Raw genomic sequence first — 114,439 nt, 5'->3', positions numbered from 1 at the left:
GCAGCCCGAACGCGCCGATGCTGAACGCCCAGCCCATCTGCGCGACCGCGAGATGAAATTCGCGCGCCATGCGCGGTGCCGCGAGGCCGGTCGATTGCAGGTCCACGCCTTCGAGCAGCGCGACGATCAGGCAGAGCCCGATCGTCAGCGCGCCGCCGGCAAGAGGTTTCGTCGACTGTGTTGTTTGCGTTGCTTGCGTTGACTGCCGCATAAAAGTCTCCAATGTTGAGTCAGCGTCGCTCTTGCGGCGACCTTGCTGGATGAAATGAACGCTGCGCGCGCGGCATGCGGCGCCGTCGCGCAGCGTCCGGGTCATGAAGCCACTGCGTCGGTTGCGTGCGCGCGCTTCAGATCCAGTGCGACGTCGACGATCATGTCTTCCTGGCCGCCGACCATGCGGCGTTTGCCCAGCTCGACGAGAATGTCCACGGTCTTCAGGCCGTATTTCTTCGCGGCCACTTCCGAGTGGCGCAGGAAGCTCGAATACACCCCCGCATAGCCGAGCGCGAGCGTTTCGCGATCGACGCGCACCGGCCGGTCCTGCAGCGGACGCACGATGTCGTCGGCGGCGTCCATCAGCGTGTAGAGGTCGGTGCCGTGATTCCAGCCCATGCGCTCGGCCGCCGCGACGAACACCTCGAGCGGCGCATTGCCCGCGCCGGCGCCCATGCCCGCGAGCGATGCATCGATACGGTCGCAGCCCTCTTCGACCGCGACCATCGAGTTGGCCACGCCGAGCGACAGGTTGTGGTGCGCGTGCATGCCCGTCTGCGTTTCGGGTTTCAGCACCGCCTTCACCGCGCGGAAGCGGTCGCGCACGTCGTTCATCGTCAGCGCGCCGCCCGAGTCGACCACATAGATGCAGGTCGCGCCGTAGCTCTCCATCTTCTTCGCTTCGATGGCGAGGCTCTCCGGCGTGGTCATGTGGCTCATCATCAGGAAGCCGACGGTGTCCATGCCGAGTTCGCGGGCGTATTCGATGTGTTGCTTCGAGATGTCCGCTTCCGTGCAATGCGTGGCGATACGCACCACGCGCGCGCCCGCGTTGTAGGCGGCCTTCAGGTCGTGGATCGTGCCGATGCCGGGCAGCAGCAGGGTCGCGATCTGAGCGTGCTCGACCACGTCAGCCACCGCTTCGATCCATTCGAGGTCGCTGTGCGCGCCGAAGCCGTAGTTGAAGCTCGAACCCTGCAGGCCATCGCCGTGGGCTACCTCGATGCTGTCCACCTTTGCGCGGTCCAATGCGCGTGCGATGTCCTGCACGTTCTGGATCGAGTACTGGTGACGAATGGCGTGGCTGCCGTCGCGCAGCGTCACGTCGGAGATATACAGTTTCTTGTCCATGCGGGAAGTCTCCTTAAGCCTCTGATGCCTGCACGAGCGCCTGCGCCATGCGCTCCGCGGTCGCGAGCGCGGCCGAAGTCATGATGTCGAGATTGCCCGCATACGCAGGCAGATAGTGCGCGGCGCCTCCCACCTCGATGAAGACCGAGGTCTTCAGACCGCTGAACTTGCCGAGGCCCGGAATGTTCAGCGGCGCGCTCGCGCTGATTTCGTCGAACTGCACCTTCTGCTTCAGGCGATAGCCCGGCACGTACGCCTGCACCGCGGCGGCCATCTGCTCGATCGACTGCTCGACCTTGTCGAGGTCGGCCAGCTCCGACAGCGTATAGACCGTGTCGCGCATCATCACCGGCGGCTCGGCCGGGTTGAGTACGATGATCGCCTTGCCCTTCGCGGCGGCGCCGACCACTTCGATCGCCTTCGACGTGGTCTCGGTGAATTCATCGATGTTCGCGCGCGTGCCTGGGCCCGCTGACTTGCTGCTGATCGACGCGACGATCTCCGCGTAATGCACCTTCGCGACGCGCGACACGGCCGCGACCATCGGAATGGTCGCCTGTCCGCCGCACGTGACCATGTTCACGTTCGGCGCGTCGAGATGCGTGTCCAGATTGACGACCGGCACGCAGTACGGGCCGATCGCCGCCGGCGTCAGATCGATCACGCGAATCGAGGGCTTCAGCTTTCGCAACAGCGCATCGTTCTTGACGTGAGCGCCGGCCGAGGTCGCGTCGAACACGAAGTCGATGTCGTTGAACACGGGTAGACGAGTCAGACCTTCGACACCATCATGCGTGGTCGCGACGCCAAGCCGCGCGGCGCGCGCGAGGCCGTCGGAGTTCGGATCGATGCCGACCATCGCCGCGACTTCGAGATGCTTGCCGTGGCGCAGGATCTTGATCATCAGATCGGTGCCGATGTTGCCGGAGCCGATGATCGCGGCCTTCAGTTTTTCGCTTGCCATATGAGTTCCCAATCGAGTGCTTGCGAGTGCATGCTTTATGCGGAAAAAGTCGCGCGGACGCTGCCGAGACCTTCGATCTGCGCGCAGTAGGTGCCCGCCTCCTTGACGGCGACCATCGGCCCCAAAGCGCCCGTCATCAGCACGTCGCCGGCACGCAGCGGCGTGCCGAGCCGGACCATGCGATCCGCGAGCCAGGCGGCGGCATTCAGCGGATTGCCGAGACACGCGGCGCCATTGCCGCGCGACAGGACTTCCGCATCCTTCGATAGCGTCATTGCGCAGGCCGCGAGATCGATATCGCGCAGCAGGACCGGGCGGCTGCCGAGCACGAAGCGCGCGCTCGACGCGTTGTCCGCGACCGTATCGACGAAACGGATGTTCCAGCCTTCGATGCGGCTGTCCACCACTTCGATCGCCGCGACCGCATACGCGGTTGCGCGCATCAAATCGGCGTACGTGTGGCGCTCGTGCAGCAGATCGTGTTCGAGCACGAGCGCGATCTCCGCCTCGACCTTCGGCTGGATCAACTGCTCGAGAGGAATCGGCTGGCCGTCGCCATACGCCATCGATGCGAACAGCGCGCCGAAGTCAGGCTGGTCGACACCGAGTTGACGCTGCACCGCCGGCGACGTGAGTCCGATCTTGCGGCCGACGACGCGCTCGCCCGCCGCGCTGCGCGCGGCCACGTTGGCCTGCTGCACCGCGTACGCGAGTTCCTCGGCGTCGGCCGGGTTCGACAGGTCGACGAAATGCGGGTCGTCGCGCAACGGCGCGATGGTCGCGCGCGTACGTTCCGATTCGCGCAGGCGCAGGGCGAGCGCGTCTATATTGCTTTGAGTGGTCATAGCGGGTTCCTGATTCGGTTAGACGTGGGCCGTCACGGGTCGCGCGTGCATCGCGCCAAAGCCCGCGATCCATTCGGGGATCGGACGGTAGTAATCGAGCGACGCGCGATACGGGCCGCTCGCGTTCAGTGCGCCGAACGCGGCGATCCACGTGCGGATTTCGTGCGCGGACTTGCCGGCCTCGCGCGTGATCGCGCGGTTGGTCAGACCGTCGAGCGCGGTGAGTTCGCCGTCTTCGAGCAGCTTCAGGAACGCGCGATCCCATTCCGGATTGAGCGGATGCAGACGGCTGTCGCCCGCGGCGAACGCGCGCGCCGCCGCGATCGTGCGCGCCTCACGCGCCGCACGCGATTCGGCCGACGGATTGCGGCCCGCGATCAGACGCTCGGCGACTTCCTCGCTCGCGCCCGCGAGTTCCGGCACCGGCGGCTCGTGCGAGATGCCGCCCGAGCCGATCACGAGCACGCGTTGCTCCGAGCGTGCGAGCGCTCGACCCAACGCATCGCCGAGTAGACGCGCGCGGCGGCATGAAGCCATCGGCGCGGCCACCGCATTGATGAATACCGGCACGACCGGATATCGATCGAGGCCGCCCGTCAGAACCTCCAGCGCTTGCGCGCAACCGTGATCGACCTGCATGCGGTACGAGACGGCGACGTCGACGTCGCTCGCGAGCACCGCTTCGGCAAGGTCGAGCGCGGTATCGGCGGGCACCTCCAGCGGACCGGCGAGACTCTTGAAGTCGCCGATCGCGCTCGCCGATGCGCCGATGCAAAACGGCGGCATCACGTCATAGAAGAAACCGTTGTAATGATCGGGCGCGAACACGACGACCAGTTCGGGATCGAACTCGACGACGCGCGCACGCGCCGCCGCATGCACGCGCTCGACTTCCGCGACGACTTCGGGCGCGGGATCGTAATAGCCGTGCAACGGCGTGTGCGAAAGGCATTCGAGCAGCATCGGCATATCAGGCTCCGGCGGTTGCAGCGGTGGCGAAAGTGGCGCCGGCATCGGGCGCGAACGCTGCTTCGTTGCCAGAACCGGCCACATCGGCCCGCCCCGCCAGGTCGAGATGCAGCTGCTGCGCGAGTTCGACGACGAGTTGCGACACCTGCTGCGGCGAGCCCATGCCCGCGACGAAACGGTCGGGACGCAACAGCACGACCGATTCCGGCACTCGCGTGAACCAGTCCTTCAGCCGCGTGTTCACATCGCCGATCGCGATGACGTCTTCTGGCACGTCGTCATGGAAAGACAGCTGCGTGTCCGGCTTCGCGACCACGAAGCAGCCGCCGAGCCGCTGCCAGATCGCACGCGCCTGCTCCGACAAACCGAAGGTCGGTTCCGCGCCCCAGCCGACGATCGCGAAGCGGTTGCCGAGCACATCGTCGAGTCGCACGACCTCGCCGCTCTCCGTGCGCACGCGCGGTTGAATGAACATGCGGCCGACCGGCGAATGACAATGCGGGTCGCGTCCATACACGAGACGGCCGAGCCGCGACTCGCGCTTCTCGCTCATCAGACCGAGCAGGCGGCCCGGTGCCGAATGCCCCGAGCGTTCGAGCACGCGCGCGAGCCAGCCACGCTTGCGCGGCGTGCGCGCCAGCAATACGACGCCGCATTCATAGCGTGGCATCGGCTTGAAACGCATTTCGACGAAGTAGCGCTTGACCGCCGGGAACCAGTTGAACGTACGCACGAACGCGTCGCGAAACTTGATGCCGAAGCGGCTCGTCGGCGCGAAGATGTCGCCCGCGACTTCGGAGAGGTGGATCATCGAGCGCGCATGCGAACGGCGCTCGGCGGTGTAGCTATCGAGCAGCGCATCGCCGGCGACGCCCTTGACCACCATCGCGAGTTTCCAGCCGAGGTTGCTCGCGTCGCGAATACCGCTGTTGTAGCCCTGTCCCTGCCACACCGGCATGATGTGCGCGGCGTCGCCGGCGAGCAGCACGCGCTTCACGCGGAAGCTGCTCGCGAGGCGCGCGTTGTGCGTATAGACGCGCTTGCGGATGTAGTCGACCTTCTCCGGCTCGGCGACGACCTTGCGGATCAGCGCGGCCATGTTCTCCGGCTTCGACAGCTCTTCCTCGGTCTCGCCGGGCATCACCATGAATTCGAAGCGGCGAATCCCGTGCGGCAGCGCGGCCGACACATACGGGCGCCGCGGATCGCAATGCATGTACACGTGCGGCGAGCCGATCGGGTCATTGCGCACGTCGACGACGATCCACTGATTCGGTTTCGTGCGGCCCTCGAACGGCACGTCGAGGGTGCGGCGCACGAAGCTGTTGCCGCCGTCCGCACCGACCATGTACGACGCTCGGATCGTGCGGCGGCCGCTCTGCGCGTGTTCCGCTTCGATCGTGACGCCGCTGCCGTCCTGCGTGAACGAGTCGACCGTGTGGCCGAACAGCACCTCGACATGCGGGAAGCGTTGCAGGCCGTCGTACAACACGCGATCGGCCAGCGGCTGAATGAACGCGTTGCGGCGCGACCAGCCGAATTCGTCGGTGCGCGGCTCGATCGATGCGAAGCAGTGACCGTTGCTCGTGACGAAGCGCATCCAGTGATCGGGGGTCGTGTGCGGCAGCAATGCATCGGCGAGGCCGACGGACTGAAACACGCGCAGCGCTTCGTCATCGAGGCCGATTGCGCGCGGATAGTCGATGATCCCATCGAGCTTTTCGATCAGCACGACGCGCACGCCCTGCAGGCCGAGATAGTTGGCGATCATCAAACCGACCGGGCCGGCGCCGATGATCGCGACGTCGGTGGTGACGGGTCCACTGTGGCTTTGCGCGGCCACCGGGTCGAGCGGTTGGGGCATGTTGTCTCCGTATGTCGACCAGCGTGACCGGGTCGAGATATTCACGGAGCGCGGCGGCGGGAACCGGCTGTCGCCATGGCGAAAAATCGCCTGCGGGCAACAGCTTGCGTCTCCATGAAATCGTTGATTTGTTGGCAGTCTAGGACCGGCCACCTGCCCGCTCAACAAAATCTGGAAATTGTGCATAGAATGCACATAGTTGATTTGATTGAGGCTTCAAGTGACCAAATACACGAATGTGCGAGGTCTGTCGCGCGGCTTGCAGGTGCTGCAGGCGCTCAACTCGATGGACAGCGGCCGCGCGACGAGCCAGCAGATCAGCGAGCTGACCGGCCTGCATCGCACCACCGCGCGGCGGCTGCTCGAAACGTTGATGGAGGAAGGCTTCGTGCGGCGCAGCGCGTCGGACGACAGCTTCCGGCTCACGCTGAAGGTGCGCGCGCTGAGCGAAGGCTTCACCGACGACGAACGTATCGCGACGATCGCGCCGCCGGTGATGGGGCGTCTGCTGCAACGCGTCGCTTGGCCGTCCGATCTGACCACGCCCGACGGCGACGCGATGATCGTCCGTGAGACCACGCACCGCTTCAGTCCGCTATCGTTTCATCGCGCGATGGTCGGCCGCCGTTTGCCGATCCTGCTGACCGCGGCGGGTCGCGCGTACTTCGCGATGTGCCCCGACGAGGAGCGCGAGGACATTCTCGATCTGCTGCGCGCGGGCGCGGGCGGCGAGGAGCAGAAGGCGCTCGCGTCGAACGACGCGTTGATTCGCAGTCTCGTGCGACGCGTGCGCGCGGATGGGTTCGGCTCGAATCACGGCGACTGGGCGGATCAGGGAAAGATTGGCGCGGTTGCCGTCGCGATCGTGTTCGAGGAACGCGTGCTCGCGAGCTTGAACGTAGTGTTTCTGTCGCGCGCGGTGTCGCTCGCGGAAGCGAAGCGGCGCTATGTGCCCGAGTTGCAGACGGCCGCGCGGGAGATGGTCGAGGAACTCGCGGCGCAGACCCGCGCGAGGAGTGGAGCGGGCAAGACGCGTGCGGGACGCGAGCGCAAGTCGTGAGGTGGCTTTCGCAGCGATTCGCACGGAGCCGTTGTCCCAGTCGATATCCTCGCCGATGATCCGCATCGACGACAGCAGCGCATTGTCCTGAACCAGGAGCGACCCCCGCGGTCAGCGCGCTTTCAAGGCTTCACGTCATCGACAAACTGATTGGTAAACGTGCGCGACAGATCGATATACCGCCCCTTCACCGCCGGATTGAAGCTCGACAGTACCCTCAGCACCGTCTGCGGACCGTCGGCTGGCATCTTGCCGTCGACGGTGTACATCGGCAGCGAGGCCTGCAATGCGCTGATATACAGCGCCCTGTCGTTGCCGATGTCTTCTTTTGGCATCTGCGCGGCGATTTGTTCCGCGCTGTGGGTGCGCATATAGCGCAGCGTCTTGACGAATGCGCGCGCGAGTTTCGCGGCTTCGTCGGCATGCGCGTCGAGCCACGTGCTTTGCACGTAGAGGCTCGACGCCGGATACATGCCTCCGAGCGCGGCGCGCGTGCCATCGACATTGCGCATGTCGACGAGTACTTTGGCGTCGCCCGCTTTCAATAGTTGAGTGACGGTCGGCTCGGTCGTCATGCCCGCGTGAATGCGTCCTTGCCGCATCGCCGCGATGAAACTGCTGTCCGCGCCGACCGGCAGCAGCGTGTATTGCGTGGACGGCACGCCCGCGCGCTGTGCGAGGTACTGCGTGAGAAAACTCGTCGAGGAGCCGAGCCCCGTCACGCCGAGTGTTTTTCCGCGCACGTCGGCCATGCTCCGGATCGAATCGGCCGATTTCGCGGCGACCAGTTGCACTTCGCCGGGCACCTGGCTGAACACGACGATCGTCTTCACTTCCTTGCCGCGTGTCTGCAGATCGATCGTGTGATCGTAGAAGCCGACCACGCCCTGCACCGCGCCCGCGAGCATTTCGTTTTCGCCGTCTATTCCAGTCGGCTGCGACAGCAGTTCGACGTCGAGCCCTTCGGCCTTGAAATAGCCGAGCCGTTCGGCAAGACGCGCCGGCAGATAGATGAGCTTGTTGGTACCGCCCACCATGATCGCGAGTTTCTCCGGCGCGGCGGCTTGCGCAGGCGTCGCGAGTCTCGCGAGCGCGCACAGCGCGAGCGACGCCGCGACGGCGGCATAGGCCGCGCGCGAGAAACGCGTCAAGGAAAGCTTCATTGGGGGTGTCTCCATTATCTTGTGTCTGGGCGCCGCGCGGGTCGCCTGCCCGTGATTTTGAAGGTGCGAACCCTTCTCGATGCTTTTCACGGCTGTGCATGTTGCGCGAACCTCGGGTTTATCCCGATCACCTCGGCGTTGCGCGCGGAAACGTCACGGCGATATGCACACCCTTGCCGCCCTCGCCCGCCTTCAGCGTGATCTCGCCGTGATGGGCGTCCGCGATTTCGCGCACGATCGCAAGACCGAGGCCCGTGCCCTCGGTATCCGTCGACGCACGAAAGAACGGCTCGAACACGCGGCTGCGCGATTCGGCCGGAATGCCGGGGCCGTTGTCGGTCACGCTGACCGTCACCGCATTGGCCGCGGTATCAGCGTTCACGGCGACCGTCACGTGACCACCGCTGCCCGTGTAGCGAATCGCGTTCTCGGCGAGATTCGCGATCAGTGCCTGCAACAAGCCGCGATGTCCGAGCACCGGTGCCGCGCCGTGCAATTCCGCGCCCAGATCGATTTCACGTGCCTGCGCGAGCAGGCCGAGATCTTCGACGACCTCCATCGCGAGCGGCACCAGATCGACGCGTTCCATTGCGAGCTGCGAGTTGTCGGCGGCCTCGGCCTGCGCGAGCAAAAGCAGCTTGTTGGTGAGCCCGACCATCGAACGGTTGCTGCGATGCATCGCGGCAAGCGCTTCGTCGAGCGCGGGATTGAGGCCTTCCTGCTGCCGCGCGAATTGCAGTTGCGTGCCGAGCAGCGTGAGCGGCGTGCGCAACTGATGCGCGGCGTCGGCGATAAAGCGCCGCTGCGCCGCCACCTGCACGCCGAGCCGCGCGATGCACTGATTGATCGCATCGACGATGGGCCGCAGTTCCGTATGCAGACGCTCGACGCGAATCGGTTCGAGCTGCATCGGATCGCGGTCGGCCACCTCGTCTTTCACCTTCATCAACGGCCGCAACTCGAACGTGAGCCCGATGCAAACGAGCGCCACCGCCAGCGCGATCATTTCGAGCTGGCGCACGAGTTGCGGCCGCCACAGCTGTTGCGTCATCGCATCGCGCGAGCGCACGGTCTTGCCGACCGTCACGCGCACGGGACGCGTCGCGCCGTTGTCGTACATGAGCCGCACGATGTCGACAGCGCGCACCTGCTGGCCGTGCAACTGCGTGTAGTACGAATCCGGCACGTCGGGCGCCCGCAGCGGACGCGGAGGGAAATCAGGCGTACCCGCGAGCAGCCGCCCATCGTCGACACGCACGCTATAGAACACCTGGTCGTGATATGGCGATGCGAAGATCTCGAGCGCGGCGGGCGGCACATCGACACGCAGAAAGCCGTCGCTCCATTCGACCTCGCCCGCGATCATCCGCGCCGACGCGACCAGCTGATTGTCCTGCACCAGATTCGCGGTGTGCCGCGCGTTGTCGTACTCGGTCTTGCCGGTCACGAACACATAAAGCGCGAGCGGTACGAGCAGCCACCACAGCAGGCGTATGCGTAGGCTATTGGCCATCGTTACTGGTCGTCTTCCCGCTTGCGCAGCAGATAGCCGAGCCCGCGCAGCGTGACGATCGCGGCCGAGCTGCCATCGAGCTTCTTGCGCAGACGCGAAATGTAGATTTCGACCGCATCCTCGCTCGGCTCGTCGGCGAGCGTGAAGATCGCATCGACGAGCGCCGGCTTCGTCACCGTCTTGCCGAGGCGCAGGATCAGCGCTTCGAGCACCGAACGCTCGCGCGGCGTCACATTCAGCGACGCGCCCTTCAGCGTGAACTGGCGCGTGTCGATGTCGAACGACAGATCGCCGCACACCACCTCGCCCGCTTTCGACGGCGACTGCCGCCGAATCGCCACCTTGATGCGCGCGATCAGCTCGCGCACTTCGAACGGCTTCACCAGATAGTCGTCGGCGCCGGCGCCGAGCAGCTCCACCTTCTCGTCGATCGAGCCGCTCGCGGTGAGGATCAGCACCGGCGTCGCGTCGCCACGCTGACGCAGCCGGCGCAGCACGTTCTTGCCCGACAGCTTCGGCAGGTTCAGGTCGAGCAGGATCACGTCGTAATGATTGGTGCGCAGCAGGCGGTCGGCTTCATCGCCGTCCTGCACGGCGTCGAGCGCGAAGGCCTCCTGCTCCAGCATTTTCGCGAGCCAGTGCGCAAGCGTGGGGTTGTCTTCGATCAGCAGCAGCTTCATGGCGGCAACGGCAAAAGTCAGGTCGTCGATTGTGCCTTAAAACAAGGGGGCTGCGCGCATACCGTGTGGTTTGCCGCATAGGTTCAAGCGCAGTGCCGATCCGCGCGCAATTTCGGCGCATTTTCGGCGCATTTTCGGGTTAACACCCATGGTTTGCGCCAAACCCCGAAAGCTGCCAGAAGGTTTCGCGTTTCTATAATCGCCCCCATTGACCCAGAAAAGCGCCGCGCACCACGCTCGCGGCGACCCACCTAAGGAGACTGCTTCATGCGTACCTTGCGCCAGATTGCCGCTGTATCAGGAGTTGCGTTCGCCCTTGCCGCCGCATCGGCCGCCGCTCACGCCGAGAAGATCACGATCATGGTCGGCGGCGCCACCAAGATCATCTATCTGCCGGCCAAGCTCACCGAGCAGCTCGGTTACTTCAAGGACGAAGGCCTCGACGTCGAGATCCTGTCGCAGCCGGCCGGCGTCGATGCGGAGAACGAACTGCTCGCGGGCGCGGTGCAAGGCGTGGTCGGCTTCTACGATCATACGATCGACCTGCAGAGCAAGGGCAAGGAAGTGCAGGCGCTCGTCGTCTTCGGCCAGGTGCCGGGCGAAGTAGAAATGGTCTCGACGAAGGCGGCCGATTCGCTGAAGAGCATGGCCGACGTCAAAGGCAAGACGCTCGGCGTGACCGGCCTCGGTTCGTCGACCAGCTTCCTCACGCAGTACCTCGCGCAGCGCGCGGGCGTGCCGTCGACGCAATACACGATGTTGCCGGTCGGCGCGGACAACAGCTTCATCGCCGCCGTCAAGCAAGGCCGCATCGACGCCGGCATGACCACCGAGCCGACCGTCTCGCAACTGCTCAAGACCGGCGACGCGAAGGTGCTGGTCGACATGCGCAACGTGGACGGCACGCGCGCCGCGCTCGGCGGCACCTACCCCGCTTCGAGCTTCTACGTGCAGCGCGCGTGGGCCGAAGCGCACAAGGACGAGGCCGCGAAGCTCTCGCATGCGTTCGTGAAGACGCTGAACTACATCGCGACGCATAGCGCCGAGGACATCGCCGCGCAGATGCCGAAAGACTACTACGGCAACAACAAGGACCTGTACGTGAACGCGCTGAAGGCGTCGCTGCCGATGTTCACGAAGGACGGCAAGATGCCCGCCGACGGCCCGGATACGGTGCTGAAGGTGCTGTCCGCATTCAATCCGTCGGTGAAGGGCAAGCATATCGATCTCGCCAAGACCTACACCAACGACTACGTGTCGGCGCCGGTCAAGACCGCGTCGAAGTAACGCTTCATTCATATTCACAGAACTGCGAGGCACCCGCCGATGAATCAACCTATGTCACGCGAGACGCCAGCGATCGAAATGCGCAACGTGTCGTGCCGTTTCATTTCCCCGGACGGCAAGGCCACGATCGCGCTGCGCGACTTCAGCATGTCGGTGGCACGCGGCGAATTCGTCGCGGTGGTCGGCCCGACCGGCTGCGGCAAGTCCACCACGCTCAGCATGATCACCGGCTTGCTGAAGCCGACCACCGGCGAAGTGCGCGTGATGGGCGCGCCGGTGGACGGCATCGATCCGCGCATCGGTTTCGTGTTTCAGGCCGATGCGGTGTTTCCGTGGCGCTCGGTGCTCGACAACGTCGCGGCGGGTCCGCTGTATCGCGGCCGCTCGAAATCGGCCGCTTACGATGAAGCGAACGAATGGCTGCGCCGCGTGGGCCTCGACAAGTTCGGCAAGCACTATCCGCATCAACTGTCCGGCGGCATGCGCAAGCGCGTCGCGCTTGCGCAGACCTTCATCAACAAGCCGGAAATCCTGCTGATGGACGAGCCGTTCTCGGCGCTCGACATGCAGACGCGCACCTTGATGCAGGACGAGTTGCTGCAATTGTGGGGCGGCGCCGGCTCGGTCGTGTTCGTCACGCACGACCTCGAAGAAGCGATTGCGCTCGCCGACCGCGTGTTCGTGCTAACTGCCCGCCCCGCCACGCTGAAGAAAGTCTACGAAATCGATCTGCCGCGACCGCGCGTCACATCGGAGATCCGCTACGACTCACGCTTCATCGAAATTTCGCGCGATATCTGGCATGACCTGCGCGAAGAAGTGCAGATCGGTTAATCAAGGAACGGCAAACATGTCTACACCCTCTCAACAGATGATGCCCTCGGGCATCGACGCCGCGTCGCTCTCACACGTCGAGCGTATTGCGCAGAAGAAGATCCGCCAGCGCCAGGTTCTGGTGATTTCGCTGCGCATTCTCCTGCTCGTGGTCGTGCTCGGCGGCTGGGAACTGTCCGCGCGCCTGAAGTGGATCGACCCTTTCTTCTTCTCGATGCCGACCGAGATCTTCGCGCAGATCGTCGACTGGTTCGTGAACGGTACCTCGCAAGGGCCGCTGCTCACGCAGGTGTGGGTCACGCTCGAGGAAACGGGGCTCGGCTTCATCATCGGTTCGATCGGGGGCGTCTTCTGCGGCATCGTGCTCGGCCGCAACAAGCTGCTCTCCGACGTGTTCAGCCTCTACATCAAGATCGCCAACTCGATCCCGCGCGTCGTGCTCGGCTCGGTGTTCGTGATCGCGCTCGGACTCGGCATGGCATCGAAAGTCGCGCTCGCGGTCGTGATGGTGTTTTTCGTCGTGTTCGCCAACGCGTTCCAGGGCGTGCGCGAAGCGGATCGCTACATGATCGCGAATGCGCAGATTCTCGGCGCGTCGCGCCGTCAGGTGACGACCTCGGTCGTGATTCCGTCGGCGCTGAGCTGGATTCTCGCGAGCCTGCACGTGAGCTTCGGCTTTGCGCTGGTCGGCGCGGTGGTCGGCGAGTTTCTCGGCTCGAAGCAGGGCATCGGCTTGCTGATCTCCACCGCCCAGGGCGCGTTCAATGCGGCCGGCGTGTTCGCGGCGATGATCGTGCTGGCGGTGGTCGCGCTTGCCGCCGACTACCTGCTGACCGCGGTGGAGAGTCGATTGTTGAAGTGGCGGCCGAGTTCTGTTTAAGCCACGGTAGCGCAGAGTCCACAAACAGTAGTTCGCTGCACCGATGCCGCTCAGTCTTCTGGACTGAGCGGCATTTTTATTTGCTAACGCACATCCTGTCTCCCGCCAGCAAACTGTTTTTCGCAATACGTTGGCCACCTCGCAACACTTTTCTCTTTCAATCCCCCCACCAGAAGCCAACATCCGGCTGCGAGCCCGTTCCATGCGCTATGGCACGCTCGATGCATACCCACCGCGCAAGTCAGGCGATTGCCAACATCGATCGCGGATCGAAGCGAGGTGAGTCATGTCGAGTGCACAGAGTCAACGCCGGTCAACCAACGGGTACGGCGGCCCGTTCATGCGCGCCAACACCGCGAATCGCCGCGATCGTCATCATTCGAGCGGATTCGTGCTGTTCGGCTTGCACACCGCCGGTGTGATCGGCCGCGGACCGAAACGCCTCTGGCCGTATGTCTTGCCCTGGTTGTTCATCCTACTGACGATCGGTTCCATCTGCCTCGTCGTGCGCGGCGTGCTCACGCGTCAATTGCTGGTACCGCCGGTGGAGACACCGCAAACGCTGACCGAGCGCGGCTATACGGCGAACTTTCTCGCCGAGCGGATCATGTCGGCGATGAAGGAAATCGGCCAGGATGCCGATTCGATTCCGCACGACACGATGACCAGCAACGACGCTCAGCAGGACATCCAGATTCCGGGTCAGGAAATGTCGTATGCGACGACGGTGCGCTTCATCAAAGGCGTGCTCCAACGCGACGATGTCGCCGTGCACATCGGCATCACGAAGACAAATAGCAGCGCGGATTCATACGTCGCGCACGTGCAGATAGAACACGGACCGTTCAACGGCCGCGAAAGCACGGTGCCGTTCGAAGGGCGCGACCTCGAAAAGCTCGTGCACGACATCGCAGTCACGGCGATGCGCCTCGCCGAACCTAACATCCTCGCCAGTCATCTGTACACGCAGGTGCAAAAGACCAAATGCTCGCTCGCGCAATGCGACTATCGCGAGATCGTCGGGATCTATGACGAAGTCCTCGCGTTGCCCTCATCCGAGCAAGCCCAATGGGCAATCGCGGGCAAGGCGTGGTTGCTCGACAGTCAGCAGCGCTCGACAGAAGCCGAGCAGCAGATCCGTGAAGCATTGACCCAATACAAGCACTCGGCGGTGCTGCGCGCGGGTCTCGGCATTGCGCTCGAACAGCAGAACCGCATCGACGATGCGCTAAAGGAACTGCGGGCCGGCGCGAAGGAAAAGTCGCGTACCGCTGAAAACCTGCGACTGCTCGGCGACGTGCTGTTGCATTCGAACAAGCACGATCGCGAAGCACTCGAAGCATTCAGGCAGGCCGCCGAGATGAACCCCGACTCCGTCGACACGCTGCACGACTGGGCCGAGGCGCTCGTCAAAACCGGCCACGACGACGAAGCGATCGACAAGCTGTCGCACGCCGTCGCGTTGCGTCCCGATCTCGCGCCGTCCTATGTGGAATGGGGCCACGCGCTGGAACACAAAGGCGCGCTGCGCGAGGCCGCGCGCAAGTATGCACAGGCATTGCAGCTCGACGCTGGCACGTTGTCGGCGCGCGAACGCGAGCTGGCGCTCTCGACGGACGCATCGCCCGACGAAGCCGACACCCGGACATCGAGGCCTGACCTGCGCGTCAAGCCCGTTTCGAATCCCATGACGTCGTACCCGCTTCGGGCATCGCTCGATACGGTACGCGACGCCGTAGGACGGGCGATGCGAGCGGCCTGAGCCGCGCGCATTCGCCATTTGAGTTGGCAACACAGCCGAACAGGAGACAGTTCGATGGACAGTTTCGAAGATGCATTCAAAGCCTTGATCGGAAACGAAGGCGGGTACAGCTTCAATCCGGCCGATCCAGGCGGCGAAACGATGTGGGGTGTGACGGCGCGCGTCGCGCGCAGTGAGGGCTATAACGGCGCGATGAAAGACCTGCCGCTCGATACCGCCCATCAGATCGCCAAGCGCAGGTACTGGGACCCGTTGCATCTCGACGAACTCGATCCGCGCGTGGCTTTCCAGATTTTCGATGCGAACTACAACGGCGGCCTCGTCGTGCTGTGGATGCAGAAAGCGTCCGGCGCCAAGGAAGACGGCAAGTTCGGCCCCGACACGCTCGATGCGGTCAAGAACGCCGATCCGATGAAGTTCGTGATGCGCTTCGCCGCGTATCGTCTGCGGTACCTGCGGAACCTGCATTCGTGGCCAAATTTCAGCCGCGGCTGGACCGAACGCATGGCAGCCAATCTTCTCCTGGGAGCAGCATGATGGACTGGTCTAAAGTAGCGAAGAATATCAACAGCACCGCCCCGCTTCTCGCCGGGCTCGTGGGTGGTCCGGTCGGCCTCGGCGTGACCGCTGCCGCTGCGATCATCTCGCACGCGCTCGGCACGCCGAGCGACCCGGCCTTCGTGGAACCCGCGTTGAACGACCCCGGCGCACTCGAAAAACTCCGCCAGGCCGAAAGCGCGAATTCGCTGCAATTGCAGCAGTTGATGGTGACGGCCGCGCAGTCGAGCCTCGCGCACGACGCCGACATGGCCCGCATCGCCACGAGCGACACCGCGAATGCACGCGCGATGGGTGTCGCCAATCGCGACTGGGTCCCGAAGGTGCTCGCGATGGCCGTCACCACCGGCTTCTTCGGCATTTTGCTGCTGATGGCGTTCCAGCCTTTGCCGGGTAGCAACAAGGATCTCGTCAACGTGATCGTCGGCGCGTTGGGAACCGCGTGGATCAGCATCATCGGCTATTACTTCGGCACGTCGGTCGGCTCGATGCGCAAGACCGAGCTGCTCGCGAAGCCGAGCGTGCCGATCACGGCCGATAGCGCGTTGACGTTGCGCGAACCGGCGTCGCAGTCGGGAGCGCACGCACCGGCGGCGGCCGCGCCGTCCGGCGACCACTTCCCATCGTTCGCGCCGGGCGGGCAAGGTCCGATCTTCTCGGGCGGCAGTTGAGTCGATGCTACGCTAAGCGAATCATGCACGCGACGAAGTACATTGACCGTCGCGTGCATGTCGGCCTCAAAGCAGGGCTCTTTCGCCAGCGCGCGTTTTGCGCTAAGTTGGCAACGCGAAGTCCATCCCGTCCCGAGTGGAGCGATAAAAGATGAGTGACGTCGAGCAGAACGCGCAGAACGATCCGATCGAACACGTCGTGCTACTGTTGATGGAGAATCACTCGTTCGACCAGATGCTCGGCTGCCTCGACGCCGTGCACGACGAACTGGACGGCGTGCGCAACGCGGCCGGCAAATCGAACGCCGACGGTCAAGGCCACACCTTCTATCCGCGTGAAACGCGCGAGCGGCAGGTGAAGCAAGATCCGAATCACGAGCACAAGGCCGTGATGGAACAGATCGCCGCCGACAACAGCGGTTTCGTGCGTACGTTCGTGAACGACTACCCGAAGAGCAGCCTCGCCGCGCGGCAAGACGTGATGGGCTATTACCCGCTCGGCTTTCTGCCCGCGCTGCACACGCTCGGTTCGCAATTCACCGTGTGCGACCGGTGGTTCTCGTCATTGCCGGGGCCGACGTGGCCCAACCGTTTTTTCGCGCTGACGGGTACGTCGAAAGGCGAGATCGGAATGCCTTCGGGACTCGACGGGCTCAATCCGCGCTGGTACACCGAGCAGGATCAGGACACGATTTTCGATCGGCTGAACGCCGCGCGCAAAACATGGAGCGTCTATTTCTACGACTTCCCCGCCTCGTTGCTGCTGAAGAACCAGCGACGCGCGGAAAACCTCGCGAATTACCGCTCTTTCGACAAATTCTTCGAGGACGCAGCGGGAGCCGCCAGTCAGTTTCCGCAATTCGTACTGATCGAGCCGAAGTACTTCGGCGAAGCGCAGAACGACGATCATCCGCCGCACAACATCATGAAGGCAGAGAAGCTGATCGCGGATACCTACAATGCGCTGCGCTCGAATCAGGCGCTGTGGGAGCGCACGTTACTGGTGGTCCTCTACGATGAGCACGGCGGTTTCTACGACCACGTATCGCCGCCGGCCGACGCGGTCGCACCCGACGACCACACCGCGAGTTTCGATTTCAAACGACTCGGCGTGCGTGTTCCCGCCATCCTGGTGTCACCGTGGTGCGAAGCCGGCGTGTGCAACGAACGATTCGATCATTGCAGCCTGCTGAAGTACCTGTGCGACAAGTGGCAAATGCCACCGCTCGGCAAGCGCACCGAGGCGTCCGCGAACCTCGGTGTGGCGATTCGCCGTGGCGGCGGCGCGCGCACCGATACGCCGCCGTTTATTCGCGTGCCCAATCAATCGCTGATTGCGCAGCACGTCGAACTGGAGCGCAAATCGTCGAATGGCAATCAGCATGGCCTGCATCATTTCGCCGACTATCTGCACGCGGAACTGGACCGGCTCGCCGCCGAGGCGGTCGAGGCGGCCGCGCAACTGGCGCGCACCGGCAACGCATGGGTGCGCTTCAAGAGCGCGTTGGGCTCGCTGATGATGAGTCTCGGCCAGTGGCTCAGCAAGGACTTCTACGACGCACGCGACCAACGCGATGCACGCACGAGCCAGGCGTTCACGCGCTTGCGGCAATCGGTCCGTGAGGCGACGCCGGGCATCGCGCGAGACGATGCGGAAGAAACGGCCTCGTCCGTCAATCCGGTCTCGGAGAAATAGCACGCCGCAAAGCGGTGGTAGTGCGGAACGTTGCCGGATGCCAGAGTTCGTGAAATCGGGGACCTTGGATTTCTTCGACTATTTCAATAGTCTTGACGCAGTGGCCGGTTGGCAGTGACGGTATCAGTGAAGCCGACGGTGAATCGTGCCACAGAAACCGGGAATTTCGGTTCGGGACCGCCGCAGCGCAGCGCCGCCGGCTATTTTCCCGGCGACAAGCGCTATCGGCGGACAATGGCCATGAAGCGACGGTCAATGGGTTTTTGCGAACGGCCGATGATTGTTCAGTTAGCTGCCGTTCGATAATTCGGTGACGGAGCTGTCGACCGGCGCAGATGTTCCGATCAATTTCCGCAAACTGCCGAATCACGGCAATGCTAGCTCTACCCGCGGAGTGTCAACGTGATCGAGTTGCGGATCCCGTTTTCCGAGGCGACCCCACGGGCGTGCTGCTTTGACTGATGAAGCGGTTCTAATCGGCACGATAATCTTGTGTCCGACCGGCTTCGGAGCGGAGCGGCCGGGGCTGTGTCATTTTCCTACCGGTGCGATGTCAGCGGATTTGACGTTGTTCGCGGCGCTACTCGCCATACAGCGTTACCGACGTCGTCAGCCACGAGCAAGGCTCCGTGCGCGTCCAGTGCGACGCCAACCGGGCGACCGACGGCGTAGCCGTCTGCGGTCAGAAAGCCGCTCAGGAAATCCTCAGGTACGCCAGCAGGTTTTCCATCGACAAATGGCACGAACACCACTTTGTACCCGGTCCGCGGTTTACGGTTCCATGAACCATGCTGGCCGACAAATGCGCCTCCACGATAATGAGGCGGGAACAGCGTCCGGTCGTAAAACACCAGGCCTAGCGACGCCGTGTGATTGCCGAGCGCATAGTCAGGCGCGATGGCCTTTGCAACCATATCGGGGCGTTGCGGTTTGACGCGGGTGTCGATGTGCTGACCGTAATAGCTGTATGGAAAGCCGTAGAACGCTCCGTCTTTTACCGCTGTCATGTAATCTGGGACAAGATTGTTTCCGAGATCGTCCCGCTCGTTGACTGCTGTCCACAACGCGCCGCTGTCCGGTTGCCACGAGAGCCCATTGGGGTTACGCAACCCTGTCGCGTACGACCGCAAGCTCTTATTGTCCACGTCGAACTCAAGGATTCGCGCTCGGCCTTCTTCGGCATCGACTCCATTTTCCCCTGCGTTGCTGTTCGATCCCACCGTGATGTACAGATGCTTGCCGGAGCGATCGGCCAGGATATTTTTGGTCCAGTGATGGTTGATCGGGCCCGACGGCAAGTCGGCAACCTTGACGCCGGGGCTTGTAATCTGGGTGGCGCCCGTCACATAGTCGAAACGCAGCAGAGCGTCCGTATCGGCAACGTAGAGTTGATTGCCAATGAGCGCCATCCCGAACGGAGAGTGCAGGCGGCGCAGAAACACGGTCTGCGTTCTCGCGACGCCGCTGCCGTCCACGTCGCGCAACAGCACAATGCGATCGGGGCTCGGCACACCGGCGCCTGCGCGCTTCATGACCTGCTTTCTGAGCCAGCCGAACAGGCCGCTGCCTTCATCATGTTCTTTTGGCGCGTCGCTTTCCGCTACCAGTACGTCACCGTTGGGTAGCGTGTAAAGCCAGCGCGGGTGCGCGAGGCCACCGGCAAACTCGGTGACGAAAAAGCCGGCGGGAGCGGTGGGCATGAAACCGTCGGGGCGCGCCTGAACGGGCGCGATGTTGACCATCGGAATCAACGACGATTCCGGAGCCGGCATGGCGGGCGACGCGCCGAAGCCCGCATCGCCTGAACCTGATGGTCCGATCGCGCAGGAGGCCAGCGGCAAGACCATTGAAACAGCCAGACGATTTAGCAGGCGCATGTGGGTTCCGACCGATGAGCGTTGATTGGTGATGCATGGGAGGAATAGCAAGAAGCCGGCCCGTGACGTTGCTTGCTAAGGCGCAAACTGCTCCGTGATTCAAGCGGAAGACCTCAGCCTCCCGGCTTCCCGGTCTTGCTGACGCAACGTTGGCGGCTATGCGGAAACAGCAGTGGAGTCGAGCATCCGGATCGTCCCTGCCGAGCGTCAGGTTTCCTTAAGGTAAGGTCGCTAGCATCGGTCGGATTTTTGCAGTGCTTTTTCGGGCTGAATTCGCAGGATGCCCGCCTCATCAATTCATCAACTCGCGACAACTTGAGGAGCAGGAATGGCTAACGCTTACGGAATGACGCGTCCGGCATACGATGCAGTCGCGCGCACGCTGCACTGGCTGACCGTCCTGTTGGTCGGTATGCAGTTTGTGATCGGCTGGACAATGCCGGATGTCCACAAGGACACGCAGCCCGTTAATCTGATCGCCTGGCATCTTGGCGTGGGCGCGACGCTCGTCGCCGTGATGGCAATCCGGGTGATCTGGCGATTGACGCATTGGCCCACGCCGGGCCAGCTGCCGCCGCTACTCAGCGTCGTCTCGCGCATAACGCATGTTCTGCTCTACGCCGCCCTGGTGCTGGTGCCGCTGCTCGGCTGGATCAACGCATCCTCACGCGGCTGGTCGGTCCGCTTGCTGGGCGTCGTGCCTTATCCGGCACTGAGCGAACCGGGCTCGGCCTTCGGCCACGAGATGGGGGATGTGCATGGCATACTCGCATGGGTGCTCTTCACATTGATTGGTCTGCATGTCGTCGCAGCGTTGTTCCACCACCTTGTTCTGAAAGACCACGTGTTGCAGCGGATGCTGCCCCACGCAGGGCCGTCGCGCGATCAGGTTCGAGACCGCTAAGGTCTGCCAATGCCCAAGGTTCACAAAGAACCGCATCGCACTAGGCGATTGGCTGGCTGCGCGCCGCGGTGCCTGGCGCAAACGACGGCATCATTTAGACGGCAAGTCTGATAATCGGCGTCGCGTCCGCGCGCGCCGAGCACGGCCAACTGGCGCTGACCGGCCTGGCGGGATTGGTAGCCGGCGCGATGTCGATGGCGACAGGCGAGTACGTATCCGTCTCGTCGCAGGCGGATCCCTAAACAGCAGCGCTCGCCGAAGAACAGGCGGAGCTCGATGCGGATGGCGCGCGCGAGCATCGAGAGTTGGCGGCGATTTACGTGCGGCGCGGTCTCGATATGGCGCTTGCCCCACGACGCACTTGGCGCACATGCCCGCTACGAATTGGGTATTTCGGAGACGACCGCGGCAAATCCATTGCAGACCGCGCTGGCGTCGGCCAGCAGTTTTTCGGTGGGAGCCGCTTTGTCGCTCATCGTCACGGCGCTTGCCCCGCACAGGGGCAGCTTCGATATCGCCAGCTTGATGCACATCAACCCATCAAAGCAAAAAAGCGAGAGAATGAATCTCGGCGCTGCCGGAAATCTGAGCAGCCGGGAGATCAGATCATGACCGGGTCCAGTACAGATGTCGTTGCACACGGCGCTGTCAAACGCCTCCTCATCGCGATCGACTCGTCTGCGTCGTCGACACGAGCAGCGCAGTACGTGCGCTTCATGGCTGTATCCGGGGCGGAAGTTCGCCTCGTCTGCGTGGCAGAGAACCCGCGAAACATTGTGCCGCTCGGTGCACTGACCGACGCAGAACTCCAGAACGCGAGAGATGAGATCCATCGAGACGCCGCTGACGCGCTCCAGAGCGCGAAAAGCGTTTTCGCCGGCAGCAAAATTGCCGTCCAGTCCGACGTAATCGACCTTTCCCGCCATGGTGGCTCTACGGGGAATGCACTGGTCGACGCTGCAGACGAATGGCGTGCGGATCTGCTCGTAGTCGGGGCACGTCAGCACCACGGCCTATTGCGTTGGATCGAAGGAACCGTGTCCGAGTTTGCAACTACAAACGCTCCCTGCTCAATCCTTGTCGTACCCGCGAGTTACGAAGTCGAGATACCGGAGTCACCGCAGCGCATTCTGTTCGCTCTCGACGGAAGCCCGACGTCGCTCGATGCGATGCGATTCGGGTTGCAGTTTGCTTCACCCGGTACCCATCTACGGGCGATCTATGTCATTGATCGCGCTGTACGTCTGACTGATCTTTTTCCCATCCGTGTTCTTGAAGACGCCTTCGTTGAAGAGGGCAAGGCAGTGCTGGCCAACGCCGCTGGAGTACTCGTCGACCTGTCGAACCCGGTCGAAACAGGAGTTGTCAGTACTGAGCCGACAAGCGATGACGTGTCACATACGATTGTTCGCGAGGCCTTGCGCTGGCGCGCCGATTTGGTAGTCGTGGGCACTCATGGCCGCCACGGTCCCACCCGCTGGATACTCGGCAGTGTCGCGGCCCGAGCAGCGCGCATCACCCGTACCCCGTTACTGCTTGCTCGCCCATGATCGCAGCCGACCGTGTGAGACCGTGGGGCGTCAAGATGGGAACACGGATGGCTCCCATCTTGACGACGTACGGACGAAAAGGCGGAATTCGGAGAACTGGTTCAATACCTGCAGCGGGCACCACTGTGCGCCACATTTACGCTCGCGAGTCGGTTCCTCGCAGCGATCGCCTGAAACGAAAAGTATGCCCGTTCAATGCCAGCTTCCAGTCGATCCGCGTCAGCACGAATACGAGACCCAGCAACACCAACTGAGTGACAATGAAGTAGGCACCCAGGTATCCGCCCTCCAGATCCAGTTCGGGGTCGAGGTACGAGTGCGCTAACCGCGCGACGTGGGTCCAGACCGCATAGCTCGCGAGACGCCCAAAGAAGAATGGCACCCCGATGAGCCATAGTCGCAATCGGGTCAGCCCATACGCAATGAAAAGGTAGTTTGATGGAAATGGACTGAACGCATAAAGCAGCAGAACACCCACCGTCACCGCCTTCCTTTTCTCAAGCCAGGTCTTCACCTCGTCGATATTTTCCCGGCCTGCCTCGCCCATCAGATGTCCGCGCACTAGCCATCCAGAGCATCGCGCGAGAATCAGGCGCCCCATCGTCGCAGCACTTGCTGCAACCACGGCGAGCAGGAAGACGTTCTGTTCCGGCTGCCTGAAGCCAATCCAGGACATCGCCATCCAGGTAGGAGGCGCAAAGGCTGGAATGAGGTTGAGCACCAGAACGGCCATGAAGAGCACTGCCATCGTCATCACAGGAAGACCCTCCAGGCTTCGGTTCTGTGCGTGCGAAACGTCCGTATCACAGGCTGAGCAGCGCAATCAACCCAAACAGCGCTGCCAGGGCGGGAACGGTCATCAGGAGCAGTAGCGCTGCCCCGGTTACGCCCAGAACAATCCAGAGATAGTGATTGTGCTGCAGCGCGAGGGCACGTTTGCCTGCATGCTGCAGCATACGGATCACAAAGATTAACGCCACATTGCCCACCACGAGTGACACGAAGGCGACTGTGCGCGCAAACGGAATTGGATAGCCGTGGCCCAGGAGACCCGCGTAAAGACCCATCACGATCAGGGCGATCAGCGAGCCCGCCAGGACGCCCTGGGCCAGCGTCCGGTTCGATAGTAGCCGCGTGCCCGTGCGGCGCGGCGGCATGCGCATCAGGTCCTCACGCGCGGGTTCGTTCTCGAATACAACCGAGCAGACCGGGTTGATGATCAGTTCAAGAAAGACAATATGAATCGGGCCGAGTATCGGCGGCCACCCGACCAGTACCGGAATCATTGTGGCCGCAATCATCGGAATATGGACCGCCACCGTATAGCTGATCGCCTGCACGAGATTGGCGTAGATACGCCTCCCAAGCCGGATAGCCGACACGATCGGCGCGAAGTCATCACGTAGCAGAACCAGCGAAGCGACCTCGCGCGCAACTTCGGCGCCTCGCAAGCCCATCGCAATGCCGATGTGAGCCGCCTTTAGCGCGGGGGCGTCGTTTACACCGTCGCCGGTCATCGCGACCACCTGGCCGCTTTCCCTGAATGCGTTGACAATCCGCAATTTCTGCTCTGGCTTGACGCGGGCAAACGTATCGATGTCCGTTATGGCACGCCGAAGCTGCGCGTCGCTCATGGACGCCACTTCCTGACCGGTCGCGATACGCGTGCCATTGATGCCGACTTCGGTCGCGATCGCCCGCGCCGTCGACGGATAATCGCCTGTGATCATCACCACGCGAACGCCCGCTGCATGGCAGTCGGCGATAGCGCCCGCAACCTCCGGCCGCACAGGATCGAGTAGCCCGACCAGCCCGACAAATGAGAACTCAAAGTCATGCTGTTTTTTGGGCCAGTCGGGTTGATAGTGTCGTGCCTTGGCCACCCCAAGCACCCGCAGCCCGCCCGACGCCATCTGCGCAGCGTGATCAAGGATGGTCTGCGTTTCCCGCTCGCCCAGTCGACACAGGGAGCAGACCGCTTCCGGCGCGCCCTTGCACGCCACGGTACCGTGGTCGCCGCCTGGCGTGTGCCATGCGTGGGACATTGCCGGCAATTCCGGGGTCAGCGCGTACTCGTGCACCAGTGACCAGTCCTCGTGAAGGCGTCCGGTGCCGGCGAGTCCCGAATGGCCCGTTTCATGAAATGCCCGCTCCATTGGATCGACCGGTTCAATTTCGCTGGCGAGCACCAGATATTCGATGAGCTCGTGATACGCCCCGTCGATATGCTGCGTCGCCTGATCGATGACCTGCTGCCTTCCTTGCACCCATAGCACCTGCACCGACATGCGGTTCTGTGTCAACGTCCCCGTCTTATCGACGCACAGCACCGATGTCTGGCCGAGTGTCTCGATCGCGCTCATCCGGCGCGTCAGCACGCCTTCATTGGCAATGCGGCGAGCCCCCAGGGCCATGAACACAGTCAATATCACCGGAATCTCTTCCGGAAGAATTCCCATGGCCAGCGTAATGCCTGCGAGCACGGCCGGAAGCCATTCGCCAGATCGCCAGCGGTAGGCAACGACGAGTAGCAGACAGAGCGCGATCGCAGCCATGGCAAACCAGTTGACGAAGGATTTCGTCTCCAGTTGCAGCGGTGAGCGCGCTTCAGCGATGCTCGTCAGAGACTTGCCGATGCGCCCGAGCGTCGTATTCGGCCCCGTCGCCGTCACGATCATCCGTCCCTGCCCCTGCACCACCATCGAGCCGAAAAAGAGCTGGGCGCGAGCCTCCTCGTCCGGACGTGCATCCGGCCTCGCCACAGCCTTGTTCACTGAAACCGACTCGCCTGTCAGTAGCGACTCATCCACGCTGAGCTCGTGAGCCTCCGTCATGCTGCCATCGGCGGGCACGCGTGCGCCTTCGTCGACGAACACGATGTCGCCGGGCACGAGATCAGCGGCGGAAACGAATTGTCGTTGCCCGTCTCGAAGTACCTGTGCGCGTGGTGCAGACAGTTCGCGTAGGGAGTCGAGGACCCGCGCGGTGCGATGGCTCTGAAAAACCGTGAGAAAGACAATGCCTGCCACGAAGGCGAGAAGCGTGAGCGCCTCCGTCACGTCGCCGAGCAGCAGGTAGATACCGCTCGCCGCGAGCAGCAAAATAAACATGGGTTCACTGAGCACCTCGCGCAGCGTTCGCCACCAGGTACGCCGTGCCGTCGAATCGACCACATTACGTCCGAAGCGGGATCGTAATACCTCTACCTGAGCGCTCGATAGTCCGCTCTCGCTGTCGGCCTGTCCCTCTGGAAAGCCCGGTTCGGCCGGACCAGAGGCCAAGTCCGGGATGGGCTCGATAGAATTGAACTGCATTTTCGGGGCACTCAGTGCGCGCATCGCGCGAGGCGGCTATTCGCTCATGGGACTTACTGATCGGCACAGCTCTTACACCGGAGGAGGGCGTTTCTGGACATGGCTGTCCTCGATATGCAAACTCGCCCGCGACACAGGCGAACGAAACTGTGGTTGGTCAGCGCTTTGCGAGGAATATTTCATCTCACCGAAGGGCACCCTATTCCGGCCACGTATCAGATTTCACAATGGCGCCATGCGAACAGTCAGGTGTTGACCTAGGTCAAGCACCTGGCTACCGGCTGAAATAGGCTGAAGTCAGCAAACTCCTTGTTTCAGCTGCATTGCCCCGCAACAGTTCCGACTGCGGATTATCAGGAGGTGGATGATGATCAACCTTTCTCCAGGGCGGGCGAGCATTCTCGGCACACTCCTGATGGTTTCGTCTTTCGGGCTTGCGGCGGGAGAATTGGCGTCGATCGAAACCCATACTCAACGGTACGGTTCACATGTCGCCATCTCGGCTTACGACGATCCCATCGTGAAAGGCATAACCTGCTACGTATCGAAGTCCCACGCCGATGGCCCATTGGGAAGCGGTCGCATATCCGGGGGGACGGACCTGACGGCATCGTGCCAGCAGACGGGCAACATCACGGTTACCCAAGCTGTGCCCAGACAGGCGCAGGTTTTCACGGCCGAGGTGGATGGGAGTTTCGACTCGCTCCACATCATCCGCGTACTGGACACGGAACGCAATTCACTTGTTTACTTCACTTACTCAGAAGACGCCACTGCTGGGGATTTACCAGGCCACCTGTATGTGGTCCGGTTGCCCGCGGGTCTCAAGCTGCCGTTAAGATGAATGCACTCGAAGCAATTCAGTCATCCGCTTTCGTGCAGACTCTACTGGGGCGAGGCAGGAGGCCCCATCCAGTACTGCTGTTGCCACATCATGTTGTTCATCATTTCCTGTTGCATCTGCAGGTACTGGTCGGTCATATACTGCCGCTGCCGCAGTTGCTCTGGAGTGAGACGGGAGTAGTACCCTCCCATGTGCCCCCAACCGCCGCCCATCATCCCCGGCCCCATCATCCCGGGACCCCTTCCGCGATAGCCCAACATCCCAGGCTCCCACATGCCTCGCATTGTGGTCATTGCACTTTGCATCGTGGCCCAGTGTTGCTGCAGAAGCTTCTGGCGTTCCTGCGGATCCTGTGTCTGACGAATCTGGTTCATTTGCGCCTGCATGGTTTTCATTTGTTCCCGGAACTGGGCCAGACTCTTATCGAACGCTGCCGTATCTGGGCTTTGGGTCCTGGACGCGCTTTGCGGCGTAGCTGTGTCCTTGGAGGCAGCAAGCAGCATTGGCGAAGTGAGCGCGGTGCAAATTGCTATCGCAAACACGAGGTCTTTCATGGAGGTCTCCGCAGGTACGGCGGTGACAGCTATCAGGAAGCTGTCTTCCAAGTCAACACTACGCATCGGTCAGCACCACTCCTTGACGCGCGTCAAAGGACTCGCGCACTGCGATTAGGGATTGCGCTGCAGCGAGGATATAGCGTTAAGAATCCGGTAAGGAAGGCCGCCCAAGATGGTCGATATCTACCGGAGAATCTCGTGAGCACATCGTTTCTTTCGTTACGGGGTTTGCGCGGCGCGCTACTGCTGGTTCCGACCGTTACTGCAATGGCCACAGCCAATGCCGGCACGCCTTCAGAGCTTCTTGGCTCGTACCGCGCGCAGTCGGACAGTGCGCAATCCGTCCCCTCACGCGGGCAACAGTTCTTTAACGCTTCGCATGGTCACGAGTGGACTTGCGCTTCGTGCCATGGCGCAGTGCCCACACAGACGGGCAAGCATGTCGCCACGGGCAAGGCAATCGCTCCTCTTGCTCCTGCGTTCAACCCGGAGCGATTTACCGACGCAGCGAAGACCGAGAAATGGTTTCGTCGCAATTGCAACGACGTCGTCGGACGGGAGTGCAGTGCAGCTGAGAAGGCGGATCTCCTGGCGTGGCTGTTGACGCTCAAGCCGTAGGCGAGAACTCTCTATGAGCGAAAGCTCTTTCCCACAGGACCGCTTCCTATGCCATTTGATCTTGTGCGCCGTTCTGCAGCAGTTTGCATTGCCGCATTTCTGACTTCGCTTGCGGCTTCTATCGCGGCGGCCGAAACCGATGAGACGCACGCCCAGATCAGCCTGCTTCCGAAGTATCGGCAGGAATGCGCGGCGTGCCATATAGCCTATCCCCCAGGCATGCTCCCCGCCGCATCGTGGCAGCGCATTCTGGGCAACCTGTCGCATCATTTTGGCACCGATGCCTCGCTCGACGCCGACTCCGTCGGGCAGATCTCGACATGGCTTTCAGCCAATTCGTCAGGCGAAGCAGGCGCGCGCGCTGCGCCGCCCGAGGATCGCATTACCCGCTCGACGTGGTTCCGGCAGGAGCACGCAGAGATGCCTGCCTCTGTATGGAAACGCCCAATGATCAGGAGCGCGTCAAATTGCGCCGCGTGCCATACCCGTGCCGACCAGGGAAACTTCAGTGAACACTTCATCCGCATACCGCAATAACGGCGACGCAGACGGCGACGCAGACCGTCGCATCCTCGTCTGGGACGCACCCGTACGCCTGTTTCACTGGCTGTTCGCGGCCTGCTTTGCCGGTGCATGGCTGACCGCGGAAAGCGAGCATTGGCGACTCGTCCATGTCACGCTAGGCTACACGGCAGGTGGTCTCGTGATCTTTCGGCTCGCGTGGGGACTGGTCGGAACGAAGTACGCGCGGTTCTCCAGCTTCGTTCGCGGACCCGCACGCGCGTGGCGTTATGTCCTTGGCATTCTGCGCCGCCACCCGCAACGTCATGTTGGTCACAACCCGGCCGGCGCCATCGTCATCGTCGCCATGCTTGCTTTGGCGTGTGCCTTGACCATCACCGGTTGGGCGACCTATAACGATGCCGGCGGGGCGTGGCTGGGTGAACTGCACGAGGGTGTGGCCAATCTGATGCTGGCGCTGGTCGGTGTACACATAGCGGGGGTCGTCGTGAGCAGTTGGGTCCATCGGGAAAACCTGATCGGCGCAATGGTCAGCGGACACAAGGCCGGACAACCTGACGAAGGCGTCCGGCGTGCATGGCGAAGCGTCGCCGCGCTGATGCTGGTCATTGTGCTCGGATTCTGGTGGTGGCAATGGCAGGGAGCACCTGCCCCTACGCTGTCCCGAAGCGATGCAGCTGCCGCGCAGCAAACCGGTCACGACGGCGATGACTGACAATACTCATGGGTAAAGCACAGAATGCGCATCCTGCTCGTCGAAGATGATCCGCTGCTTGGCGACGGCGTTCGCGCGGGCCTGCGGCAGGCAGGGTTCCAGGTTGACTGGGTACGCGACGGCAGCGCTGCCGAGACTGAACTGCGCACCCGGTCCTACGCGGCAGCCGTCCTCGATCTCGGGTTGCCACGCAAGGATGGTATCGAAGTGCTATCGTCAGTGCGTCGCGCGGGCGTGAGCGTGCCTGTACTCGTGCTGACTGCGCGCGACACCATTTCCGACCGTGTCCGTGGACTGGACATCGGCGCTGACGACTATGTCGTCAAGCCCGTCGACCTGCAGGAACTGGCAGCCCGACTGCGGGCGCTGGTGCGTCGCGCACACGGTCAGTCGCAGGAAGCACTGCAGGTGCAAAACATTACGCTTGAACCCGCGGCACGATGCGTCTATCGGCATGAGGAGTCGATTACCCTCTCCGCACGCGAATTCGACCTGTTGCAGATCCTGATGCTGAACGCGGGCCGTGTGCTGTCCCGTGAGCAACTGGAGCAGGCCGTATATGGCTGGGGACAGGAAGTGGAAAGCAACGCGGTGGAAGTGCACATCCATCGCCTGCGTACCAAGCTCGGCAGCGAGCTGATCAGGACGGTTCGTGGCGTCGGCTATGTACTGATGCGAGAGGGTTCCGCCACGTGATGATCCTGCCGCGCTCACTGCAGGGCCGTCTGCTGGTCCTCGTGATCGGGGTCGTGGTCGGCGTCTGGCTCATTACCGCACTGTTCATCTGGCGCGACGCCCGCGGCGAGCTCGACGAACTGCTCGACAGTCATCTCGCTCAGGCAGCGGCGCTGCTGGTCGTCCAGCAGACGCAATCAATCGACGACGATGAGGCGATCGATTTACGCGTACCGCACCCGTACGCGCCCAAAGTTGCCTTCCAGATCTTTCACGAGGGGCAGGCTGTAGTGCGTTCCGCCAACGCGCCGACGGAGCCCATGATTCCCATTGATCGTGAAATCGGCCAGGGCTTCGCAACCGTGAAAATAAAGGGTGAAGCGTGGCGCGTGTTTTCCGTGCATGGCCCGAGGGAGGATGCGCGCGTATACGTCGGCGAGCGTATCGATTCGCGCACCTCGATACTGCTGGCTGTGTTGCGCGGCACGCTGTGGCCTATGGCAGTGGCCCTGCCGCTTTTTGCGCTTGCCACCTGGTGGGCAGTGCGCGAAGGCGTCGCACCGCTCAAGCGGCTGGGCCGTACGATTGCCCTGCGTGGTCCGGATGATCTTGCACCTGTCGTTATGACGCAAACGCCCGCTGAAATGTCTCCGGTGCTCGACGCACTCAATCAGCTCTTCGAGCGCATTCAGACAGTATGGGAAACGGAGCGCCGATTTACTGCGGATGCAGCCCATGAGTTGCGCACGCCAATCGCGGCGATTCGAACGCAGGCCCAGGTCGCGCTGGCCGAAACGGATGACGCGCTTCGCCAGCACGCGTTGCGCGCTACGCTGGAAGGGTGTGACCGTGCCACGCGTCTCGTGAACCAGTTGCTGGTGCTTTCACGGCTGGAGTCCGGGGCAACTCTCGAACTCACGAAGGTTGATCTGAGCGCGCTTGCGCAACGGGTGGTAGCGGAACTGGCGCCAACGGCGATTACGAAGCGACAGTCGTTGGAATTCAACGGTGCAAGGCCCTGCTACGTCACAGGCGACGAAATATTGCTCGCGGCTCTGGTGCGCAATCTCGTGGACAATGCTATCCGCTACAGCCAGCCAGGCGCAACGGTCCTGATCAAAACAGAGACAGACAACGACAGAGCAGTCCTGTCGGTCGAGGACAGCGGCCCTGGGATCGCAGATGCGGATCGCCCACGACTGGGTGAGCGCTTCTTCCGTGTGCCAGGTACCGCCGAAAGCGGTAGTGGGCTCGGCTGGTCGATCGTGCAACGAATCGTCGACCTTCACGCAGCGACCGTCAACGTGCGTCGTTCGAAGACCCTCGGGGGTCTGGAGGTCGAGGTCTGGTGGCATGCAGGCAGTGCTTGATCTGAATCAAGGCGGCGTCCGCACCAGCCGCGACCATATCGTTGGACAGCCTTGGATAGAGGATATCCATATCCACACTGGACATCTGCGTGTCGATGTTTTGCGGCGCATCGTCTTCCTTCTGCACGACCACGAAATAGGCGCACTGCACCGACGCCAGACGAAGAAAAGCCCGCGATGTCCGCGGGCTTTTTTTTGTTGCCGGGTGCAGCAAGAATCACGTCAGGCCGCTTCGGCAACCTGAGCCGCTGTACGTGGCTTGTCGAGTACCGCCAGCGCTTGCTGGAGCTTGTCGTCGCGCGCCTTCAGATAGCGTTGCGTCATCCGGCTACGGTAACGCCACGATCAGCGAAATGCGCGGGCTGTCGCCGAAAAAACCGACCGGCGAATATAGCGAATTGCAGTAGTCGATACCTTCGTCGGTAATGGTCAGATCGCCGTGGACGCCTACAACTGGGTTGGGCTGGCAGTATCGACGATGCTTGTGCACGAAAGCTGGCGATACATGGCAGAGGGCTTGCGAACGTCGGCTTGATGTTTTCGCAGCGGACGCTCGCGCACGTTGGGTCGAACGGCTGCAGTGGGTCGACCTTTGCCCGACGCGGACTGATGAACGGCGGCTCACCCGGCGTGTTGAACGTCGGACTGGGTTCGGCCACAAGCCGCCGTTGGTCGATGCCTCGATATACACGTTCAGACGTATCTTCAAGCCTGCAAACGGACTTTCGAGCGTTGAGTCCGTCTGTCGCGAGACCGGCCTTTGCGGCCGTTGGCGCCCCGTCCGATCGCAGCCTGTCCAATGGCTGCTCCCGAAAACTCGGAGGACTGAGGTCGAACTGTTTTCGACCGTTCGAGACTACCGTGATCGGGGTTCGTTTCTCGATACCTGGCATACACTCGTTCGGCGATAGCTCACGATTCGTCGCGCACCTCCTGGTGAGCCGCCTCCCTGGCTGTCGGCCACACCCGCTCCTCAAATTGATCAGATGGAACCGGCTCCGAATACAAAAAGCCTTGCGCAAAGTCACAACCCACGGCGGCGAGAAAATCACGTTGATCCGTCGTCTCGACCCCCTCGGCAATAACCTGCAATCCCAACTTGTGAGCGAGCATGACCATTGCTTCGCAGAGCGCCTGATTGCCGCCGTCGAAACCGAGGTTCTGTACGAATGAACGGTCGATCTTGAGATAATCGATGTCGAAGCGCTTCAGATAGGCTAAGGACGAGTAACCGGTCCCGAAGTCGTCGATCGAAATCCCGATTCCTGCCTCGCGGAAACTCAGCAACTTCTCGTTCAATTCGGCGTCCAGTAACAACCCTTCGGTTATTTCAATTGCCACGCTCTGTCTAGGCAGGCCTTGCCGAATGAGGTATTCCGACCATTGGATACACACCAGATTGTCCTGGCGAATCTGCACCGGCGAAATGTTGACACTGATCTGAAACGATGGATGGAATCGTCGGCGCCATTGACGCGCCTGGCGCACGGCCTGTTTGAACACCCAATCGCCGATCGGAACGATGAGCCCCGTGTCTTCGGCCAATGCGATGAAATCCAATGGACTGATCGTGCCGCGCACCGGGTGCAGCCAGCGAATTAGCGCTTCAGCTTTGTAAATTTCGCCAGTCGCCAGATTGACGATAGGCTGGTAATAAACACGGAACTGTTCGACTTGCAGGGCGGTACGTAGATCGCTCGTGAGACGCCGGCGCTTTTCTGCCGCCACTTGCAACTCGGGCGTAAAGTAGTGGAAACGGTTGCGCCCCGCGGCTTTGGCCGCGTACATGGCCTGGTCGGCATTCTTGAAGAGAACATCCAGTTCTGTCCCGTCGTCAGGGTAAAGCGTGACTCCGACACTCGCAGAAATGAAAGCCTCGTCCGGACCAAGCTTGAAGGGTTGGGCCAGCGTGGCGATGATCGTCTTCGCGATCTGTTCGATGCTCCCGGTGTCGTCCAACTCGGGCAGAATCACCGTGAACTCGTCACCGCCAAGTCGAGCGACCGTGTCGAATTCACGCACACACGAGGTAATGCGCCTCGCGGCCTCGATCAGCAGGATGTCGCCCATATCGTGTCCGAGCGAGTCGTTGACCTCCTTGAAGCGGTCGAGATCGATCAGCATCAAGGCCATCGGCCGCCCGGAGCGATGGGACACGCCGGCTTCATGCTCGAGACGGGCATGAAACATCTGGCGGTTCGGGAGATGGGTCAGCGCATCGTAATTAGCCTGTTTCCATATCGTTGCCTCGAATGCCATCCGGTCCGACAAATCACGACCGACCGCCAACACGGAGTTCACCTCGCCCGACGCGTCGATCTCTGGAGTGAGCCTGATATGGCTGCACTGTTCCTGTCCGTCCTTACTGAGCCATCTCAGTTCGAATTGGCGACTTTTCCCGGTTGTAATGGTTTCGCTGATCTTCTTCTCGTAAGCCAGCGCGTTAGCACCGCCCGGTATCTCTGAGGGCCGTTTGCCGAGCGATTCGCGAAGGCTGCGGGCCGCCGAGACACAGAAAGCCGGATTGGCGTAGGTGCGGCGCAGCTCCCGGTCGTAGCGCGTGATCGTGTCAGGTGAATTCTCGATCAACGTGCGCGACTCCTGCTCTTTGGCGACGAGCTCGGCCGCTCGCTCGATGACCGTCTGCTCCAGGGAAGCGTTGATCTCGTTGATCTTCTGGATCTTCTGCCCGATCGCCGCACTCATTCGTTCGAACCTGTGCGCCAATCTGCCCAATTCATCCTTCACGCCAATCTCACTGCGCGCGTCCACCGATGCCTCCGCCTCTGCGCCTGCATCGCTACCGGTGTCGTCCATCCTTCGCACCAGATCTTTGAGCGGTACAGAGATGCTGTGTGAAATGAAGTTGGCGAGGAAGATCGAAAGCAGAAACCCCGAAATGCCCACCAGTATGATCTGATCGCGTACGGACTGTGCCTCCGCCGTCAACTTCTTCTCCGGGATCGTACTGACCACAAACCATTTTGTGCCGGCAATACCCGTGTATGCAGCGAGATATCGGTCGCCATTCTTGCCATGGAAGTCGACGAAGCCATTTGGCTCGCCGTGCGGATCGGCGTTTGCGATTCTTTCGAGCAGACCCGGTTCAGCCTTTCCGTCGGTGCTCATTGAAGAGCCGTCGGCACGAACAATCAGCTTGTCGCTGCTGGCGTCAAGTACATAGATCTCCGTTCCACTGCCCACGGCGACGTCATTGAAAATCGATGAGAAATACTCGGGGCGAATCACTAGAACCAGATTACCGATCTGCCGATTGTCGCTCTTGCCGATGATGGCGCGCACCATCCCGAGATCTTGCTGACCGGCCCCGTTGTCATAGCTGCCCCAGTAAGGCCGGCCATTTCGATCGGGAGCCTGCTGGACCAGATGCACCACACTCCGCGTCAATTGCGCGAACGCCTGGGTGTCCGTGATCCGGTTGTCCTTGTCGAGCAAATATTTCTGGTTGATGAAATCAACCGCGCCGTAGTGCTCCAGGAGCAGTCGGGTCAGATCCTGGCGAGCTTCGCTCTGCTCCTTTTCATTGCCGTGTGCGATGCGGGTCAGCGCGTCTTGAACCTGATCGGAGAGCACCAGAAGGCTGCTCTCCGTCTCGATCTGCTCCATCCGCAACGAGATGTTTTTGGATACCTGTTTGACTACCTCTTTGGAAAATATCTCCGCTTTGTGCTTGAACTCTGCTGTTGACTCCACATACGATATGTAGCTGGAGACAAGTATCGGTATCAGCGAAAGCAGGATAAACGCGGTTATCAGCCGGTAGCGAATTTCGACCCGGCGCAGCAGATCCAACGAGAAGTAGGCGAATGCGCTTCGCAGCCAGGCGATCAGTGGGCTCATTTGTAGTGCATCTTCGCTTCATTCTTAACAGACTCGTCCAGGAGTTTTGCAGCCTGCATTGGCGTGATTTTCCTGAACAGCACATCCTGTATCAATCGATGCAAGCGCTCGATGGAATTGGAGGGTAGAAACGAATAGTACGGGCTGCCGGTCACAGCATAGCGACTGACCATGTTTGTATAGTCGACAATCTTCTGATCGCTCACCACCGTCCCCGGGAACTGCTTGAATGGGGAAATGTTCTGGCGCTTAGTCTGGAGGATGGAAAACCCCTGCCCAGCGACGAACTCGAGAAAACGCATTGCCGCGGCCTTGTTGGGCGTTTCCGACACCGCAAACCCGGTTTCGCTGCCGATCACGGGCACCACCTGCTCGCCTGGCGCGTTCCAGGGCGGGATGAGCACGCCAACTTCAAAGGGATTGCCGTGCAGCAACAGACCGGCTGCCCAGCTACCGTGAAAAGCCATCGCGACTTTGCCCTCCTTGAATAGCCGTATGCCATCATCGTAGCCAGTTGTCGTGAACGATTCCTGTACGAAACCCCGTTCCGGCATCAGCCTGATCCTGGCGAAAATATCCGCTACCTGGGGGGTGTTCAAATCCAGCGTGCCATCGCTGATTTTGTCCTTCCAGTCTGGCTCGCGCGCAACCACATTGTTAGCAAAGCCTGAACTGAAGGGGCCGTTGCCGAGCATATTTGGGAAGCCGCCGTTCCACATTATTGGCGTATAGCCCGCACGTTTGAGCTGTTCGCAAACCGCCAGGAATTCGTTGAAATTGGTCGGCAGTTCCCTGATCCCCGCCTTCGCAAACATGTCCTGGTTGTAATAGATCAAAGTCGTAGCCATTCCCCCCGCGATTCCAAAGTGCCTGGATTGGCGACTGGTCCAGTCTTTTTTGAGAGGATCGAGCATGTTGTTCCAGGCGGATGTCTTGCTAACGTCGGCGAGGAGCCCTTGATCGGCGAGGTCGGCCGCGTAGGCATTCGGGTTGATACTCACCAGATCGGGCAAGTTGCCGGAGGCGATCCGCGGCTTGATATTTTCTTCCACCGAATTGCCAATCATGAACTGCACATCCACGTGTATGTCCGGATTCAGCTTGCTGAATTCGGCAGCAATCTGAAGCATTTCTTCCGGCCAGTCAGGAGCCCAGACCAAGGCGGTGATGGTGGTACTGGCCGGCCTGCTCGTGCTCGAAGAATCGTGGTCTCGCTGATGGCAACCGCACAACGAGAAAAGAATGAAACAGGCCAAGACCGACAGCAAGGAACCAAACTCAGTTTGTCGCACGTGGGGTTCACTTTTTCAGGTTCGGCATGGATTGGGCGGCCCTCGGCAGAGGCTATGGGCGCATTCGATGGCAAACCGGTGAAACTTTCATCGCGGTCGAATCACTTGCATAACCATGGCGGCGTCCCTGCAGCGGTAAGTTGTGACGAAGCCCGGCATGCCGCTGCGCATTTCATCACAAATCTTTCTCGCTGCCGGCCGATCTTTTGTCATCGACGACGCCCATCGATCGGCACCTGAATGTTTATAAAACAGGGCTGCTTACAGCTCTTGACGGGTCGGCACTCACACGGCATATCGGCAACAGACGCAGATACTTTAACTAAAGGGAGCCCGAATCTCGCCGGCATGACGGGAAGTCGCCGATACGAGGGGAGCGGCTCAGACGTCACCGATCTCGCATAGTTTTCATTTCACGTGACACCGGACACACGTCTACGCGTTAACCCTAAAAGTTCCGTCGCTTTATATCAATTTTCGCAACAAACATTACCTATCTCACGACTTACTCTGTCCAATTCGCCAAATTACAATGCAATCACTGACTACGAACAAGCAAGTTCGCAGCAAGATAAAACCCTGAACTGGAGGTAAGTATCATGAAATCGCTGATTCAAGCCGTTGTCATCGCCGTCGCTGTCGCCGCTCCGGTCGCCGCGTTCGCGCAAGCCAACCAGCCCGTGACCCGCGCTCAAGTGCGCGCCGAGCTGATCCAATTGGAAAAGGCCGGCTATCAACCTGGTCACGCCGACCCGCACTACCCGGCTGACATCCAGGCTGCGCAAGCCCGCGTCGACGCGCAAAACGGCGTCGGTCAAGCCGCTACCGGCTTCGGTGGTGTGGTGAGCGGTACGTCGCAAACGAGCCATGCGGCTCCGACGAGTGGCCCGAAGTCGGTCTACTTCGGTCAGTAAGCGGTAGGTGGCAGGCGGTTCGTCAAGCGCAGCTGTGTGGCCACGAAGCCCTACGGCGCAACGAACCGCGAGCACTTCCAGATAGCGCGTCCTTGCGACGCGCCCCCCGATTCAAATGAACTGGCCCGCGACTCGGGTATCTCCGAGAGCGGGCCAGTTCGTATGTGGTTACCTCCGTCATCGGGCTCCCGATGACTTCGCCCAGGCCTTCACGGTCTGGGCGCTTTTTCGCGACGCTCTGCGTGCGCCGCGATGAATTCTCAGCTGCCCGCGCTCAGTCGCGTGCGATCAGATTGCCGACCTGGCCGCGCCCGGTCACGAGGCAACTCGACAGGAAGCTCTCGCTCTGCGCGCTCGCGCCAGCGTCACCAAAGCCCTTTTTCAACGCGTCCGATTTGACGAGCGCCGCGCCCTCGTGACACGTAATCGTGCCGACCTCGCCCGCCTGCGCACGCATCAACGCCCGATCCGCCATCAGATAGCCAAGCAAAAGCACCAACGCAATATTGAACGCTTGTCGCATGGGTCGTCTCCTTTTCGAAGAGACTAACGTGAAGCGCGAATGCAGTGGCCTGGGGCTTTCCCGATTGTTGAAGATTCAATGATCCAGAATAAATCGCGGCTACTGCGGGCGATTCGTAGTGCATTGAAGCGATTCGGTTTTATTCGATGCGCGTGACTGTGCGCGCAACCGTAGGCGTTTACGCCTACAGCCGAGTTTCGATCCGCGCGATGCGGCTATTGATCGCATGGCGCACCAGCGCATTCGACGGCACCAGCAGCAGCGATGACGCGATGATCCGATACACGTCATGGCGCGTCACCTTCGACACTTTCGCCGGATCGAGCCACGCGTCGTTATCCGCGAGCAGCAGTAAGGTGTCGAGGCCGATGAGGATCGGCCACAGGCAGGCGAGCCGCAAGCGCACCGCGGTCGCCGGAATCGCGAGCGTATAGTCGAGCGCCGCGCGAAAATGATCGAGCGTCTTGCGCAGCAGTTCGACGAGCAGCGGCCGCGCGCGCATCGAATTGGCCGGTTGCAGCAGATCGCGCGCGCTCAGACCGTGGCGCTCGAGCATGCTCTGCGGCAGATAGCAGCGGCCGATGCGCAAATCTTTTCCGCAATCGCGCAGCACGTTGGTCATCTGCAATGCCTTGCCGAAACGCACGCCACGCTGCTTCATCGTGTCGGGCTGTTCTTTCAGCGTGCCCGGCATGTGCGCGTAAGTCATCGTGGTCCAGAACTCGCCGACGCAGCCCGCGACCAGATACGTATAGCGATCGAGTTCGTCGTATTCGCGCAGCGCCGCGATCTGGCCGGAGCGTTCGTCGGGGAACGTGCGCAGATCGAATTCCATGCCCTCGGTCAGCGTCGTGACGATCGCGCGCACCGCGTGGCGGTCGGACTCGCTCAGTTGCGCGAGCACGTCGAGCGCGGGGCTCAACGATTCGAGCAGCAGCTTTTCATCCGACTGCGCCTGCTGACCCGCGACTTCCGCGGCGATGCGCCGGAACGGCGCGCTGTCGACGGCCACGCCATTGACCTGAGCGCGCAACGCGAGCAGCAATTCGAGGCGTTGGCCCGGCGCGATCAGCGAGGTGTCCGCAATCGTATCGGCCGCGCGCGCGAGCAGATACGCAAGGCCGATCGGATCGCGCATGCCGATGGGCAGCACGCGCAGCGTCAGATAGAAGGAGCGTGAAACGCCTTTCAGGAGCGGGCCGAGAAGAAAGGCCCGGGTCGGATTCGGCATGGGTTGGATCGGTTGGCAAATGGGCGGGTGAAAGCCCGCTGGGATCAGGCGCTGCCGAATTGTATACGGCGCGGCGCGTCACCCGGTACACCAATGAACCAGCATCAGAAGCCGTCCGCCGAAGCCGGCGCCACTCGCAGCCGCCGTTCGAACCTGCACCTGACCTATGTGATCGGCAGCCTCGAGCGCATCCTGCGGCGCCGTATGAGCGAAGCGCTCGCCTTTCCGTTTCATTGCATCGGTTTGCAAATTCGACCGGCCACCGCACTTCACTCCCCACTCATACCGCATGCACCGGGCTCCTCGCCGCCGGCCTTTTTCGCCCTCTCACGCCGCCCTGTCGAGCACACGCCGTTCGCCGGGCACGCGTTGCCGGATAGACTCCCCGCATTTCACGCCGCGGGACACTGTCGCTCGCGATCGGGAATGGGGATTGCTGCCACAACGGGGTTGAGCACAGGACGGTTACGACCAGGCCGTCGCTTGCACTTTGAACGACACATCGACAATGACTACCGACGCATCCAACACGTCCCGCCCGTCCGACGCGGCGCGACCTAACGCGGCCCGGCCTGACGCGGCGCGACGCAATGTCGAAACCGGCGTGCCCGGTTTCGACGAGATCCTCGGCGGCGGTCTGGTGAGCGGTGGCGTCTATCTACTGGAGGGGATGGCCGGCGCCGGCAAGACGATCCTGTCGAGCCAGATCGGTTTTCATCGGGTGCGGCAAGGCGAGAAAGTGCTGTACATGACGCTGATCGCCGAATCGCACGACAAGCTACTCGGTCACCTGAAAGGCCTGAGCTTTTTCGACGAAGCCGCGGTCGCGCAGCAGATGCTGTTCGTGTCCGGCTATCACGAGCTGATGCAGGACGGACTCGACGGTTTCCTGAAGCTGATCGCGTCGAGCATCTACGACTACCGGCCGAGCCTGATGATCATCGACGGCTTTCGCAGCGCGCGCGAATTCAGCGAAACCGAGCTGTCGCTGTCGAAGTTCATCCACGAGCTGAACGCGCTGGTCGCCGCGATGGACTGCACGACACTGCTGCTCGCGCCGCTGTCGGGCAACGAGTCGCATCCCGAGCACACGCTGGTGGACGGTCTGATCGAGCTGAACCGCTATCACGACGGCATGCGGCGCGCGCGCGAAATCGAAGTGCACAAGATGCGCGCGCGCGATCATCTGATGGGCAAGCACTTCTTCCGCATCGCCGGCAGCGGGCTGCTGATGTTCCCGCGCCTCGAAGCGCAGTGCACGAAGCAAGCGGGCCCCGTCGATCTGAAAGCCCGGCTGGGCTTCGGCTTGCCGCATCTGGACAACCTGCTCGGCGGCGGCTTCGCGCAAGGCTCGACGACCACGCTGATCGGCCCGTCGGGCGTCGGCAAGACGCTGCTGTGCCTGCAGTTCCTCGCCGCCGGTCTCGCACGCGGCGAGCGTTGCGTGTATCTCGGCTTCTACGAGGGTCCGCAGAGACTCATCGGCAAGGCCGAAGCGGTGTCGATCGCGCTTGCCGATGCGTGGCAGGACGGTCGTCTGATGGTGCTTTGGCAGCCGGCGATCGAACTCGCGGTCGATGAAATCGCGTCGAAAGCGCTCGCCACCGTCAAGCAGACCGGCGCGACGCGCATCGTGATCGACGGCGTCGAGGGCTTTCGCGATTCGGCGTTGCGTACCGAGCGCTTCGGCCTGTTCCTGAACGCACTGCTGCATCAGTTGCGCGAAGCGGCCATCACGACGCTCGTCACCGAGGAGCTGCCGCTGTACAGCGATCCGGGTCACGCCAGGGCCGTGCGCGTGTCGGCGCTGACCGAAAACCTCGTGCTGCTGCGCTACGCCGAGACCGAAGGCGGACTGCGGCGCGTGATTTCGGTGGTGAAGCAACGCGAAAGCGCGCACGACACGTCACTGCGCGAACTGTCGATTTCGTCGCAAGGACTCGACGTGATCGACGGCTCGCCCGGCGCCGCGGGCATCCAATCGACGCCGGGCCTGTCGGTCACGCTGCAATCGCGGCGAAAAACCTAGCCGCTCATGAAAACCATTCTGGTGGTGGACGACGAGTTCGACATCCTCACGGTGTGGCGGCTGCTGCTGGAACGACACGGCTATGCGGTGCGGACGGCGTCGAACGGCGCCGCCGCGCTCGAACTGGTCCGCTCGAGCCGGCCCGGTATCGTCGTGTCCGATTGCATGATGCCGGTCATGTCGGGCCTCCAGTTGTGCGCGGCGCTGTATGAGGACCCAGAGCTGCGCGACATTCCGATCATCCTGTGCAGTGCCGCATCGGACATTCCGGTGCAGCCGAATCCACATATTGCCTACGCGCGCAAGCCGCTTTCGTTCGACCGGCTGCTGGCGATGCTGGTGCGCATGGGTGGTTGACGGCCGCCCTTCCTCCCCCCGCCTTCTCTGCCCCTTTCCCCCGCTAAAACACAGCTTGAGACGCTCGCGCCATTTGTCGAGCGTTTGCAGCGTTCTGCGATTCTCCGTGGCCTTTTACAGTAGGCCATCGATCGCGCAGGGCCAGCAACCCGCAGCGCGACGCAACTTTCGGAGGTCGTCATGAACAGCAATCGTGGTGCGGTTCCCGCTGGCTTCTTGAGCATCGCGGTGGGCTCGTTGGCGCTTGCCAACCTGTGGCGCGTCGCAATCCGCCTGTGGCACTTGCCGGCCGTCGCCGGCAGCGTGGTGACGATCGCGGCGCTCGCCGTCTGGGTCATCATTCTGTCCGCCTACGCGCACAAGTGGTTCGCACGGACCGCCGACGCACGCGCCGAACTGGACCATCCGGTGCAGTCTTCGTTCGTCGCGCTCGCGCCGATCTCGACGCTGCTTGCCGCGCAACTGCTGCAGCCGTACGCGCATACGCTCGCGCTGACGCTGTACGGCATCGCGGCGATCGCGCAACTTGGGCTCGGCGTCTATCTACAGGGCAAGCTGTGGCAAGGCGGCCGCAAGCCCGAACTGACCACACCGGCGATCTATCTGCCGACGGTCGGAGCGGGCTTCGTCGCGGCGGCGAGCTCGGCCGCATTCGGCTTCCATCAACTGGGCGAGCTGTTTTTCGGCGGCGGCATGCTGGCGTGGCTCGCGCTCGAATCGATGATCCTGCATCGCGCCGCCGTGCATGAACCGCTGCCCGAAGCGCTGCGCCCGACCCTCGGCGTGCAACTCGCGCCGCCAGTCGTCGGTGGTGTCGCGTATCTGAGCCTCACCAGCGGCACGCCCGATCTGTTCGCCTACGCGTTGCTCGGCTACGGTCTCTATCAGGCGCTGATGCTGCTGCGTTTGCTGCCGTGGATCCGCCAACAGGCATTCGTGCCCGGCTACTGGGCGTTCAGCTTCGGCGTAGCGGCGTTGCCGACGATGGCGCTGCGTCTCGTCGAACGCGGCGCGACGGGTCCGATCGAATTCGCGGCACCGGTTCTGTTCGTGGTGGCGAACGCGATCATCGCGATTCTGGTCGTGAAGACGCTTCAGCTGCTCGTGCAAGGCAAGCTGATGCCGCCCGTGGCGGCGAGTTCGACGGCGGCGGCGCCGGTCACGCAAGTCACGACGGCCGCGCGGATCGCCCGGGTTCGATAAGCTGCGGGCAGCGACCGAACGCGGCGGCGACGCGCAAAGCGTCCCGCCGCGTTTTTGCGTTCGTGTCAGAACCCGTGCAACGACACGACGATCAACGCAGCCGCGACGATCGCGACCACGTCCTCGATCAACGCCGCGGGCGCATCGCGCCCGAACATGCTGGCGAGCGAACTGCGCACCTTCGCGCCGCCGAGCGTGCCGATCACCGCGCCTACCGCGCCGACCACCGCGCCCACCACCCCGACGATCGTGCCGCCCGCCAGGCCGCCATGCGCGCCGCTGATCGCCGCGCCGCTCAGCGCACCGAGCACGATTCGCGCGCCGAACTGCAGCGGCACCTTGCGGCTCGGCGTTTCGGGCAATTGATCCGTGATCAGTTCGATGACCGCCAGCACGGTGAAGATATACGGCGTGGCCGCGAAGCCGAGGAAGGCAAGCGACGTGCCTTGCAGCGGCAGCCATCCCAGACGCGCGGCCCAGCTGACGGCGGCGGGGGCGATCATCGAGCGAAGGCCGGCGACGACGCCAATCAGCAAGGCCAGAACATACACGGACATAGCGGACTCCCGATCGAGGGCAATGATGCAAGGTTGCACGAGCCGACGGCTTACCTGGACGAACGTCGGCAGAACATGTCGAGCATTCCATCTGGACAGTCAACTTCTCACTACCTACATCGAGGCAATCCGCGGCGGCCGTTCACCGTTGCTCACAATTTCCGGCTCTTCATTGCCGACTCGCCACCGCGCGTCTGGCGCGGTGCCGCGCATGCGATTGCCCCCGTCGATGTGGCCCTAGTGTCGCACAATTCGACTGGCGAATAACAGACAGGGAGTCGGCGAGGTGCGCCGATGGTGATAAGTTAGCCCACTCACAAGAAAATCTTGTATCTGCACCATGAGACCGTATCTTCCGCTCAACGCGCTGCGCGCGTTCGAATCGTCCGCGCGGCATCTGAGCTTCACGCGCGCCGCGCAAGAGCTGAACGTGACCCAAGCCGCGGTCAGCCAGCAGGTGCGCTCGCTGGAGGAGCGGCTCGGCACCGCGCTATTCAAGCGTTTGCCGCGCGGCCTCGCGATGACCGACGAAGGGCTCGCGCTGCGCCCCGTGCTGTCCGACGCGTTCGATCGTATCGAGGCAGTGCTCAAGCAGTTCGACGGCGGGCATTTTCACGAGGTGCTGACGGTCGGTGTGGTCGGCACGTTCGCGGTCGGCTGGCTGATGCCGCGCCTGAAGTCGTTTCGCGACGCGCATCCGTTCGTCGAGCTGCGGCTGCTGACCAATAACAACCTCGTCGACCTCGCGACCGAGGGCCTCGATTTCGCGATCCGTTTCGGCGACGGCACGTGGCCCGGCTCGCTCGCCACCAAACTGCTCGACGCGCCGCTCGCGCTGCTCTGCACGCCCGAGATCGCCGCGCGCCTCGCACGGCCCGACGATCTCGCCAACGAAACGCTGCTGCGCTCGTACCGCATGGACGACTGGATGAACTGGTTCGCGGCCGCGGGCATCGCGCCGCGGCCGGTGCGCGGACCGGTGTTCGATTCGTCGCGGTTGATGGTGGAGGCGGCGATACAGGGCGCGGGCATCGCGCTCGTGCCTGCGTTGATGTTCGAACGGGAGATCAATACCGGGCGTCTGGTGCGCCCGTTCGACGTCGAGGTCAAGGCGGGCAGTTACTGGCTGACCTGCCTGAAGGGCAAGCCGATGACGCCGGCGATGTTGCTGTTCAGTCAGTGGCTCGCCAAGGAAGCGGCCACGGCGGGTCACGCATGAGTTCCTACGCGGCCGTGCGGCAATACCCGTTCATCGCGGGCCGCTCGGCTTGCGGCGGGAACACGTTCCACGAACCGTCGCCGTGGCGGAAGAAGAAAATCGACAGCAATCCTTCCGGCTTCAACGCCTGCACACATACATAGCGTTGCTGTTGCGACGCGCGATGGCAGAACCGCACCACGCGCGCGGGCATCGACGGCGTGGGTGCGAGCCATTTGTCGACGGCCCAGTGCAAGCTTTTTTCCGCGGCTACCATGATGTTCTCCTCGAATCGTCCCGTTCCTGACGCGCTGCGTTCACGCGAGTTGCGCGAGTTGCGCCACGCGGTGTTCGTTCCTCGCCCCGCTCTCGACAAACGCCTTCACGAGGCACAGCAGTGCGCGCATGCCCGTGCTCGGATGGCGCAAGCAGCAATGCACCTGTTCGCTGCGGCTTTCGCCGAGCAGACACCACGCGCAGAAGTGTTCGCAGTTGTTGGTCAGCAGGCGATAGCGGTTTTCGCCGAGGCGGGAGCGCGCGCGGCGCACCGCATCGGCGCCGACGTAGATCGCGCTCGGCGTCGCGCGAACCGATAGCGAATGGCCGGCGGCGAAGCGCGCGAGTTCGACTTCCTCCACCGGTCCGGGATGCGCGGAGGCCGCAAAGCCCGAGTAGTGCACGACGCGGCCGTTGCCGACATAGATGCCGTGATGTTCGTAGCCGTTGCGTTGCGTGACCAGATGCGCGCCGATCGGCAGATCGATCGTCGATGATGCGGTGTCGCAAGCGGCTGCGGATTGCGGGTCGTCGTCGCGTGTACCGAGCGTTTGGGTGTTCATGGCTGGCCTCGTTCGCATTCCAACACTGTTGCGACAGCTTTTGCATCATCCGGGCCAGGCGCCGGAAAACCCCTGTTTACAGGGTTGACGGCCGATCGAGCGGTTTTCTGAAGAGGAAGATGTCAGGACTGGACCAACAGAAATCGCGCTGATCTGTTGGTGTGCGACGCTCATTTGCGAGCTGTCGCGGGTTGATTTCAACTGAATGGAGAACCCGTGGGACCCCGCCGAATGTGTTGGGTCTCACACCTGTTCGAATGTTGGCTTGTTGGCCGCGAGCCGACCGATCGCATCGATCGCGTTCGCGGTAAAGCCGCGCAAGCCGCGCCAGTCAATGCGCCGCGGGCTTCGCGTCGAATCCGCCCCCGATTGGCATGGCCTTTGCACCGTGTGGTGCAGAGTCCATTCAGCCGCGCGCATTGCGTACGCGGCCAACCGGAGAACGACATGTCCTGCATCAAATTGCACGACCTCTCGCTGAACCTCGCGCTCGATCGCAAAGCGATGGCGGCGATTCGCGGTGGCGGCGGCGCGCCATGGATCTATGGCTGGATTCAGCCGTACGTGCCGCAAACGCCGAGCATTGGGCCGGTGGTCAATCTGTACGAGGTCTCCAACAACTTCTATGCTAACCAGATGATCAACCAGTTCCAGTCGGTCGACGTACGCAACACCGGCGCGAACGCGAACCTCACCGTGTCTCCGGACGCACGCAACCGAAACGATATGGTGTAGCCGTTGTGACATGCGAGAGCCAATTTCGCTGGACGTCGTCCGCGCGTTCCGACCCGGGACGGGTCCGCGAAATCAACGAAGATGCCTGCCTCGACGAGCCCGAAGCGGGACGCTGGGCTGTCGCCGATGGGATGGGCGGTCACGCGGTCGGCGACGTTGCCAGCCGCACCGTGATCGACGCGTTGACTCAACTGGCCGCGCCGCACGGCCTCAGAATGCTGATCGCCGATGTACGCGCGCGTCTGCAAACCGCGAACCGTCAATTGCGCGACGAAGCCGCGCGCCGCCAGGTGCAGCGCATCGGCAGCACCGTGGTCGTGCTGCTTGCATACGATCGCTTCTGCGGCTACGTGTGGGCCGGCGACAGCCGCATCTACCTGTACCGCGCGGGGCAATTGCGGCAACTGACGCGCGATCACAGCCAGGTCGAGGAGCTGCGCTCGCTCGGCGTCATCACCGACGAAGAGGCGCGCCATCATCCCGCGCAGCACATGATCACGCGCGCGGTCGGGGCAACGGATTCGCTCGAACTCGACGACGACGCGATCGAAGTCGCCGACGGCGACGTGTTCCTGTTGTGCAGCGACGGTCTCAGCAACGAACTGAGCGACGACGAGATCGCCGACGTGCTGACCACGGCGGAGCGCGAAAACGCATGTTGCGAACTCGTCGACCTCGCGCTCGCGCGCGGCGGGCGCGACAACATCACCGCAGTGGTCGTCGAAGCGCAGGACCCGAATGCGGCGGACAAGACCTTGCTGAACCCGGCGCCTTGATGATCTTCAGGCGCGCGTTTCACCGAGCGTTCAGTGGTCCTTCACTCAGCCTTCGTCGTCTTCCTCGTCGCGCTCGTTCGCGCCGTTCTTCGAGGACGGCGCATTGCGATTGCGGAAATCCTTCGAGTGCAGGCCGTGCTTTTTCAGCAGCATCTGCAAGTGCGAGCGATTCATATCGATGCGCCGCGCCAGTTCGGCGACGGTCCCGCTGACTTCACGCAGTCCGCGTTCGAGGAACGCTTTTTCGGCGTCGTCGCTGGCCGCCCGCTTCGCGTCGCTCAACGACATCAGATTCGCGACGCTGATCGGCTGCTCGCCGCTCGCCTGTCCGCCCTCCGCCTGCGCCGCCGCCGAACCGGGTGCGACGGGTCGCATATCGAGCGGCAAATGCTCGACGTCGGCCATGTCTGCAGCCAGACACGAGATGCGGTACATCACGTTGCGCAATTCGCGAATGTTGCCCGGATACGCGTAGCTCAGTAGAAAGTCCCGCAAACGCGGCGTCAACCTGACTGGCCGGCGTTTCAGCGTGCCCGCCGCTTCGTCGCCGAACCACGCAATCAGCAATGGAATTTCGTCGCGCCGTTCGCGCAGCGGCGGCAACGTCACGTGAATCACGCTGAGCCGGTAGAACAGATCCTCGCGAAACCGGCCTTCCTCGCTGAGCTTGCGCAGATTGCGATTGGTCGCCGCGACGATGCGCGTATCGACCGCGATCGTTTCGTCGGAGCCGACGCGTTGAATCTCGTGCGCCTCGAGCACACGCAGCAGCTTGACCTGGCCCGCGAGCGGCAACTCGCCGATTTCGTCGAGAAAGATCGTGCCCGTATGCGCGCTTTCGAATTTTCCCTTGCGGTCGCTCGACGCGCCGGTGAATGCGCCCTTGCGATGCCCGAATAGTTCGGATTCGAGCAGATTGTCCGGAATCGCGCCGCAGTTCACCGAAATGAACGGCTTGTCCGCACGCGCGCCATTCGCGTGAATCACTTTCGCCATCAGCTCCTTGCCGGTGCCGCTTTCTCCATCGATCAACACCGGCAAATCGGTTGGCGCCGCTTTTTCCGCGATTTCGAGCGATTCGAGCAAACGCGGGTTGTCGCCGAACGTGCCCTCGAAAATGAAGCTGCGTTCGAGCAGTGCCTTGCGGCGCGCACCGCGCGATTGCTCCGCGCTCGTCTGCGGCTCGCCCGCGGTGGCCGCCTGCACGAAGCGCTCCTTGTGCGAAAGCTGCATCACTTCGTCGCGCAACGACGTGGCCTGCCTCAGCAGCTTGTCGATATCGGCGCGTTCGAGCCGCGACGACCAGCGCAACGTGGAGCGCAGGATCTCGATCCGCTCGATCAGTCCCGCGTACGATATCGCGGGACTCGCCTCTTCAATCTGGTCGAGTATCTTCATCATGATGCGCTCAACTGTTTCTGCACGAGCTGATAGTACATGCCGCCGCGCTGGATCAGCTCCTCGTGACGGCCCTGTTCGACGATCGCGCCTTCATACAGCACGAGAATCTTGTCCGCGCGCATGATCGTGCTGAGCCGATGCGCGATGATCACCGCCGTGCGGCCCTTCAGGATGTCGTGCATATTGCCGAGAATATTGCTTTCCGATTGCGAGTCGAGCGCCGACGTCGCCTCGTCGAACACGAGCAGACGCGGATCGTGATACAACGCACGCGCAATGCAAAGCCGCTGGATTTGACCGCCCGACAAACCGATGCCGCGCTCGCCGACGATCTGCTCATAACCGAGCGGCATCTTGCTGATGAAGCCATGCGCGTCGGCCATTTTCGCGACTTCCTCGATGCGGCGGCGCTCCGGCGCGTCGTCGCCGCTTGCGATGTTCTCGGCGATCGTGCCCGAGAACAGCAGATTGCTTTGCATCACGTAGCCGATTTGCGCGCGGAAATAAGTCTTGTCGATCACGCCGGAGTCATAGCCGTCGATCGTTATTTTCCCTTCGCTCGGCTGATAGAAGCCAACCAGCAGCTTCGCGAGCGTGGTTTTGCCCGACCCGCTGCGCCCGACGATCGCGACCAGTTCACCCGGCTTGATATCGAAGCTGATGTTCTCCAGCACATAAGCGGAATCCTCTTCGCCATAGCGGAAGTACACGCCTTGCAGGCCGATTTCGCCTTGCAGCTCCGGCAGCATCACGCGCGAGGGCAAATCCTGCGGCTTCTGTTCGGGCTCGATATCGAGCACATCGCCGAGCCGTTCCATCGCGACACCCGCATCGTTGAGCATGCTCCACAAGCCGACGAGACCCATCAGCGGACTCAATACGCTGCCCATGAATGCATTGAACGCGATCAGCTGACCGATCGTCAATTCACGCGCGAGTACCAGATTCGCGCCGACCCAAAGAATCGCAATCGTCGTTGCCGCATTCAGCAATTGACTGCCAAAGCCGACCAGAATATTGAATGCGTGAGCGCGATACTGCAATTCGAGCGCCTTTGCGTATTTCTTCTCCCAGCGCAACCGTACCGGCCGCTCGATGCCCATGCCCTTGACGGTCTCGACGCCGGACAGAGCTTCCATCAGGAACGACTTCGCCTCGGTCGACGCCGTGAACACCTCGCGTGCGTAGCCCTTGATCTTCGGCGTCGCGATCACCGTGAGCCCCATGATCGGAATGACGAACGCGATCAACACCAGCGTCATCTTCACGTTGTACACGAACATGATCGTGAAGTAGATGAAGATCATCAGCAGATTCAGCGCGGTCGTCACGGTGGATTCGGTCAGGAACGCGCGGATCGTCTGGTTTTCCTGAAAGCGCGCGAAGATATCGCCGGTCTTGCGCTTCGCGAAGAACGAGAACGGCAGCGACAACGTATGCTTGAAGAACTGCGACATCATCGCGAAGTCCATGTTGCGAACCATGAAGTTCGCCAGATACGCGCGAATCGTCGACATCAACTGCGTGAAGACATTGGAGATGATGAGCCCGCCGATCAGCATATGCAGCAGACTGACGTTCTGATGCACGATCACGCCGTCCAGAATATTTTGAATGATCAGCGGTGGAATCACGCCGAGCACCTGAATCACGAACGTCGCCAGAAACAGATAGCCGAGTATCTTGCGGTACGGCCTCAGATAGCCGACAAAGCGAATCCACGGCGAGCGCTCGGCCGACATCTGCAGCAGCTGCGATCCGCCGGTAAACAATAGGCAGGTGCCGCTCCACCCGCGTTCGAAATCTTCGACGCTCAGCTTTCTGAAACCGAGTGCCGGGTCCGCCACCCAGACATAGTCTTTCGACAGCCCGTACACGACCACATAGTGATAGCCCTCCCAATGCACGATGAACGGCAGATCGAAGCCGCGCAGCGAATCGAACGTGCATTGCACGCCGCGCGTCGTGAAGCCGAGTGACTCGCCCGCGCGCGCGAGGCTGTCGAGCGTCGCACCCTGCGTCGTCACATTCGCGAGTTCGCGCAATTTGCCAAGCGTCATCGGAATGCCGTAATGGCGGCAGATCATCGCGAGACACGCGGCGCCGCAATCCATCTCCTCGGCCTGCTCGACGAGCGCGAAACGCCGGATGATCTTCTCGCCGAGTTCCGGCTTGCTGTGCAGGTCGAGCATCAACGGCAGCTTGCGCCGCTGTTCGAGCCGCTTTTGCCGCTGCAATTCGCGGTCGCCATAGCGGATGCGCTCGTCGAGCACTTCTCGCAGTTTCGGATTGCGCTCGAGAACGAAATGAACGGTGCGCTCGGGGATGACCAGCAGCCGCGTGTCGGTGGTTGCAACGACCGATGCCATCTGTTCCTGGCGCATCAGGCACGCCTTCTCGCCGAATATCTCCCCTTTGCCGAGCGTCGCGAGCGTATAGTCGTGGCCCTCCTCCTGCCGCACGATGCGCACCTGGCCTTGCCGCACCACATAAAGCCGCCTGTCGTCGCGGCCGTCCTGTTTCAGAACCTCCTTGCCGGCAGCGACCCGTTTTGCGCCGACGCTGCGCACGTACTCTTCGAGTTCCGCCTTGTTCAGCTTGCCGCGCAGATCGAACAATTGCGCGACGAAGCCCCCGGCCGAATTGATCGCCACATAGCTGGCGACGAACGCCAACGCAGCGGGGTTGCCCGCCATCACCGGTTCGATCGCGCTGCGCGGAATGAACAGCACTTCGGTCTTGCCCGACGAACGTACCGACGCTTCGTGAACGTACGAGCGCAACATCGCAATGTCGGCAAAGATCTCGCCCGACTTGCGCACGCCCATGCTGGTTTCCTTGCCGTGCTCCTCGGTGAAGATTCGTACCGTGCCCGAGCGGATCACATAGAGACCTTCAGCCACTTCACCGGCCGAGCACACCGTTTCGCCAAACGAATAGAACCTTGCCTGCGCGTACTCGGCAAGCCGCTCGATTTCGTCGCGCGAGAACGGCGACAGGATCTCCACCGAAGCGAGAAATTCGGCGGTGGAAGGCGCGGATGGCGCGGTCTGGAGGGCGTCCATGTATCGGTGAGCCTCGTTTTATCGGGCGCTAGTCGGGCACTAGCGCGCTTCGATCACGTGTTCCTGGGCGCGGGCAATGAGCCAGCTCTCGCGCAGCAAACGGCGGATTTCGGTGGCCACGTCGGCATCGAGCGTGGCCGGATATTTGGCCGTGACCGCGAAGATCTCGAAACACGAACGGTCGGCCGACGGAAACGGCCCAAGCAGATCGCCGACCGCCGCATTGAAGATCTTCGCCTCGATATCGGGCTTCAGCGAACCGCGCAGTACCTTGCCGATCACGCCGCCCGACTCGCGCGTATCGGCAATCGAATGCTCGCGCGCCATCTCGCCGAAGGCGTCCGGGTCGTCGTGCAGGTACGAGATCATTTCCTTCGCCTTGCCTTCGCTATCGAGCACGATATGGCTGACTTCGATCGCGTCGAACTTCGGTGAATTCAGCGCGAAGTAATCATGGATCGCCGCGTCGTTACCGATGTCGTCGAGCATCTTCTCCTGATAGAGCCCGTCGGTAATGAACGCCTCGAATTCGTCGAGGCTCACGTGCAGCGCGTCGAGATAATGATTCATGTCCGCCGCGCGATGCAGCCCGCGCACGCGGCGAAACTGATCCGCGCGCTGCTGGATTTCGTCGGCGCTGACGGCGACGCCCTGCTTCTTCGCCGCATGGACGGTAAGCTTGTCGCGCACGATCTGCTCGACCAGGCTCTCGAACTGGCCGGTCAGTTTCAGAAGACGAATGAACTCGTCCACGTCCACGACTTCGTCATCGATACGCACTATCGCGGTCATTTGCTCGGCTCCTTTCGTGGATGTTTGATTCGCGCGCTCAACCCGCCACCTCTCTGAACGGATCGAGACCGAGGTCGATCAGGCGCCGCTCGCGCACGACGATTTCCGCATTGGCGGTCATGCCGTAACGCAGCGGATAACGCGTGCCGGCCACCTGGTAGTAGTCCTTGTCCAGCGTGACACGGCCTTCGTAGACCGGTTGCTTGTCCTGTGCGGATGGCTTCGTGGCCGGCGAGATATAGGCGAGCGTGCCGCTGATCAACCCGTAGCGCTGGTAAGGAAACGCGTTGAACTTCAATTTGACAGGCAGGCCGACGTGCAGAAAGGCGCGGTCGTGTTCGGAGATTTCGATCTTCAGCACGGGCCGCGCGTCTTTTGGCGCAATGCCGCCGAGCGGTGCATTCGCCTGAATCTTGTCGCCGCGCTGCGTCGACGTGACGTCGGTGATCACACCTGAAACCGGCGCGAGAATCAGCAAGAAATTGTCTTTATCGATGTTCTCGAAACGCACGCGCGCGGCGGCATCGGCTTCGAGGCGCGCGCTTTGCAGTTGCACGCGCAGTTTGTCTTCCGCATCGGTGATGTCGCGCACCGCCTGATCGTATTGCAGCTGCAGATCGGTGCTTTGCTGGCCGCTCGTCGCGAGTTGCGCATTGGCCTGCGCGTATTCATGGCTCAGACGAAAGTCGAGCTCGGCCAGCTTCGACTGAGCGACACGGTAAGCGTTATCCGCTTCGAGCGCGGCCGTGCGTTTCTGCTCGACCTGTAATTCGGCAATGCCACCGCCGCCCGGCTGCGCGAACAGCCGCGAATAGCGATCGAGTTCCTGATTCGCCGCTTCGCGCGTGCGGCGCGCGTTGTCGAGCGAGCTGCGCGCTTCGTCGAGTTCGGCCTTCTGCCCTTCGGCAAGCTTCGTCGTGCCTTCTGAAACGCGATTCTCGTGCAAGCGCTCCTCGACTTCGAGTTGCGCCTTCAACGACGCGGCCTTGCGTTCCATCAACGCCTTCTTCTCCGGGAACTGCTTCCATTCGCGTTCGGCGTCTTCGAGCTTCACTTGTGCCTGTAACGCGTTGCTCGCTGCCTCGATCGCGCCGCGCGCATTGAGCCGCGCGAGCACGTCGCCTTTCGACACCGGCTGCCCCTCGGCGATATACAGATCCGCGAGTTCGCCGTCGATCGGCGTATAGATGCGCCGCACCTCCGATTCCGGCGACAACGTGCCGGGCGCACTGACGATCACATCCGCGCGGCCGACGAACGACCACAGCAAACCCGACACGACGAGCGCGACCATCGCCCAGATCAGCGCGCGCGCAAGCCGCACCGGCTCGGACGTCAGAATCGCAATGCCTTCGACGCTATGATCTTCGAGCGCCTCCGACAACGGTCTAGGGTGAGGATCGCGTTTCACTCTGATCGCCTCCAATCAACGCGAGCTTCGCTTTCAGCAGCCCAGGGTCCAGCACCATGCGCAACTCGGTCAACGCGCGGCGCTGCAAACTCGCTTCGGCTTCGATATCCGCGAGCAGGCGATCGAAGTCGGCGGGATGATCGGCCTTCAGCTGCGTATAGATGCGCATGCCCTGGCGTGCCGCCGTCTGCGCCTCGCTCAGCAGACGCGCCTCGTTGCGAAAGCCCGGCGAGATGCCGGCTTCGAGCCGCTGCGTGCCGCCGATCGGACCGTTCGCGCGGTACTCTTTCCACAGGCTTTGCGCGCGCACCAGCAGATCTTGCGCATGCGCGAGTGCCTTGTCATGCAATGCGGCCACGTCTTTCTGGATCGCCTGCACGAACCAGGCGTCGGTCCTCGGATCGAGGCTCGCGTAGAACGACAGCAGACGCTGGTCGTAATCTTTCCCGTCACGCGTTTTCCGCAGATCGTTGTATTGATCGGACAACGCCTTCTTGTGCGTCGCTTCGGCCGCGAGCACATCGGACCACGGGCTCGCCGGCATCGACTGCAAATCGTTCAGCGCCTGCTGCGCGTCGCCGCGCTGCCACGCGGCATCGACCGCGTCCTGCCGTTGAACGATGTCCGGCGACGGCAAGCGTGTAGACGCAAGCTGCTGGAATTGCGCCTGAAAAGGCGGCGTGCTGAAGCGCACCGTTTTCATCATCGCCAGCAATGACGTCAATTGACGGCTCAACGCGGCATTCAGCAACCCGGTGTATTGGCGCAAATCGTCGCGCACTCTATCGAGCCCCGCGAGCCGAGGATAACGCTGCGCGTAATCGTCGAGTACCGGCGGCAGCGCGTCGGGTTTGTCGCGCGAAAGTTCGGTATGAATTACGCCATTGAGCCGATCGATCGCGGCGACGTACACCGAATCGTCGCTTTCGAGCTTGCGCAGATGGCTGAGCGTGTGTGCGTAGGGCTCCGCGAAGGGCGGCACGTAACTCGCAATCCGATCGAGCGCGCGCTGGTGACTCGCCGCGTCGTCGTCCCAGCGGTGCAGCAGACCGTTGATCGTCGCTTCGTCCGTATACATGCGGATCGGCGCGTCGACGCCGCCACGCGCCGCGACGAAGCGTTCGAGATCGCCGACCCATTGCAATTCGCCGACCAGCGACGCGGCATCGGCGTCATTTCCGCTCAACGCCCTCATGTTCTTCAGCAGCGTGTCGGCCTGGTCGAACTGCGCTTTTTGCACGGCTTCGATCCAGCCCGGCAAGTTCGCTTTCAACAACGCCTCGCTCGCGAGCGCGCTGATTTTCGTGTCCGCCGGATGCGTGGCCAGATAGCCGCGCGCCATCGTGAGGGCGCTCGAGTAATCACCGCTCGCGAGCAGGCTCTTCAACTCCCGTTCCGATGAACCGTGCAGATAAAGGCCCACGCCAAGCGCAACCACGATCGCGATACCCGCTGCGCCCCATGCCGCCGCGCGCCGCACATTGGTGCGCTCGCCGTCCGCTAACGCCTTGTGGAGCTCGCCGGCGACCATCTTCCAGCGACGCGGCTTACCTCTTGCCGCGCTTTTAGCTTTGCCGCTTCTTTCGTTCGCGCCGTCTCTCGTATCGGCGGGATGCCCCGCCTGCGTACCTTTGGCGCCCTGCGCGCCATTTGCCGTCCCTGCTCCGTCTCGCTTCGCGCGTGCGGAGCCCGGCTGCGCCGCTTCATTCACTTCGTCTTCGCGTTGCAGCGCCGGATCGACGCAAAAGATGTCGAGAAACGAATGCGCAGTGCCGACGAAGGTTGTCTTGTCGGCATCGGCGGCACTGTCGACAGCGGGCTGAAGAGAGAGCTGGGTCACGGTGGGTTCGACGTCGGCGGAGTTCTGTAGCGACACCCTGTAGACGAAGTGGTCGCCGCCAAATGCAACGACGTCGCCGTCCGCTAGTGCAAGCGCCGATTCGCCGATCCGCTGTCCATTCACGAACGTGCCGTTGGTGCTGCCGAGATCCTCGACATAGAGCTCGCCGCCCTTCAGAAACAGGTGCGCATGGCGCCGGGAAATGTAATTGACCTGGTGCGGATAACGGTCTTTGTAGCGCGAGAAAACCTCGTCCGTTTTACTGACCAGAAATGGAAAAGCCAGCACGTCGACCGGCTGCAGACCCAGGTCATCGCGCTGCGGCACCAGCAATAGATGAATGAGGGGAGAAGCGCTTCCACACGTGACGACGCGCGCGCGCGGCTCGATGCCGACGCGATAGCGCAGTTCGCCGCCAAAGCAGAGTTCATCGCCGGCGCGTACACGCGCGGGGGTTTGTCGCACCGCGATGCCGTTGACCGTCGTGCCGTTCTTGCTGCCGAGATCGGCAACATAAATCGCGCCATGCTCGATGAAAACGCGCGCATGTCGGCGCGAGAGAGCGGCGGTCCATGGTGCGGGATAGTCGCTGAACGGCGCTTCGCTGCGGCCGATGGCGAACAGGTTGTCGACGATGCGAATGGCGTCGAGCGCGGGGCGCTGCGCGCAGGCAACCGGTGACAACACCACGTCGAAGGCAGCGTCCACTGTCACGCGCATTTCAGCAATCGGAGCTTCGCCGGTGGCCATTTTATCTGGATCGCTAAGCGTTTACCTGCCGCGGCGGGAACGCGGGGCGAACTGGACGAAGAACAACGGCGCAACGATTTTGTCGTGAAGAGCCACGCAAACGCTGACCCCTAAAGGATTGTAAGTCACGCATCGAGAGTGTCAATTTGGATATCGCCGGATGAGAAGACCGCGGATAAGCCGTCAGCCGACGAAATACCCGCGCGGTACGCCAACTCGTGGATTAGCTCAATGTTTCGTTACTTCTCTTTGACCTGCGCTTGCACGTCGACACCTGGCCATCCGCCGCCGAGCGCCTTATAAAGCGTTACCGTGTCGGACAGAATCAATTGGTGGTTTTCCAGCAACGCCTGTTGCGCCTCCAGCAAGGTCCGCTCGTCTTCGAATACTTCGAGTTGCGACACGACGCCAAGGCGCAGTTGCGACTGGATCTGATCAGCGACGATCTGCAGGCGCGACACCTGCTGCAGCAATTCCGCGTGCTGCGCCTTATGGGCACTCAGATTGACGAGCGCGTTCTCCACTTCCTCGAATGCGCCCATCACGGCCACGCGATATTGCTGCTCGGCGACTTTCGATTGCGCCTCGGTCACCTTCACATGTGCGCGCACGCCCGGATCGAACAGCGGAAAATTGATGCTCGGCATCAGGCCGAACGTGAACGACTTCAGCAACTGGTTAAGCGCGTAACTTGCTGTGCCGCCCTGCGCGGTGAGGCCGATGCTCGGCAATTGCGCGAGCTTCGACTGACCGACGAGGTTATAGGCCTCGAGCACCCTGAATTCGGCCGCCACCACGTCGGGGCGGCGCGACAGCAATTGCGCGGGCAAACCATCGGGCACGCCCGGCAATTTCACGCGCTCCTGTAAATGGCCTTGCGGCACATGGAATTCGCCGGCCGGCACGCCGAGCAACGTGCATAGCGCGTTGTCGGAGACCGCCCGCGATCGGCGCAGATCATAGAGATCGTTGGTGAGCCGGTTGATCTCCGCCTGCTGGCGCAACACCTGCGTTTGCGGCACGAGCCCATTGCGCGCCTGGCCTTCGTAGATCGTCAGGATTTGCTTGTTCGTGGCGATGGTCTTTTGCTGCTGTGCAATCTGGTCGTCGAATTGCAGGATCTGGAAATAGGTACTGGCCACATTCGCGACGAGTTCGAGATACCCCGCGCGCCAATCCGCCTCGCTCGCGTGGAATTCGGCCTTTTGCGCCTGCACGCCTTTTTCGACCTTGCCCCAGATGTCGATGTCCCAGTTCACCTGCAGCGCGAGGTTGTACGTCTTCGTCAAAGGCTGGCCAGTCGTCTTCGTATAGTCGGCGCCGGCACCGAGGTCCACCGTCGGCAATGCGGCCGCGCCTGTCTCGCCGATCTGCGTGTGCGCGACTTCGATACGTGCGGCCAGCACCCGGATATCGAAGTTGCCGTCAATCGCCTTGTCGATCAGCGTATCGAGGTACGGGTCCTGGAAGCCCTTCCACCAGTCGCGCTCGATCGTCTCCGCGGCCGATACCGGCGCGCCATTGCGATCCGACCACGATGTCTTGGCCGGCGTGTCCGGGCGTTGATAAGCCGGCATGCTGACGTCGACGCACGCGCTCACTGCCAAAGCGCACATCGTTGCCGCGCAGATCCCGCGCAGTACACGGGCTATGCGGCGAGGCGTCCTGGCTTCAGCAGGAACCCGCTGAAGGTCCGGCGAATCACACGACGAATCGAACGATGACTCCGGCAATGCTGACACGGTGGTCTCCAGTTGCACCCGCCTGTTTCGCGCGAGATGCCCGGTTTTTCAGCCCGAGCCGCTTCCGCGCGGCTTCGGCAATGAAGCGGCGGAAAAGTCGATGCGGGGAGCGGCGGATACGCGAAGGATGCGTGGAAAGGACGATTGGATTAGCGGTCTTTTTGAGCGATGCGCCTGTTGGGGCACGCACACGCGGCCGCCCGGGCCGCGTGTGCGCCGCTCACTACCCGTTGTTGACGTTGCTCGAGTAAATGGTCGGTTGGATGTAGGTGGTCGTACCGCTGACCAGCGCCGAGCCGTTGCCGTTCGCGCTCTGGATGTTCATTTCCGTGTTGATCATCTGCGTCGTGGAGACGTTCTTGATGCTGCTCGGCGCAAAGACGGGCGCGTAGCTGAGGTACGACGGCATCGAATAGTAGCCGTTGCCACCGCGCACGGCGCTCATCGCCTTGCTGTCGAGTTGTTCGGTGTTGGACAGGTCCTTGATCATCAGCGTGTTCATGGCAAATCTCCTGGGAATGGGAAAGCGCATCATCGAGCGTCGGGGTTCGAGCAACTTGTCTGCTCGGGCGCTACTGATGCATGGGCTATGCCAGGAGGGCCTTGCTTCCGTCATTCGCGTCCTGAACGCCTTGTAGCAAAGGCCAGGAAGATCGCACCCGCTGTCCCGACGCTGACGAGCGGCAGAGCGAGACCAGTGAATGGTGGATCGCAGCCAACAGCGCGCGCGACATTGTTGGCTGCTCGATGACAGTCAGCGCGCGATCACCGTGATCTTCTTCGAATACACCGGCGGGTTGTGCGGCATATGCATGTCGTCGCCCATCAACAGCTGCAGCGTATGCTTGCCTGGCGGCAATGAAATCATCGTTTCCGTTTCGCCCGCGCCGAAATGCAGATGATGGCGATCCGAGGGTATCTCCTGATCCATCGGCGGCAGATCGGTATCGATCAGAAGATGATGGTGGCCTGTGTTCGGGTACTTCACGCCTTTCGGCGCGACCCCCATGAAACGCAGACCGAACCACACGCGAAACGGTTTATTGGCGGGCACCACCTGGCCATCGTTCGGATAGCCGATATACGCGTAGGCGCCGGGCGGCGACGGCGTCGCTGCCCACGCGCCCTGCGGCGCGATCGATACCGTCAGCGCCGCTGCGACGAATGCCGCGGCCGCAATGATCTTCTTCATCAGGACTCTCCGTTCCGGCTTGACCAGTTCGAACGAACGGACCGCGTTAGTTCTTTAGCACGGTGATGGTGATCTTCTTCGAATACACGGGCGGTACGTGCGGCACGTGATTATGGTCGCCGAGAATCAGCTGCAGCGTGTGCTTGCCGGGCGGCAACTCGATGCGCGCGTCGGTTTCGCCCGCGCCGAAATGCAGGTGCTGGCGATCCGATGGAATCTCCTGATCGAGCGCGGGCAAATCCGTGTCGATCAGAAGATGATGGTGGCCGGTATTCGGAAACGCGACGCCCTTCGGACACACGCCCATATTGCGCAGCCCCATGCGCACCCACAACTTTCCGCCGTGAATCACCGCGCCATCCGACGGCCAGATGATGTACTCCTCGGCCCCCGGCGGAGACGGTGTCCGCTCGGCGCGCGCAACGCCGCCAGTGCCGATACCAAGGCAGACCGCGACGAGCGTCGCGCACACCGCCGCGCGTAATCCGCCGCGACGCGCTTGCGCCGGATCACGACTGCCGAAAAGAAAGGAAACACGGGTTCTTCGCATAGCGCACTCTCCCGGACAGGAGTCATGGCTGGGGCCCGGCTATCGATGACCTTCCGGGTGTTCGAGCGGCACGTCGCGGGTTGAATCCGGCAGGCAGCCACCTAGTTAAAACGACCGTGTGACGTGACTTTGTGAATCAGCTTAGGACGTATCTTGCCAAAAAGATACGCAATGCTCGTTAACCGTATGACGCGTTAAGGACTCCCGGACAGTTGTGACGCAAAGTGCGTGCTATCGTTAATAAAGAGCGCGGGCAGCGCGAGCGTGGTGCACGAATGCCTGAACTCTGTCCGGTACAAACAGGATATAAAGATGTGGCGACGATTCCTGCTGGTGTGCATGGTTGGGGCAATCCAGGCGCCGTGGGACAGTGCCGGTGCCGCGACGCAACGTGAAAGCATCGAGCCGAGCCCGGCTTGGGTAGCGAGTCATCCGGCGCGGCCGGCGGACACCGCTTTGCTCCTTTCACCCTTTGCTTCGTCACGCGACGACACGCATTCGCGGCGTGTCGCGCTCGTGATCGGAAATGGCGAGTACGGTGACGCCACTAACCCGATCCGCGCCAACGCGCCGCGCGACGCCGAATCGATCGGCGCTGCGCTCCGTGCGCGTGGCTTCGAAGTCATCACGCGCACGAATGCTACGCCGCCGCAAATGCGCGCGGCCATCGACGAATTTCAACGACGATTGCGAACAGGCGATATCGGAGTGTTCTATTTCGCCGGACACGGCATGCAGGTAGGCGCACAAACGCTGCTTTTGCCGGCGGGACTCGATGCGCGAGCCGACATCCGCGCGCCGGTGTCGCTACTGAATAACGGTGTCGATCTGAATACCGTTTTGCATGCGATGCAATCCGCCCGTGCCGGCCGGCTCAATCTCGTGATTCTCGATACGTGCCTCGACAATCCATTTGCCCCCGCCGCGGTTGCGATCGATAAACCGAGGATCGCTGCCAACACCGTGATTGCCTATGCAACCGCACCGGGCGGTTTCGCGGCGGACGGTCCGCGCCATGGCGTCTATACCGATGCCTTGCTGCAAGCGCTCAACGACGCCGACGCATCGTCTCGATCGCTCGCCGCGCTGTTCCGACAGGTCGGCGCCGAAGTACGCGCCGCTACACGCGGAACGCAGCAACCGTGGCTCTCTGTCGCGCGCTCATCCATTCCCACAAGTGGCGAAAGCGCTATCGAGTCGTCGAATACGTCAGAGCGTCGCGCCATCACGCCGCGCAGTCGCGGCATCATGCCCAAGGAAAGCGGCGAACAATACGAAATCACGTTCTGGGATTCGATCAAGGACAGCAACTACCCAGCCGATTACGAGGCTTATCTGAAGGCCTATCCGAATGGCCGCTTCGCCACACTCGCGCATGCGCGTATCGATCGATTGCGCGCGGCGGCATCTAGTCCCGCAGTGAGCGCTGCGCCGCCCGCCGCCCCCGCGGCGCAGAGCGGTCACGTCGCGCCACCCACGCCGCCTGCCCAGGTCACGCATCCCGCGACGCAAGCCAGCGCAGCCGCGCCGCCGCCGCCGCCACCGCGCCCCGCTGCCGCGCCATCGCCAACGCCGCCCGCCACGGCCGCCGCGGCGCCATTCGCCGAAAAGACCGTCGCCCATCCCCCGACGGCCGGTGAAATCCGCGACTGCGCGGCCTGTCCGGTCATGGTCGCGGTACCCGCCGGCTCGTTCGCAATGGGCAGCAATACCGACGATCCGTCGGAAAAGCCCGTGCATCACGTGAGCATTGGCGCGCCCTTCGCGATCGGTAAATTCCCCGTGACGGTCGAGCAATGGAATGCGTGCGTCGCCGCCGGCGCCTGCCAGAAGCTGACGCCGCAGAGCAATAGCATCAAGACCGCACCCGCGCGCGATCTCAGTTGGGACGACGCGCAGCAGTACGTCAAGTGGCTCTCCAAAACGACCGGCAAACCGTACCGTCTGCCGACCGAAGCCGAATGGGAATACGCGGACCGCGCCGGCACCACGACCGCGTACTGGTGGGGCGAGCAGATGCGCAAGGGCAACGCCAATTGCAAGGACTGCGGCGACCCGTGGCACAAGGAAGGCCCGGAAAACGTCGGCACGTTCGCCGCGAATCCGCTGGGTCTGTACGACATGAACGGCGGCGTCTGGGAGTGGACCGCCGACTGCTGGCACAACACCTATCAGGGCGCGCCCGTCGATGGCCACGCGTGGGACTCGCCCGGCTGCGAGATGCGCGCGATTCGCGGCGGCTCATGGCGCGAAGGCGGCGACTACATGCTCAGCGCGACGCGCTTCAAATACAGCGCGGGCGTGCGCCAATCGCAGAACGGTTTTCGCGTCGTCAAGGATCTGCACTAAAAGCCGTGTCGATTGGCTCCCTGACGGATCATCGCGTCGCGGGTCTGGTCGTAATCGGGGCGAAGTCCGCCAACAGGCGATCCTGCCCGTATTGACCGCCAATCTGCTTGAGCCGGGTCTCGAGCGCGCGCAGATAATCGGCGCGCGCTTCGCTTTCCGGGCGCAGCTTGTCGAACAGCGGCACCGGCGTCACCACCAGCACCACCATTTCCGAGCCGAACGGCTTCGATACGGTCCAATCGCCCGCATTGCTGCCGATCGTGTACGGACCGCCGTTCGACTGCATCTGATTGTCCGGCCACAGACGACTGGGCACCATGTGCACGACGTGGCCGTCTAGCTGGTAGTAGTCGACGGTCGCAAAGGAATCGAACGGCGGCGCTTTCAGGTCGACCACCAGCGAGTCGTTCTCGGTCAGAAAACCGCTTGGCGGACGCATCTGCAGCGACGCCACGCGCCCCGCCTGCCAGTTACGCACCAGGAACGGCGCGAGCGCTTTGACGAAGTCGCATTTATCGTCGGCGAGCGGCCGCACGTCTAGCGAAACCGTATCGACGCCAGGCAGCGCCGCCAACGTCTCCTTCAGATGCGCGGCACCGTATCGCTGCGACAGGAAACCGCGTACCGTCAGTGCGTGGTCCTGCACCGCGCCCGATAAAGCCGAACAGGGCACCTGGGCAAGCGTGGGCGTGATCGCGGCGAGCGTCAACGCGGGCTTCGGCGCGGGCGCCGGAGGAGGCGTTGTCTGCGCGACATTCGTTGCAGGCGCGACAGCGGACGCCCCAGCCGCCCGATCGACCTGATCGCCCTGCGATCGCGCCGCCTCGGTTTGCGCGGCTTGCTGCCGGCTGGACCCCGAGCGAAAAGCGAACACGCCCACCGTGACCGCGCACACGATGGCGAGGCCAGCGAGCCCGACCCACGCGAGCGTACCTGACTTCTCCGCGCGCGCTTCATTGTCGAACTCGGCGATAAAGCGCACGACGCTCGGCATCCGTGTATTGCGATCGAACGACAACGCGGCACGCAACGCGCGCCACTGTCGCGCATCGAGATTCGCCGGACGCTGCGGCTTGAAATCGGCATTGCGCGCCTGCGTGGCCGACAGGCGATCGAACGGATGATGTCCCGTCAACAGCTCGTACGTGATGCAGCCAAGCGCGTAGATATCGTCGCGCGGGTCCGGCTCGCGATGCTCGATCATCTCCGGGCTCGCATAGGCCGGCGTCAACGCGCCCAGACTGCCGGGATCGAACACCGTCGCGTCGCTCTCCTCTTCAGGCCGCTGGAATACGCGCGCGATGCCGAAGTCGATCACTTTCACTTCGGCATTCGTGGTCAAAAACACGTTCGCGGGTTTGAAATCGCAATGGACGAAGCCGCGCTCGTGCGCGTACGCGAGCGCCGCGCACATGCCGCGCACGATCGGCAGCGCGGCCCGCACCGGCATGCCCTGATAGCCCGGCGTGCGCAGCAGCTGGCTCAAGGGTTTGCCGCTCAGGTACTCCATCGTCAGATAGACGATCGGCCCGTCGCGGTCGAAGTCGTAGACGGTGATGATGTTGCGATGCGCGAGTACCTGCGCCTTGCGCGCCTCGCGCTGCAGCGCGACCAGCGAATTCGGATTGCCGCGAAACTGGACGTTCAGCACCTTGATCGCGAGATAGGGCTTGCGATCCGACGCTTCGAGCTTGCGCAGATCGAGCGCCTTGTACACGGTGCCCATGCCGCCCACGCCGAGGCACTCCTCGAGCACGAAGCGGTTGTTCAGCGTATCGCCGATGCCTTTGATGGTCTCGTGCGCGGCGCTGCCGGCAGTACTCGCGGCGCCCGCACTGCCAGCGCTCGACGAACGCAGCGACGGTAGATCGACCGTGGTCTGGATGCCGGTTTCCTCGCCACCCGCCGCGACGTTCGACACGCGCAGCAGCTCGATGCGCCGCCGCACTTCCAGGTAGAGATCGTCGGGCAACGGCGACCGATGATGCGCGGCGTACAGCATCTCCAGCAGCCGCGTCGGACCGAGTTGCTCGGTCGCCAACGCGCTGTCGAGCTGCGCGACGAACTCGTCACGCGACAGCTCGCCGCTCTGGAAGTCGAGAATCACACGCGCAAGGCTAGCCATTTGTGCGAAGCACCACCGTTGCCGCTGGACCGTGTCGCATGCGACCGACGCCACGCGGGTCGATAGAAAACCTGTCGTATCCAGTTACATGTGCCGTTTCGATACTAGCTCCCGGTCCGCGCTTTCGCAAACCAGGCATGAGCCGCGCGCCGCGCCGCGTGCTGGCTCGCGCAATGTCGTGCGCCATCCAACAGGGTCCGCCGCGATGTCGGACGGCGGCCACCGCTCCGAGCGCGTCAGCGTGCTTCGAGCTGACCGGCACGGTGGCCCCTCCACGCGCAAAACCCTTATACGACAGGGCTTCGCCGATTTCCTCAGGATCCTTGATTAATACTGGCACAGCCTGTGCGTTAGTGATGTCCGAGCAAACGAATTGCTCGAAACCACTCGCAACACTGCGAAAACTTCTCTCAGGAGACTCACCATGAAAACGCTGATGATCAAAGACCTGTCCGTCACCGAACAACTCGACAGCAAAGCCATGCAAGCCGTACGCGGCGGCTTCGGCCCGAGCAAGTACTACAGCTTCGCCCCGGTCTATGCGCCGACCAGCGTCAAGAACACCACCACCACGCAACTGATCAGTAACGAACTGAACTTCCAGAACGCCAACGGCAACGATGTTGCGTTCGCCACCGGCATCACGTCGGACTTCTCGCCGTATATCAATTCGAGCAACAGCAACCACTAATAGTGCGTGGTGCGGCGAAGCGCCCGCAGCCGCGGGCCGCTTCGCCGCGAGCCATTCATGTCCATTTTCCGTACGTCTTTGGAGAAACGCCATGTCATCCCTCATGATTCGCGATCTGTCCGGCACGCGCGAACTCGACCGCCGGGCCATGTCCGGGATCGCCGGCGGCACCGGCAGCAACGTGCCCATGCCCTCGGGCCTTGGTGGTCTCGGCAGCCTTGCCGGCCTCGCCAACGTCAACGTCAACGTCAACGTCATTCAGAATCTGGATCAGAAGCAAATCGTCAACGTCGCAGCGCTCAATGACATCGGTTCGATCGGCCCAGGCGTCGTGCTGCCGCTGAAGCTGAGAGTCGACCCTATCCTGTCGGGCGCCAATTACTCCGCCGTGTAAGCCGGGGCAGCAGCGGGGGACTGGGGGTTCCTTCACTGCCGCGGCAACACCACGGCCATGCGCGCCGCGAATGGATTTCCTATACTGATAGTGCGTTGAGACCTCAATACAACGAATGACACGCCGAACACATTCCGAGCACGGCGGCCGGCACCCGAACGGGTCTGGCCGCCGGAGCGTCTTTCTGGAGCCATCATGGCCAAGCTGAGCATCAAGGATCTGACCGAAAGCGTCGAACTGGACCGCGAGGCGATGGCCGCGATCGTCGGCGGCGCCCGTGTCGGCGCGCGCTCGAGTCTCGCTGCGCCGCTGGTGCCGGCCGCGATGCGAGTCGTCGAGTACCCGCCGGGCTTTCCGGCCGCGCATCTGCGTATCGCGGAAGCAGCCTCGCCGCGTAGACGCCAGCGCCGCTAGCATTGCTCGCCGGGGCGTTTCACCATCACGGCACGCGCATATGGCGCGTGCCGTTTCTGTTTGCGCTTGCGATTGAGTGTTGGACGCCTGAGTTCGCCATGCGCGACGCTGCGCTGCGCCCCAACCATTCGCTCGTGACTCGTGGGACGCGCGCAAACACATCGACGCGCAATCGCGATCGTGTTCACTGCGATTCAACGCAGCTATCGCGCGGATCCTTGCCAGGCTTCGCATCGCGGCCCCCGCTCCATGTTGCGGCGCACGTTCCCTCACATTGGCATAGGCCTTGCAGAAATCGATGCGGGCGCCGCACTGTGCTCGCCTTTCCACGTCAAGGAGAAATGCCATGAAAGCCACTGTGATCATCAAAGACCTGCCGCCCGGCGCGGGCGAGCCATCCGACGAGAAAACGCTGAGCGCCGAACAGATGAAGACGCTGCGTGGCGGCCGCTCGGTAGTCGTCAAGGTGGACGGTGGCGGCACGGGTACCGTCGACGATTGGGACATCAACACCGCGATCTTCGAAGGCCGCATCGGCGGAACCTATCTATAGGACGCGCGACGTGTCCGCAATTGGAAAAACGGCACCCGGCTCAGGTTTTGAGCGCGACGGGTGCCGTTTCAATTGGCTCGAGAATCTCCGCACGCGCCGCGCGCCGTCCCGGTGATCTGATTAAAGGATCGACCTTGGGCACAAGGTTTGCTCCCTGGGGATTACCCTGCGGCCTTGTGGCCAACGTAGATAAAGCAGGTCTCTCAACCAGGCGGAGGTCATAACATGCTAGGAACCATTCTTCTAATCGTGCTGATTCTGCTGCTGATCGGCGCATTTCCGGCGTGGCCACACAGCCGATCGTGGGGCTATGGTCCGACCGGTGGACTCGGCATCGTACTGATCGTGGTGATCGTTCTGCTGGTTGCCGGTGTGATATAGACCACGCGTAGTGGACTGGAACATGAGGCGGGCCGCCGTCTATCCGCGCGATGTCGCGTGCCGATAGGTGGCGGCTTCGCTTTTCGTCGTTGCCGAAGCACTCGATGGAAAAGTTACTGGCCAATCAGGTCGCGCTTATTACCGGCGCAAGTTCGGGAATCGGCTATGGCATCGATATCGTGGTCGCGAATGCAAGGCTACAGAAGGACGGCAAATTCGCCGACATGACGCTCGACGATTGGCAGCTCGTGCTGTCGACGAATCTGACGGGCCAGTTTCTGACCTGCCAGGCCACGGTAGAGGAATTCCGCCGACGCCGCGGCCGTATGTCTCTGGGCTTTTCGAACAATGGCTAAAGCCCGATACGCGGACCATCGGCGTTGCCGTCGTTCGATTGCCCGAATAGATCGACATCTGCGAGCCAGGCACGCTGCCTGCTGAAACTCCTGCGTATTCGAACTTCAATACGAAAGGAGATGACATCATGCCTTACCTACTTGGCTGGCTGCTCGGCGTTCCAGTGATCGTACTGATCATCCTGTACCTCATTTTCCATTGATATCGCGCGGTACAGACGATAAGGATGACGTTGTTCCCGCGGCGGCGGTATGCGGATCGTTTCATGGTCAGCGTACCGCCGCCATCAGCGTGCCCATCCCTACCAGCAAGCTCCCCGTCAGACGGTTCACGAAGCGCAGCCGCGTCGGCCGCTGTAGAGCCATACGCAGACGGTGCGGGAAGATTGCCGCTGGTCAAGGTCGCGGTAGACGGCACCGCGGGCTACGAGCGCTTCCTGCGCGAAAAGCTCTACAAGATCGCAGGCATTCGCCATGGCCGCTCGATGTTCGCGCTGCGCTGCATGAAGAACATTGCGTCAATCGCAATCTGATTGACGAGACTGCGCGCGCTTCAATGCGCGGCCCGCGAGGCGGCGATGATCACGTCGGCCACGGCCTGCGGCTGGCTCAGCATCGCGACGTGGCTCGTGGCGACGCGCGTGATCTTCGCGTCGATGTGTTTCGCCATCTCCAGTTGCAAGGACGGATCGATCATGCGGTCGCGGCCCGACACCACGAAGTACGACGGCTTGCCATGCCACGCGGCGTTCGTCACCTTGTCGTCGATACAGCCAGCGGCCCAAGGCTGCTGGGTCGCCGCGATCAGGCGCTTCTGCGACAGCGGCAGATCCTGCGCGAAGTCGTCCAGCACCGCCTGGGTCGATAGCGTCAGATAACCCGCCGAGTCCTTGCGCAATTCGCTCGCCCAGACTGGCGCGGGTTGGTCCTTCGTGATGTCGGCAATGGACTGACTGTTGTCCGGCGCAAATGCCGCGACGTACACGAGGCTCTTCACCTTGTCGTCGTTGCCGGCCTCGCTGACCACCACGCCGCCCCATGAATGGCCGACCAGAATCACAGGCCCGTTCTGCTGCGCGATCACGCGCCGGGTTGCCGCCACGTCGTCGGCGAGCGAGCTCAGCGGATTCTGCACGGCCACCACGTGCAGGCCGCGCGCTTCGAGCAATGGGATCACTTTGTCCCAGCTGGACCCGTCAGCGAAAGCGCCGTGTACGAGAACGACGTTCTTGCCCTTCAGGTCATCGGACGGCGCCGCCTGCGCGGACTCCGTGGTCTGCAACGCGAACAGTCCGCCCAGCAACAGAACGGAACCCAGAATTTTTTTCAGCAGCGTGGTCATCGTTTTTGTCTCGACAGGTTGAGTTAAACAAGGAGTCCGCGCGTCGACGTGAGCCGATGCACGCGGACGGCCTGCTCATTTGCATCGATCACGAATGCGCGTAGATGGAACCGAGGCCGACGATGTGGGAGCCGTCGTACACGCGATCCGCCGCCGCATGCTTCATCGGCACGTGCGAGCCCGAAGAGGAACTGCCGTTCGCGACGCCACCGTAGGCGGCCGCGTCATGGCCCGCACTGATGCGCGCCTCGGCCGCTGCGATGTTCTGCGGGTATTGCGTGTTGTCGCTGGCCGGGTTGTAGCCGGCCTTTTCCAACTGGACCAGTTCCGCGCGGACGTCGGCACGTGTGAGTGCCTGTTGCGGTTGCGATTGCGCGAACGAAACGACGGGAACGGCGACGAGTGCGGCGACGATCAGCGATTGAACGAGTTTCATGAGTCTGCTCCGGGTATCAAAACATTCAGGGATCAACGAATCAGGAGTGCGCGTAGATCGCGCCGAGGCCGACGACGTTCGAGCCGTCGTTGGCGCCATTCGCGGCCGCATGCTTCATCGGCACATGCGAGCTGGAAGCCGAGCTGCCATTCGCGACACCGCCGTAGGCGGTAGCGTCATTGCCGGCGCTGACGCGCGCTTCTGCCGCTTCGATGTTCCGCGGGTATTGCGCGTTGTCGCTGGCCGGGCTATAGCCGGCCTTCTGCAACTGGACCACCTCCGCGCGGACTTCGGCACGCGTGAGCCCCTCTTGCGGTTGCGATTGCGCGAACGAAACGACGGGAACGGCAACGAGTGCGGCGACGATCAGCGATTGAACGAGTTTCATGAGTCTTCTCCGGGTATCGAACCATCAGGGATAAGGATTGAGCGAGACGCGAAGCCATCGACGCAGATACACTGTGACGTCCCGCCTGATTCACACGCAACGTTGTGAATCAACCTTGCGTGAAGACATTAGAACGCTCCAACGTATCTGCAATGTTTTCGTCACCCCCCATTTCTGCAAGCGTGTTTGTCTGCGTATGCCGTTGATACATTGCGATACAAAAACCGACTTCCGAACATGCCGAGCAGGGCCGGCGTCGCATGCGTCGTGCGGGTTGCAGGTGTGTTGCAAATGGCCCGCTCATGAAAAAACCCCAGCAGCCGTACGTTCGACTGCTGGGGTTCCGTTCAGAAGAAGCCGGCGCGCGCCGGCTCCATCAAAGGCGGGTGACGTCGAGAATCGCATCCGCAAAGGCTTTCGGCGCTTCCTGCGGCAGGTTATGGCCGATGCCGCCGCTGATATTGCGGTGCTGATACTTGCCGGTAAACTTCTTCGCGTATGCTGCGGGCTCGGGATGCGCGGCGCCGTTCGCATCGCCTTCGAGTGTGATGGTCGGCACCGCGATCGTCGGTCCGGTGGCGAGGCGCTTTTCGAGTTCGTCGTATTGCGGCTCGCCCTGCGCGAGTCCCAGACGCCAGCGATAGTTGTGAATCACCACGGCAACATGGTCCGGGTTATTGAACGATTCGGCGGAGCGCTCGAACGTGGCGTCGTCGAAATTCCATTTCGGCGAGGCGGTATGCCAGATCAGCTTGTTGAAGTCATGACGGTTCGCTTCATAGCCCGCGCGGCCGCGCTCCGTTGCGAAATAGAACTGATACCACCACGCGAGCTCGGCCTTCGGCGGCAACGGCGCGCGGTTCGCGTCCTGGCTGCCGATCAGATAGCCGCTCACCGACACCATCGCCTTCACGCGTTGCGGCCACAGCGCGGCGACGATGTTCACCGTGCGCGCGCCCCAGTCGAAGCCGCCGAGCACGGCCTTGTCGATTTTCAGCGCGTCCATCAGGTTGATGATGTCGACCGCGACCACCGCCTGCTGACCGTTGCGCGGCGTATCCGCCGACAGAAAACGCGTGCCGCCGTAGCCGCGCAGGTAAGGCACGATCACGCGATAACCGGCCGCCGTCAGCAACGGCGTCACTTCGGCGAAGCTGTAGATGTCGTAAGGCCAGCCATGCAGCAGAATGACCACCGGTCCGTTCTGCGGGCCCGCTTCCGCGTAGCTGACGTTCAGCGTGCCCGCATTGATCGAGCGAATGTTCTCGAACGACGCCGCGCGCGCGCCCGCTTTCGCATTGCCGGCCGCGTCGGCCGATTGCGCATGCGCGAGCCCGCTCAGTCCCAATTCGAGCAGGCTGATACCGGCAACCGCCGTTCCGAGAAAGCGGCGGCGGCGACTATTGATCTGATCCGACATGATTGTTCTCCTTCAAGCAAAGGCTTTGATACGGAATTGATCGGGTCCGCTCGCGCGCGATATCACACAGCCGCATGCGGGCACCGTGCAGGCAGAGCGGACTTCAATGGCAATCTGAAACGAATCGAACGAGACGGGTAGAACGAATCTGAAACCGGAGATGCTTGACGACTAAACCACTGGCTTACCGCTGTCGCAACGCTTGAGATAGATAGTGACAGCGCAAGCCTTCATCAGCAAGAGCAACTAAGTTCACATATCGTTGCCTTGTAGGCAACACATTAATTGCAATCGACAAATCACATGCGCGAGATCAACCAGCAACGCCTTCGCTACTTCAACGAGGTGCTCACGCACGGCACCATCCGCGGCGCCGCCGAAAGCATCAATACGTCGCCCTCCGTGATCACGCGGCAGATCAAGCTGCTCGAGGACGAACTCGGCGCGGTGCTGTTCGAGCGGCAGCCGCGCGGAGTCAGGCCGACCGAAGCGGCCACGCATCTGCTCGAATTCTGGCGCGGCTACCGTTCGCAGCAGGAGAAGCTCGAAGATCAATTGCATGCGTTGAAAGGCTTGCAGCGAGGGCAGATCCGGCTCGCGGTCAGCGAAGGCTTCGTCGATACGCTGGTCGACGATGTGCTCGCGCCATTCTGCGTCCAATATCCAGAACTCGAAATCGGCCTCGATATGCTCGCGGTCGACGCGATCCAGGAAGAAGTCGCCGAAAGTCGTGCGCATATCGGGCTTGCGTACAATCCGCCGCCTCATGCGCGCCTCGAGCATCGCGCGAGTTCGCCGCAGCCGGTCGTGTTGTTGCTAAGAAGCGACCATCCGCTCGCGAAGCGCAAGCGACCCGCGACGCTCGACGACCTGCGCGCGTGGCCGCTCGCGTTGATGCCACCCACCTTTGGGATCGGTCATGTCGTCAAGATGACGGAACTCGCCGAAAACGTGTCGATTCCCGCGACGCTGACCAGCAACTCACTGAGCGCATTGAAGCGCTTCGTCACGGTCGACAACTTCATGACGCTGATCGGCGAATTCGCTGCCTACCGCGAAATCGCGAGCGGCGAATTGACGACGATACCGATCGCGCATCCGCTGTTTTCCGGCGCGCAGGCGCGTGTGCTCGTCAAGACCGGCCGTCCGCTCGCACCGGGACCTCTCGAATTGCTGCGCTGGATCGAGGAGCGTATGCCGATGTTCTCCACGTCCAGCGCAAATAGCGTCGCAGCCGCGACGGGAACCGCGGTGCGTAAGCGCAGGGCGCGCTGAGCCAGCGTTCGGCTACCGCCGCCTCGCCCCCCGCGCGCATCGGTTCCTCAACCGATTTGTGTCGCAATGTATCCGCGCCATACGCAGACACACTACATTGCAAGCGCGCCCGATCCCCGACATAAACCAGATACGTGCGGGCGTTCCAATACGGCCATCCCAGCCAACGGAACGCCCATCATGCACAGTACTCTCGAAACTCCGCTCGCCCTGCTCGCCGGGCTGCTGACGATTGCCTCTCCCTGCGTGCTGCCGGTGATGCCGATCCTGCTCGGCACTTCCGTCGAACGACCGAGCCGCACGCGGCCACTGTTCATCGTCGCCGGCTTCATTCTGACTTTCGCGTCTTTCGCGCTGCTATTGGGCGCGGTGTCGAGCACCGTGCACGTCGCGCAACAGGTACTGCGCAATACCGGCATTGCGTTGCTCGCGCTGTCCGGGCTTCTGCGTATCTGGCCGCGACCTTACGACTGGCTCGTCGCGCAACTGCAAGGGCCGCTCGAGCGCATCGGCGCGGCCATTGCGCCAGGGACGCAACCCGGCAGCGGCAACGCGGGCGGCTTCGTGCTCGGCATGTCGCTCGGCGCGGTATGGACGCCCTGCGCCGGCCCCGTGCTCGCGTCGATACTGGTGCTCGTCGTGAAGGCTCAGGATCTCGGTTGGTCGGCTCTGCTGCTCACGCTGTATGCGATCGGCGCAGCGATTCCGATGCTCGCGATCATCTACGGCGGACATTACGTGACGCGTCATGTCCGTGTGGTCTCACGTCACGCGGAGCGCCTGCAACAGGTATTCGGCGTACTGGTGATGCTGACCGCCCTCGCCATCTATTTGCAGTACGACGTGCTGCTGTACGCGCGGCTCGCCGGTCTTTTCCCTTCACTCAAAGGACTTTGACATGACTACCCGCTTGAAAACCTTCGCACTGTCCACCGCGTTTGCCGCCTGCGCGTTGATCGCGACGAGTACGGTCGCCATCGCCGCGCCGCAGGAAAGCGGCTCGCCCGCACCCGAGCTCACAGGCATCACGCAATGGCTCAATAGCGAGCCGCTCAAATTGCAGCAATTGCGCGGCAAAGTGGTACTCGTCGACTTCTGGACCTATAGCTGCATCAATTGCGCCAACACGCTGCCTTACGTAAAAAGCTGGAACCAGAAGTACAAGGATCAGGGGCTCACGGTGATCGGCGTGCATACGCCGGAATATCCGTTCGAACGCGACACCGGCAACGTGAAGACCGCGCTGAAACGGTTCGGTATCAGCTATCCGGTTGCGCAGGACAACCAGTACGCGACCTGGAATGCCTATAACAATCAGTACTGGCCCGCGTTCTATCTGATCGACAAGCAAGGTCATATCGTCTACACGCACTTTGGAGAAGGCGCCTATGCGCAGACCGAAGCCAGGATTCAGGCGCTGCTCGCGCAGAAGAATTGACGAAGCGTTTTCTGACTCGTAGAACGGGAAAGCCCGCTGCACCCACGCGATCGGGTGCCGCGGGCCTTCGTTTTTGGCGGACGACTAAAAGAGGTAATTGGCGAAAAGGCCGTACGTAATCTGACTCGTCTTTTCGGTGATGGGGCTGTCGGTCGCGTCGCCGCGCAGCCACGCGAACGACACGCTCGCGCCAACGTTCCAACGCGTTGCGATCCGGTAAACCCCGTTGACTGAGAAGCGCAACTGGTTCAAACCGGAGCTGGCCGAGTAGGTCGGCAATCCCGAGCGCGCGCTCTGCTCGGAATTCACGCCAAAATAGGTTTCGTTGTACTTGTCGCTTCCCCACGTCAGGCCCGGGCCTGCGCTGAGCGTCAGTTGCGCAATGGGTTGATAGCGTCCCAACAGATCGAAAGTCGCGACGGTGCCGCGATCGTTGCCGGCAATATCGGTCAAAACGCTCGCGCGCGCCGTGACGAACTCCCACGTATAAACACCGAACAGCTCCGCGTGCGCGGTGCGTTTGACGTCGCCGAGTCCGTGCAGCCGCGAGTCGTCGGACTCGCTGCGCGGTTCGATGAAATCGTAGGTCAACGCCGCGCCGACGCGCCAGTTACTATCACGATACAGATATGCGCCCAGCGATAGCACCGAGCCCGCGTCTGGATTCGCGCCGATAAAGAAGCGGTCGTAATTCACGCTCACCGACGGCACCGCCTCCCATTTCGTGCCACTCGCGCCCGGAAATTTCGGCATGTTCACGACCCCTGCGCCAACCGCAAAGCGCCACGGGCTCGCGCTCGCGCCAGGCGCCTGCGTCACTTCCGGCGCGCCGATGGAGAACAGGCTTTCCGACAAACCGAGCGTATCGTCGGCCATCGCCGTGACGGCAAACAGCGACAAGCCAGCCCCCGCCAGCACCTTAAGCATACGCGGCTTTGACACATCGATCATTTCTGTTTCTCCGTGAAAAAATTAAAAAAGACTGAATGCGATTTTTCCGATCCCGGCATTCATGGAGTGGCGGCGAAATTGTGAAATAGTTGAGTTTCTAATTGCAGCGGCGTTAAAAGAATGACCGATCGCCTCGCTCGATAATCGCGATGATAGAAAATACGTTTGTAATAGCCGATGCATCCGCTTTATTGGGACGTTTGTTTGGCACATCTCTCCCCCAAGCAGGGTAGGGAATCGTGCCTTATTTCGGGAGATTCACTTACAGAATACGTGGCGTGAGCATAGCCCGTTCTTTTCGCGCGTCGCAAGCATATTTTTCTAATTACATGCTGCAACCGCGTAATCGAGTAATAGATGCAATTTCAATGCTTGTATCAAGCGACGCGGAATTTGCCATCCTCGTTCGCAGGCGATAATCTGTGCGGGCTTGACTTTCGCGTCGCCAGGTGTGAAATGTAGTCAGATGGCGGCTTTCGATGCACGGTGATCTACGTTACGGGTGGGCTATGCCTTCAGGAAAGTACATCGGCGATAAAACAGTCGGTCCGTCGTTTTCATGTCTTTGTGACAAGTCTCAAGCGCAGTATGCCAACCGCCGTATCAGTGCCGATCTGTCGCGGCGCGGCTTCGTCACCGGTCTCGCCGCTTCGATGCTGAGCCTGGTTCTGCCCGGTCTTGGCAATGCTCAAACCACCCAACCGCCAGCACCGCCGGACAAGCCGGTGCTGTTCACGAACTTCCGCTTGTTCGACGGCAAATCGTCGACGTTGCGTGACGGCCTCTATATGGTTGTCGAGGGTGACAGCGTCAGCCAGTTGGGTCGGGGTCAACCGGCTTCGATCGACGGCAAAACGCTCGTCGATTGCGGCGGCAAGGTGATGATGCCCGGCATGATCGACATGCACTGGCACGCGCTGCTCGCGGCAGTGCCGATTCAGGTCATCCTTCAATCCGACATTGCATTCGTCCATCTTGCGGCAAGCGCTGAAGCCGAACGTACGCTACTGCGCGGCTTCACAACGATACGCGACGCGGGCGGCCCGTCATTCGCGCTGAAGCAGGCAATCGATAGCGGCATGATTTCCGGGCCGCGAATCTATCCGTCCGGCGCGATGATCACGACCACCGGGGGGCACGGCGATTTTCGTGCGCTGAGCGATCTGCCGCGCGCCGGCAACCAGGTCACCCAACTGGAACGGGACGGTGGCTTCGCGATCGCCGACAGCGAAGACGAAGTCCGCTTGCGGGTGCGCGAGCAGTTCATTCAGGGCGCGACGCAGATCAAGCTGGTCGGAGCCGGTGGGGTATCGACGCCGCGCAGCCCGCTCGACATGCTCACGTTTACCGAAAAGCAGTTGCGCGCGGCCGTCGAAACAGCGGCCGACTGGGGCACCTATATCCTCTCGCATGCGTACACGTCCGAAGCGGTTCAGCGCTCCGTTGCGGCAGGCGTGCAGTGCATCGAGCACGGTCATCTGATGGACGACAGGACTGCGGCGTTGATGGCGAAGAACGGCACGTGGTTGAGCACGCAGCCGTTCGTCAACGAAGACGACGCGGGTCCGCTCGCCCCACCGATCCGCGAAAAATTTCTTCAGGTGATCGCGGGCACCGACAGGGTTTTCAAGCTCGCGCGCAAGCATGGCATCAAGGTCGCGTTCGGCACGGACCTGATCTTTTCGCAGGCCGTGGCCGCACGGCAAGGCACGATGCTCACGCATATGAAGGCGTGGTATAGCGCAGCCGAAGCATTGGGCATCGCAACGGGCACCAATGGCCAGCTACTCGCGCTGTCCGGGCACCGCAATCCGTACCCGCGCAAGCTCGGTGTACTCGAGGAAGGTGCGTACGCCGATCTGCTGCTCGTCGACGGCAATCCGCTCGAGAATCTCGACCTGATCGCGAAGCCGGAGCAGAACCTGCGCATCGTGATGAAGGATGGAAAGTTCTACAAGAACACGCTGAAAGCGTAAACAACAATACAGGCGGGCGCGCAACCTGGCGCGCCCGCATTCGCTACACCGTCACACTATTTAGCCGTGCCCCTGCAGACGGATGTCGCGCGACGATGCGCCGACGTACACCGAGCTGCCCGGCACATAGAGCCAACGGTTGCTCGTCGTATCCCACACGCTCTGCATGCGCTGCGTCACGACAACGTGCACACGACGCGATTCGCCCGGGTTCAGACCCACCTTGTCCCAGCCGACGAGACGCCGCGGCGGTTCACCCTGATACGGCACGCCGAGGTACACCTGCGGCACTTCCGCACCGGCGACGCGACCATCGTTACGCACGTTGAACGACACGTCGATCAGGCCGCCCGGCAGATGCTGAACCGACAGACCCGAGTATGCGAAGTGCGTGTACGACAGGCCATAGCCGAACTCGAACATCGGCGTGATGTTCTGCGAGTCGTACCAGCGATAGCCCATATCGAGCTTCTCGGCGTACACCGGGTTCGCCGCAAACGCGCCATTCGTGCCCCACGTCGGCGTATCCTGGTCGCGCACCGGGAACGTGACGGGCAGCTTGCCGGAAGGATTGACCTTGCCGAACAGCACGTTCGCAATCGCATTGCCGCCGCCTTCGCCCGGATACCATGCTTCGATGATCGCCGACACGCTATCCTTCCACGGCATCAGCACCGGGTTGCCGCTTTCGACAACGACGATCGTGTGCGGATTGGCCGCCGCAACCGCTTCGACGAGTGCATCCTGGTTGGTCGGATTCGCGAGGCCCAGGCTCGGCAGATCGCCGATATCCTCACCGGCCGGCTGCGCGACCACGACGATCGCGACGTCGGAGTTGGCCGCCAGCGTGGCCGCCTGGGTGATCTGCTGCTGCGTGTAGGCGGCAAACGGCGACTGCTGATCGCTGTTGCCGGCGAAGGTCACGGTGGCCTGCGGCGCGAGCGCCTTGATCGCCGACACGATCGGCGTATTCAATTTCAGCCACGGATTGGTCCACCAGCTGCAGCCCGTCTCCGTGCCGAACGTCAAGCCGCCGCAACCGGCGAACGCGCCCGTCACCGGATCGCGCGTGTTGCCTGAACCGCCGCCCGTCAGCACCGCCGCGTCGGCATGGCCGCCGATCACCGCGATACGCGACAGCGAACCAGCGGCGAGCGGCAACTGATTGCTGGCGTTCTTCAGCAGTACCATCGACTGCTCTTCGACCGACTGCGTGAAGGCTCTCGCGGCCGAGAAGTCGATGGTCGCGCCACCCTTCGGCGGATCGTCCATCACGCCCGTGCGGATCATCACATACAGCTTGCGCTCGACCATGTCGTCGAGGCGCGCGGTCGACACCGAGCCGTTCGCGATCGCCTGTTTGACCAGCGTGGGCGTCAGATAGACGGTCGAACCGACGTCTTCCTCCTCGTCGAGACCGGCATTGATCGCCGGTGCCGTGCTATGCGTCGCGCCCCAGTCCGACTGCACCTGACCTTCGAAGTGCCAGTCGTTCTTCAGCACGTCGTTGAGAATGTGCGGGTTCTCGCAGGCCTGGATGCCGTTGACCTCGTTGTAGCTGCACATCACGCTGCCGGGCTGCGCGCGGCGCGCGGCGATTTCGAACGGCAGCAGATAGAGCTCGCGCATCGTGCGCTCGTCGATCTGGCTATTGCCGCCGCCGCGGTTATGTTCCTGCTCGTTGCCCATGTAGTGCTTGATCGTCGCGATGACCTTCTGGCTTTGCGTGCCGTCGGTGCGCTCGGCGAGCATCTCGCCGGCAAGCACCGGATCTTCGCCGAGATACTCGAAGAGCCGGCCACCGCGTGGCTCACGCGCGAGGTTGGTGCCACCGCCGAGCCCCATGCCGAAGCCCTGCTGACGCAACTGGATCGCGATCTGCTTGCCGAAGTTCCACGACAGCGCGCGGTCCCAGCTCGCCGCTACCGCGAGCGTCGCCGGGAAGGTCGTCGATGGCTGGTTGGTGCTGCCCGAACCCGTGGCCGAGTCGACCATGTTCAGGTCGGGAATGCCGAGACGCGGCACGCCCTGAATGTAGCCCGCGCCGCCGCCCGGCACGGCGGACATCGCGTACTGCGAGTGAATGAACTGCAGCTTTTCGTCGATCGTCATCTTGTTGACGAGCGTTTCCGCGCGCCGATGCGCCGCGGCCGACGCGAACGCGTTCAGCACCGTCGACATGGGCGCGAAGTCGAGACCAGGAGTGGGGATGTCCGCGGGCGCAGCGGCATGCGCAGCGGCGCTCACGGCCGCCGCTATCGCGACGGCCGGCCATAGTTTCTTCTGCATAGGTGTCTCTCCGAAATTGTGCTTTTCTGGGGGCAACGGAGCGCGTCGGGGGATGGAAAACGGACGCGAAAACAGGCATGCAGCGATGACTGCAAACGTTTGCCTGTGGGAAGAAGAATCGGCGCAACTGGATGGGCTGTAGCGACTCTTCGTGGTGAGTAATGTAGGAATGTAGTCTGACTACAGCATCGGTATTTATACCAATACGTGTAATTTTATGCGTAATGGGGCGTAAGGCTTTTCCGACAGAGGCTAATTGAAAGTTAGCGAATCAAAGCGAATAAAGAGTCGGCAATTTTGTGCGGGTTTTTATTCAAATTGGTGAGTGGGCATTTGCGCATTGACAACAAAAAAGCCGCCGTCTAGTTTACTGGAAGCTGCATCCCTTAAACTGGATTAAATGGACATCAACGCCCTGATCGCGCGCCGGATCAAAGAACTGCGCGACGCTCAAAATTGGTCGCTCGATGCACTGGCCGAGCGCAGCAAAGTCAGCCGCTCGAATATCTCGCTGATCGAGCGCGGCCAGAGCAGCCCTACCGCGACCGTGCTCGACAAACTCGCGACCGCGTTGAACGTGCCGCTCGCGTCGCTATTCGAGCAGGATGGCGCGCCGGCTGCCGAGCCATCGCCGGTCAGTCGCGCGACCGAGCAGGCGGTGTGGACCGATCCGAGCTCGGGGTATGTGCGACGTCATCTGTCGCCGACCGCGCGCTCGGCGATCCAGTTGGTCGAGGTCAACTTTCCCGCCGGTCAGCGCGTCAGTTACGAAACCGGCGCGCGCGACGCGGACATTCATCAACAGGTGTGGATGCTCGACGGGTCGATGGAAATCACGGTCGGCGACACCAGCTGGCGGCTCAAGACCGGCGACTGCCTGGCGATGCGACTCGACAGCCCGATCGTGTTCCGTAACCCCACTCGCAAACGCGCGCGCTATCTCGTCGCGCTGACCACATCGCCAGTCAACGAACGGAGAAACGGATGAGCGATAACGTGACCATACGGCGCGTGGGCGCGAACGAAGCTTCGGCCTGCGTCGAAGCGCTCGCCGACGTGCTGATCGACTGCGTGGAAGGCGGAGCATCGGTCAGCTTCATGCTGCCGATCTCGCGTAACACGGCGCTCGCGTTCTGGCGCAACGTCGTGGAGAGCGTCGCGCGTGGCGAGCGCGTATTGCTGATCGCCGAAGATCACAGCGGCGATATCGTGGGCACCGTGCAGCTGATTACCGCGCAACCCGAAAATCAGCCACATCGCGCCGACGTCGCGAAGATGCTCGTGCACAGAAAAGCACGCCGGCGCGGCGTCGCGCACGCTCTGATGAGCGAACTCGATCGCATCGCGCGGGAAGAGAAGAAATCGGTTCTCGTGCTCGACACCGTAACCGGTGGCGATGCCGAACGGCTTTATCAGCGCGCCGGATGGCAACGCGTCGGCAGCGTGCCGAATTACGCGCTGATGCCCGACGGGGCGTTGTGCGCGACGACGTTCTATTGCAAACAGCTTTGACTGCGCAGGCCGTCCGCTCCGTGCAAGTATTTGAAAATTTCAACTACTTGCCTATAATGCCTGCACTGCGTATGACGGTCGACAGCGGAGCAATTTCTTGTACTCGGACTTCCTGACTTTCAGGCTCGACCTGACCAGCGCGTTGCTGATCAATCGCGCGAACATGGTCTACCGCGAGCGCTGGGATCTCGACGTGCGTGCGTTGCGCGTGCTGCGCCTCGTCTGCGCGGAGCCCGACATCACGCCCAAATCCGTTTCACAGCGCGCGCTGATCGAAAAAACGCTGCTTTCCAAAGTCCTCGCCGAGCTTGAAACGCGCGGCCTGATCACGCGCAACATGCATGCGTCGGACCGCCGCAGTATCGCGTTGCGTGCCACGGCGCACGGCCTCGAAGTCGCGCAGGCGTCCGAAGCGGTGGGCACCGAGCTCGAGGTCGAGCTTGCGAAGGCGCTCAGCGCGAACGAACGCAAAACGCTCGAACGTCTGCTTGGCAAGCTTTCGCACAGCCTGCTCGAAAGCGAGTCCGCAAGCGCGCCGCCTGCGCAATCCTGACAGACGGTCCGCATTCCGCCGCCTTCCCTGGCGTCCACGCCAACAAGGAGCCCTCCATGTCGAAGCTGATCGAAGCGATCTACAAAGACCTGTACGCGCACGCCGAACTGTCAATGCGGGCGCTGCGTACCGCGGGCATCGTCGCCGACCAGGTTGAAACCATTCAGTGAATTCACACGCCGTCTATACCATTCTCGATCTGATCGGCACCTTCGTGTTCGCGATCAGCGGCGCGGTCGCCGCGCGTCAACGACGGCTCGACCTGTTCGGCATCGTCGTGATCGCCTTCATGGTCGCGTGCGGCGGCGGCATCGTGCGCGACCTGTGCATCGGCGCGATCCCACCGGCCGGGCTGTCGAACTGGCGCTATCTGGCCACCGCGCTCGCCGCGTCGGCGGTGACGATTCTCGCGTATCCGCAGGTGCGCCGGCTGCGTCAGCCGGTGCTGTTCTTCGACGCGATCGGGCTCGGTCTGTTCGCGGTGTCGGGCGCGCAGAAAGCGCTCACGTACGGCCACAATGCCGAACTCGCGATTCTGCTCGGCGTCGTCAGCGCGGTGGGCGGCGGAGTGATGCGCGACGTCGTGCTCTCGCGCGTGCCCGCGATTCTCGAGCGCGAGATCTATGCGTCGGCCGCGCTGTTCGGCGCGGCGGTGCAGGTCGGTTTCTCGTATGCGGGCTGGACGGACTGGTGGACGCCGTGGTTCGCGACGTTGGCTTGCGTGTTGGTGCGGCTCGCGTCGCTGCGCTACGGCTGGCGGCTGCCGGTCTTCCAGGGCAGACGCACGGCCGAGACGCGCGACAATCCCTAACAGGTCCTGCGCGCTTCAGCTCGCGGTTTGCGCAATCAGCACCGCTGCCGCGCCACGTTGTCTCATGCGTTCCACCGGCTCTCTCCGTTCATTCCACATGTCGATCCGCTCACAACGAAGTGCGTGGTCATGCACCACCCGCCATGCTCGGCAGCAGATCGCGATAGATATGAATCATCGCGGGCCCCATCAGCACGACGAGCAGCGCCGGAAAAATGCAGAACATCAACGGAAACAGCAACTTCAGCGCGATCTTCGCGGCCCGCTCCTCGGCGCGCATCCGGCGCCGCGTGCGCAGCGTATCGGACAGCACACGCAGCGACGCGCCGATGCTGGTGCCGAAGCGCTCGGCCTGGATCAGCATCGCGCTGAACGAGTCGATGTCTTCCACACCGGTGCGCAGCGAAAAATTGCGCAGCGCCTTTTCCTTCGAGAAACCTGAACGCATTTCGAGCAGCATCAGTTCGAGCTCGCTCGCGACCACCGCGCTGCGAAGGCGGATTTCCTCGCCGACTTTCATCAGCGACGCATCGAGGCCCAGACCCGCTTCGACACACACGGTCAGCAGATCGAGCGCATCGGGAAAGTCCTCGACGATGCTGCGCTTGCGCGCTGCGATGCGGCGCGACAGCACGACGTTGGGCAGGTAGTAGCCGAGCGCGGCCAGCACGACCAGCACGATCGCGCGTTCGAGCAGCGAATTCGCGAACGACGAGCCGTACAGCGCGAGCATCGCCACGAGCGGCAACGTCAGCGCGAGCGCGGTCTTCGCGGCCAGATAGATCGGCGCGGCGTTGGCCGAGCGCCAGCCGGCGGTCATCAATTGCAGGCGCAGTGCGGATTGCTCCCAGCCGTCCTTCGGTACCGACAGCTTCGAGATCGGCTGCGAAATCTCGACGAGCTTTTCGTACCACGGCGTCTGCGCGGCGGCGTCGAGTTGCTCCGGCGCCGGGACGGCATTCGCACCGCCCGCCTGCTCGATACGGCGGCTCATGTCGCGCGGCGTGCTCAGATGCATCGCGCCGAACACGGCCGCGAAAACGATCGCGAATACGCCGGCAAGCAACAGAATCTGCGTGATGTTCAGTGTTTGCATGGTCCTTCTCCGATGACCTCTCGCCCGCTCAGACGCGAATCTTCACGATGTGCCGCATCCACAGAATGCCGAACAGCATGGCCACGCTCGCCACCGTGATCATCTTGACGCCCGCCGGGTCCTGCCACAGAACGTTCAGGAACCCGGGGTTGATCGCCATCATCGCGGCGCCGACGCCGAACGGCAGCAGGCCGAGCACCCACGCGGACATCTTGCCTTCGGCGGCGAGCACGCGAACCTTGTCGAATAGCTTGAAGCGGTCGCGGATCAGCGCGGTGATGCCGTCGAGCACTTCGGCGAGATTGCCGCCCGTCTCGCGCTGGATCACGACGGCGATCACGAAGTAACGCAGATCGCGAATCGGCACGCGCGTCGCGAGATTGGTCAGCGCCTCGCTGATCGACACGCCGTAGTTGATCTCGTCGAACACGATGCGGAACTCGCCGCTCATCGGCTCGGCGAACTCGGTGCCGACCATATCGATCGCGCCGGTGAACGCATGGCCCGAACGCAACGCGCGCGACAGCATGTCGCAAACGTCCGGCAGTTGCCGTTCGAGTTGACGGATGCGCCGGTTGCGCCGCCGCTGCACGTAGGCGATCGGCAGCAATGCGGACAGCGCCGCGGCGCCCGCGATGAAGACCCACGGCATCGCGAGGCTCGCGCCCGCCATCAGCACGAACGGCGGCCACACCGCGCAGGTGCCGACGAGTCGCCCGACCGACCACGATAGCCCCGACTGCTGCAGAAACAGATCGAGCGCGTGCACGCGCGGCATGCGCAGCAGCAGCCGCGTGAGCACCGCCGAGTCGGCCATCGTGCGCGTCTTCAGAATCGAAAGACGCTGCCTGCTCAACGCGCCGCCGGCGGATACCGCGCGAATCCGCGAATCGACGCGGCGCGCGACCGGGCCGTGCCGGCTGTTCCAATACTCGTAGACGCCGCTCGTCGCGAGCACCACGGCCGCGAACAGCAGGAGGATCGACGCGTAGAAAATCGGGCTCATGCAAGTCTCCTGAAACACCGGGCGAGCGGTTGGTGCGCGCTGCTCATACCTGTCATGTCGTTTCGAAGCGACGCGCCGGATCGTAGACCTGCTCCGACGGCGCCACGCCGAATGCCTGCAAGCGCTCGGCGAATTGGGGCCGCACGCCGGTCGCGCAGAAATGGCCGCGCACGTTGCCCTTCGTATCGACGCCGGAGCGGCGGAACACGAATATCTCCTGCATGTTGATCATGTCGCCCTCCATGCCGGTCAGCTCCGAAATGCTGACGATCTTGCGGCGGCCATCGGTCAGACGCGTGGCTTGCACGACCACCGAAATCGCCGACGAAATCTGCTGGCGCATCGTGCGCGTCGGCAGCGACAGGCCGCCGAGCGTCATCATGTTTTCGAGGCGCGTCAGCGCATCGCGCGGTGTGTTCGCGTGGATCGTCGACAGCGAGCCTTCGTGGCCGGTGTTCATCGCGTTCAGCATGTCGAGCGCTTCGGCGCCGCGCACCTCGCCCAGAATGATGCGGTCGGGCCGCATCCGCAGCGCGTTGCGCACCAGCGTGCGTTGTGTAATCTCGCCGCGTCCCTCGATGTTCGGCGAACGCGTCTCCAGCCGCAGCACATGTTGCTGGCGCAGTTGCAGCTCGGCCGCGTCCTCGATCGTGACGATGCGCTCGTCGCCCGGAATAAAGCCCGACAGCACGTTCAGCAGCGTGGTCTTGCCGCTGCCCGTGCCGCCCGACACGAGGATGTTCACCTTCGCGCGCGCGAGCGCATCGAGCACTTCGGCCATCGGCGGCGTCAGGCTCTGCAATTCAACCAGGTCGGCAACCTGCAACGGATTGGCGGCGAAACGGCGGATCGACAGCAACGGACCGTCGATCGCACAGGGCCGGATGATCGCGTTCACGCGCGAGCCGTCCGGCAAGCGCGCGTCGACCATCGGGCTCGATTCGTCGATATGGCGACCGACGCCGGAGACGATCTTCTCGATGACCTTCATCAGATGCGCGTCGTCGTAGAAGGTCACGTCGGTCGCTTCGAGACGGCCACGGCGCTCGACGTACGTATGACGATGCGTATTCACCAGAATGTCGGACACGGTCGGGTCGCGCAGCAGCACTTCGAGCGGACCGAAGCCGAACATTTCGTCGTGCACGTCGCCGACGAGTTGCCGGCGTTCGAGATCGTTGGCGGGCGCCTTCTGATCTTCGAGAATGCGCCCGATCAGCGTCGCGATCTCCTGGCGGACCTGCTCGGGCGGCAGGCGCGACAGCCGTTCGAGCTCGACGCGTTCGAGCACCGCCTGATGAATCTCGCGTTTCAGTTTCTGGTAGGCGCCGCGCAACATGCCGGCGCCCGCCGGGTCCTGGCGTTCGCCCAGCGGCTGCACGCGTTGCGCGGAAATCTGCTCACGAAGCGACATGACGTTCCCCTGTTCTGATCGTGTAGCGTTGGAGCACGGTTAAAGCGTTTCGAGTTTCGGCGACGGCTGGCGGCCCAGCAGCCGCCCGAACAGCGACTCGCCCTTCGCGCGCGAACGCCCCGGTTTGGTCGCGCGTGCCGCGATGTTTTCGGCGAGCGCCTGCAGGCTGCGCGCAACCCCGCTGCCGCGCGCCGTCTTCGACACCGGCAGTCCCTGATTCATCGCATCGGTCACCGTTTCGGCATCCTCGGGGATCACCTGATACGCGCTCATGCCGAGCACGGATTCGAGCGCCGCGCGCGGCCGCTCGCCGTGCCGTGTATAGCGGTTCAGGATCAGCCGCATCTGCTCCTGCGCGTAGCCGAGCGAGCAGAGAATCTCCTGCAGCCGGCGGCCGGCCCGCACGTGCGGCATGCTCGCCTGCAGCACGAGATGAATCTGGTCGCTGCGATCGAGCGCGAGCATCGACAGCTGGTTCAGCGTCTGGCCGAGATCGAACAGCACGAAGTCGTAATGCGGCGCAGCGACGCCGAGCAACCACTCGAGACGGTCTTCCTTGACCTCGGCCGCCTTCACCGGGTCGCCCGCGCCGGCGAGAATATGAAAGCTGTCGCTCACGTGCACGAGGCTCGTGTCGAAGAACGCGGCATCCATGCGTTCGATCTGCGCGCAGATTTGCGGCAACGTCGACGGCGGCGTCTGGTCGGAGACCAGAAACGCGGCATCCGCGAACTGCTGGTTCAGATCGATCAGCAAAACGCGCTTTTTCTGCGGCAGAGTCGCGATCGCATGCGCGACGTTCGCGGCGATGAAGCTGGTGCCGGCGCCGCCCTTGCACGACACGAACGACAGAATCCGCGTATCGCGCGTGCCGCCTTGCAGGCTCTGCGCCTGCGCACGCTGCAGCGCGTCGCCGAACTGGCGCGAATCGAGCGGCCAGTTCAGCACGTCGCGAAAGCCCGCGCGCATCGCGGCGATCAGCGTCTGCGGCGATGCGTCGGGAATCAGCAGGATGCAGGTGAGCCGCCCATGCTCGCGATGCAGGCGCTCCACCACCGCGAGCTCCGCATCCTTTAGCGACGCGGCGTCGACGATCAGCACGTCGAACGCGTCGAGCGTGTCGCCGCGTTCGCCGAGCAGCGACGGCGTGCCCATCGCGCGCGTGATCCGGTAGTCGCCGGCTTCGCCGCTCAGATGCGCGATCTGCGCGAGCCGTGCGCCGTCTTCAGAGAGAGCCAGGATGTTGATCATGATGTTCCCAACCGAGCTGCAGAATTAACCGGCGGACGGCGCGTCCGCCCCATGCGCCGCGTTCGCCATCACTGACTGCCGCCGCTGCTGCCGATACCCATCACGAACGGATTGAACGTCGTGACCGGCGTCTGGAACGACTTGTCGTACTGCTGCTGGGCGGCGACCGCGGCCTTGCCGTCGACGCCCGGTGTGGATGGCGTGTGCTCGCCCGCATGCGGATCGATGATCTGCATCTGCGTCACGGTGCGCACGGCGTCGCCGACGTGTGCGTCCCAGATCGGCGAGCTCGACATGCAGCCGCTCAACGAGCCGCCCAGCATCAGCAGCAACGCCGCGCGGCGCGGGATCAGAAGATGTTCGGATTTCATGAGAGTCTCCTTCGCGGCGCGTTACGGGTTGGGCTGTGCGGCCTTGATCGTCGGGTTGCCTGGGCTAACGGCGTCGGCTTTGGCGAGTGCGGGTTCGGCGTTGGTGTGCGCTTGCGCTGCCGACGCTGCCGTTGCTGTCGTTTTGTCCGGTGGCGGCACCGCCGCCGACGGTGCCGGCCGGTCCGCCTGGGTGTCACGCGGCAGCAGCGCGTCGGGCGCGGCCGAGCCTTCGGTCGGTGCCGGCGTCGGAACCGGTGCGGGCAACGCGGGTTGCGTTTGCGGTTGCGCGGGCATCTGCGGCGCATTCGGGTTCGCGGCGCCCGCTGCCTGCGCTGCGGGCCGGCGGCCTTCCATGTTGCCGGTCGCGTAGACCGTGCCGTCGGATACACCGGTGAAGCTATCGGTCGGCAGCGGATAGTCGCCCGCCGGCAGCGGCTTCACCAGATGCACGGTGACGATGAAGATCAGCTCCGTGCGATCCTGCTGGAACGACGTGCTGCGAAACAGCGCACCGAGCACCGGCACTTCGCCGATGCCGGGCAGCGCCTTCAGCGAGCCGGTGATGTTGTTCTGGATCAACCCGCCGATCGCGAAGCTCTCGCCGTCGTTCATCTGCACCGTCGTCGACGCGCGCCGCGTCGTGATCAGCGGCAGCACCGAGGTGTTGCCCGTGCCGCTCGCCGACACGGTGACGCCGGTCGGCGACAGTTCCGATACTTCCGGCGCGACCTTCAGATTCACGCGGCTGCCCGCGAGCACGGTCGGCGTGAATTTGAGGCCGACACCGAACTCTTCTTCCTGCAGCGTGATCGTCGAGCCGCCCGAGCCGTTGCTTTGCGACACCGGAATGAAGACCCGGCCGCCCGCGAGGAACGACGCTTCCTGGCCGCTCAGCGTGACGAGGTTCGGCTCCGCGAGAATCTTGCCGAGGCTGTCGCTCTTCTGCGCGTCGACGGCGATATTGAACGGCCTGTTGTTCGCCTTGCTCACCGCGATACCACTGCTGACACCGGCGAGCAGGCTGCTCACCAGCGCACCGGTCCACGAACCGAAGCCGCCCTGGATGTTGACCGCCGCGCCCAACTGATTGAGCAACGTCTTCGACACCTCGGCGACCTTTACTTCGAGCATCACTTGCTGCGGCGAATCGACCGTCATCATGTTGATGACTTCGGAACCCTTGCTAACACTCGAGCTTTGCTGCGAGATCGTGCCGCCGTTACCAAAGCTCGCGGTGCTCGCCTGGTCTTGCTGGGTGGGCTGCGCGCCTGCGTAAGCGCCGGCGATGGTCATCGCCTGCTGCGCAGCCTGCCCGCTCGACACGCGGCCCGCGAGCACGAGATTGCCGGCCGCGCTCGACACGCGAATGCCGCGCTCGTTCGGCAGCAATTGCGCGAGTGTGCGTTGCAGCCCTTCGGCATCGACGCCGACGCTCACGTCGATGATCTGGCATGCGCCGCTGCGGCCCTGCACGATCATGTTCGTGGTGCCGACGCTCATGCCGACCACGTACAGCGTGCGCTGCGACACGAGCGTCGCCTGCGCGACGACCGGATTGCCGAGCGTGCGGTTGCGCGCGGCCTCGACGAGCGGCACCAGAATCGACTTGCCGACCGCCACCGACACGCTCGATTCGTCGCGAATCTCGCCGGTGCAGTTCGGCCCGGTCAGCTGCGCGGGGGCGACCACCCTGCCGCTCGTCGCGCCGGTCGGCATCGGCGTGTTGCTGACCAGCATCGGCACGGCGCCCCGGCCGACCGGCAGCGGCGCTGTCTGCGCACCCCAGCCCGGCGGCATTTGCACGGCGGCCATCGTTTGTGCCGCGCTGTCGTGCGCGGCCGTCAGTCCGGCGCATAGCGCGGCGGCGAGCACCGTGCCGCCGAGCGAGCGGCAATGCTTGCCGCCACCGGATGAGAACCGTTGTTGTGTTTTCATGTTGCTGCCCCCGTCGCTCGATAGGTGTGAACCGAGACGTCTTTTGATTGCCTTCTGATTCAGATCGCGGCGCCTGACGTGAACTCGCGCAAACCCGCGCGCCGCGACCGCGCTAGAAACATTCGACGCTGCCCGTCACCCCCGACAGCACGCCGACGCAATCGCGCCTGGGCGCCGGACGCGCCGCATAGTGGGTGCGCACCGGATGCACATCGGGCGCCGCCGGCGCCGAAGCCGGCACGTCGAGCAAGGTCAGCTTGGTCGCGCCGCCGGTGCTCGGGGTCTGCTTGTCCACCTGATTGCGCAGCACCAGCGACAGCGTGCCGACGCTGCGCGCGAGGTCGAGCTTCTCGGCCTGCTCGGGCGTCACCTCGAGCGTCACCGCGTTGACCACTTTCGGCGCGGTGTCATCGCGGCTGACCTGCTGCGCGACCGCTAGCACGAGGATCTTTTCGAGCACGATCTTCGAGATGCTTTGCGACGTGTCGGTCTTGTTCGTCTGCTGCGTATTGACGATCACGTCGACGTAGTTGCCCGGCAGCGCGAAGCCCGCGACGCCGACCACGTCGTTCACGCGCACGGTGATCGCGCGATTGCCTTCACCAATCACCGCTGACAAGCCACCCTTCGTGCCCTGCGGCGCGAGCTTCGATTCGAGCACCGGCTCTCCGGGCGCGAGACTCGTCAGCAGCACGCGCCCTTCGAGCGCCTTGCCGTCGGCGAACGCACCGGGCGGCACGCTCGAAGTCGGCCAACTGACCAGGTGGATCAGGTTCTGGTTCAGCGGCTGGCCGAGGCTGATTTCCGACGACGCCACCGCAACCGACGTCACCGCGCCCGACGACGTCTGCAGCAGCCAGCGCGACGCGAAACTCACGGCCGCGAGGCCCGCCAGCACGGCGATCGTCAGCATCACTAAAGCCCGACTGTTTTTCATGGCAACACTCCCGCATCGTTCAGTGGAAACGTCCGGCTATAGCGCGGCCGCGAACAGCATTCCGAGGGTTCCGGCCGCGATCGCGACGCCGTAGGGAATCGACCCGACCGATCCGGACCGCGCATCGATCAGGTTTGTCTGTCCGAGCGGCGCGACGACGAGGCCGCCGAGCAGTTGCCGCAGATTCGCGAGCACGCGCGCGAAGCGGCCGCGGCGCAGCACGATCAGCAGAGACCAGAGCCCGCCGAGCAGAAAAGTGGCAACCGCGATCCGCCAGGTCAGCGCGGGGCCGACCCACGCGCCGATCATCATCAGCAGCTTCACGTCGCCGGCGGCCATGCCGCCCAGCAGATAGAACGGCAACAGCAAAGCGAGGCCGCACGCCGCCCCGATCAACCAGTCGAGCGCGCCGGCGAGCGGCCCGTGAATCGACATCTGCACGGCAAGCGCGACGGCGAGTCCGAGTGAGATCAGGCGATTCGGAATGCGCCGCGCGCTTATGTCCGTGCTCGCGGCCACGATCGCCAGCACGATCACACACAGCGGTACAGGATGTGGCGGCAGAGGTGGCAGCGTCATGATGACCTCGTCAAGGATGATTGAGCCGCGTCAGACCGAGTCAGCGAGATTGTTGAAGATCGCGCTGAGGTTGGTGCCGAGCGTGGTCACGCCGCCGATGATCAGCAGTGCAATCAGGCCGGCGAGCAGGCCGTATTCGATGGCGGTCACACCGTCCTCGTCGTGAATGAAACGTGCTGCGCGAGCAATCAGGTTCTTCATGACAGACCTCCTTTTTCCAGTGGGAAGGGGACGGACGAATCGCGAGGTTCGTCCGTCGACTCGAGGACTCAGACCGAGTCCGCGAGGTTGTTGAAAATCGTCTGCAGATGCTGGCCGAGCGTGGTCACGCCGGTGATGATCAACAGCGCGATCAGGCCGGCGAGCAGCCCATATTCGATGGCGGTCACGCCGTCTTCGTCACGAACGAAACGGGCTGCGGCAGCGATGATGTTCTTCATGATTCGACTCCTCTGGAAGACTAACTAATGGAACCCGTTACCAGGATTGGCGTGGGCGATGGGACTGCGGGTACTGCAGGGAAATGCGGGAAGCTGCTGGCTAGTTTCGCCGCCCGATCAGCGTCGCGCGGTGTTTGATCCGCAAGGTCGCAACGCTGGGCGACACGAACTGAAGGAAACGGGGAAAGTGAAGCGGCAGCTGCCGGGCGAGCCGCAGCATCGCGGCCGCGTGCCGCTGGCGCAGCATGGCCGCACGATGTGCGCCGCACACGGGCCTGGTATCGCCGCGCAGTCGCGTGATCTTCTTGTGCATACGTCCCCCGTCTTTCGTGATTTTTTTCTTGGCGTCGGCTCGAGGCCGGCACTCCGCGCACTCCCTATCGCAAGGACGGGACCAGCTTTGCGAAAACAGCGTAACGACGCGGGTTCGAGCCGACTGGCCCCCAGCCTCGCGCCGTATTCGCGTCCGAAATGTCCGAATGCGCAACGTTTTGCCTGACCCGCCGAACACTTCGCGGATCGCGTAATGCTCCGCCGGGCAAGGCTCGGGATTTTTTTTCCAGGACTTTCCCTACTCCGGTAAAAGACAAATTCCATCGAAAAATCGCCGTTCCCGAAGGGCGCGCCGGTCCAAAGCGTCTCATCGGCGAGACGGCTTGGTGCGTTGGCGCACATAAAGCTGGCCGTTTGGCCCGCTATTTGGCGGAGTCGGCAGTGCGCGGCGCGCGGCCAGGAAAACGCGAGCTTGAAAGTCGCATCAATTTCCGCCAACAATGAGCTGACCGGTTCAGCGCAACGACACGGTTTTTAATTCGATGTCACGCGCCGACACATACAAGACGGAACCTATAAACAGAACGAACGGCGGGTCGATAGACCCGATCCGGATCACGCGGGGGGCGGGGATCATGTACGCATCACAACTACGCATGCGCAGCGGCGACAGCGAGATTTGCGGCTGGCTTACGCCCGAGCGCATCGTCTTCTACTGCTGTGGGATGTGCGTGCTGTACGTGGGGATCATCGCGTTGTGGGCCTATGCGAGCCACGGCTTCTCCGACCCGCGGCTCACGCGTCCCGGTGAGGATTTTTCGATTTTCTGGTCGGCCTCGTATGGACTGCTGCACGGTTCGGCCATGCAGGTCTATGACCATGCGTCGTTCGACAAGCTACAGCGCGCGCTATTCACGAACGTGAGCCGCGACAGCGTGATGCCCTGGCTTTATCCGCCGACGTTCCTCGTGCTGATCGCGCCGCTCGCGCTGTTGCCGCAACTCGTCATGTACTTCGTGTTCGTCGGCGGCGGCATCGCGCTGCTCAGCGGGGGCACGCTGCGCGTGTCGGGCCTTGCCGACAGCTTCAGGGGCTCGCGCTTCGCATGGTTCGTCGTCGCGGCCTCGCCGTGCGTGTTCGTGCCAGCCATCTTCGGCCAGAACTCGCTGCTGACCGCCGGCATCGCCGCGCTCACGCTGCATTGGCTGCGCCGGCATCCGGTACGCGCGGGGCTGTGCCTCGGTCTGCTCGCGATCAAGCCGCAGATGGCCGTGCTGTTTCCGCTCGTGCTGATTGCCGCACGCGCATGGCGCACGCTGGCGGCCGCCGCGTTCAGCGCGGCGCTGTTCGGCGCGTTCAGCGTGCTGATATGCGGCGTGCAATCGGTGCGGCTGTTCTTCGTCAACACCGGCATTGCGCGTGAGACGCTGCTCGAGCAATGCCGCGGTTACTGGCTCGCATCGCCGACCGCGTTCGCGGTGCTGCGCGAGGGCGGTGCGCCGATCGCCGCGGCCTTTGCGGCCCAGGCCTGCGTCGGACTCATCGCCGCGGCAGCCGCATGGCAGGTGTGGCGAAACACACGCGACACGCGGCTGCGCGCGGCGAGTCTCGTCGTCGCCACGCTGCTGACGAACCCCTACGTGTGGCACTACGAACTGGCGTGGCTCGGCATCGCGACGGCCTGCCTGACCGCGCTCGGCAGCGGCGAAGGCTGGCTGCGCGGCGAGCAGAGTGTGATTGCGCTCGCGTGGCTGCTGCCGGTCTATGAACTCTTCAACCGCACGGCCGAGTTGCCGCAGATCGGCCCGATCGTTCTGCTGCTGGTGCTGCTGATCGTCGTGCGCCGCGTGCGCGTGATGGACGAAGAACGCGGCGAGCGCACCACCCTCGCCTATTCGCACGCGGTTCGAATCATTCGATAAACGGGGAAGCGTCATGCCAACTTATACAACCACGCCGCTGATCTCACTCGTCGTGCCGTTCTACAACGAGCAGGACGCGGTGGAACGCTTCTTCGCGGCGGTCGTGCCGGTGCTGGAATCGATCGACGGCACGCGCTTCGAGATCGTCTGCATCAACGATGGCAGCAGCGATGCGACGCTCGATCGGCTGATCGCGCAGAGCGGCCGCGACCGGCGCATTCGCGTGATCGACCTGACGCGCAACTTCGGCAAGGAAGCGGCGCTGACCGCCGGCATCGACGAAGCGTTCGGCGATGCGGTGATTCCGATCGACGCGGACCTGCAGGACCCGCCGAGCCTGATCCCGGTGATGGTCGAGCATTGGCTCGCGGGCGCCGAAGTGGTTGCGGCCAAACGCACGAACCGCCTGTGCGATACGTTCGCCAAACGCACGGCGGCCGCGCTCTACTATCGGGTGCACAACGCGCTGTCCGAAGTGAAGCTGCCGGAGAATGTCGGCGACTTCAGGCTGATCGATCGGCAGGTGGTCAACGCGCTGCGCAGCCTGCCGGAGCGCCGTCGCTTCATGAAAGGCCTGTTCGCGTGGGTCGGCTACCGCACCGTGATCGTCGAATACGAACGCGAGCCGCGCAGCGCCGGTCACTCGAAGTTCTCCGGCTGGCGGCTGTGGAACTTCGCCCTCGAAGGCATCACGAGCTTCAGCACGGTACCGTTGCGCAGCTGGACTTATATCGGACTGTCGATCGCGACACTCGCGTTCGTCTACGGCGGGTTCGTGATCGGCCGCACGCTGTGGTCGGGCAATCCGGTGCCCGGTTACGCGTCCACGATCTCGGTGATGCTGTTCATGGGCGGCATCGAGCTGATCGGCATCGGCGTGATCGGCGAATACGTCGGCCGGATTTACTACGAGTCGAAGGAACGGCCCGTTTATCTGGTGCGGCGTCGCTATCAGGCGAAGAGCAAGGTCAGCATGTTGCCGGGCGTGCGTCAGGATGCCCGCGCGGCGCACGTGGCGCGCGTCGAACTGACACGCAGGCGTGCCGCGCCGCGGTTTCGCGTAGTCGGCCACTGAAAGCGGAGGAGTCCACCATGTCTCCCGATGCCTACCTCGAAATGGCCGAGACCGAAGCCGGGCACTGGTGGTTTCGCGCGCGGCGCGACGTGCTGCGCACGCTGCTCGAACGGCTCGCGTTACCGCGTCGCGCACGCGTGCTCGAAGTGGGCTCCGGCACCGGCGGCAACCTCGACATGCTGGCCGGCTTCGGCGCCGTCAGCGGCCTCGAGATGGACCCGACCGCTCGGGCGCTGAGCGCGCGCAAGACCGGCAACCAGTTCGACATCCGCGCGGGCCACTGCCCCGACGACGTGCCGTTCAACGGCGAACGCTTCGACCTGATCTGTTTCTTCGACTGCCTCGAACATATCGTCGACGACGCCGGCTCGCTCGCGCGCATGCGCGACCTGTTGACGCCGGGAGGCCGCATCATCGTGACGGTGCCGGCCGGACAAAGTCTCTGGAGTGCTCACGACGTTTTCCTGCACCACTACCGCCGCTATAGCCGCGGCTCGCTGATGCGCTGCGCGGCCGTGGCCGGCTACGAAGTCGAACGCATCAGCTATTTCAACACGCTGCTGTATCCGGTCGCGGTGGCCGCGCGCTGGGCCGACCGGCTGCTGCGTCGCAAACATTCGAGCGGCGACGCGATCCCGCCGTTGCTGCTCAACGCGGCGCTGTACCGCATCTTCAGCGCCGAGCGCCACTGGCTCGCGCATGCGCCGCTGCCTTATGGCGTATCGCTGTTCGCGATCCTGCGCAAGCGCGAGGGAGCGTCGCGATGATGCTGGTCGAACGGGTCAGGCTGATGCGCTTTGGCGCGAGCGGCGTCATCGCGACCGGCCTGCATGTATGCATTGCGCTGACGCTGATCGCGGACGCCGGCATGTCGCCGCCGTGGGCCAACGCGATCGCGTTCACCTGGGCGACGGCGGCCTCTTATCTGTTGAACACGTTCTGGAGTTTTTCTGCGCTGCCTGCGTTGATGAACGCTGGGCGGTTCGTGGTCGTGTCGCTGGGCGGCCTGACGTCGACCGCGCTCGTATCGCACCTGACGCAGCTTGCGGGCGGCCCGCCCGCGCTCGGCATCGCGCTAGTCGTGTGCGTGGTGCCGCCGCTCACGTTCGTCGCGCATCGGTGCTGGACGTATCGCTGAATACGAAGCACGCACAAGGCGACTCACGTCGCGCGCAACGCCTTCTGACACGCCGCGAGTACCGCGCCGGCCGCCAGCAGCAGCGCCGAATACACGAGCCCGCGTGCGAGCCCGGCGCCATCCGACACCCAGCCGATCACGACCGGCCCGACGATCTGCCCGAACGCGAACACGATCGTGAAGGCGCTGATGCCCTTCGCCCAGTGGCTCACGGGGAGATTGTGGCGCACGAACGCGGTCGTCGACGCGACCGCCGACAGGAACGTCGCGCCGAACAGCGCGCCTGAAACGAACGCGACCCACGGCTGCGTGAAGAGCGCGGGCAGCAGCGTCGCGATCGCCAGCAGCGCGTTGAGCAGGGCGAGCGCCTGGCCCCCGCGCATGCGATCGAGCAGCGTCGACCAGATCCGCGCCGACACCACGGTCGCCGCGCCGAGCAGTAGATAGAAACCGGTGACGACCGCCGCGCTCATGCCGGCGTTGCGCAGCAGCGCGACGATGAACGTCATGTAGCCGATATAGCCGACGCCGAACAGTCCGTAGCCCGCGAGCGCGGCCGCGAAGTGCGGCCAGCCCGGGGCAGGGGTGGCGGCGGCTGCATGCGCCGCAGCCGCCGCGCTCGAGTACGCGCGCTCGATTCTGCGCGACGCGCCGATCGCGACCGCGGCGAACAGCGCGCAGGCCGCCGCGAGCGCGAACCACGCGAATTGCCAGCCGTGGGCGGAATCAAGGATCGCCACCGGCACCAGCACCGACGACGCGACGATCCCCCAGCCGGTACCGCCGTAATACAGACCGAGCACGAGCCCCGCGTCGCGCGGTCGCGCCGACGCGAGCCGCGCCGCAAGCACGCCGCCGCCGATGAAGATCGCCGCGCTGCTCGCACCGGTGATCACGCGCAGCGTCAGCAGCGCATGCGTGCTGGCGGTGAGGCCGCTGCCGGCCATCAGCAGTGCGGTCAGCATGCAACCGGCCGCGAACAGCGCGCCGGCCGACCAGCGGCGCGCGAGGCGCGGAAACACGAGCGCGCCGAGCAGATAGCCGAGCGCGTTGGCGGTGTTCATCGCGCCGGCCTGCGCGAAGCTCCAGCCGAGGTCGAGTTTCATCGACGGCAACAGCAGCGCGTACGCGAAGCGCGCGAAGCCGAGCGCTGTCGCGCTGCCGAGCGATAGCGCGGCGGCCAGCAGCAGGGTCGGCACACGTTCGACAGTGGTCGTTGATGGGGCGTGCGATGCGGTGTCGGCGGAACGGGAGGACATGGGCGGACGGACGTAAACGGGAACGCTGCGAGCCGATTCTACCTGGAGCGACGACGAAAGTCGCGGAATGTGCGCGCCTTACCCGCCCGCCCCTTCCGGCTCATGCGGCGCGAGCCGCGCCTTTGCGTGGCGCATCTTTTCCAGCGTCTCGGGCCCGGCCTTCAGCGCGACGCCGATCGCGAGCGCATCCATGATGCACAGATGCACGAGCCGCGACACGCCCGGCGTGTTCGGATCGATCGGGCTCGCCACGCGCAGCAGCAGCGGAATATCGACGAGCCATGCGAGTCGCGAGCCGACGTTGGTCAGCGCGATCGTCGTCGCGCCGCGCTCCTTCGCGATCTGGATGCTTTCATTCACTTCGACGCTGCGCCCCGAATGCGAGATCGCAAACGCGACGTCGCCCGGCTCCATCAGACCCGCGTATAGACGCTGCAAATGACCATCGGTAAACGCGGCCGCCGCGATGTCGATGCGCAGAAAACGCAGCGCCGCGTCCTGCGCGACGAGCCCCGAGCCTGAGCCCACGCCGAAGAAAAACACGCGCCGGGCGCTCGAAAGCGCCGCGATCGCGCTTTCGACCACGGCAGGATCGAGCGCGCCGCGCGCATGCGTGATGCCGTCGATCGCCGCTTCGCCGACCTTGTCCATCAAGGTCTGCACGTCGTCGTCGCGCGCGACCGCGGTCGATGCATACGGCAGCCCGCCCGCGACGCTCTGCGCGAGCTGCATCTTGAAGTCGCGCAGACCGTGCGCACCGATCGCGCGGCAAAAACGCGTGACGGAAGGCTCGGACACATCGGCGCGCTGCGCGAGTTCGGTGATGCTCGCGCGCATCGCGAAGTCGACGTCGGCGAGCACCATGTCGGCGACCTTGCGCTCGGCGGGCCGCAGACTCGCGAGTGCGCTGCGGATGTGGGGAATCAAGTTCGGTGCGGACACCCGGTGTTCCTTAGGGGCTGTTTCATATGGATCCGCGTCGCTCGCAGCTTGTTCGGCTTCAATCGGCCTGATCAAAGTTCAAGCCGCACGCGGTTCAGACCAGCCTGCGTCCACTCTCCGTATCGAACAGATGGATGTGTTCGGCCGGCAGACGCAGCGCGACACGCTGACCGGGCTCGATCTTCGAGCGCTCGCGCGTGGTCACGCACCACGAAGCGCCGCCTATTTTCCCGTACAGGTGCGTTTCGGCGCCAGTTGGCTCGATCACTTCGACGTCGAGCGCGGCATCCGGTATCTGCGTCGTGATCTCGATGTGCTCGGGCCGCACGCCGAGCGTGGCCTTCGCACCGACCACGGCCGACGCAGGCGTGCGTTCGAGCGCGACCTCGCTGCCGTCCGCGAGCTTCAATGCGAGGCCCGCACCCTGCGTGCGATTGACGATCACGCCCTCGGCGAAATTCATCGACGGCGAGCCGAGGAAGCTCGCGACGAACAGATTCGCCGGCCGGTCATAGAGTTCGAGCGGACGGCCGATCTGCTCGATACGTCCCGCGTTCATCACGACGATGCGATCGGCCATCGTCATCGCTTCGATCTGATCGTGGGTGACGTAGATCACCGTGTTCTTCAAGCGCTGATGCAGGGCCTTGATTTCGGTGCGCATCTGCACGCGCAGCTTTGCGTCGAGATTCGACAGCGGTTCGTCGAACAGGAACAGCGACGGCTCGCGCACCACCGCGCGGCCCATCGCCACGCGTTGCCGCTGACCGCCCGACAATGCGCGCGGCAAGCGGTCCAGATAGTCACTGAGGTTCAGCATCTTCGCGGCCGCATCGATGCGCGGCTTGAATTTCTCCGAGGATTCCTTGCGGATTCTCGGACCGAACGCGATGTTTTCATACACCGACAGATGCGGATACAGCGCGTAGCTCTGGAACACCATCGAGATGTTGCGCTGCTGCGGCGCGAGCGTATTCGCGCGCGTGCCGCCGATCATCAGATCGCCGCCGCTGATTTCCTCGAGCCCGGCCACCATCCGCATCAGCGTGCTCTTGCCGCAGCCCGACGGACCGACCAGCACGACGAACTCGCCGTCGTCGATGTCGAGATCGATGCCGTGCACGACCTGGGTGTCGCCATAGCGTTTGAAGATGCCGCTCAGTTGCACTGCTGCCATGCTGTCCTCATTGTCTTGCTGTGTGTTGTATTGCCGATGTTGTATTGCCGGTGCCGTAGTGCACGCGCCGCACGCGGCTCAGAACGACTCGAGCGTCAGCTCCTGCGCCATCAGGCGGTTGCCCGCCATCAAGCCGCCGTCGACCGGCAACGCGACGCCGGTGATCACGCGCGCTTGCGGCGATGCGAGGAACAGCACCGCATCGGCGATGTCGTCGGGCGTCGCGAAGTCGCGCAACGGGTACCACTTCTTCAGTTCCTCGAACACCTGCGGCTTCTTCTCGACACGCGCCTGCCACGCCTGCGTCTTCACAGTGCCCGGACACACGATGTTCGCGCGAATGCCAAAGCGGCCCAGCTCGAGCGCGAGCGCCTTCGTGTAGCTGATCAGGCCGGCCTTCGCGGCGCTATATGCCGGATGACCGAGCGCGGCGAGACCGTTCACCGAGCCGATCAGCACGAGCGCGCCGCGCTGCCGTTCGATCATCGACGCGCGCACCGCCTCCACCGTGTGATACGTGCCGTTCAGGTTCAGATGGATGTCGCGCTGCCAGCTTGCGGCGTCGGTGGTCGCGAGCGACGCGCCGAGCGCCGCGCCCGCGTTCGCGACCAGCACGTCGACCGGTCCACGCTGCGCGACCGCCGCGGCCACCGCGTGCTGCACCGCAGCGGCGTCGCCGAGATCGACCGCGACCGGCACGACCTGGTCCGCGCCCTGTTGCGCGCCCCGTTGCGCGCCGAGTCGCGCGCTCAACGATTGCAGCGCGGTAGCGTCGATGTCGAGCGCGAGCACGGTGTCACCCGCCTCGACGAAGCGCTCGCATAACACGCTGCCAATACCGCCGCATGCGCCCGTTACCAATACGACACGATCCATGTGTTCCTCGCTCGTTGGCCTGGCCGTTTCGGCCGTCTTGCCGGCGCCGGCCGCCACTCGGCTCGCGCTACGCGCAACGCTGTAAATTTCCTACATATCGAACCCGCGACGGCTGCCGGCCATCCCGAAGAGTGGGTTTCCATCCCCGTCGCGCCGTGCAGAATACCCCATGCTTTACAGCATCTTATGCACAAAACAGCCCGAAAAAAAATATCGCAGACCCTACGTGACAAGCTATTTTGCGTCATGTAGGATTTTTTCAAACAATTTACCCAAGGCGGCCGGCGACGGCAGCAAACCACCCACAGGAGAGAGAAAAATGTCGTTGCATGCCCGTGCTTCCCTCGCGCTAGGCAAAGTCGCCGTGGCGCTCGCGTTTGCAGGTATCGCCGTCTCGGCCCATGCCGAGACGGTCCGCGTGACGGTCGCTCACTACAGCGACGCGACCGCGCCGTACTTCGAGAAAATGGCCCGCAACTTCGAGAAGGCCAACCCCGGCACGACCATCAAGATCGAAGACGTGAACTGGGACACGCTGCAACAGAAGCTGCAAACGGACATCTCCGGCGGCGCCAACGCGGACCTCGCGATCGTCGGCACACGCTGGCTGCTCGACTTCGTGAAGGACGACGTCGCCGAGCCGCTCGACGGCTATATGGACGCGAATTTCAAGGCCCGCTTCATCGGTCCGTTCCTCGCGCCTGGCCAGATCAACGGCAAGACCTACGGCCTGCCGATCGCCGCTTCCGCGCGCGCGCTGTACTACAACAAGGATCTGCTCGCGAAGGTCGGCTACCCCGACGGCCCGAAGACCTGGAATGAAGTGATCGATGCATCGAAGAAGCTGAAGGCGCAAGGCATCGCCGGCTTCGGTCTGCAAGGCAAGGAAATCGAAACCGACGTCTACTTTTACTACGCGCTATGGACGATGGGCGGCGACGTGGTCGGCAAGGACGGCAAGGCCGCGTTCAATTCGCCGGCGGGCGTGAAGGCCGCGACGATGTACAAGCAGATGATCGACCAGGGTCTCACGCAACCGGGCGTCACCGGCTATAGCCGCGAGGACGTGCAGAACCTGTTCAAGCAGGGCCGCGTCGCGATGGTGATCTCCGCGCCGTTCCTCGCCAAGCAGATCAAGAAGGAAGCGCCGAACCTGAAGTACGGCATCGATCCGCTGCCGATGGGCACGACGCACGCCACCTACGCGGTCACCGACTCGATCGTGATGTTCAAGAACTCGAAGGTGAAGAAGACCGCGTGGAAGTTCCTCGACTATCTGTTCACGAAGGAACCGCGCGTCGAGTTCACGACGACCGAAGGCTTCCTGCCGACCACGAAGGCAGAAGCGACCGACCCGGCGTTCAACGATCCGGACGTCAAGGCATTCATCGCGTTGCTGCCCACGGCTCACTTTGCGCCGACCGTGACCGGCTGGGAAGACACCGCGAAGGCCGTGACCGACGCGATGCAGGCGATCTACCTGAACAAGGCGCAACCGGCGGAAGCGTTGAATGCGGCCGCTGCGCAGGCGAACAAGTCGCTCGGTCACTGATACGCGGCTTTTGACAGTAACGAGACGAACAGGGGACGCGCGGCGCCGTAGCTCAAGCGCCGCGCCACTCCCACATTGAGCCTATGCAGCACGATGCACCCTCCGGCCCATTCCGTCGTGCCCGCCGCCAGAGAGCGGGCGCGTCTTACGATCGAGCACGCATGAGCCGTTCCGTTTCTTCGCGCGCGCAGGCGCCCTGGTTGCTGATTGCGCCGAGCCTCGTGCTCGCGCTGTTCATCATCAGCTATCCGATTTTCAACATCGTGTGGCAATCGCTGCATGAGGTATCGCGCTTCGGCGCGATCCGCGACTTCACCGGCGCGCAGAACTTCATCAACGTGTTTGAGGACCCGGTGTTTCTCGCTTCGGTACGCCGCACGATCATCTGGACCGTGTGCGTGGTGGGCGGCACGGTGCTGATCTCGGTACCTGTCGCACTGATTCTGAACCAGGAGTTTCACGGCCGCGGCGTGGCGCGCACGATCGTGATGCTGCCGTGGTCCGTCTCTTTGACGATGACCGCCGTCGTCTGGCGCTGGGCCTTCAACGACGACTACGGCATGGTCAATGTCACGCTGCAGCGGCTCGGCCTGATCGGCGGGCCGATTCACTGGCTCGCGACGCCCGAGTTCGCGTTCCCCGTCGAAATCGCGGTCGGCATTCTGGTGTCGATTCCGTTCACGGTGACGATTTTTCTTGGCGGCCTGTCTTCGGTGCCAGGCGATATCTACGAAGCCGCGCGTATCGACGGCGCGAGCGCCTGGCAGCAGTTCCGTCAATTGACGATGCCGCTGCTGCGCCCGTTCATCAACATGGCGATCCTGCTGAACGTGATCTACGTGTTCAACTCGTTTCCGATCATCTGGGTGATGACGCAAGGCGGCCCCGACAACAGCACGCACATCCTCGTCACCTACCTGTACGAACTCGGCTTCCGGCTCGGACGGCCCGGCGAAGCGGCCGCCGTTTCGCTGATCATGCTCGTGATGCTGTTCGTGTTCTCGATCGCTTATCTGCGTCTGCAACGCGCGAAAGAAGGAGTGCCATCATGAGTCTGAGCGCGAAAACGAAACGCTCGCTGTGGTGCTGGATCGCGCTGACGCCGCTCGTGATCGTCATCCTGTTTCCGTTCGCGGTGATGTTCTTCACCGCGGTCAAACCGGCCTCGGAGATCTTCGTCTATCCGGCGCGCTGGCTGCCGGTGCAGTGGCAGTGGCGCAATTTCATCGACATGTGGGACGCGGCCAACTTCGGCGTCGCGCTGCGCAACAGCACGATCATCAGTTTCCTGTCCACCGCGCTCGCACTCGCGGTGAGCCTGCCCGCCGCTTACGCGCTCGCGCGCTTCCCGTTTCGCGGACGCGGCCTGTATCGGCAGTTCCTGCTCGTCACGCAGATGCTGTCGCCGATCCTGCTGGTGGTCGGCCTATTCCGGCTCGCGGCGATGATTCCGTGGGGCGACGGCAACCTGGTCGATTCGAGGATCGGCGTGATCGTGTCGTACGCGGCGTTCAATATCGCGTTCGCGGTGTGGATGCTGTCGTCGTACTTTCAGACCGTGCCGCAGGATCTCGAGGAATCCGCGTGGCTCGAAGGCTGCAGCCGCACGCGCGCGGTGTTCAAGGTGTTTCTGCCGCTCGCGGTGCCGGCGATCGTCGTGACCGCCATCTTCACGTTCATCAATGCGTGGAACGAGTTCGCGATCGTCTATACGCTGATCCGCTCGCCGGAAAACAAGACGCTGACCGTGCAGGTGACCGATATGGTCGCGGGCAAGTACGTGGTCGAATGGCATCTGGTGATGGCCGCGACCTTGTGCGCGACGTTGCCGGTTTCGATCGTGTTTGCGTGGTTGCAGCGTTATATGGTGAAGGGGCTCGCGCTCGGCGCGGTGAAGTGAGTGACTGCGCGGCGCGCGCCGCGCAGTGTTCGCTTGCGGGTCGTGCGTCAGTCGGTGCCGCGCACGATGCGCAGATCGCGTTCGACGCCATCGCCCAATGCGGCCAGCGCCTTCTTGTACTCCTCGCTTTCGTAAGCGGCGACGGCCGCCTCGTACGTCGGGAACTCGATTACGACCGTGCGCTCCTTGAGGCCCTGCTCGCGCGCCTCGTCCGCCACGCCTCGCACGAGGAACTTGCCGCCCGCCGCCGCCACCGCGGCCGGGGCCAGTTGCGCATATGCGGCCAGTTTCTGCGGATCGTTCGTCTTGCGGTACGACGACACCCAATAACCTTTGCTCATTCGAATCTCCTTGTGTGATGGACCAACGCGAGACTAAAGCGGACCTAAGCAGTCGCGGTCTTACATAGTAGCAAAGCGGGCTGGCTCGCGATGCCGAGCGGTACCGCGCCGCCGCGCGCCACGACCTGGACAGCATCTGCCACCACCAGCACTTGATCGCGCATAACGGGAAGTGTCTCTTTCAGCATCGCCAAAACGATTTAGCCATTAAACGTTTTGTGCACTAGGCTTGCCTTTGCACACTTCAAGCGATGGACCAAAGGAGACAACGAATGAGCGAGCGATACGAGTCGTTTTGTGCATGCTGCGGCGGTCCCGACCACCGGGCGATGAGCCGACGGACTCGCCATGCCGCCGGCGTTCGCCGCGGACACACCGGCCGTGCCCACGATTGCTTATGACTCGATTGCCAACCCCGTACGTTTGCCGAACGACAGGTACTTCGGCGATTGTGGGGGGTGAAGCTTTGATACTTTTAGACCTCCCACGGGTTTCGTTTCATGTTTATTCACGAAGTGGACTGATTTGGTTTTTATGGTTTGGGGGAGATTATCGACATCATTTCATGATGTGAAATCGCGGCTCGTTAAATTACAATCTGCAATAAAACTCTCTCGTCGAGGTTTTTGCACCCAGCACCCTTGGCGCTAACCAGAGAATGCTAACGCGCGCACTCGGCAAGCTACTTGCTGTGTTGACGCCGGCTATCGACCTATGGGAACCCGGCTGTTGATATGGGGCTGATCTGGTGCCGTTGGCGTATCGAGGCCTCAGCGTGCCGTTCTGGATAGAAGTGGATGCACGCTGTTTGCCAGCTAGTCGGCCATTGCCGACGGTGGCCGCCGAAGAACGTGCGGCAGGTCGAGATCGGCTTAGCCGACATTCGCGACCCGGTACCGGCGAATGTCAGCATTCGTTGAATGTCAGCATTCGTTATTGGCGAATGAGTCTTGTCGACCCCGAAGAGACATTCAGCTAACTCGTAAGCGGTCGTTCACCTCGTACAAACGATGGGGTTACAGGCGTACAACCCGTCATATATCGGAAGAAGCACAAAGGGCGACGAGCGCTCGATTTGAGCCTTGCTCCGGAACTGCCTCCAGCCAGCCCGGATGGCTTTAACCGTTCGCGATGTTGAACCGCACTCAGCCTGCAACCAGTCGAAAAGTGCGGCTCGAATAAGTGCACGTTGCATCTGTGCAAAGAGCTCAGGCGTGTCAGCGCTCTCGTCAAAGCGGAACCGTTGACGATGCAAGCGCCGCCTTGCGATGCCCACCGACTGTCCACGCAATCGCGGTACCGATTGCGAGAGCTAACAGGCATGCAGTCGGAACGAGCATTGGTGCAACATGACTGTTGGTTACCTTGCCAACGTACGGCATGAGGTTCTGTCCGAAGAACCCTCCAAGGTTTCCAATGCAGTTGATGGCAGCGACACTTGCCGCGGCTCGAGCGCCAGAAAAGAAGCGTGGTGGGAGCGACCAGAAGCAAGGGTACAGCAGAGGAATACAAGCTCCGCCCAGACACAGAGCAATAAAGCGCAACGACACGGTCGGCAACACGAGGCTCGATGCAAAGCATACGACACCGATGCCGGCGACTATGGCCATTGCTTTTAACACCACCTGTTCACGTTTGAGCTTTCCGGGAAGCCAAAGCAGGAGAAGAGCCGCGAGTGCCCACGGAATCATGTTAAGCAGGCCATTGACGCTCGACGAAACGCCCCAACTCTTAACCAACGTAGGCAGCCAGTACGTAACGCCGTAGAGCGACGTCGACATCAGCATGTAGGTTGCTGCGAACATGAGAACCTTCGGGTCAAGCAATGCCGCCCATGGCCGGGACTCCTTTGCTTCCGGGGACGCTTCGCGCACAAGCGCTGCGACCACAATGTCCTTCTCATCCTGGGAAAGGAAGTTCGCTTCCTTGACGGAGCTCGGTAGATATTTAAGCGCTACGAAGGCAATCAGTATTGCCGGAAGACCGGTGGCAAGGAAGACCCATTGCCAACCCGCCAGTCCCAGTGTTCCGCCCAAGGAAAGGAGCAGCCCTCCGACCAGCGCGCCAAGCATGTTTGCCAGCGAACTGCCGAGGGTAAAAAGGCCAAGCACACGTGTCCGGTAGCTTTGAGGAAACCACTGCGTCAGGTAGTAAATGACGCCTGGATAAAAGCCGGCTTCAGCAACGCCCAGCGCAAACCGAAACGAGTAAAAAGCTGGCAGGGACCTGGTGAACGCCATTAGCACTGTAACGACGCCCCACGTAATCATGATGCGAGCGAGCCACGTCCGGGCTCCAAACCGATGTAGCGCCAGTGTGCTGGGCACCTCGAACAGCAGGTAGCCAATGAAAAACAGCGATGCTCCAAGGCCATACGCGGCTTCCGTCATGCCGAGTGCCTGAACCATTTCCAGTTTCGCGAAGCCGACGTTCTGCCGGTCGATGAATGCGATGAGAAACATGACAATCAGCAGCGGCATCAGCCGCCATGCCATTTTCTTCATTACCTGCTGCTCACGTGTTACGGACGTAGACATGTTCGCTCCAAGTTCCATGCCCGCTGCCGCTCGACTGGCGTTTCAAAAACGGTCAGTCAGACGAAAACAAGCAGATTGATATAGTCATGTATATGTTTGTATGTTTGAGGTCGGGCTGCAATGAGGTATAACCCGGACGAGCGCATGCAAGCGAGCTGCGGCCGCAGCTGGCGACCGGTGATGTATTCGGCGAACGAGGTGTAGAGCCTGAAAGTCGCGGGAAAAATGCGACTTGCCGGGTGACAGAGAGTCAGTTCGCGTTGTCGGTCCCTATGACGGCACCGAACGCGGCAAGGGAGTCGCGTTGTCAGCGAATATCGACCTGATACTGGAACGCTGCAGCAGCACCACGCGTGGTGCGCCATTCAATAGGCGTCCCGGCGAAATCGGATGCCACACGGTGCACAAGGATTACCGGGCTGCCAACGTCGATATGCAAGAGCGCTGCATCAGCGTCCGTCGCCTGTTCGACGTTCAGAATCTCGGTTGCGGATGCGACGATTTGGCGGCAAAGCCGCTCGTAGAGCGGATAAAGCAAATCTTCGAAGCCACCAAGGGGCAGAGTCGCCAGCGCTTCGAAACGGCTTCGTGGCAGCCATATTTCTTCCGACAAAACCGGTTGTCCCTCAATCAGTCGTACCCGCGAGAGATGAACAGCCTTCTCGGTCGCCTTCATCCGCAAGGTTGAGCGAATCGTGTCGTTTGGCTTGACGACCTCGCGGCTGAGCACCTTCGCCGTCGGTCGGACCGGCTTCCCGTCAGCTGACTTGAATCGGAAGAAGCGGAACAACGACGAATCAAAGCGCGGGCGGCGGACAAACGTCCCTTTTCCCTGGGTGCGGGTGAGTACCCCGTCAGCCACCAACAAATCAATGGCTTTCCGAAGGGTTCCGGTCGACACGTTGTAGAACTGGCTAAGTTCCGCCTCTGTGTCGATTGCCTTTTCTGGCGCCCATTCGCCCTCCGCGATGCGGCGCACCAGGTCATCGCGTAGCTGCTGGTATCGGGGCAATCGACCGTCTGGCTTGGCCGAGAACGATTGCATATCCATGATTCATATAGTTGTTCACAGGAATAGTCACTGTACAACATCTGCAGGAACAAGGGTAAATCCCCAATGACTTCTTCGTAAAGGCGCCTAGACTAAACATATAGTCATATACATGAATATATGAATTTACCTTGGAGACGGCGATGTTCACCTGGTACAAGCAAGGTACACCTCTCGAACGAAACACCTTCTGGGGATGTTTCGCGGGTTGGGGCCTCGATGCCCTCGATGTGCAGATGTTTACCCTGGCAATCCCCGCAATCATCGCAGCGTACGGCATCGACCACACGCAGGCGGGCGCAATCAGCGGCGTGACACTGGTGTCATCGGCGATGGGCGGCTGGTTAGCGGGCGCCTTGTCCGACAGGATTGGTCGGGTGCGGACGCTGCAGATTACGATTCTCTGGTTTGCCAGCTTCACGTTCCTCTGCGCCTTCGCCCAGAGTTTTCCTCAACTACTGGTCCTGAAGGCCCTGCAAGGGTTCGGGTTCGGCGGAGAGTGGGCTGCAGGCGCCGTGTTGATGGCTGAGACCATCCGGACGGAACACCGCGGCAAGGCCATGGGCGCGGTACAGAGCGCCTGGGCCGTCGGCTGGGCCGGCGCAGTGCTGTTGTATGCCGCAGCTTTTTCGTGGTTGCCGTCAGACACGGCGTGGCGTGTCATGTTCGGTGTTGGCCTGCTGCCCGCGCTTCTCGTCCTTTACGTCCGCCGCAATCTCCGCGAACCTGTGCGCGTTGAGCCGTCTCGCGCTGAACCAGCTGTTTCTTGGTGGGAGCAAATCGCGCAAGTATTCCAGCCGCGCGTCATCAAGACCACCGTTATCGGCGCGGTTCTGGGCACAGGCGCCCACGGCGGGTACTACGCCATCATGACCTGGTTGCCGACCTTTCTCTCCAAGGAAAGACATCTGTCAGTCCTCAACACCGGCGGGTATCTGGCGGTTGTTATCGTGGCTTTCTGGTGCGGCTGTATGGCGAGTGCTTACCTGCTCGACCGTATCGGACGCCGGCGCAACATCGCATTCTTTGCATTTTCTTGCATCGTCACCGTGCTCGCCTACGTGATGCTTCCATTGAGCAACACGCAGACGCTTGTTCTGGGCTTCCCGCTAGGCTTTTTCGCCGCCGGCATCCCGGCCAGCCTGGGCGCACTTTTCAACGAACTCTATCCTGCGGACATGCGCGGAACAGGCGTCGGCTTTTGCTACAACTTCGGTCGCATCGCCTCGGCGGGTTTCCCTGTGCTGGTCGGATATATGAGTCATTCGATGTCGCTGGGAGCAGCGATTGGTATCGATGCCGCAATTGCGTACGGGCTGGCGATGGTTGCCGTGTTGCTGCTTCCCGAAACGCGCGGCAAGCGATTGCGGCCGGCCGGCGTCGAGCAGGCTTCACAACCGGTCGCCGACGCCGAATTAGCGCTTGACCATCCCCGGAGCCAGCGATGACCCAGGCACCATCCATCGCGCGGCCACGGCTGCCGCGCGTTGACACGCACGCGCACGTGTTTGCCAGGACGCTGCCGCTCGCGGACGGACGGCGCTACGCACCCGACTACGACGCAACCCTGGACGCCTACCGGAAGCTTCTGGACGAGAACGATATTGGCAATGCCGTCCTTGTCCAGCCAAGCTTTCTCGGCACCGATAACAGCCATCTTTTAAAGGCGCTGACCAGAGACATAAGCCGGCTGCGCGGTGTGGCAGTCGTGTCCCCCGAAATTTCAGAAGACGACCTGGTGCGGCTGTACTGCCAGGGTGTGACGGGCGTGCGTCTCAACCTTGTCGGGCAGACGCTCCCCGACCTCAGCACCGCCCCGTACGTGATGCTTTGGCGGCAGTTATCAAAACTAGGCTGGCATGTTGAGTTGCACAGGGAGGCGTCGGACCTGGCGCCGCTCGTCAGCACTTTGCTGGATGTGGGCTTGCCAGTCGTCGTTGACCATTTTGGCCGCCCTGACCCGGACAGCGGCACTCGCGACCCGGGGTTTCACGACCTGTTGGAGTTTGGCCCATCTGGCCGCGTGTGGGTCAAGCTTTCGGGCGCCTATCGGTGCTCGGAGCCGGACTCGAGTTTCATGCGCGATGCCACGGACCAGCTCTTAGACGCATTTGGCGCCGAACGTCTGATGTGGGGTAGCGACTGGCCACACACGCAGTTTGAACATGCGACGGCCTACAGCCAGACGCTTGGCGCGTTGCTGGACTTACATCTTGCGCCCGCGATTGTCGAGGCAATCCTGTGCTCAACCCCGCACTCGTTTTACGGGTTCGACAAAGACCCCGTGAGGGATATTGTCCCGACGACACCGACTTCCCAACTCACTTCCTGAGGTCATCATGCAAGTCACCGGTATGTTGCACGGCGCCAGATTGCTGCAGTTCGTGGGCTTTCCGACGCCCGAGATTCTGGGTCCGGACGCCAGCGAAGAGCAGATTCGAGCGATGCTGAAAAAGCACGGGATGATTTTCATCAAGCCGGTTTTCAAGGGCGGCGTTGGCAAAAAGGGCAAGGCCGGTCTGATTGGCCGTGCAACTGACCTGACGACCGCCTTGAAGGAGAAGGAGCGCCTTTACTTCGTCGAGCATCACGTCGCCAACACCGTTTCAAAAGCCAACGGCGTGACGTTTGAGGCGGGAGTGCCTGCCGAGTATGAGGTCTACTTCTCGATTACCGACTCGACACATTTCCGCGCGCCCACCATGACGCTTACGCACCACGGTGGCGTCGACATCGAGGAACTGGACAAGTCGCAAGTTGTGCAGATTCCGTTTGACCCGCTCACCGGGCTCAAGGCGTTCGTCGTGGCGAACGCGCTTTCGACGCTGGGCGCACCCAAGCAGATTATCTCGCCGCTTGTACAGCACCTCCCCAAGTTGTGGGAGCTCTACCACGGGTTCGGAATGACGACCCTTGAACTCAATCCAATCCGGATGCGCGAGGATAGCAAGGGAAGGCTGACACCCATCGCCTGTGACTTCAAATGCGGTTTCGACCGTGACGACCCGCGCTGGCAGCGCCTTGACCTGCCCGCGCATCTCTTCGCAGTCGACTATTCAGACTTCGAACAGGAAATCAACCAGCTTCGCACGTATCAGGGGCAGAGCGACGTCTACGTCATTAACGCGAAGGGCAGCATTCTCGCTCCGACGTTCGGTGGCGGCGCGAACTCCCTTGTCACGCAAATGCTCGGAGACGACGCCATCATCTCGTCAGACTTCGGCGGCAACCCACCCTACGAAAAGATGAAGGAAGTCGCCCGCATCTGCTTCAAGCACTGGATTGAGCAGAGCAATGTGCTGTTCATCATTGGTGGAAAGTCGAACAACACGGACATTTTCGAAACATTTCGCGCAATGGCCGACGCGTTACGCGAGCACTTCAGTCTGCACGGCCCGACGCCGCTCTATGTGGTGGTCGGCCGTGGCGGTCCGAATCTGGTTCGCGGAATGGGAGCGTTGCGCGACACGCTCGATTCGCTGGGATTGCCGTACACCTTCTTCGGCTTTGACTCGGACATGAGCGAGGTGGTCCTGTACGCGAAAGAGGTGGACCAATGGATGAAAGCAGGCGGCCGTGAGCAGATTGCCGCGAAGCTGGGAATCTCGTTCAAACAGACTGCCTGAGCGTCTCATCGACTGAGGAGTATCACTATGTACAAGCAGGGCATTGGCGAATTTAAATACTTCGTAGGAATTAGTTCGTTATCCCAAGTTGCAACAAAGGACGACCGCGTTTGCGTGCTCAACATTCTGGGCGGCGAGTCGAGCGATGTCACGCCCGTCGGTCATGCCTATTCCGGTGGCAATGTGGTATTTGGCACGGCTCCGGGAAAGCGCGGCCAGGTACTGGAAACGGCACTTGGAAGCGTGCCGGTCTACAACAACGTTCTCGAAGGACTGAACGATGGCCACAGGTTCAACTGCGGCGTCATCTACCTCCCTCCTTCCGCTGCACGAGATGGCGTGGCCGAGCTTATCCGCGTCAACCCGGAACTGACGAAGATTTTCATCGTCACCGAAAAGCTGGCCGTCAGTGACTCCCGCGAAATCCGCGCGATGGGTCAGTCCAACGGCATCGACATTTTTGGCGGCAACAGCCTCGGCGTAGCTGACGCCTGGAACCAGGTGCGTATCGGCGGAGCGCTGGGCGGCGACAATCCTGAAGAGGCATTGCGACGCGGCTCAATTGCATTGTTCTCGAACTCGGGCAACTTCACAACGACCATTGCAACCTACCTGCGGATGGCCGGATGGGGTACGACAACAGCCATTTCAAGTGGCAAAGACGTCTACATTCAATTCGCGGCGCCCGAGTTCGCTGCGGCCCTGGCAAACGACGCGCGAAGCAAGGCGGCCGTTCTTTATGTCGAACCGGGCGGATACTATGAGCTCGACGCCAACTTCACAAAACCGGTGGTTGCGTGCGTCGTGGGGCGCTGGAAGGCGAAGCTGACCCGCGCAGTGGGACACGCGGGTGCCATGTCCGGAGGCGCGGACGACGCCGCATCGAAAGAACAGTGGTTTCTCGATAAATTCGGGGTATCGAGCGTGTTCACACCGGACAATCCGGTCGTGTCGGCAAAGGGCGCTCTTGTCACGAACATCGCGCACATACCCGCCGCTCTGACGGCTGTGATGCGTGAAAACGCCTGTCGGCCCGATTTCGAGCCTGAGGGCAACCTTGCTTTGAAGCCGTGGTTTAGCAGTCACCGCGGATTGAGCCTGCCGCAGGCGCTCGATTTGCCTGTCGTGCAGGCCACAGCCCCATACGATGCCCAGATTGCCGCGCTCGACAAACAGGTTGGAGCTGTACCACCGCGACAGTCGATGAAGGACGCTTCTGGCGCGTCGCAGATGGACCCGAAGTCGCAGGTGACCAGTCTGTACGGTGTTTCGATGCTTGATGCGGCGCAGTACCCCCTTGAGACAAACGTAAGCCTTGCGCTGCTGCACGAACCCGGCGGGATGAACGACCGCGCGCTAATCAATGTCGCTGTGAGTGTGTTCCTGAACCTGTATGGCCATCCTGCGCTCGCGGCGGCGCAGGCTGCACGGGATGCCGGTAATGCACCGAACACTGTTCTTGCCGCCGCTGCGAGCATTATCGGGCCGCGCGGGCAAGTCGGGCCCCGCCAGGCGGTCCGCGCTCTAATCGACGCCTTCGCTGCGGTGAGGCTTGAGAACGCGACGGACGAAAATTTCGACTTTTCTCGCGCCCAAGTCAGCGACTTAAGCCTGTTCGTCGGCAGCGAACCTGATTTGCGGGCTCGCGCAATCCTGGACGGACTCAACGCCCGCGACGTGAAGTCGACGTTCGTGCGATATATCGAAAGCCTGCCTGGCGAACCGACTACTGACGCCGTACTGGCGGCCATTTGCGCGACGCTCGCATGGGGACCGCTAATGCGCAAACGCATTTCGCGCCTTTCGGCCGAGAGCCTTCCCTGGTGGATACAGCTGTTCGGTTCTTTAATCGGAGCGTCGGTGCCGTCGGATCAGCACTGCCCGGACAGCTTCTGCGGCGTCGAAACGAAAGCAATCCTGGAGCAGCGGTCGCTTGGTGAAACCGCCTTCAGCGCGTTGTTTGGATTGTCGCCAGGCACGAGCGACTTGTTTTCCTTCCAATTGCTGGTCGGTCTGCTGCTGTCAAATGGACCCGGAACGATTTCCGCGCAGGGTGCAAAAGGTGCGGTCTCTGCTGACGGTCCCGAAGACCCCGAACGCGTCCAGCTCAACAAGGCGTTAATCGGCTTCCTGACGCACAGCGGTTATACACACGGCGGAAATGGATTCGAGGGAATTGCATTTTTGCTCGACCAGTTCAGGGATAGTGGACTGACTGACCCGGGCGACCCGGCTCACGGGCTCGATCTGAAAGCACTGGCGATGATGTACGTGGAAAGTTATGCCAAATACAAATCGAGCAAAAAAACGAGCGGCAGCCTCGACATTCAGAAGATTCCCGGCGTGAATCATCCGGTGTTTAAGGACAAGCCGGTCAACCACGATCCACGTGAAGTGTTCGTTCGGCAGTTGTTCGCCGAGCGTGACGAATATAACATCTTCCACGACTTCTATCGGACGTTGGTGCAAAGTCTGTTCGACGCCGGGGTTTCGCGAAACGTCTACTGCGTCAACGTCGACGCGGTGATTGCCGCGTTGCTGCTCAAGATGCTCTGGCAGCCATATCGTGACGGAACCTATTCCCGCAACGCCTTGGAGACGGCCGCCTTCACTATATTTCTATACCCCCGCATGCTCGGTTGCGCGGCTGAAATCGACGACCATATGAACCGCGGAAGGAACATGGATACGCGGACACCCGCGTCGGAGTGCCGTTTCGTCGCGTAGGGGGATGACCCGGCAGCGCTAGACGTCCTTCTACGCTGCCGGGCTTACGCTCACATCTGTCTGACGTCCCTAAGTTGCGGCGGTCAAACCGGTTCACTGCCTCTGATGTGTGCTGTACCCGGACCAAGGACATGCGCAAATCCGAACGGCAGGTTTAACGCGAACAGTCAGCAATTTCATCATTGACGTCTTCTGCCTGGCGGAAAGGAAGCTGCGTCAAGACCATCGTCTCGGCTCGTCGATTGTTGACGATCTAGGTCTTGTTAGCGAATGACCGAATTTGGCCGATAGCACCAGTTCAATGAACGTTCCGAAGAACTGCCGTTGAAAACTTCAACGGCGGCTTAGGGGCGGCCTCTGTGAGCGAGTACAGTCGGCCACGAACGGCCATACGCTCGAGCATTCGGACAGACACTCAAACGTCCGGTCCACTCAGATAGCGGACCTATGCCTGTCAGTCGAGCTCATTGCGTTACCTCACGGAAGCACACAACCAGGAACGGTCGCATGCCTTACGGACGGTGTGCTCAGTACACACCTGGCACGCCCGGTGGACGATTCTTGAAGCGTCGATGCACCCAGTAATATTGCTCTGGGCACCGATTGATCTGCGTTTCAAGAAATTCATTCATTCGGCGCGCGTCGATCGTCTCACTTTCTGAAGGAAAGTCGCTGAGCGGCTCGAAGATGGTCAGCTTATACCCGCGGTAGTCGGGCAATACTTCAGTCACGAATGGTACAACCCGCGCATGGGCCAGTCGAGCAAGGCGCGAAACCGAAGTGAGTGTGCACGCGGGGACGCCAAAAAACGGCACAAAAACGGAGTTGTGTATGCCGTGATCCATGTCAGCAGCCAGCATGACTGGTTTGCCTGAACGAAGTAAGCCGACGATCTTTCTGGCGCTTGTCGAACGTTCAATCATCTCGGCGCCAAATCTGCCGCGTTGCCGCTTGGCTAGACTGCAAAGGCGCGCGTTCGACATGCGTGTATATAGTGAGGCGGCGGGCACGCGCGTTGAGTAGAGTATGCAGCCGACCTCGATGCTCACGAAATGGAAGCCAAGAAAGATGGTCGGCGAAGCGTTCCTGTCTTCCAGATCGATTCGACTTTCGATGTGGACCAGCTTTCGTATCCTCTGCGCGCTGCCGAACCATTGAATGCCTCGTTCGAGATAGCTTCGAACGACGTGGCGAAAATGGTTTCTGGCAAGGTCGTCGTACTCGCACTCGCTTTTGCCCGGAAAACAGAGACGCAGATTGACGAGAGCGATATGTTTTCGGGAGCTTGGAAGTGCATATAACATTGCCCCAAGCGCGCTGCCGAACCTTGCGACGAGCGTGTAGGGAAGGACTGCGAAGACGCGCAGCAGCACTACAATCAAGACATAGCCTAATCGCCCCAAGAACCTCCCCCGCTCGCGAGAATCACTCATCGCGACACGGAAAAATACGAATACTTACTGATGTATAACAAAATTCGAGATCCTGGTGGCATAGCATGGCGATGGCAGAGGAGTATCGCACGTACTGCGTTGTGACGGGCTACCCAGGTGGACGCTAGGGGTTCTCGGTTCTCCCTGGCGAAAACGACTGCGTATGGGCGGCAAGCGCCTGCACCGCGGATGCACCACCAGGCGGCCGTTCTACTTTGAAAGCCGCCGCCGAGTCCGCATTGGGGCGAAGGGCAGATCCGGGTCGACCTTCGCCTGTCAGCGAGCCGACGAGCCACCGTTCAGCAGTTGATAACACCGGCGAATGTGATTGACGTGTAGAACGGTCTCCAGGCATGGGGCGCTAAAATTGTACGTAGCATTGGTCCGTTCCGTGGAACCGATTGCCCCATCCCGATCTATCAACGGCAGGCAACCATGAACACTCACTACGCGTGTTTCGTTCGTCCGGCGCTGGCTGCAATTTGCGTGGCTTCCCTCGCAACGCTCGCCGCTTGCGGCGGAAACGCCTGTATCGGCCTCGACAGTTGCGGGGGCGGAAACGTGACGCCAACCGTCGCTATATCCGGCACGGCCGCCACCGGTAGTGCGGTCGCCAGCGCGACGGTCAGCTTC

At 62.4% G+C, this 114,439-nt stretch carries 104 protein-coding genes and 4 pseudogenes (1 of these 108 cut by a window edge); 52 read left to right on the top strand and 56 right to left on the bottom strand.

Translation table 11 applies throughout. The features are described 5' to 3' along the window. The 6 genes from mhpT to HDG33_RS09430 all read right to left on the bottom strand — a co-directional run. A protein-coding gene (mhpT, locus tag HDG33_RS09455; protein ID WP_184024689.1) for a 3-(3-hydroxy-phenyl)propionate transporter MhpT crosses the window boundary here: on the bottom strand, window positions 1–211 show its beginning. 1,052 nt of this gene lie to the left of the window's left edge; the window shows 211 of its 1,263 coding nt (coding positions 1–211); the start codon lies at window positions 209–211; its stop codon lies off the left edge, out of view. A 101-nt stretch (window positions 212–312) separates the two neighbouring features. Then, window positions 313–1,344: a 4-hydroxy-2-oxovalerate aldolase gene (gene dmpG / locus HDG33_RS09450; RefSeq protein ID WP_184024686.1), complete on the bottom strand. Its 1,032-nt coding sequence runs from the start codon at window positions 1,342–1,344 to the stop codon at window positions 313–315. A 13-nt stretch (window positions 1,345–1,357) separates the two neighbouring features. Beyond that, window positions 1,358–2,308, bottom strand: a complete 951-nt coding sequence (locus HDG33_RS09445; RefSeq protein WP_184024683.1) for an acetaldehyde dehydrogenase (acetylating) — start codon at window positions 2,306–2,308, stop codon at window positions 1,358–1,360. Window positions 2,309–2,343: 35 nt separating this feature from the next. After that, the gene (locus HDG33_RS09440; protein WP_184024680.1) at window positions 2,344–3,153 is read right to left on the bottom strand and encodes a 2-keto-4-pentenoate hydratase; all 810 of its coding nucleotides are present in this window, start codon (window positions 3,151–3,153) and stop codon (window positions 2,344–2,346) included. Between the two features lie 18 nt (window positions 3,154–3,171). Then, complete coding sequence (locus tag HDG33_RS09435) at window positions 3,172–4,122, bottom strand: 3-carboxyethylcatechol 2,3-dioxygenase (RefSeq protein ID WP_184024668.1); 951 nt, start codon at window positions 4,120–4,122, stop codon at window positions 3,172–3,174. 1 nt (window position 4,123) lies between these two features. After that, complete coding sequence (locus HDG33_RS09430) at window positions 4,124–5,986, bottom strand: bifunctional 3-(3-hydroxy-phenyl)propionate/3-hydroxycinnamic acid hydroxylase (protein ID WP_184024665.1); 1,863 nt, start codon at window positions 5,984–5,986, stop codon at window positions 4,124–4,126. Between the two features lie 220 nt (window positions 5,987–6,206). On the opposite strand from HDG33_RS09430, the gene HDG33_RS09425 reads away from it, so the two are divergent. Then, window positions 6,207–7,046: a DNA-binding transcriptional regulator gene (locus HDG33_RS09425; protein ID WP_184024662.1), complete on the top strand. Its 840-nt coding sequence runs from the start codon at window positions 6,207–6,209 to the stop codon at window positions 7,044–7,046. 122 nt (window positions 7,047–7,168) lie between these two features. On the opposite strand, the gene HDG33_RS09420 is transcribed toward HDG33_RS09425, so the two are convergent. The 3 genes from HDG33_RS09420 to HDG33_RS09410 form a co-directional block, all read right to left on the bottom strand. Next, a complete protein-coding gene (locus HDG33_RS09420) occupies window positions 7,169–8,209 on the bottom strand; it encodes an ABC transporter substrate-binding protein (protein WP_184024655.1) in 1,041 nt (346 codons plus the stop codon). Between the two features lie 127 nt (window positions 8,210–8,336). Then, complete coding sequence (locus tag HDG33_RS09415; RefSeq protein ID WP_184024652.1) at window positions 8,337–9,722, bottom strand: sensor histidine kinase; 1,386 nt, start codon at window positions 9,720–9,722, stop codon at window positions 8,337–8,339. A gap of 2 nt (window positions 9,723–9,724) precedes the next feature. After that, entirely contained in the window at window positions 9,725–10,402 is a 678-nt protein-coding gene (locus HDG33_RS09410; protein WP_184024649.1) for a response regulator, read from the bottom strand. A 267-nt stretch (window positions 10,403–10,669) separates the two neighbouring features. Between HDG33_RS09410 and HDG33_RS09405 the strand changes: the two genes are divergently transcribed. The 7 genes from HDG33_RS09405 to HDG33_RS09375 all read left to right on the top strand — a co-directional run bounded on the left by HDG33_RS09405 (window position 10,670) and on the right by HDG33_RS09375 (window position 18,090). Then, window positions 10,670–11,689 (top strand): ABC transporter substrate-binding protein, encoded by a 1,020-nt coding sequence (locus tag HDG33_RS09405; protein WP_184024646.1) that lies wholly within the window; start codon window positions 10,670–10,672, stop codon window positions 11,687–11,689. Between the two features lie 39 nt (window positions 11,690–11,728). Further along, the gene (locus HDG33_RS09400) at window positions 11,729–12,523 is read left to right on the top strand and encodes an ABC transporter ATP-binding protein (RefSeq protein ID WP_184024643.1); all 795 of its coding nucleotides are present in this window, start codon (window positions 11,729–11,731) and stop codon (window positions 12,521–12,523) included. Window positions 12,524–12,539: 16 nt separating this feature from the next. Next, a complete protein-coding gene (locus HDG33_RS09395; protein WP_184024640.1) occupies window positions 12,540–13,403 on the top strand; it encodes an ABC transporter permease in 864 nt (287 codons plus the stop codon). Window positions 13,404–13,689: 286 nt separating this feature from the next. Next, on the top strand, window positions 13,690–15,165 hold the full coding sequence (locus HDG33_RS09390) for a tetratricopeptide repeat protein (RefSeq protein WP_184024637.1): 1,476 nt from the start codon (window positions 13,690–13,692) through the stop codon (window positions 15,163–15,165). A 54-nt stretch (window positions 15,166–15,219) separates the two neighbouring features. Then, window positions 15,220–15,702, top strand: a complete 483-nt coding sequence (locus tag HDG33_RS09385) for a glycoside hydrolase family 108 protein (RefSeq protein WP_184024635.1) — start codon at window positions 15,220–15,222, stop codon at window positions 15,700–15,702. Further along, entirely contained in the window at window positions 15,702–16,394 is a 693-nt protein-coding gene (locus HDG33_RS09380) for a hypothetical protein (protein ID WP_184024632.1), read from the top strand. The genes HDG33_RS09385 and HDG33_RS09380 overlap by 1 nt, the downstream gene beginning before the upstream one ends. 151 nt (window positions 16,395–16,545) lie before the next feature. Next, window positions 16,546–18,090 carry an alkaline phosphatase family protein gene (locus HDG33_RS09375; RefSeq protein ID WP_184024629.1) on the top strand — a complete coding sequence of 515 codons (1,545 nt, stop codon included), beginning with the start codon at window positions 16,546–16,548 and terminating at the stop codon, window positions 18,088–18,090. A 539-nt stretch (window positions 18,091–18,629) separates the two neighbouring features. Here HDG33_RS09375 and HDG33_RS09370 read toward each other — a convergent pair. Beyond that, entirely contained in the window at window positions 18,630–19,967 is a 1,338-nt protein-coding gene (locus HDG33_RS09370; RefSeq protein WP_184024626.1) for a sorbosone dehydrogenase family protein, read from the bottom strand. 328 nt (window positions 19,968–20,295) lie between these two features. On the opposite strand from HDG33_RS09370, the gene HDG33_RS09365 reads away from it, so the two are divergent. The 3 genes and pseudogenes from HDG33_RS09365 to HDG33_RS09355 all read left to right on the top strand — a co-directional run bounded on the left by HDG33_RS09365 (window position 20,296) and on the right by HDG33_RS09355 (window position 22,421). Next, complete coding sequence (locus tag HDG33_RS09365) at window positions 20,296–20,871, top strand: cytochrome b (RefSeq protein ID WP_184024623.1); 576 nt, start codon at window positions 20,296–20,298, stop codon at window positions 20,869–20,871. Between the two features lie 9 nt (window positions 20,872–20,880). Continuing rightward, window positions 20,881–21,366, top strand: a pseudogene (locus tag HDG33_RS09360) (VIT1/CCC1 transporter family protein); the annotation flags it as partial. Window positions 21,367–21,479: 113 nt separating this feature from the next. Beyond that, a complete protein-coding gene (locus HDG33_RS09355) occupies window positions 21,480–22,421 on the top strand; it encodes a universal stress protein (protein ID WP_184024620.1) in 942 nt (313 codons plus the stop codon). Between the two features lie 136 nt (window positions 22,422–22,557). Here the strand turns inward: HDG33_RS09355 and HDG33_RS09350 are convergent, their stop codons facing one another. Then, window positions 22,558–23,178: a hypothetical protein gene (locus HDG33_RS09350; protein ID WP_184024618.1), complete on the bottom strand. Its 621-nt coding sequence runs from the start codon at window positions 23,176–23,178 to the stop codon at window positions 22,558–22,560. Window positions 23,179–23,224: 46 nt separating this feature from the next. Continuing rightward, on the bottom strand, window positions 23,225–25,735 hold the full coding sequence (locus HDG33_RS09345; RefSeq protein ID WP_184024615.1) for a cation-translocating P-type ATPase: 2,511 nt from the start codon (window positions 25,733–25,735) through the stop codon (window positions 23,225–23,227). A 364-nt stretch (window positions 25,736–26,099) separates the two neighbouring features. On the opposite strand from HDG33_RS09345, the gene HDG33_RS09340 reads away from it, so the two are divergent. Further along, window positions 26,100–26,579, top strand: coding sequence for a CreA family protein (locus tag HDG33_RS09340; protein ID WP_184024612.1), 480 nt, complete (start codon window positions 26,100–26,102; stop codon window positions 26,577–26,579). Window positions 26,580–26,620: 41 nt separating this feature from the next. Here the strand turns inward: HDG33_RS09340 and HDG33_RS09335 are convergent, their stop codons facing one another. Continuing rightward, a complete protein-coding gene (locus HDG33_RS09335; RefSeq protein ID WP_184024610.1) occupies window positions 26,621–27,133 on the bottom strand; it encodes a hypothetical protein in 513 nt (170 codons plus the stop codon). A 201-nt stretch (window positions 27,134–27,334) separates the two neighbouring features. Between HDG33_RS09335 and HDG33_RS09330 the strand changes: the two genes are divergently transcribed. From HDG33_RS09330 to HDG33_RS09310, 5 genes are read left to right on the top strand one after another with little or no spacing between them, the layout of a single operon-like run. Continuing rightward, window positions 27,335–27,754 carry a DUF1924 domain-containing protein gene (locus HDG33_RS09330; RefSeq protein WP_311548233.1) on the top strand — a complete coding sequence of 140 codons (420 nt, stop codon included), beginning with the start codon at window positions 27,335–27,337 and terminating at the stop codon, window positions 27,752–27,754. A gap of 48 nt (window positions 27,755–27,802) precedes the next feature. Then, the gene (locus HDG33_RS09325; RefSeq protein WP_184024607.1) at window positions 27,803–28,291 is read left to right on the top strand and encodes a diheme cytochrome c; all 489 of its coding nucleotides are present in this window, start codon (window positions 27,803–27,805) and stop codon (window positions 28,289–28,291) included. Continuing rightward, entirely contained in the window at window positions 28,263–28,991 is a 729-nt protein-coding gene (locus tag HDG33_RS09320) for a cytochrome b/b6 domain-containing protein (protein WP_184024604.1), read from the top strand. Before HDG33_RS09325 ends, HDG33_RS09320 begins: the two co-directional genes overlap by 29 nt. A 24-nt stretch (window positions 28,992–29,015) precedes the next feature. Continuing rightward, complete coding sequence (locus tag HDG33_RS09315; protein WP_184024601.1) at window positions 29,016–29,687, top strand: response regulator transcription factor; 672 nt, start codon at window positions 29,016–29,018, stop codon at window positions 29,685–29,687. Next, window positions 29,687–31,036, top strand: coding sequence for an ATP-binding protein (locus tag HDG33_RS09310; protein ID WP_184025596.1), 1,350 nt, complete (start codon window positions 29,687–29,689; stop codon window positions 31,034–31,036). Before HDG33_RS09315 ends, HDG33_RS09310 begins: the two co-directional genes overlap by 1 nt. A gap of 912 nt (window positions 31,037–31,948) precedes the next feature. Here the strand turns inward: HDG33_RS09310 and HDG33_RS09305 are convergent. Then, window positions 31,949–34,897 (bottom strand): EAL domain-containing protein, encoded by a 2,949-nt coding sequence (locus HDG33_RS09305; RefSeq protein WP_184024597.1) that lies wholly within the window; start codon window positions 34,895–34,897, stop codon window positions 31,949–31,951. Further along, window positions 34,894–36,129 (bottom strand): ABC transporter substrate-binding protein, encoded by a 1,236-nt coding sequence (locus tag HDG33_RS09300; RefSeq protein WP_260330398.1) that lies wholly within the window; start codon window positions 36,127–36,129, stop codon window positions 34,894–34,896. The genes HDG33_RS09305 and HDG33_RS09300 overlap by 4 nt, the downstream gene beginning before the upstream one ends. A 659-nt stretch (window positions 36,130–36,788) precedes the next feature. Here HDG33_RS09300 and HDG33_RS09295 point away from each other — a divergent pair. Further along, the gene (locus HDG33_RS09295) at window positions 36,789–37,103 is read left to right on the top strand and encodes a DUF4148 domain-containing protein (RefSeq protein ID WP_184024579.1); all 315 of its coding nucleotides are present in this window, start codon (window positions 36,789–36,791) and stop codon (window positions 37,101–37,103) included. Between the two features lie 274 nt (window positions 37,104–37,377). Here HDG33_RS09295 and HDG33_RS09290 read toward each other — a convergent pair whose 3' ends face one another. After that, complete coding sequence (locus tag HDG33_RS09290) at window positions 37,378–37,626, bottom strand: hypothetical protein (RefSeq protein WP_090807547.1); 249 nt, start codon at window positions 37,624–37,626, stop codon at window positions 37,378–37,380. 184 nt (window positions 37,627–37,810) lie between these two features. Beyond that, a complete protein-coding gene (locus tag HDG33_RS09285; protein WP_184024576.1) occupies window positions 37,811–38,857 on the bottom strand; it encodes a squalene/phytoene synthase family protein in 1,047 nt (348 codons plus the stop codon). Between the two features lie 508 nt (window positions 38,858–39,365). Here HDG33_RS09285 and HDG33_RS09280 point away from each other — a divergent pair. The 3 genes from HDG33_RS09280 (at window position 39,366) to tehA (ending at window position 42,446) form a co-directional block, all read left to right on the top strand. Beyond that, window positions 39,366–40,886 carry an ATPase domain-containing protein gene (locus HDG33_RS09280; protein WP_221311359.1) on the top strand — a complete coding sequence of 507 codons (1,521 nt, stop codon included), beginning with the start codon at window positions 39,366–39,368 and terminating at the stop codon, window positions 40,884–40,886. Window positions 40,887–40,892: 6 nt separating this feature from the next. Beyond that, window positions 40,893–41,243 carry a response regulator gene (locus HDG33_RS09275; protein ID WP_184024572.1) on the top strand — a complete coding sequence of 117 codons (351 nt, stop codon included), beginning with the start codon at window positions 40,893–40,895 and terminating at the stop codon, window positions 41,241–41,243. A gap of 180 nt (window positions 41,244–41,423) precedes the next feature. After that, window positions 41,424–42,446, top strand: a complete 1,023-nt coding sequence (gene tehA / locus HDG33_RS09270; RefSeq protein WP_184024568.1) for a dicarboxylate transporter/tellurite-resistance protein TehA — start codon at window positions 41,424–41,426, stop codon at window positions 42,444–42,446. 65 nt (window positions 42,447–42,511) lie between these two features. Here the strand turns inward: tehA and HDG33_RS09265 are convergent, their stop codons facing one another. Next, on the bottom strand, window positions 42,512–43,003 hold the full coding sequence (locus HDG33_RS09265) for a DUF4126 domain-containing protein (protein ID WP_184024565.1): 492 nt from the start codon (window positions 43,001–43,003) through the stop codon (window positions 42,512–42,514). 340 nt (window positions 43,004–43,343) lie between these two features. Between HDG33_RS09265 and HDG33_RS09260 the strand changes: the two genes are divergently transcribed. After that, on the top strand, window positions 43,344–44,222 hold the full coding sequence (locus HDG33_RS09260; protein ID WP_184024562.1) for a LysR family transcriptional regulator: 879 nt from the start codon (window positions 43,344–43,346) through the stop codon (window positions 44,220–44,222). A 4-nt stretch (window positions 44,223–44,226) separates the two neighbouring features. Here the strand turns inward: HDG33_RS09260 and HDG33_RS09255 are convergent, their stop codons facing one another. Beyond that, window positions 44,227–44,478: a hypothetical protein gene (locus tag HDG33_RS09255; RefSeq protein ID WP_184024559.1), complete on the bottom strand. Its 252-nt coding sequence runs from the start codon at window positions 44,476–44,478 to the stop codon at window positions 44,227–44,229. 40 nt (window positions 44,479–44,518) lie between these two features. Next, window positions 44,519–45,040, bottom strand: coding sequence for a lecithin retinol acyltransferase family protein (locus tag HDG33_RS09250; RefSeq protein WP_184024556.1), 522 nt, complete (start codon window positions 45,038–45,040; stop codon window positions 44,519–44,521). Window positions 45,041–45,487: 447 nt separating this feature from the next. Here HDG33_RS09250 and HDG33_RS09245 point away from each other — a divergent pair, with 447 nt between their 5' ends. Continuing rightward, on the top strand, window positions 45,488–45,775 hold the full coding sequence (locus tag HDG33_RS09245; protein WP_184024553.1) for a hypothetical protein: 288 nt from the start codon (window positions 45,488–45,490) through the stop codon (window positions 45,773–45,775). 5 nt (window positions 45,776–45,780) lie between these two features. Beyond that, window positions 45,781–46,551 (top strand): protein phosphatase 2C domain-containing protein, encoded by a 771-nt coding sequence (locus HDG33_RS09240; protein ID WP_184024550.1) that lies wholly within the window; start codon window positions 45,781–45,783, stop codon window positions 46,549–46,551. 45 nt (window positions 46,552–46,596) lie between these two features. Here the strand turns inward: HDG33_RS09240 and HDG33_RS09235 are convergent, their stop codons facing one another. The 9 genes from HDG33_RS09235 to HDG33_RS09195 form a co-directional block, all read right to left on the bottom strand. Next, window positions 46,597–47,952 (bottom strand): sigma-54-dependent Fis family transcriptional regulator, encoded by a 1,356-nt coding sequence (locus HDG33_RS09235; protein WP_184024547.1) that lies wholly within the window; start codon window positions 47,950–47,952, stop codon window positions 46,597–46,599. Continuing rightward, complete coding sequence (locus tag HDG33_RS09230; RefSeq protein ID WP_184024544.1) at window positions 47,949–51,017, bottom strand: peptidase domain-containing ABC transporter; 3,069 nt, start codon at window positions 51,015–51,017, stop codon at window positions 47,949–47,951. Before HDG33_RS09230 ends, HDG33_RS09235 begins: the two co-directional genes overlap by 4 nt. A gap of 39 nt (window positions 51,018–51,056) precedes the next feature. After that, window positions 51,057–51,809, bottom strand: coding sequence for a peptidylprolyl isomerase (locus tag HDG33_RS09225; RefSeq protein WP_184024541.1), 753 nt, complete (start codon window positions 51,807–51,809; stop codon window positions 51,057–51,059). 37 nt (window positions 51,810–51,846) lie between these two features. Then, the gene (locus HDG33_RS09220; protein WP_184024538.1) at window positions 51,847–53,220 is read right to left on the bottom strand and encodes an HlyD family efflux transporter periplasmic adaptor subunit; all 1,374 of its coding nucleotides are present in this window, start codon (window positions 53,218–53,220) and stop codon (window positions 51,847–51,849) included. Beyond that, window positions 53,198–55,810 (bottom strand): FHA domain-containing protein, encoded by a 2,613-nt coding sequence (locus tag HDG33_RS09215; RefSeq protein WP_184024535.1) that lies wholly within the window; start codon window positions 55,808–55,810, stop codon window positions 53,198–53,200. The genes HDG33_RS09220 and HDG33_RS09215 overlap by 23 nt, the downstream gene beginning before the upstream one ends. A gap of 239 nt (window positions 55,811–56,049) precedes the next feature. Next, window positions 56,050–57,426: an efflux transporter outer membrane subunit gene (locus HDG33_RS09210; protein ID WP_221311358.1), complete on the bottom strand. Its 1,377-nt coding sequence runs from the start codon at window positions 57,424–57,426 to the stop codon at window positions 56,050–56,052. A gap of 349 nt (window positions 57,427–57,775) precedes the next feature. Continuing rightward, complete coding sequence (locus HDG33_RS09205; protein ID WP_184024533.1) at window positions 57,776–58,054, bottom strand: hypothetical protein; 279 nt, start codon at window positions 58,052–58,054, stop codon at window positions 57,776–57,778. Window positions 58,055–58,306: 252 nt separating this feature from the next. Then, the gene (locus tag HDG33_RS09200) at window positions 58,307–58,744 is read right to left on the bottom strand and encodes a DUF4399 domain-containing protein (protein WP_184024530.1); all 438 of its coding nucleotides are present in this window, start codon (window positions 58,742–58,744) and stop codon (window positions 58,307–58,309) included. Between the two features lie 46 nt (window positions 58,745–58,790). Then, entirely contained in the window at window positions 58,791–59,294 is a 504-nt protein-coding gene (locus HDG33_RS09195; RefSeq protein WP_184024527.1) for a DUF4399 domain-containing protein, read from the bottom strand. A 312-nt stretch (window positions 59,295–59,606) separates the two neighbouring features. Between HDG33_RS09195 and HDG33_RS38215 the strand changes: the two are divergent. Both HDG33_RS38215 and HDG33_RS38210 read left to right on the top strand, forming a co-directional pair. Next, window positions 59,607–60,437, top strand: a pseudogene (locus HDG33_RS38215) (caspase domain-containing protein); the annotation flags it as partial. A 105-nt stretch (window positions 60,438–60,542) separates the two neighbouring features. Continuing rightward, window positions 60,543–61,643, top strand: a complete 1,101-nt coding sequence (locus HDG33_RS38210; RefSeq protein WP_409258998.1) for a formylglycine-generating enzyme family protein — start codon at window positions 60,543–60,545, stop codon at window positions 61,641–61,643. Window positions 61,644–61,671: 28 nt separating this feature from the next. Here the strand turns inward: HDG33_RS38210 and HDG33_RS09185 are convergent, their stop codons facing one another. Beyond that, window positions 61,672–63,768: a serine/threonine-protein kinase gene (locus HDG33_RS09185; RefSeq protein ID WP_184024508.1), complete on the bottom strand. Its 2,097-nt coding sequence runs from the start codon at window positions 63,766–63,768 to the stop codon at window positions 61,672–61,674. A gap of 424 nt (window positions 63,769–64,192) precedes the next feature. On the opposite strand from HDG33_RS09185, the gene HDG33_RS09180 reads away from it, so the two are divergent. From HDG33_RS09180 to HDG33_RS09150, 7 genes and pseudogenes are all read left to right on the top strand, one after another. Beyond that, window positions 64,193–64,459 (top strand): hypothetical protein, encoded by a 267-nt coding sequence (locus HDG33_RS09180; RefSeq protein WP_184024505.1) that lies wholly within the window; start codon window positions 64,193–64,195, stop codon window positions 64,457–64,459. A gap of 91 nt (window positions 64,460–64,550) precedes the next feature. Next, window positions 64,551–64,853 (top strand): hypothetical protein, encoded by a 303-nt coding sequence (locus HDG33_RS09175; RefSeq protein ID WP_184024502.1) that lies wholly within the window; start codon window positions 64,551–64,553, stop codon window positions 64,851–64,853. 195 nt (window positions 64,854–65,048) lie between these two features. Next, window positions 65,049–65,267: a hypothetical protein gene (locus HDG33_RS09170; RefSeq protein WP_184005151.1), complete on the top strand. Its 219-nt coding sequence runs from the start codon at window positions 65,049–65,051 to the stop codon at window positions 65,265–65,267. Window positions 65,268–65,613: 346 nt separating this feature from the next. After that, entirely contained in the window at window positions 65,614–65,820 is a 207-nt protein-coding gene (locus HDG33_RS09165) for a hypothetical protein (protein WP_184024499.1), read from the top strand. A 225-nt stretch (window positions 65,821–66,045) separates the two neighbouring features. After that, window positions 66,046–66,201, top strand: a complete 156-nt coding sequence (locus HDG33_RS09160; protein WP_018423731.1) for a DUF3309 family protein — start codon at window positions 66,046–66,048, stop codon at window positions 66,199–66,201. A 104-nt stretch (window positions 66,202–66,305) separates the two neighbouring features. After that, a pseudogene (locus tag HDG33_RS09155) lies at window positions 66,306–66,518 on the top strand (SDR family NAD(P)-dependent oxidoreductase); the annotation flags it as partial. Between the two features lie 428 nt (window positions 66,519–66,946). Then, window positions 66,947–67,090, top strand: a pseudogene (locus HDG33_RS09150) (Lrp/AsnC ligand binding domain-containing protein); the annotation flags it as partial. 20 nt (window positions 67,091–67,110) lie between these two features. On the opposite strand, the gene HDG33_RS09145 reads toward HDG33_RS09150, so the two are convergent. From HDG33_RS09145 to HDG33_RS09130, 4 genes are all read right to left on the bottom strand, one after another. Then, window positions 67,111–67,899, bottom strand: a complete 789-nt coding sequence (locus HDG33_RS09145; RefSeq protein ID WP_184024496.1) for an alpha/beta fold hydrolase — start codon at window positions 67,897–67,899, stop codon at window positions 67,111–67,113. An 88-nt stretch (window positions 67,900–67,987) separates the two neighbouring features. Further along, the gene (locus HDG33_RS09140) at window positions 67,988–68,335 is read right to left on the bottom strand and encodes a DUF4148 domain-containing protein (protein ID WP_184024491.1); all 348 of its coding nucleotides are present in this window, start codon (window positions 68,333–68,335) and stop codon (window positions 67,988–67,990) included. 40 nt (window positions 68,336–68,375) lie between these two features. Further along, entirely contained in the window at window positions 68,376–68,723 is a 348-nt protein-coding gene (locus tag HDG33_RS09135; protein WP_184024488.1) for a DUF4148 domain-containing protein, read from the bottom strand. A gap of 376 nt (window positions 68,724–69,099) precedes the next feature. After that, the gene (locus HDG33_RS09130) at window positions 69,100–70,143 is read right to left on the bottom strand and encodes an alpha/beta fold hydrolase (RefSeq protein WP_184024480.1); all 1,044 of its coding nucleotides are present in this window, start codon (window positions 70,141–70,143) and stop codon (window positions 69,100–69,102) included. Window positions 70,144–70,446: 303 nt separating this feature from the next. On the opposite strand from HDG33_RS09130, the gene HDG33_RS09125 reads away from it, so the two are divergent. From HDG33_RS09125 to HDG33_RS09115, 3 genes are all read left to right on the top strand, one after another. Then, window positions 70,447–71,418 (top strand): LysR family transcriptional regulator, encoded by a 972-nt coding sequence (locus HDG33_RS09125; RefSeq protein ID WP_184024477.1) that lies wholly within the window; start codon window positions 70,447–70,449, stop codon window positions 71,416–71,418. A 180-nt stretch (window positions 71,419–71,598) separates the two neighbouring features. After that, a complete protein-coding gene (locus HDG33_RS09120) occupies window positions 71,599–72,315 on the top strand; it encodes a cytochrome c biogenesis CcdA family protein (RefSeq protein WP_184024474.1) in 717 nt (238 codons plus the stop codon). A 1-nt stretch (window position 72,316) separates the two neighbouring features. Further along, window positions 72,317–72,856, top strand: a complete 540-nt coding sequence (locus HDG33_RS09115) for a thioredoxin family protein (RefSeq protein ID WP_184024470.1) — start codon at window positions 72,317–72,319, stop codon at window positions 72,854–72,856. A gap of 84 nt (window positions 72,857–72,940) precedes the next feature. On the opposite strand, the gene HDG33_RS09110 is transcribed toward HDG33_RS09115, so the two are convergent. Next, window positions 72,941–73,807: a MipA/OmpV family protein gene (locus HDG33_RS09110; RefSeq protein WP_090807601.1), complete on the bottom strand. Its 867-nt coding sequence runs from the start codon at window positions 73,805–73,807 to the stop codon at window positions 72,941–72,943. A gap of 509 nt (window positions 73,808–74,316) precedes the next feature. Between HDG33_RS09110 and HDG33_RS09105 the strand changes: the two genes are divergently transcribed. Further along, a complete protein-coding gene (locus HDG33_RS09105; RefSeq protein ID WP_260330381.1) occupies window positions 74,317–75,783 on the top strand; it encodes an amidohydrolase family protein in 1,467 nt (488 codons plus the stop codon). A 60-nt stretch (window positions 75,784–75,843) separates the two neighbouring features. On the opposite strand, the gene HDG33_RS09100 is transcribed toward HDG33_RS09105, so the two are convergent. Further along, window positions 75,844–78,072, bottom strand: a complete 2,229-nt coding sequence (locus HDG33_RS09100; RefSeq protein WP_184024467.1) for a beta-glucosidase — start codon at window positions 78,070–78,072, stop codon at window positions 75,844–75,846. Window positions 78,073–78,472: 400 nt separating this feature from the next. On the opposite strand from HDG33_RS09100, the gene HDG33_RS09095 reads away from it, so the two are divergent. From HDG33_RS09095 to HDG33_RS09080, 4 genes are all read left to right on the top strand, one after another. Continuing rightward, window positions 78,473–79,060 carry a helix-turn-helix domain-containing protein gene (locus HDG33_RS09095; RefSeq protein ID WP_184024464.1) on the top strand — a complete coding sequence of 196 codons (588 nt, stop codon included), beginning with the start codon at window positions 78,473–78,475 and terminating at the stop codon, window positions 79,058–79,060. Continuing rightward, a complete protein-coding gene (locus HDG33_RS09090) occupies window positions 79,057–79,584 on the top strand; it encodes a GNAT family N-acetyltransferase (protein ID WP_184024461.1) in 528 nt (175 codons plus the stop codon). Before HDG33_RS09095 ends, HDG33_RS09090 begins: the two co-directional genes overlap by 4 nt. Window positions 79,585–79,681: 97 nt before the next feature. Continuing rightward, entirely contained in the window at window positions 79,682–80,137 is a 456-nt protein-coding gene (locus tag HDG33_RS09085; protein WP_184024455.1) for a MarR family winged helix-turn-helix transcriptional regulator, read from the top strand. A 166-nt stretch (window positions 80,138–80,303) separates the two neighbouring features. Beyond that, window positions 80,304–80,948: a trimeric intracellular cation channel family protein gene (locus HDG33_RS09080; protein WP_184024452.1), complete on the top strand. Its 645-nt coding sequence runs from the start codon at window positions 80,304–80,306 to the stop codon at window positions 80,946–80,948. Window positions 80,949–81,075: 127 nt separating this feature from the next. Here HDG33_RS09080 and HDG33_RS09075 read toward each other — a convergent pair whose 3' ends face one another. The 11 genes from HDG33_RS09075 to HDG33_RS09025 form a co-directional block, all read right to left on the bottom strand. Then, complete coding sequence (locus tag HDG33_RS09075; protein WP_184024449.1) at window positions 81,076–82,044, bottom strand: type II secretion system F family protein; 969 nt, start codon at window positions 82,042–82,044, stop codon at window positions 81,076–81,078. Between the two features lie 28 nt (window positions 82,045–82,072). Then, window positions 82,073–83,050: a type II secretion system F family protein gene (locus HDG33_RS09070; protein ID WP_184024446.1), complete on the bottom strand. Its 978-nt coding sequence runs from the start codon at window positions 83,048–83,050 to the stop codon at window positions 82,073–82,075. Between the two features lie 52 nt (window positions 83,051–83,102). After that, the gene (locus HDG33_RS09065; RefSeq protein ID WP_184024443.1) at window positions 83,103–84,464 is read right to left on the bottom strand and encodes a CpaF family protein; all 1,362 of its coding nucleotides are present in this window, start codon (window positions 84,462–84,464) and stop codon (window positions 83,103–83,105) included. Window positions 84,465–84,503: 39 nt separating this feature from the next. Further along, window positions 84,504–85,715, bottom strand: a complete 1,212-nt coding sequence (locus tag HDG33_RS09060) for an AAA family ATPase (RefSeq protein ID WP_184024440.1) — start codon at window positions 85,713–85,715, stop codon at window positions 84,504–84,506. A 68-nt stretch (window positions 85,716–85,783) separates the two neighbouring features. Beyond that, the gene (locus HDG33_RS09055) at window positions 85,784–86,086 is read right to left on the bottom strand and encodes a hypothetical protein (protein ID WP_184024437.1); all 303 of its coding nucleotides are present in this window, start codon (window positions 86,084–86,086) and stop codon (window positions 85,784–85,786) included. Window positions 86,087–86,107: 21 nt separating this feature from the next. Continuing rightward, on the bottom strand, window positions 86,108–88,021 hold the full coding sequence (locus HDG33_RS09050; protein WP_184024431.1) for a type II and III secretion system protein family protein: 1,914 nt from the start codon (window positions 88,019–88,021) through the stop codon (window positions 86,108–86,110). 112 nt (window positions 88,022–88,133) lie between these two features. Continuing rightward, a complete protein-coding gene (cpaB, locus tag HDG33_RS09045; protein WP_184024428.1) occupies window positions 88,134–88,958 on the bottom strand; it encodes a Flp pilus assembly protein CpaB in 825 nt (274 codons plus the stop codon). A 36-nt stretch (window positions 88,959–88,994) separates the two neighbouring features. Beyond that, complete coding sequence (locus tag HDG33_RS09040; protein WP_184024420.1) at window positions 88,995–89,537, bottom strand: prepilin peptidase; 543 nt, start codon at window positions 89,535–89,537, stop codon at window positions 88,995–88,997. Window positions 89,538–89,567: 30 nt separating this feature from the next. After that, window positions 89,568–89,738 carry a Flp family type IVb pilin gene (locus HDG33_RS09035; protein ID WP_184024399.1) on the bottom strand — a complete coding sequence of 57 codons (171 nt, stop codon included), beginning with the start codon at window positions 89,736–89,738 and terminating at the stop codon, window positions 89,568–89,570. Window positions 89,739–89,806: 68 nt separating this feature from the next. Then, window positions 89,807–89,977: a Flp family type IVb pilin gene (locus HDG33_RS09030; protein ID WP_184024396.1), complete on the bottom strand. Its 171-nt coding sequence runs from the start codon at window positions 89,975–89,977 to the stop codon at window positions 89,807–89,809. A gap of 100 nt (window positions 89,978–90,077) precedes the next feature. Further along, a complete protein-coding gene (locus HDG33_RS09025) occupies window positions 90,078–90,290 on the bottom strand; it encodes a hypothetical protein (protein ID WP_184024394.1) in 213 nt (70 codons plus the stop codon). Window positions 90,291–90,885: 595 nt separating this feature from the next. Between HDG33_RS09025 and HDG33_RS09020 the strand changes: the two genes are divergently transcribed. The 4 genes from HDG33_RS09020 to HDG33_RS09005 are packed head-to-tail and all read left to right on the top strand — an operon-like array spanning window position 90,886 to window position 94,385. Further along, window positions 90,886–92,172 carry a glycosyltransferase family 87 protein gene (locus HDG33_RS09020; RefSeq protein ID WP_184024392.1) on the top strand — a complete coding sequence of 429 codons (1,287 nt, stop codon included), beginning with the start codon at window positions 90,886–90,888 and terminating at the stop codon, window positions 92,170–92,172. Window positions 92,173–92,185: 13 nt separating this feature from the next. Then, window positions 92,186–93,247 (top strand): glycosyltransferase family 2 protein, encoded by a 1,062-nt coding sequence (locus HDG33_RS09015; protein WP_184024390.1) that lies wholly within the window; start codon window positions 92,186–92,188, stop codon window positions 93,245–93,247. Between the two features lie 17 nt (window positions 93,248–93,264). Further along, window positions 93,265–94,014 carry a bifunctional 2-polyprenyl-6-hydroxyphenol methylase/3-demethylubiquinol 3-O-methyltransferase UbiG gene (locus HDG33_RS09010; protein ID WP_184024388.1) on the top strand — a complete coding sequence of 250 codons (750 nt, stop codon included), beginning with the start codon at window positions 93,265–93,267 and terminating at the stop codon, window positions 94,012–94,014. Next, on the top strand, window positions 94,011–94,385 hold the full coding sequence (locus HDG33_RS09005) for a GtrA family protein (RefSeq protein ID WP_184024385.1): 375 nt from the start codon (window positions 94,011–94,013) through the stop codon (window positions 94,383–94,385). Before HDG33_RS09010 ends, HDG33_RS09005 begins: the two co-directional genes overlap by 4 nt. 23 nt (window positions 94,386–94,408) lie before the next feature. On the opposite strand, the gene HDG33_RS09000 is transcribed toward HDG33_RS09005, so the two are convergent. From HDG33_RS09000 to HDG33_RS08985, 4 genes are all read right to left on the bottom strand, one after another. Then, window positions 94,409–95,644: a YbfB/YjiJ family MFS transporter gene (locus HDG33_RS09000; RefSeq protein WP_184024383.1), complete on the bottom strand. Its 1,236-nt coding sequence runs from the start codon at window positions 95,642–95,644 to the stop codon at window positions 94,409–94,411. Between the two features lie 78 nt (window positions 95,645–95,722). Then, window positions 95,723–96,586 carry a MurR/RpiR family transcriptional regulator gene (locus tag HDG33_RS08995; protein ID WP_184024380.1) on the bottom strand — a complete coding sequence of 288 codons (864 nt, stop codon included), beginning with the start codon at window positions 96,584–96,586 and terminating at the stop codon, window positions 95,723–95,725. Window positions 96,587–96,680: 94 nt separating this feature from the next. Then, the gene (locus HDG33_RS08990) at window positions 96,681–97,763 is read right to left on the bottom strand and encodes an ABC transporter ATP-binding protein (protein WP_184024375.1); all 1,083 of its coding nucleotides are present in this window, start codon (window positions 97,761–97,763) and stop codon (window positions 96,681–96,683) included. 78 nt (window positions 97,764–97,841) lie between these two features. Further along, window positions 97,842–98,639 carry an SDR family oxidoreductase gene (locus HDG33_RS08985; protein ID WP_184024373.1) on the bottom strand — a complete coding sequence of 266 codons (798 nt, stop codon included), beginning with the start codon at window positions 98,637–98,639 and terminating at the stop codon, window positions 97,842–97,844. Between the two features lie 319 nt (window positions 98,640–98,958). On the opposite strand from HDG33_RS08985, the gene HDG33_RS08980 reads away from it, so the two are divergent. The 3 genes from HDG33_RS08980 to HDG33_RS08970 all read left to right on the top strand — a co-directional run bounded on the left by HDG33_RS08980 (window position 98,959) and on the right by HDG33_RS08970 (window position 102,091). Further along, window positions 98,959–100,191, top strand: coding sequence for an ABC transporter substrate-binding protein (locus HDG33_RS08980; RefSeq protein WP_184024371.1), 1,233 nt, complete (start codon window positions 98,959–98,961; stop codon window positions 100,189–100,191). A 161-nt stretch (window positions 100,192–100,352) separates the two neighbouring features. Continuing rightward, entirely contained in the window at window positions 100,353–101,243 is an 891-nt protein-coding gene (locus HDG33_RS08975) for a carbohydrate ABC transporter permease (RefSeq protein ID WP_184024369.1), read from the top strand. Beyond that, entirely contained in the window at window positions 101,240–102,091 is an 852-nt protein-coding gene (locus HDG33_RS08970) for a carbohydrate ABC transporter permease (protein ID WP_184024367.1), read from the top strand. Before HDG33_RS08975 ends, HDG33_RS08970 begins: the two co-directional genes overlap by 4 nt. A 47-nt stretch (window positions 102,092–102,138) precedes the next feature. Here the strand turns inward: HDG33_RS08970 and HDG33_RS08965 are convergent, their stop codons facing one another. From HDG33_RS08965 to HDG33_RS08955, 3 genes are all read right to left on the bottom strand, one after another. Further along, complete coding sequence (locus HDG33_RS08965) at window positions 102,139–102,432, bottom strand: DUF1330 domain-containing protein (protein WP_018423759.1); 294 nt, start codon at window positions 102,430–102,432, stop codon at window positions 102,139–102,141. Window positions 102,433–103,661: 1,229 nt separating this feature from the next. Further along, window positions 103,662–104,969 carry an MFS transporter gene (locus tag HDG33_RS08960; RefSeq protein ID WP_184024365.1) on the bottom strand — a complete coding sequence of 436 codons (1,308 nt, stop codon included), beginning with the start codon at window positions 104,967–104,969 and terminating at the stop codon, window positions 103,662–103,664. A 307-nt stretch (window positions 104,970–105,276) separates the two neighbouring features. Continuing rightward, the gene (locus HDG33_RS08955; RefSeq protein WP_184024363.1) at window positions 105,277–106,020 is read right to left on the bottom strand and encodes a GntR family transcriptional regulator; all 744 of its coding nucleotides are present in this window, start codon (window positions 106,018–106,020) and stop codon (window positions 105,277–105,279) included. Window positions 106,021–106,163: 143 nt separating this feature from the next. Between HDG33_RS08955 and HDG33_RS08950 the strand changes: the two genes are divergently transcribed. Genes HDG33_RS08950 through HDG33_RS08935 form a run of 4 tightly spaced genes read left to right on the top strand, consistent with a single transcriptional unit; the run spans window position 106,164 to window position 112,373 of the window. Beyond that, entirely contained in the window at window positions 106,164–107,468 is a 1,305-nt protein-coding gene (locus tag HDG33_RS08950) for an MFS transporter (protein WP_184024361.1), read from the top strand. Next, window positions 107,465–108,352, top strand: coding sequence for an amidohydrolase (locus HDG33_RS08945; protein ID WP_184024359.1), 888 nt, complete (start codon window positions 107,465–107,467; stop codon window positions 108,350–108,352). The genes HDG33_RS08950 and HDG33_RS08945 overlap by 4 nt, the downstream gene beginning before the upstream one ends. A gap of 7 nt (window positions 108,353–108,359) precedes the next feature. Next, window positions 108,360–109,646, top strand: a complete 1,287-nt coding sequence (locus HDG33_RS08940; RefSeq protein ID WP_184024357.1) for an ATP citrate lyase citrate-binding domain-containing protein — start codon at window positions 108,360–108,362, stop codon at window positions 109,644–109,646. A 27-nt stretch (window positions 109,647–109,673) separates the two neighbouring features. Continuing rightward, window positions 109,674–112,373, top strand: coding sequence for a CoA-binding protein (locus HDG33_RS08935; RefSeq protein ID WP_184024355.1), 2,700 nt, complete (start codon window positions 109,674–109,676; stop codon window positions 112,371–112,373). Window positions 112,374–112,900: 527 nt separating this feature from the next. Here HDG33_RS08935 and HDG33_RS08930 read toward each other — a convergent pair. Both HDG33_RS08930 and HDG33_RS36920 read right to left on the bottom strand, forming a co-directional pair. Next, on the bottom strand, window positions 112,901–113,806 hold the full coding sequence (locus tag HDG33_RS08930; protein WP_184024353.1) for a lipid A biosynthesis lauroyl acyltransferase: 906 nt from the start codon (window positions 113,804–113,806) through the stop codon (window positions 112,901–112,903). A gap of 446 nt (window positions 113,807–114,252) precedes the next feature. Further along, a partial coding sequence (locus tag HDG33_RS36920) for a hypothetical protein (RefSeq protein WP_221311357.1) occupies window positions 114,253–114,439 on the bottom strand: 187 nt, incomplete at its 5' end.

Origin of the sequence: Paraburkholderia sp. Cpub6 (assembly GCF_014201065.1) — a bacterium.
In the GTDB taxonomy this organism is placed as follows: domain Bacteria; phylum Pseudomonadota; class Gammaproteobacteria; order Burkholderiales; family Burkholderiaceae; genus Paraburkholderia; species Paraburkholderia tuberum.
The sequence above is the reverse complement of the archived record's forward strand: the minus strand, read 5'-3'. Positions and strand labels throughout refer to the sequence as shown.

Excerpts from the sequence above, each read along its gene's own strand:
- HDG33_RS09365 (WP_184024623.1), top strand. The coding sequence starts at position 20,296 with ATGGCTAACGCTTACGGAATGACGCGTCCGGCATACGATGCAGTCGCG.
- HDG33_RS09115 (WP_184024470.1), top strand. The coding sequence starts at position 72,317 with ATGACTACCCGCTTGAAAACCTTCGCACTGTCCACCGCGTTTGCCGCC.
- HDG33_RS08955 (WP_184024363.1), bottom strand. The coding sequence starts at position 106,020 with ATGGATATGCAATCGTTCTCGGCCAAGCCAGACGGTCGATTGCCCCGA.
- HDG33_RS09160 (WP_018423731.1), top strand. The coding sequence starts at position 66,046 with ATGCTAGGAACCATTCTTCTAATCGTGCTGATTCTGCTGCTGATCGGC.
- HDG33_RS09285 (WP_184024576.1), bottom strand. The coding sequence starts at position 38,857 with ATGCCGAATCCGACCCGGGCCTTTCTTCTCGGCCCGCTCCTGAAAGGC.
- HDG33_RS09235 (WP_184024547.1), bottom strand. The coding sequence starts at position 47,952 with ATGATGAAGATACTCGACCAGATTGAAGAGGCGAGTCCCGCGATATCG.
- HDG33_RS09400 (WP_184024643.1), top strand. The coding sequence starts at position 11,729 with ATGAATCAACCTATGTCACGCGAGACGCCAGCGATCGAAATGCGCAAC.
- HDG33_RS09200 (WP_184024530.1), bottom strand. The coding sequence starts at position 58,744 with ATGAAGAAGATCATTGCGGCCGCGGCATTCGTCGCAGCGGCGCTGACG.
- HDG33_RS09305 (WP_184024597.1), bottom strand. The coding sequence starts at position 34,897 with ATGAGCCCACTGATCGCCTGGCTGCGAAGCGCATTCGCCTACTTCTCG.
- HDG33_RS09255 (WP_184024559.1), bottom strand. The coding sequence starts at position 44,478 with ATGGTAGCCGCGGAAAAAAGCTTGCACTGGGCCGTCGACAAATGGCTC.
- HDG33_RS08940 (WP_184024357.1), top strand. The coding sequence starts at position 108,360 with ATGCAAGTCACCGGTATGTTGCACGGCGCCAGATTGCTGCAGTTCGTG.
- HDG33_RS09265 (WP_184024565.1), bottom strand. The coding sequence starts at position 43,003 with ATGTCCGTGTATGTTCTGGCCTTGCTGATTGGCGTCGTCGCCGGCCTT.
- HDG33_RS09135 (WP_184024488.1), bottom strand. The coding sequence starts at position 68,723 with ATGAAACTCGTTCAATCGCTGATCGTCGCCGCACTCGTTGCCGTTCCC.
- HDG33_RS09295 (WP_184024579.1), top strand. The coding sequence starts at position 36,789 with ATGAAATCGCTGATTCAAGCCGTTGTCATCGCCGTCGCTGTCGCCGCT.
- HDG33_RS09195 (WP_184024527.1), bottom strand. The coding sequence starts at position 59,294 with ATGCGAAGAACCCGTGTTTCCTTTCTTTTCGGCAGTCGTGATCCGGCG.
- tehA (WP_184024568.1), top strand. The coding sequence starts at position 41,424 with ATGAACAGCAATCGTGGTGCGGTTCCCGCTGGCTTCTTGAGCATCGCG.
- HDG33_RS09020 (WP_184024392.1), top strand. The coding sequence starts at position 90,886 with ATGTACGCATCACAACTACGCATGCGCAGCGGCGACAGCGAGATTTGC.
- HDG33_RS08980 (WP_184024371.1), top strand. The coding sequence starts at position 98,959 with ATGTCGTTGCATGCCCGTGCTTCCCTCGCGCTAGGCAAAGTCGCCGTG.
- HDG33_RS09380 (WP_184024632.1), top strand. The coding sequence starts at position 15,702 with ATGGACTGGTCTAAAGTAGCGAAGAATATCAACAGCACCGCCCCGCTT.
- HDG33_RS09215 (WP_184024535.1), bottom strand. The coding sequence starts at position 55,810 with ATGGCCACCGGCGAAGCTCCGATTGCTGAAATGCGCGTGACAGTGGAC.
- HDG33_RS09130 (WP_184024480.1), bottom strand. The coding sequence starts at position 70,143 with ATGTCGGATCAGATCAATAGTCGCCGCCGCCGCTTTCTCGGAACGGCG.
- HDG33_RS08990 (WP_184024375.1), bottom strand. The coding sequence starts at position 97,763 with ATGGCAGCAGTGCAACTGAGCGGCATCTTCAAACGCTATGGCGACACC.
- HDG33_RS09370 (WP_184024626.1), bottom strand. The coding sequence starts at position 19,967 with ATGCGCCTGCTAAATCGTCTGGCTGTTTCAATGGTCTTGCCGCTGGCC.
- HDG33_RS08945 (WP_184024359.1), top strand. The coding sequence starts at position 107,465 with ATGACCCAGGCACCATCCATCGCGCGGCCACGGCTGCCGCGCGTTGAC.
- HDG33_RS09090 (WP_184024461.1), top strand. The coding sequence starts at position 79,057 with ATGAGCGATAACGTGACCATACGGCGCGTGGGCGCGAACGAAGCTTCG.
- dmpG (WP_184024686.1), bottom strand. The coding sequence starts at position 1,344 with ATGGACAAGAAACTGTATATCTCCGACGTGACGCTGCGCGACGGCAGC.
- HDG33_RS08985 (WP_184024373.1), bottom strand. The coding sequence starts at position 98,639 with ATGGATCGTGTCGTATTGGTAACGGGCGCATGCGGCGGTATTGGCAGC.
- HDG33_RS09025 (WP_184024394.1), bottom strand. The coding sequence starts at position 90,290 with ATGCACAAGAAGATCACGCGACTGCGCGGCGATACCAGGCCCGTGTGC.
- HDG33_RS09385 (WP_184024635.1), top strand. The coding sequence starts at position 15,220 with ATGGACAGTTTCGAAGATGCATTCAAAGCCTTGATCGGAAACGAAGGC.
- HDG33_RS09125 (WP_184024477.1), top strand. The coding sequence starts at position 70,447 with ATGCGCGAGATCAACCAGCAACGCCTTCGCTACTTCAACGAGGTGCTC.
- HDG33_RS09310 (WP_184025596.1), top strand. The coding sequence starts at position 29,687 with ATGATCCTGCCGCGCTCACTGCAGGGCCGTCTGCTGGTCCTCGTGATC.
- HDG33_RS09145 (WP_184024496.1), bottom strand. The coding sequence starts at position 67,899 with ATGACCACGCTGCTGAAAAAAATTCTGGGTTCCGTTCTGTTGCTGGGC.
- HDG33_RS09060 (WP_184024440.1), bottom strand. The coding sequence starts at position 85,715 with ATGATCAACATCCTGGCTCTCTCTGAAGACGGCGCACGGCTCGCGCAG.
- HDG33_RS09435 (WP_184024668.1), bottom strand. The coding sequence starts at position 4,122 with ATGCCGATGCTGCTCGAATGCCTTTCGCACACGCCGTTGCACGGCTAT.
- HDG33_RS09175 (WP_184024502.1), top strand. The coding sequence starts at position 64,551 with ATGTCATCCCTCATGATTCGCGATCTGTCCGGCACGCGCGAACTCGAC.
- HDG33_RS09165 (WP_184024499.1), top strand. The coding sequence starts at position 65,614 with ATGAAAGCCACTGTGATCATCAAAGACCTGCCGCCCGGCGCGGGCGAG.
- HDG33_RS09015 (WP_184024390.1), top strand. The coding sequence starts at position 92,186 with ATGCCAACTTATACAACCACGCCGCTGATCTCACTCGTCGTGCCGTTC.
- HDG33_RS09440 (WP_184024680.1), bottom strand. The coding sequence starts at position 3,153 with ATGACCACTCAAAGCAATATAGACGCGCTCGCCCTGCGCCTGCGCGAA.
- HDG33_RS09225 (WP_184024541.1), bottom strand. The coding sequence starts at position 51,809 with ATGACCGCGATAGTGCGTATCGATGACGAAGTCGTGGACGTGGACGAG.
- HDG33_RS09185 (WP_184024508.1), bottom strand. The coding sequence starts at position 63,768 with ATGGCTAGCCTTGCGCGTGTGATTCTCGACTTCCAGAGCGGCGAGCTG.
- HDG33_RS09335 (WP_184024610.1), bottom strand. The coding sequence starts at position 27,133 with ATGAAAGACCTCGTGTTTGCGATAGCAATTTGCACCGCGCTCACTTCG.
- HDG33_RS09000 (WP_184024383.1), bottom strand. The coding sequence starts at position 95,644 with ATGTCCTCCCGTTCCGCCGACACCGCATCGCACGCCCCATCAACGACC.
- HDG33_RS09420 (WP_184024655.1), bottom strand. The coding sequence starts at position 8,209 with ATGAAGCTTTCCTTGACGCGTTTCTCGCGCGCGGCCTATGCCGCCGTC.
- HDG33_RS09170 (WP_184005151.1), top strand. The coding sequence starts at position 65,049 with ATGGCCAAGCTGAGCATCAAGGATCTGACCGAAAGCGTCGAACTGGAC.
- HDG33_RS09065 (WP_184024443.1), bottom strand. The coding sequence starts at position 84,464 with ATGTCGCTTCGTGAGCAGATTTCCGCGCAACGCGTGCAGCCGCTGGGC.
- HDG33_RS08965 (WP_018423759.1), bottom strand. The coding sequence starts at position 102,432 with ATGAGCAAAGGTTATTGGGTGTCGTCGTACCGCAAGACGAACGATCCG.
- HDG33_RS09250 (WP_184024556.1), bottom strand. The coding sequence starts at position 45,040 with ATGAACACCCAAACGCTCGGTACACGCGACGACGACCCGCAATCCGCA.
- HDG33_RS09120 (WP_184024474.1), top strand. The coding sequence starts at position 71,599 with ATGCACAGTACTCTCGAAACTCCGCTCGCCCTGCTCGCCGGGCTGCTG.
- HDG33_RS09055 (WP_184024437.1), bottom strand. The coding sequence starts at position 86,086 with ATGAAATCCGAACATCTTCTGATCCCGCGCCGCGCGGCGTTGCTGCTG.
- HDG33_RS09010 (WP_184024388.1), top strand. The coding sequence starts at position 93,265 with ATGTCTCCCGATGCCTACCTCGAAATGGCCGAGACCGAAGCCGGGCAC.
- HDG33_RS09040 (WP_184024420.1), bottom strand. The coding sequence starts at position 89,537 with ATGACGCTGCCACCTCTGCCGCCACATCCTGTACCGCTGTGTGTGATC.
- HDG33_RS08960 (WP_184024365.1), bottom strand. The coding sequence starts at position 104,969 with ATGTCTACGTCCGTAACACGTGAGCAGCAGGTAATGAAGAAAATGGCA.
- HDG33_RS09035 (WP_184024399.1), bottom strand. The coding sequence starts at position 89,738 with ATGAAGAACCTGATTGCTCGCGCAGCACGTTTCATTCACGACGAGGAC.
- HDG33_RS09095 (WP_184024464.1), top strand. The coding sequence starts at position 78,473 with ATGGACATCAACGCCCTGATCGCGCGCCGGATCAAAGAACTGCGCGAC.
- HDG33_RS09315 (WP_184024601.1), top strand. The coding sequence starts at position 29,016 with ATGCGCATCCTGCTCGTCGAAGATGATCCGCTGCTTGGCGACGGCGTT.
- HDG33_RS09110 (WP_090807601.1), bottom strand. The coding sequence starts at position 73,807 with ATGATCGATGTGTCAAAGCCGCGTATGCTTAAGGTGCTGGCGGGGGCT.
- HDG33_RS09390 (WP_184024637.1), top strand. The coding sequence starts at position 13,690 with ATGTCGAGTGCACAGAGTCAACGCCGGTCAACCAACGGGTACGGCGGC.
- HDG33_RS09410 (WP_184024649.1), bottom strand. The coding sequence starts at position 10,402 with ATGAAGCTGCTGCTGATCGAAGACAACCCCACGCTTGCGCACTGGCTC.
- HDG33_RS09105 (WP_260330381.1), top strand. The coding sequence starts at position 74,317 with ATGCCTTCAGGAAAGTACATCGGCGATAAAACAGTCGGTCCGTCGTTT.
- HDG33_RS08975 (WP_184024369.1), top strand. The coding sequence starts at position 100,353 with ATGAGCCGTTCCGTTTCTTCGCGCGCGCAGGCGCCCTGGTTGCTGATT.
- HDG33_RS09445 (WP_184024683.1), bottom strand. The coding sequence starts at position 2,308 with ATGGCAAGCGAAAAACTGAAGGCCGCGATCATCGGCTCCGGCAACATC.
- HDG33_RS08950 (WP_184024361.1), top strand. The coding sequence starts at position 106,164 with ATGTTCACCTGGTACAAGCAAGGTACACCTCTCGAACGAAACACCTTC.
- HDG33_RS09395 (WP_184024640.1), top strand. The coding sequence starts at position 12,540 with ATGTCTACACCCTCTCAACAGATGATGCCCTCGGGCATCGACGCCGCG.
- HDG33_RS09260 (WP_184024562.1), top strand. The coding sequence starts at position 43,344 with ATGAGACCGTATCTTCCGCTCAACGCGCTGCGCGCGTTCGAATCGTCC.
- HDG33_RS38210 (WP_409258998.1), top strand. The coding sequence starts at position 60,543 with ATGCCCAAGGAAAGCGGCGAACAATACGAAATCACGTTCTGGGATTCG.
- HDG33_RS08935 (WP_184024355.1), top strand. The coding sequence starts at position 109,674 with ATGTACAAGCAGGGCATTGGCGAATTTAAATACTTCGTAGGAATTAGT.
- HDG33_RS09375 (WP_184024629.1), top strand. The coding sequence starts at position 16,546 with ATGAGTGACGTCGAGCAGAACGCGCAGAACGATCCGATCGAACACGTC.
- HDG33_RS09005 (WP_184024385.1), top strand. The coding sequence starts at position 94,011 with ATGATGCTGGTCGAACGGGTCAGGCTGATGCGCTTTGGCGCGAGCGGC.
- HDG33_RS09210 (WP_221311358.1), bottom strand. The coding sequence starts at position 57,426 with ATGTGCGCTTTGGCAGTGAGCGCGTGCGTCGACGTCAGCATGCCGGCT.
- HDG33_RS09075 (WP_184024449.1), bottom strand. The coding sequence starts at position 82,044 with ATGCAAACACTGAACATCACGCAGATTCTGTTGCTTGCCGGCGTATTC.
- HDG33_RS09070 (WP_184024446.1), bottom strand. The coding sequence starts at position 83,050 with ATGAGCCCGATTTTCTACGCGTCGATCCTCCTGCTGTTCGCGGCCGTG.
- HDG33_RS09290 (WP_090807547.1), bottom strand. The coding sequence starts at position 37,626 with ATGCGACAAGCGTTCAATATTGCGTTGGTGCTTTTGCTTGGCTATCTG.
- HDG33_RS08970 (WP_184024367.1), top strand. The coding sequence starts at position 101,240 with ATGAGTCTGAGCGCGAAAACGAAACGCTCGCTGTGGTGCTGGATCGCG.
- HDG33_RS09430 (WP_184024665.1), bottom strand. The coding sequence starts at position 5,986 with ATGCCCCAACCGCTCGACCCGGTGGCCGCGCAAAGCCACAGTGGACCC.
- HDG33_RS09275 (WP_184024572.1), top strand. The coding sequence starts at position 40,893 with ATGAAAACCATTCTGGTGGTGGACGACGAGTTCGACATCCTCACGGTG.
- HDG33_RS09280 (WP_221311359.1), top strand. The coding sequence starts at position 39,366 with ATGACTACCGACGCATCCAACACGTCCCGCCCGTCCGACGCGGCGCGA.
- HDG33_RS09325 (WP_184024607.1), top strand. The coding sequence starts at position 27,803 with ATGCCATTTGATCTTGTGCGCCGTTCTGCAGCAGTTTGCATTGCCGCA.
- HDG33_RS09405 (WP_184024646.1), top strand. The coding sequence starts at position 10,670 with ATGCGTACCTTGCGCCAGATTGCCGCTGTATCAGGAGTTGCGTTCGCC.
- cpaB (WP_184024428.1), bottom strand. The coding sequence starts at position 88,958 with ATGAAAAACAGTCGGGCTTTAGTGATGCTGACGATCGCCGTGCTGGCG.
- HDG33_RS09345 (WP_184024615.1), bottom strand. The coding sequence starts at position 25,735 with ATGCAGTTCAATTCTATCGAGCCCATCCCGGACTTGGCCTCTGGTCCG.
- HDG33_RS09140 (WP_184024491.1), bottom strand. The coding sequence starts at position 68,335 with ATGAAACTCGTTCAATCGCTGATCGTCGCCGCACTCGTCGCCGTTCCC.
- HDG33_RS09415 (WP_184024652.1), bottom strand. The coding sequence starts at position 9,722 with ATGGCCAATAGCCTACGCATACGCCTGCTGTGGTGGCTGCTCGTACCG.
- HDG33_RS09355 (WP_184024620.1), top strand. The coding sequence starts at position 21,480 with ATGACCGGGTCCAGTACAGATGTCGTTGCACACGGCGCTGTCAAACGC.
- HDG33_RS09205 (WP_184024533.1), bottom strand. The coding sequence starts at position 58,054 with ATGAACACGCTGATGATCAAGGACCTGTCCAACACCGAACAACTCGAC.
- HDG33_RS09230 (WP_184024544.1), bottom strand. The coding sequence starts at position 51,017 with ATGGACGCCCTCCAGACCGCGCCATCCGCGCCTTCCACCGCCGAATTT.
- HDG33_RS08930 (WP_184024353.1), bottom strand. The coding sequence starts at position 113,806 with ATGAGTGATTCTCGCGAGCGGGGGAGGTTCTTGGGGCGATTAGGCTAT.
- HDG33_RS09100 (WP_184024467.1), bottom strand. The coding sequence starts at position 78,072 with ATGCAGAAGAAACTATGGCCGGCCGTCGCGATAGCGGCGGCCGTGAGC.
- HDG33_RS09030 (WP_184024396.1), bottom strand. The coding sequence starts at position 89,977 with ATGAAGAACATCATCGCTGCCGCAGCCCGTTTCGTTCGTGACGAAGAC.
- HDG33_RS09050 (WP_184024431.1), bottom strand. The coding sequence starts at position 88,021 with ATGAAAACACAACAACGGTTCTCATCCGGTGGCGGCAAGCATTGCCGC.
- HDG33_RS09245 (WP_184024553.1), top strand. The coding sequence starts at position 45,488 with ATGTCCTGCATCAAATTGCACGACCTCTCGCTGAACCTCGCGCTCGAT.
- HDG33_RS09180 (WP_184024505.1), top strand. The coding sequence starts at position 64,193 with ATGAAAACGCTGATGATCAAAGACCTGTCCGTCACCGAACAACTCGAC.
- HDG33_RS09340 (WP_184024612.1), top strand. The coding sequence starts at position 26,100 with ATGATGATCAACCTTTCTCCAGGGCGGGCGAGCATTCTCGGCACACTC.